We start from the raw sequence: 115,343 nt of genomic DNA, 5'->3' as shown, positions 1-115,343 counted from the left end.
ATGCCAATCCCCGCGTTCAAAGCGTTCTTGAGCACCCGATGTGATTTCAAGAAATCGCCCATATTGCGCATCAAAGCCCTGCAAAATGGTTTGAGCGATGATCTGTTCAGTTTCGAGGGTCATCTTCACTCTCCCAATAAAAAAACAGGCACTTGCGTGCCTGAAAACTCAAAAGATACACTTATGTCAACACACATACACCGAGCAATAGGAACCGTATATTTCTCCCCGATTAGAATTGCTCTTCTTCAGTCGAACCTGTTAATGCCGTGACTGAAGAGCTCCCCCCTTGAATCACCGTTGTCACCTTATCAAAATAGCCAGTTCCCACTTCTTGCTGATGAGAAGAGAAGGTATAGCCTTTATTGATAGCGGCGAATTCACATTCCTGTACTTTATCAACATAGTGTTTCATTCCCTCGCCTTGTGCGTAAGCGTGGGCAAGGTCGAACATGTTGAACCACATGCTGTGAATTCCCGCCAAGGTAATAAATTGGAAGCGATAGCCCATATCTGACAACTCTTGTTGGAAACGAGCAATGGTGCTGTCGTCCAAATTTTTCTTCCAATTAAATGAAGGAGAACAATTATAAGCCAGTAATTTTCCTGGGAATTTAGCGTGAATTGCCTCAGCAAATTGGCGCGCAGCTTCCAGATCTGGCTTGGAGGTTTCACACCAAACTAAATCAGCATAAGGGGCATAAGCTAAGCCTCGGCTAATCGCTTGCTCTATCCCTGCCGTGGTACGGAAGAAGCCTTCGGCCGTACGCTCACCAGTGATAAATGGCTCATCATAAGGGTCACAATCTGATGTTAGTAAATCAGCAGCGTCCGCATCCGTTCTAGCAACCAAGATAGTAGGAACACCTGAAACATCCGCCGCTAAGCGTGCTGCAACTAATTTTTGAATTGCTTCTTGGGTTGGAACTAAGACTTTCCCGCCCATATGGCCACATTTTTTCACTGCCGCCAATTGATCCTCAAAGTGCACCGCCGCTGCGCCCGCTTCAATCATATGCTTCATCAATTCAAACGCATTCAGAACCCCACCAAAGCCAGCCTCTGCATCCGCGACGATAGGTAAAAAGAAATCAATATATTCTTTATTATCGGGACCAATGCCATTCGCCCACTGAATTTGATCCGCACGACGGAATGTGTTGTTGATCCGCTGAACCACGTTAGGCACTGAGTCTACAGGATAGAGTGATTGGTCAGGGTACATGCTGGATGCCGAGTTCGCATCTGCCGCAACCTGCCAGCCAGAGAGATAAACAGCTTCAATCCCCGCTTTTGCTTGTTGCAATGCTTGCCCGCCAGTTAATGCACCTAATGCATTTACGTAGCCTTTCTTCGCGCCGCCATTCAGCTGTGCCCAAAAGCGTTCAGCACCTTTACGAGCTAATGTATGCTCAGGGTTGACCGAGCCACGTAATTTGATCACTTCTTCCGCCGTATATGGGCGCGTGATGCCTTTCCAGCGTGGTTTTTTCCACTCATTTTCCAATTGAGCAATCTGTTCTAAGCGCGATGTTGTCATGATTTACATCCTTTCTTGTTATCTGTCTTTGTAGGGTAATTGAGTGCTATCTCTATTCTTCAACTTGGCTAATCAAGCAATTGGTAGCCTGGTATAGTTAAGAACTCGATCAATTCATCTTGGGTTGTGATTCGGCGCATCAACTCACTAGCTTCTTTGAATCGCCCACTTTGAAAACGATGGTCGCCAAGCTCTTTCTGGATGACTTGCAACTCTTCATCCAGCATCTCTTCAAATAACTCTTTAGTGACTTTCATGCCGTTCGATAGTGATTTGCTATGACGGATCCACTGCCAAATTGATGTCCGCGAAATTTCAGCCGTCGCCGCATCCTCCATCAAACCGTAGATAGGTACACAGCCATTTCCTGAAATCCATGCTTCAATATATTGCACCGCCACTCGAATATTGGCGCGCATACCCGCTTCGGTTCTTTCGCCTTCACAAGGTTTTAGTAGCTGCTGCGCTGTAATTTCATCATCATTTTCACGTCGGATATTCAGCTGGTTTTTTCGCTCACCTAATGCTTCGTTGAAAACCGCCATGACGGTGTCTGCCAAACCTGGGTGTGCAATCCATGAACCATCATGACCATTGCGCGCCTCCAGCTCTTTGTCCGCTTTAACTTTGGCGAGAATGGCTTGATTTTCCTGCGTATCTTTGCTTGGAATAAAGGCGGACATTCCCCCCATTGCAAATGCACCGCGGCGATGACAGGTTTTGATCAGCAAACGTGAATAGGCACTTAGAAATTCCTGTGTCATTGTCACCGACTGTCTATCCGGTAAAACGCGGTCAGCGTGCTCTTTCAATGTTTTGATATAGCTGAAAATGTAGTCCCAGCGTCCACAGTTAAGCCCAACAATGTGATGACGCATGTGGTACAAAATTTCATCCATTTGAAAAACCGCTGGGAGTGTTTCAATTAACACGGTGGCTTTGATAGTCCCGCGTGGTAAGCCCACATAATCTTCTGCAGCACTAAACACATCGCTCCACCACTGCGCTTCCTGCCAAGATTCCAGCTTCGGAATATAGAAGTAAGGACCGCTCCCCTTCGCCAGTAATGCCTGATAGTTATTGAAAAAGTAGAGCGCGAAATCAAACAGCCCACCGGGGATCGGTTGATTATCGACAAGCACATGTTTTTCATCTAAATGCAGTCCACGCACTCGAGCTATCAATACGGCTGGGTTAGATTTCAGCTGATAAACTTTGCCATTTTCATTGGTATAGGAGATTTCGCCAGTGATCGCATCTCGTAGGTTAATTTGCCCGTCGATCAATCTTTCCCATGATGGCGATAGAGAGTCTTCAAAGTCAGCCATAAATACTTTTACGTTAGCATTCAATGCATTGATCACCATTTTCCGATCAACTGGCCCAGTAATTTCTATGCGACGATCTTGTAAATCATCAGGAATATTTTGAATTTTCCAGTCCGAATTTTTAATGGAATTAGATTCCATAATGAAATCAGGTAAATCACCTGCATCAATCTCTTTTTGACGATGCACTCTGTCTTTGAGTAGCTGCTCTCTTCTTGGCAAGAAACCTTCGACAAGATAAGAAAGAAAGCCAATAGAATCAGCACTTAATATTTGTTTTGCTTGCTGAGAAAATGCTTTCTTGAAGGTTAAATCTGAAATAGATAACTGCTGATCCATTGTTTTTTCCTCATTCATGGCTGGCTATGAATTAAGAGTAAACTTAAAAAACAAATAAATCAAAAACGGTTTCCATTTTAATTTACAATAAACATATCGTATTGATTATAAAGGAGTTAGATGAATTTATTATTTTGCTTTTAATTTCTATCTCCTAAAAATAAAATGTTAAATATAAGTTAAATCATGAAGTTATGTATAAGTTGAAATTTTCTTTCAAACAAAGAAAATGAGTGAGCAGACAAAAATTGATTTTTTATTCATCTAAAAAATGGGAGGAATCTTGATTTAAAGGCTAAATAATTTTGATTACTCAGCCTTATATTCTGAGATATGACCAGTTAGCTGGCATTAAGTGAGTTTTTTAATCTAATGTTGGTTCCATATGAGTAAGATCGAATGGTGTGATCTGATACACATAATAATTCAGCCAATTGGAGAATAACAAGTGACCATGACTACGCCAACGAACTTCCGGCGAATTATTCGGATCATCATTTTTGAAATAATTACACGGTAATTCAGGTGTGATCCCGGCATCCACATCACGCCAATATTCTTGAGATAATGTTTCCGCATCATACTCAGGATGCCCCGTGACAAAGGCCAAACGCTTATCTTTTGATGCAAATAAGTACGCTCCCGCTTCCGGTGAGCTGGCTAAAATATCAAGGTCTGTGTTCTGACGAATATAGTCTTCAGGGAAATCGGCATAACGGGAATGCGGCGCATAAAAAGAAGCATCAAACCCGCGAGTTAATAACGCATAAGGCTCTAATGTTTCGTGTGAATATACGCCAGAGAGTTTCTCTTTGCGGGTTAATTTAGGTAAATCATACAATACGTTAAGTGCAGCTTGAACCGCCCAGCAAACAAATAATGTTGAAGTCACATGCTCTTTTGCCCATGCAATGACCCGCTCTATTTGTTCCCAATAACACACGTCAGCAAATTCAACTAAGCCGAGCGGAGCACCTGTTACAATTAATCCATCAAAATTTTGGTGTTTAATATCTTCAAAATCACAGTAAAAATTGTTCAAGTGTTCAGTTGGCGTATTCTTAGATTCTCGCTGATCAATGCGTAGAAGCTGGATATCGACTTGCAATGGCGTGTTTGATAGTAACCGTAAAAATTGGTTTTCAGTTTCAATTTTTTTCGGCATTAGGTTCAGTATCAGTACTTTCAAGGGACGGATCTCCTGAAGGCTGGCTCTTGTCGTGGTCATGACAAAAACATTTTCTTCACGCAAGAAATTAACTGCTGGTAGCTCATCAGGCAGGCGAATTGGCATGGTTCATCCCCTTAAATATACTTTGTACGTTTAGACTTCTAGAATGCTAAACAATCTAACCAATGTGACTCTACTTGTCGAGCGTTTCGAAGCAAGTTGAAATAATTTCAAGCGATGGTTGGTGTATTAGGAATATTAAAAGTCTAGCAAACTAGTAACTTAATGATATTCAGACTTTTTATTACAGCTTAATAGCTAAAATGGCTTAGACTTTTTTGATCTGAAGTAGAGAGGATTTTAAGACTCATGATTTCTTGAATAATGATTTTCGGGTGGTAGTTTTTGCATAGTGGCCTTTAAATACAGGCATCCAGAGAGTAAGAACAACGAAATTAGTGAGATCTGAAGGGGGCTGTTGCGATAATCACGCTTCAAAGGATGACTATCTTGCCTTTTATCACCTATTTTTTAAGTCCCCAAACGCAAAAAAGCCACCCAATGGGTGGCTTCTCGGCTAATTTAATGTCTGGCAGTTCCCTACTCTCACATGGGGAGACCCCACACTACCATCGGCGCTACGGCGTTTCACTGCTGAGTTCGGCATGGGGTCAGGTGGGACCACCGCGCTATTGCCGCCAGACAAATTCTGTTTATTCCCGTTTAAGTCTTCTCTTAAACCAGAATATCAATCTTGAACAAGCTGTGTGTCTACCTTCCGGTTTCCACTCTCATTGAATCAACTCAATCTCTCTTCTCGAAAACACCTTCGGTGTTGTCAGGTTAAGCCTCACGGTTCATTAGTATTGGTTAGCTCAACGTATCGCTACGCTTACACACCCAACCTATCAACGTCTTAGTCTTAAACGTTCCTTTAGGACCCTTAAAGGGTCAGGGAAGACTCATCTCAAGGCAAGTTTCCCGCTTAGATGCTTTCAGCGGTTATCTCTTCCGCACTTAGCTACCGGGCAATGCCATTGGCATGACAACCCGAACACCAGTGGTGCGTCCACTCCGGTCCTCTCGTACTAGGAGCAGCCCCTTTCAATCTTCCAACGCCCACGGCAGATAGGGACCGAACTGTCTCACGACGTTCTAAACCCAGCTCGCGTACCACTTTAAACGGCGAACAGCCGTACCCTTGGGACCTACTTCAGCCCCAGGATGTGATGAGCCGACATCGAGGTGCCAAACACCGCCGTCGATATGAACTCTTGGGCGGTATCAGCCTGTTATCCCCGGAGTACCTTTTATCCGTTGAGCGATGGCCCTTCCATACAGAACCACCGGATCACTAAGACCTACTTTCGTACCTGCTCGAGCCGTCACTCTCGCAGTCAAGCTGGCTTATGCCTTTGCACTAACCGCATGATGTCCGACCATGCTTAGCCAACCTTCGTGCTCCTCCGTTACTCTTTGGGAGGAGACCGCCCCAGTCAAACTACCCACCAGACACTGTCCGCACCCCGGATTACGGGGCTACGTTAGAACATCAAACATTAAAGGGTGGTATTTCAAGGTTGGCTCCACGCAGACTGGCGTCCACGCTTCAAAGCCTCCCACCTATCCTACACATCAAGGCTCAATGTTCAGTGTCAAGCTATAGTAAAGGTTCACGGGGTCTTTCCGTCTTGCCGCGGGTACACTGCATCTTCACAGCGAGTTCAATTTCACTGAGTCTCGGGTGGAGACAGCCTGGCCATCATTACGCCATTCGTGCAGGTCGGAACTTACCCGACAAGGAATTTCGCTACCTTAGGACCGTTATAGTTACGGCCGCCGTTTACTGGGGCTTCGATCAAGAGCTTCTCCTTACGGATAACCCCATCAATTAACCTTCCAGCACCGGGCAGGCGTCACACCGTATACGTCCACTTTCGTGTTTGCACAGTGCTGTGTTTTTAATAAACAGTTGCAGCCAGCTGGTATCTGCGACTGGCTTCAGCTCCATGAGTAAATCACTTCACCTAATGCCAGCGTGCCTTCTCCCGAAGTTACGGCACCATTTTGCCTAGTTCCTTCACCCGAGTTCTCTCAAGCGCCTGAGTATTCTCTACCTGACCACCTGTGTCGGTTTGGGGTACGATTAATGATAATCTAGAGCTTAGAGGCTTTTCCTGGAAGCGGGGTATGAGCTACTTCGCCACCGTAGTGACTCGTCATCAGACCTCAGCATATAGTGAACCGGATTTGCCTAATTCACCTGCCTACATCCTTAAACCGGGACAACCGTCGCCCGGCCAGCCTAACCTTCTCCGTCCCCCCATCGCAATTATCACCAGTACGGGAATATTAACCCGTTTCCCATCGACTACGCATTTCTGCCTCGCCTTAGGGGTCGACTCACCCTGCCCCGATTAACGTTGGACAGGAACCCTTGGTCTTCCGGCGTGCGGGTTTTTCACCCGCATTATCGTTACTTATGTCAGCATTCGCACTTCTGATACCTCCAGCATGCCTCACAGCACACCTTCACAGGCTTACAGAACGCTCCCCTACCCAACAATATTTACATATCGCTGCCGCAGCTTCGGTGCATAGTTTAGCCCCGTTACATCTTCCGCGCAGGCCGACTCGACCAGTGAGCTATTACGCTTTCTTTAAATGATGGCTGCTTCTAAGCCAACATCCTGGCTGTCTGAGCCTTCCCACTTCGTTTCCCACTTAACTATGACTTTGGGACCTTAGCTGGCGGTCTGGGTTGTTTCCCTCTTCACGACGAACGTTAGCACCCGCCGTGTGTCTCCCGTGATAACATTCTTCGGTATTCGTAGTTTGCATCGAGTTGGTAAGTCGGGATGACCCCCTAGTCGAAACAGTGCTCTACCCCCGAAGATGAGTTCACGAGGCGCTACCTAAATAGCTTTCGGGGAGAACCAGCTATCTCCCGGTTTGATTGGCCTTTCACCCCCAGCCACAAGTCATCCGCTAATTTTTCAACATTAGTCGGTTCGGTCCTCCAGTTAGTGTTACCCAACCTTCAACCTGCCCATGGCTAGATCACCGGGTTTCGGGTCTATACCCTGCAACTCATTCGCCCAGTTAAGACTCGGTTTCCCTACGGCTCCCCTATACGGTTAACCTTGCTACAGAATATAAGTCGCTGACCCATTATACAAAAGGTACGCAGTCACACCACAAGGGTGCTCCCACTGCTTGTACGTACACGGTTTCAGGTTCTATTTCACTCCCCTCGCCGGGGTTCTTTTCGCCTTTCCCTCACGGTACTGGTTCACTATCGGTCAATCAGGAGTATTTAGCCTTGGAGGATGGTCCCCCCATATTCAGACAGGATAACACGTGTCCCGCCCTACTCGTCGAGTTCACAACACTAACACCTTCGGATACGGGGCTATCACCCTTTACTGCCGGCCTTTCCAGACCGTTCTCCTGATGCTAATGCTGATTAAGACTCTGGGCTGCTCCCCGTTCGCTCGCCGCTACTAGGGGAATCTCGGTTGATTTCTTTTCCTCGAGGTACTGAGATGTTTCAGTTCCCTCGGTTCGCCTCGTTTGACTATGTATTCATCAAACGATAGTGCAACGAATTGCACTGGGTTTCCCCATTCGGAAATCGTCGGTTATAACGGTTCATATCACCTTACCAACGCTTATCGCAGATTAGCACGTCCTTCATCGCCTCTGATTGCCTAGGCATCCACCGTGTACGCTTAGTCGCTTAACCTCACAACCCGAAGGTGTCTTTACCAACTGACCCGACGGTCAATTGAACACATTCACGTTGAGATTTTTGAGAGACTCTCACATTGTTTAAGCGATAAACAATGTGCGTTGTTTTCAATTTTCAGCTTGTTCCAGATTGTTAAAGAGCATAATTGTTAAACCAACTACAACGTAATTGGCTTAATCATTATTTGTGGGGAACGTCTTTCACTCATTCTCCGCGCAATTGGCGTCCCCTAGGGGATTCGAACCCCTGTTACCGCCGTGAAAGGGCGGTGTCCTAGGCCTCTAGACGAAGGGGACACTACAGTCAGCTTCGCAGACGCGCTTTTTGCTCTACTTTCTATCAGACAATCTGTGTGAGCACTTCACAAAAACACTTCAATGGTAAGGAGGTGATCCAACCGCAGGTTCCCCTACGGTTACCTTGTTACGACTTCACCCCAGTCATGAATCACAAAGTGGTAAGCGCCCTCCCGAAGGTTAAGCTACCTACTTCTTTTGCAACCCACTCCCATGGTGTGACGGGCGGTGTGTACAAGGCCCGGGAACGTATTCACCGTAGCATTCTGATCTACGATTACTAGCGATTCCGACTTCATGGAGTCGAGTTGCAGACTCCAATCCGGACTACGACGTACTTTATGAGTTCCGCTTGCTCTCGCGAGGTCGCTTCTCTTTGTATACGCCATTGTAGCACGTGTGTAGCCCTACTCGTAAGGGCCATGATGACTTGACGTCATCCCCACCTTCCTCCGGTTTATCACCGGCAGTCTCCTTTGAGTTCCCGACCGAATCGCTGGCAACAAAGGATAAGGGTTGCGCTCGTTGCGGGACTTAACCCAACATTTCACAACACGAGCTGACGACAGCCATGCAGCACCTGTCTCAGAGTTCCCGAAGGCACCAAAGCATCTCTGCTAAGTTCTCTGGATGTCAAGAGTAGGTAAGGTTCTTCGCGTTGCATCGAATTAAACCACATGCTCCACCGCTTGTGCGGGCCCCCGTCAATTCATTTGAGTTTTAACCTTGCGGCCGTACTCCCCAGGCGGTCGATTTAACGCGTTAGCTCCGGAAGCCACTCCTCAAGGGAACAACCTCCAAATCGACATCGTTTACAGCGTGGACTACCAGGGTATCTAATCCTGTTTGCTCCCCACGCTTTCGCACCTGAGCGTCAGTCTTTGTCCAGGGGGCCGCCTTCGCCACCGGTATTCCTCCACATCTCTACGCATTTCACCGCTACACATGGAATTCTACCCCCTCTACAAGACTCTAGCTGACCAGTCTTAGATGCCATTCCCAGGTTAAGCCCGGGGATTTCACATCTAACTTAATCAACCGCCTGCGTGCGCTTTACGCCCAGTAATTCCGATTAACGCTTGCACCCTCCGTATTACCGCGGCTGCTGGCACGGAGTTAGCCGGTGCTTCTTCTGTTGGTAACGTCAATCGCTGATGATATTAGCATCAACGCCTTCCTCCCAACTGAAAGTACTTTACAACCCTAAGGCCTTCTTCATACACGCGGCATGGCTGCATCAGGCTTGCGCCCATTGTGCAATATTCCCCACTGCTGCCTCCCGTAGGAGTCTGGGCCGTGTCTCAGTCCCAGTGTGGCTGATCATCCTCTCAGACCAGCTAGGGATCGTCGCCTTGGTGAGCCATTACCTCACCAACTAGCTAATCCCATATGGGTTCATCCGATAGCGCAAGGACCGAAGTTCCCCTGCTTTGCTCCTAAGAGATTATGCGGTATTAGCTACCGTTTCCAGTAGTTATCCCCCTCTATCGGGCAGATCCCCATACATTACTCACCCGTCCGCCGCTCGTCAGCGAGAAGCAAGCTTCTCCTGTTACCGCTCGACTTGCATGTGTTAGGCCTGCCGCCAGCGTTCAATCTGAGCCATGATCAAACTCTTCAATTAAAAAGCTTGATGCTCAAAGAATGTTACTGTCGTTTGATTTCCGAAGAAACCAAATTACCTATTAGTTCATATATATGAATTAACGTGTTAGTCACTCTTCAAGACTTAAAATCAAATATTTTTTTGATAGTGTCCTGTGAGTGCCCACACAGATTGTCTGATAAATTGTTAAAGAGCGGTGCGACATTTCTTGAGAAATTCGACTCAGTTTTTATCAACTTAGGTCGTTGTCGCGAGGTGGCGTATATTACGCTTTCCTCATTGAGAGTCAAGTATTTTTTTACTTAATCTTTTCAGATTCTCTCGCTGCCGTTTCAGTGTCCATCGCGCTTTGCGTTGGCTTGTTCCCGGTCAGTGGATGCGCATTATAGGGAGTCGCAGAAATCCTGCAACCCTTTTTTTAAGATTTTTTACGGTTTTTAGTTCAACTGCTGCATTCCACAGCAAAACCCCTATTTATACCCACTTACACACAGATTTATCCACAAACTGAAAAAATAGTGAAAATAGTTCGCGCATTACGCAAACGTTTGCGCTACAATTAGCGCGAAAATTCGGCATTGATTTTATTTTGATGCTCTGAAATTGTTAGTGACTTATATATAGATATTGCTTCTTTATCCAAATCCAAGGGATCTATCTCATGCAACAGCTTCGTCCTATTCGCCGTGCCCTGCTTAGTGTGTCTGATAAAACAGGGGTTGTTGAATTCGCTAAGGCGCTTTCTCACCGTGGTGTTGAACTGCTTTCTACCGGTGGAACCGCTAAATTACTAGCAGAGCAAGGCCTTAAGGTCACTGAAGTTTCAGATTACACAGGTTTTCCTGAAATGATGGATGGTCGCGTTAAGACTCTGCACCCGAAAGTTCACGGTGGGATCTTAGGTCGTCGCGGTAAAGATGATGCCATCATGCAGCAGCATGACATTACACCTATTGATATGGTGGTTGTGAACCTTTATCCATTTGCTCAAACCGTCGCAAAACCAAATTGCACATTAGAAGACGCCGTTGAGAATATCGATATTGGCGGTCCAACCATGGTTCGCTCCGCAGCGAAGAACCATAAAGACGTGGCTATCGTGGTTAACAGTAATGACTATGACAAAATCATCGAAGAGATGGATAACCACGAAAATTCGCTGAATTGGTCAACACGCTTTGACTTAGCTATTAAAGCATTTGAGCACACTGCCGCTTATGACAGTATGATTGCTAACTACTTTGGTGAGCTGGTTGCGCCATATCATGGTGATACCACTCAACCATCAGGTCGTTTCCCTCGTACCCTGAATTTAAACTTCATTAAGAAGCAAGATATGCGCTATGGCGAAAACAGCCATCAAGACGCGGCTTTCTATATAGAAGAAAATCCAAAAGAAGCGTCGATTGCCACTGCGAACCAAATTCAAGGTAAAGCGCTTTCTTATAATAATATCGCAGACACCGATGCAGCTCTGGAATGTGTAAAATCCTTTGATGAGCCAGCTTGTGTTATTGTTAAGCATGCTAACCCTTGTGGTGTTGCCATTGGTGACAATATCCATGCCGCTTATGATAAAGCATTCAAGACTGACCCAACCTCAGCATTCGGTGGCATCATTGCTTTTAACCGCCAATTAGATAAAGCCACCGCAGAAGCCATCATTGAACGTCAATTTGTTGAAGTGATTATTGCCCCTTCTATTGCTGAAGATGCCTTACCTTCTTTATCTACCAAGCAAAACGTGCGTGTTCTGGTATGTGGTGAGTGGAGCAAACCTGTTGCAGGTTTAGATTTTAAACGCGTGAATGGCGGTTTACTGGTTCAAGATCGTGACTTAGGTATGGTCGAAGCGGAAGATTTACGCGTCGTAACCACACGCCAACCTACGGAACGTGAGTTAAAAGATGCGCTGTTCTGCTGGAAAGTGGCGAAATTCGTGAAATCAAATGCGATTGTTTATTCGAAGAACGACATGACCATCGGTATTGGTGCAGGACAAATGAGCCGCGTGTACTCTGCTAAGATTGCAGGGATCAAAGCTGCTGATGAAGGTTTAGAAGTTGCTGGTTGTGCAATGGCATCCGATGCATTCTTCCCGTTCCGCGATGGTATCGATGCCGCTGCCTCTGTAGGCGTTACTTGCGTTATTCAACCAGGTGGATCTATTCGTGATGATGAAGTGATTGCCGCTGCCAATGAACATGGCATCGCAATGATCTTTACTAACATGCGTCACTTCCGTCACTAATTGCTAGGGGTTTCTATGAATATACTGATTATTGGTGGTGGCGGTCGCGAGCACGCTTTAGCATGGAAAGCCGCACAATCTCCATTAGCAGATAAAGTGTATGTTGCGCCAGGTAACGCGGGTACTGCACTGGAACCTGCACTGGAAAATGTCGATATCTCAGCAACTGACATTGATGGCTTACTGCAATTTGCCAAAGACAAACAAATCGGTCTAACCATCGTAGGTCCAGAAGCACCATTAGTTATCGGTGTGGTTGATGCATTTAAACAAGCTGGTTTAACCATTTTTGGACCAACTCAAGGTGCTGCACAGTTAGAAGGCTCGAAAGCATTCACCAAAGATTTCTTAGCGCGTCACAACATTCCGACCGCAGCTTATGAAAACTTTACTGAAATTGAGCCTGCTTTGGCTTATTTAGATAAAGTTGGCGCACCTATCGTTATCAAGGCTGATGGTTTGGCTGCTGGTAAAGGCGTGATTGTGGCAATGACGCTGCAAGAAGCCAAAGATGCCGTCCATGATATGCTGGCTGGCAATGCATTCGGTGATGCCGGTCATCGTATCGTTATCGAAGAGTTCCTTGATGGCGAAGAAGCGAGTTTCATCGTCATGGTGGATGGTGAGAATGTCATTCCGATGGCAACTAGCCAAGATCATAAACGTGTTGGCGATGGTGATACTGGGTTAAACACTGGCGGTATGGGTGCATATTCACCTGCGCCAGTGGTGACAGATACGGTTCATCAACGTGTCATGGAGCAAGTCATTTATCCAACCGTTAAAGGAATGGATCAAGAAGGGAACCGCTATCAAGGTTTCTTATATGCAGGTTTGATGATTGATAAAGCGGGTAACCCAAAAGTCATCGAATTTAACTGTCGCTTTGGCGATCCAGAAACTCAGCCAATTATGATGCGCTTACAATCTGATTTGGTCGCTCTGTGTTTAGCGGGCGCTAAAGGCGAACTCGCAGGTAAAGATTCCCTGTGGGATGAACGTCCAGCGCTCGGTATCGTAATTGCGGCGGGTGGATATCCAGGTGATTATCGCAATGGTGATGTGATTTCGGGTCTACCAACGTCAGAAGCAGCTGATAGCAAAGTGTTCCACGCAGGTACCAAGCTCAACCAAGCTGGTGAAGTCGTTACCGCCGGCGGACGTGTTCTGTGCGTAACCGCATTAGGTAACGACATCGCAAAAGCTCAAGCTAAAGCGTACGAAGTTGCCAAAACCATCAATTGGTCTGACAGTTTCTATCGCACCGATATCGGCTACCGCGCTATCGCCCGCATTAAGTAATAGAAACAAATAATCCCAAAGCTGATAAGAGGAAACTTTTATCAGCTTTTTGCTTTTCTGTTTCTTGTTTTTGCCTTTGACCTTCACCCAGCCAATGGCTCTAAGTATTTCGAATCACAGCAAAGCTGCAAGAGAGAGAATCTCTAGGAGCATACATAAGTATGTGACTAGGGTGAACGAACGTAGCAATACAGCTGTGGTTCGAAAGACGACGAGCGGTGACCTACAAAGAATCTTTACTAGGTTGCCAATTGCAAAAGTTGGTATCCGCCACCATCAAAAGCTGAGTGCCCTCTGGTGACTCCAACCACGCCAAATTCAGCTCTTTCGTCCAGACTTTGGCTCTATCATCTAGCCATTTCTGTGCATACGGTTCGAAAGTAACATCGCGCTTTTCACCATCACAAGTGGTGATTTTACCTTGCTTCCAATACCCTTGATGTAGCTCTACGCCACCCACTATCAACGCGGTATTGATATTCAGAATACGGTCAGCTTCAAAACGCCAGCGGTTAATTTCATCAGAGGAAAGCGGGGTTTTGATATTATTTTGCGCGCGCTGCATAAACACAATTTCATTATCTTTACTAAAGCGCAGTTGTTCAGTGATGTTGTTATTACCTTGATTGAGGACTTGGCTGCGGATCTGCCACAATTTACCATCACGATATTCGAAGAAATTGACGGAGGTGTCGGTTCTTTTATAGGGGCTATACACCACCATTAAGACCAACGGCTGACTCTTCGCATCATTCAGTCTCCACATTCGGATTACGCCTTCATCGGCAATAAATCCGCTGGCACTAAACTCAGGGAGTCGAGGCGAATTAGAAGAACAGGCGCTTAGTATTGAGACTGCTCCCAACACCAGCAACCTTTGGCGAATAAACAAAAGGGGTAACTTCATACCCCCTCTGATAATTCTCGTAGACAATGTACTTATTTTACAGCGTCTTTCAGTGCTTTACCGGCAGAGAATGCTGGTACAGTTGTTGCAGGAATTTGGATTTCTGCTTTAGTTTGTGGGTTACGACCGGTACGAGCTGCACGGTGGCTAACTTTAAAAGTACCGAAACCGACCAGTTGTACTGCTTCGCCGCTTTTCAGAGAATCTGAAATTGCGCTCAGAGTTGCTTCTAAAGCTGCTTTAGCTTGAGTTTTAGTCAGATCTGCTGATTCTGCGATAGCATCAACTAATTCAGTCTTGTTCATAAATTATCCTTACACAGTGTGTTTATCGTTTGCAAAGCATCGAGTGCGTCGGATATGCCAGATAGACAGCCCCTGATACACGCCCCCGATAGCCACTTCTTCTCGCCCCTAAATGTAGAACAGAGTAGGGGTAAATGTGAAGTCTTAGTACACAGCATTACTGCTTTAAGTCACGTTTTCGCACTTAAAAGTGCAAAATTTACGCGACAGTAATGCCGATATTGCTGACACCCGCTTCGCGGAGGTCAGATTTTAATCCTTTAATTAACTCTAAGTCTCGTTCTTCGCAAGCGGCTAATAAGCGGAAAATGTCCCATTGAATGTCCCACTCTTCTTCCACAGCAGGCACCACTTTTAGCTCTTCATCGGTCATTTCACGCCCTGCTTGGGTCATTTCAAGCATAGCAACAGTACGAATCGATGCTTCACTGACTAAGATTGCGTGCTCAAGGGTTTCACCACTCAGTTTTGCATGAATGAGTTCACCTAAAGCAATACAAGCGTCGATAGCGGGATAAACACCGTACATATCGAAGTCATCGGCGACTGGAATAATTTCTTCTAGCTTCTCTAACTGATTGTCGAAATTGACTTTGCTATCTTTGATAACCAAGGTTTCCCAAACTAAATCAAGGATGGCACGATAAACCTTCGCATCAGCAAATTCAGTTTGCTGGCAAAACATTTGATAATTAGGATACATTCTCTCGCACAGGGATGCCATGAAGGTCATATGCTGCCAGCTTTCTAGTTTCTCTAACCTCAAATGAATAGGATTTCTTAACATAATTTCTGACTCATCAATCTCAATACTTCGCAGTTTACCTGAAAATCTGCCAATGCCACATATTTTGCTGATAATTAGCCAATTTTCTCATTCATTCGCTTAAAAAATGTGCGATTCGAAGCGATTCCATCAGCAAAACGGGTCGGTTCTGGCAATCTATACCCCTGAATACACCGTTTTACCCACTCTAGCGAGGAAATAAAACTGACTTTGTGACCCGGAGAAAGATATAAAGGATTGCAGCGTTTCTTACTACGATAAACCCATCCTAATTGCTCTTGAGCCACTTTCAACATTTCGACACTTTCAGGTTCAGCATTGAGTTCGACAACATCACCACATAAACGACTTTTTGCTACCCCTATCGTTGCGACATCGGCCAACAATCCGAAATGGCAAGCCACCCCAAAACGCCGCGGATGAGCAATACCTTGACCATCCACCAGCACTAAGTCAGGCTTTTGTTGGATTTTTTCCCACGCAGCCATTAACCCTGGGACTTCACGAAACGAGAGCAACCCGGGAATATAGGGTAACTGAGTTGGGATCCGTGCTATTTGATACTCCACCAATTGCAGCTCAGGCCATGAAAGCACCACAATCACCGCACGGGTCACGGTGCCATCTTGCTCAAAACCGACATCCGCACCACCAATAAAACGTGGCGAGATAAACTCATCATTCAGAATGACTTGTTGAGCTAGCTCTACCTGCTGTTGTCGCAACTGCTGAGTATCAATTGCCATCACGGAACCATTATTAATAAGGATTAATCATAGATGATAATGATGTACTTACAAGATCCTGTAAATACACCACACATTGAGAGGTTCAAATCGAGATAAAACACCAAGTTCTACCTCGATTATGCCTTGGCGGCTACTGATGATATTGACGAGAGAAACGGTGAACCGCGTCCACAAACGCACCAGCATGTTCAGGCGCCACATCTTGATGAATACCATGACCTAAATTGAAGACATGCCCTTCACCTTGACCAAAGCCCGCTAAAATATGCTGCACTTCTTGTTCAATACGCGCAGGCGGCGCATATAACATTGAAGGATCCATATTGCCTTGCAGCGCAACTTTATCACCAACACGACGACGAGCATCTGCAATTTCGGTCGTCCAATCCAAACCTAGCGCATCACAGCCTGTTGCCGCCATCTCTTCTAACCACTGACCGCCACCTTTGGTAAACAGGGTCACAGGCACACGACGACCGTCATTTTCGCGGATTAAACCATCGACAATTTTGTGCATGTAGCGCAAGGAGAATTCCAGATAATCGCGCTTAGTCAGCACGCCGCCCCACGTATCGAAAATCATCAGGGATTGAGCGCCAGCACGCACTTGAGCATTCAGATACAAAATCACGCTATCTGCCAGCTTATCCAGCAGTAAATGCAGCGTATTTGGATCTTCATACATCATTTTTTTGATTTTAGTGAACGCTTTGCTGCTACCACCTTCAACCATATAGGTCGCTAATGTCCACGGGCTACCCGAGAAACCAATCAGTGGTACATCACCATTTAAGGCTTTACGGATGGCACGAACTGCGTCCATCACGTAGCCCAGTTCCATCTCTGGATCGGGAATTGGGATATTTTTAACATCGGCTGCGTTCTTGATTGGCTTTTCAAAACGTGGGCCTTCGCCAGTTTCAAAATAAAGCCCAAGTCCCATTGCATCGGGGATGGTCAGAATATCAGAGAATAAAATTGCGGCGTCTAATGGAAAACGACGAAGTGGCTGTAACGTGACTTCGCACGCTAACTCAGTATTTTTGCACAAAGCAATAAAATCACCAGCTTCTGCACGAGTTGCCTTATATTCTGGTAGGTAACGCCCTGCTTGACGCATCATCCATACTGGGGTCACATCTACAGGCTGGCGTAGCAACGCACGTAGATAGCGGTCATTTTTCAACTCAGTCATTATTTACTCCATTATTATTGTGGCCGCCGCAAATGGCTAAGGCGCCATATTATACCAGCAAAGGGAAACAATATCAGCGCCAGCGCAATTAGTGGTTATCTTCATCAAATTGACGACATAACACCACGCTATCTTCAATTAATCGCCGAGCAATCGTATCTCCCGGCGGGATCAGCGGCAGATCATTATAGTGATACCAGTTAGCGCTCACTAACTCTTTAGGATCCACTTGAATGTCCCCACTATCATAATCAGCTAAAAAGCCCATCATCAGCGAGTGTGGGAATGGCCAAGGCTGTGAAGAGACATAACGAATATTGCGCACTTTTATATGGCTCTCTTCCATCACTTCGCGAGCCACCGCCTCTTCTAAGGTTTCCCCCACTTCCACAAACCCTGCTAACACCGTGAACAGCGGATTTTGTGAATGGCGACGATGTTGTGCCAGCAAAATATGATCATCGCGGCGAATACCGACAATAATACAAGGGGCAATTTGTGGATAATAACGTTCATGGCAGTGGTCGCACAGACATGCCCATTCCGTTGAACTGTGGCGCATCGCCGTTCCGCAATATCCACAGTAACGGTGAGAGCGATAAAACTCCGCGAGTTGAACACCCCGTCCGGCTAGGCGAAATAGCCCTTCATCTTGAGAAGCCACTACACGAGGGGAAGCCATATCTGACGGCATTTTTTCAGCGATCAGCCAAACAATTTCCCCCTGCCACTCACCAATCGGCGTCGCAAGTTTTCCTGTTAATCCGAACTGCTGTGCAGCGCCTCTAGGCACATCTCCTTGGGGCAACCACAGTCGCCCCGCAAAGCAGACAAACCACCAGCCACTTTCCGTTCCTGCTAATGTGTGTTTATTCATTCTATTTCTCTATGTCAGCACGCTGAGTTGCGATTAAAGATACGCTTGTTTTATAGATTGTCATACAACCGTTTGATTCGTCACTACCCTTTCATTATTTTGACACTTTTTAGACATTTAAAAGTCACAGCATCTAAAAAGTGTCACACAACTGTCAATTCATTGTCATCTCGAATAATTAGCATGCCAACTAACCAATACGGCGACTCTTATAGAGAGAAACAAGATGAAAGCTATCGTACCTGCAATTTTACTGTCACTCAGCGCTTCTCAAATGGCATTTGCGGCTGACAGCGATTTAACCCAACTTATCGAAGCTGCAAAAAAAGAAGGCCAAGTTTATAGCGTCGGAATGCCTGATACATGGGCAAACTGGAAAGGCACATGGCAGGATTTATCGACAGAATACGGTTTAAAACATCAAGATACGGACATGAGCTCTGCACAGGAAATTGCAAAATTTGCTGCTGAGAAAAATAACGCCACCGCAGATATCGGTGATGTCGGCGCGTCATTTGGTCCGGTTGCAGTACAAAAAGGGGTCACTCAGCCGTACAAACCGACCACTTGGTCACAAGTGCCTGATTGGGCAAAAGATAAAGATGGCCACTGGGCATTAGCTTACACCGGTACTATCGCGTTTATGATCAATAAAGACTTAGTCAAAGACGCACCAAAAAGCTGGGATGATTTACTGAAAGGAAAATACAAAGTCACCGTTGGGGATGTAGGTATTGCCGCACAAGCCAACAACGCCGTACTGGCTGCCGCTTTTGCCCGTGGTGGTGATGAAAATAACCTGAAGCCTGCCATTGAATTCTTTGGCGAATTAGCGAAACAGAAGCGTTTATCCGTCAATGACCCAACCGTTGCCAACATCGAAAAAGGCGAAGTGGAAGTGGGTATTTTATGGGACTTCAACGCACTGAACTACCGTGACCAAATCAACCGCGACCGCTTTATCGTGGTGATCCCATCCGATGGCAGCGTTATCTCCGGTTATACCACCATCATCAATAAATTTGCTAAAAACCCAAATGCCGCGAAATTAGCCCGCGAGTTTATCTTCAGTGATAAAGGACAAATCAATCTTGCAGAAGGTTATGCGCGCCCAATTCGTGCTCAATACCTGACACTGCCTGCGGATATCCAAGCCAAATTACTGCCAGATGAACAATACAAAAATGTTCACCCGATTAAAGATGCTGAAGGCTGGGAAAAGTCATCACGCAACTTACCGAAAATGTGGCAGCAGCAAGTATTAATTCACCAGCAATAATCGCAATTAGGAATCAACAGTCTGATGTCTAAAAAAGTCATACTTGTTGTTCTCGACGGTTTAAGTTATTCAGTAGCCCATCAATGTATGGGCTATCTCAATGGTCTTATCAAAGCCGATAGAGCAACACTTTATAAAATGGAGTGTGAGCTCCCATCCATGTCTCGCCCGCTGTACGAATGCATTTTGACGGGCATTCCTCCGGTTCAAAGTGGCATCGTCAACAACGATGTTGTGCGACTTTCTCACTTCGATAGCATCTTTTCATTGGCTCACCAAGCCGGAAAAACGACAGCGGCAGCAGCCTATTATTGGGTCAGTGAGCTGTATAATCGCGCGCCATTTGAGGCGAATCGTGACCGATTTACCCATGATAAGCAGTTGCCGATTCAGCATGGTTGCTTCTACCAAGCAGACCACTACCCTGATGACCACCTGTTTATGGATGCGGAATATCTACGCGCTCAGCACGACCCCGATTTTTTGCTGATTCATCCAATGAATATCGATGATGCAGGGCATAAGTTTGGATTTGATTCGTCCCAATATCGCAATGCGGCGCGCAAAGCAGACATTTATTTATCCCATTACTTACCGATGTGGATAGAGCAAGGCTACCAAATTATCATCACCAGCGACCACGGGATGAATAACGACCGCAGCCACGGTGGTATTTTGCCGGAAGAGTGTACGGTTCCGCTGTTGACTATTGGCAGCGCATTCTCTCATCGCCCAGACGTTCCGATGGAACAAACAGCGATTTGTGGCACCGTTTGCCAACTACTGGGTGTGCCATTCTCAAACAAAACTGTCTGTGATGATTTACTGGCAGGAGGTCGCTAATGGCGGATATCCCTGCCAACGACCAGTCCCGTCAACAAGAGGGAGGCTTAACCATGTTTAACAAGCCCAATGTGCGTTTTCACTGGCGCGCCGCACTGTTAATCGTGCCATTTATTGTGCTGTTTTGCCTATTTCAAATCGCCCCGATGATTTGGGTACTTTTCAACAGTTTTGTCTACGAAGAAGCCTGGTCTTTTGAAAATTACGTTGAAATTTTCTCCAATGATTTCTACCTACAAGCATTCCAAAATACCCTATGGCTATCGCTGATTTGTAGCGTTGTTGGTTTGCTTATCGCCTGCGTAACGGCATTTTCTATCTATAAGATGCAAGGCAAAGTGCGCAATTTCATGATTTCGTTTACCACCATGGCGAGCAACTTCAGCGGCGTACCGTTAGCCTTCGCGTTTATTATTATCTTAGGTTTTAACGGAGCCATTACCCTGCAACTTAAAGCGTGGGGATGGATTGATGATTTTAATATCTACAGCGCCAGCGGCTTGATGCTGCTGTATATCTACTTCCAAATCCCACTCGGTATTTTACTGCTTTACCCTGCATTCGATGCACTCAAACCTGAGTGGGAAGATGCCGCAAAAACTATGGGAGCCAGCAAGTTAACCTATTGGCTGAAAGTGGGTATTCCGGTCATTTCTCCTGCACTATTAGGCACATTTATTATCTTGGTTACCAATGCCGTTGGCGCTTATGCCAGTACTTACGCACTCACCAGTGGTAACTACAACCTAGTGACTATCCGCATTGCCAGCCTTGTCTCTGGCGACCTGTTCTTAGAGCCAAATATGGCAGCCGCGCTATCCGTTGTTCTGATTGCGATCCTTGGGTTTATCACCGCCATTCACCACTGGTTATTAAAGCGGAGCTACCATGCTAAATCCTAATATTCGTAGCCCAAAAGCACCGAGTTTACTGTTTCATAAAATGGTTCTTGGTACCGTTGCCGCCATTCTTGCGCTGCCTATTATTGCCACCTTTATTTACTCCATTTCCAGTTCATGGGGGGCGACGATTATGCCTGATGCCCTATCCATTAAATGGTATCTGCAATTGTGGCAAGATCCGCGCTTTTTGATGGCATTTGGACGATCTCTTTTGATCTGCTTTGATACATTGCTGATCAGCGTACTGGTCATTTTGCCAATGACATTTGCCGTTTTTTACCGCTTTCCAAAGCTCAAAGGGTTGATGGATTTACTGATTATTCTCCCTTTTGCGATCCCACCCGTGGTCTCTTCAGTCGGTTTACTGCAAATCTTTGCAGATGAGCCATTTATGTTGGTCGGTACCCCGTGGATCTTAATTGGCACCTACTTCACCATTACATTGCCATTTATGTACCGCGCACTGGCGAATAGCTTTCAAGGAATCAATCTGCATGACTTAATGGACGCCGCTCACTTACTCGGTGCCAGCACCTTTAAAGCCTTTTTAATGATAGTGCTGCCAAATATCCGTAAAGGGTTATTGGTTTCTTTACTGATTTCCTTCTCATTCTTAATGGGGGAGTTCGTATTCGCCAATATCTTAGTGGGAACCCGTTTCGAAACCTTGCAGATCTATCTGTTTAATATGCGCCAAACTAGCGGACACTTTACCTCTGCGCTAGTGATGTCTTACTTCCTATTTACGTTGCTGCTGACTTGGCTAGCAACGCGCTTGAATCGTGTGGGAGATGAACGATGAGCTACGTTATTGCGGAAAACCTAACTAAATCCTTTGGTCAGAACCAAGTATTCTCTGATATCCAGTTTACGATTGAACAAGGGGAATTTATTACGCTATTGGGGCCAAGTGGCTGCGGAAAATCCACGTTACTACGTTGTATCGCGGGGCTTGAACAGCCCGACAGCGGGGAGCTGTATATCAACCGCCAGAATATCACTCAGCAGCCAGCTCAACAGCGCGGCGTGGGCATGGTGTTTCAAAGCTACGCTCTATTCCCAAATATGACCGTGGCTGAAAACATCGCGTTTGGGTTGAAAATGCGCAAGATGCCCGCCACTGAGCGCGATAAAGCCGTGGCAGAAGTCATTGATATGGTGGAATTACAAGGAAAAGAGAACCAATATCCGCACCAGCTTTCGGGTGGTCAGCGCCAACGTGTCGCCCTCGCCCGTGCATTGGTGATGAAGCCGCAAATTTTACTCCTCGATGAACCGTTATCCGCCCTTGATGCACGTATTCGTAAGCACTTACGCCAGCAAATTCGTGAAATCCAGCGAGAGCTGAAGCTCACCACCATTTTCGTCACCCACGACCAAGACGAAGCGATGATTATGTCTGACCGCATCTTCTTAATGAACAAAGGCTCGATTATCCAAAGCGATACCGCGGAAAATATCTATACTCAGCCTGCCACTGAATTTGTGGCTCGATTTATGGGGCATTACAATTTGGTGGACGCTGAAAAAGCCAATGGGATGCTGGGCGTCAATTTACAAGGTACCCTCGCCATTCGCCCTGAGTCCATTTATGTTCGCGAAGTGGGACGCCAATATGGCAACCATATTTCCGCCCCAGTGGATGCCGTGATCCTTGACCACCAGCTTTTAGGGAATATTATTCGCTATAGCGTGAACACGCCTGCGGGGGATATGACCGTAGACTTGCTCAATCGCTCATCTGAGCGTTTATTTGAGCCGGGCACACGCCTTGAGTTAATGTTTAATAAAAATGAAATTCGAGCTTTAAGTTAATCAACGACGAGCTAGTCAACGAAAGGAACCCCATGCAAAACCCGTCTACACAAACCAAATTAGCGATTTTTGATCTCGATGACACCCTGATCCGTGGCGATAGCAGCGTACTTTGGACGCAATATTTGTGGGATAAGAAAATCATTACCGACCCACGTTTTGTCGAAGCCGATAAAGAGATGATGGCGCAATACAACGCGGGCAATTTGGATATGGTGACTTACTTAAAGTTTAGTTTGCAGACCCTTGCTGGCATCAAGACAGAGCAAGTCGATGAGTGGTTAGATGATTTTGTCGATACCATTATCATTCCGCGCATTTATCCTAACGCATTAAGCACCGTTGCCTCATATCGATCGCAAGGGCTCCCGATCATTGTGATCTCCGCAACGGTTACTTTTATCGTGAAGAAGATTGCGGATCGCCTTGGTGCCGATGTCACGATGGGCATTAATATTAAGCGTTCAAATGGCTGCTACACCACCGAAGTTGACGGTATCCCAACCTTTAAAGAGGGTAAAGTTAAGCGTTTAACTCAATGGATCGCCCACCAGCCAATCACCGATGCGTATATTTATTTCTACACCGATTCCGCCAATGACCTACCTATGTGCCATTTTGCCGATGAGACATTTATCGTCAACGGCGACTCGCGCCTTCTCCAAGCCGCCACTGAAAACCACTGGCCGCAATATTCGTGGAGTTTGTAAAACCCTATTTAACCAACCTAGTTTTAACTTTTAACGCTTAATTTCTAGGTTTTTGTTTTTTAGGTTTTTAACTAACTGCCTTTCAAAGGTTCCTCTACATTATTCGTGCTAGAGAAAGGCGGCAAACTAATCCTCAACCTAGTTTTAACTTTTAATTTCTAGGTTTTGGATTTTTACCCAATACACTGATTTCCCCTAAATTATTCGAGTGAGAAGAAGGCGGCAAGCGAGGATATCCCTAGGAGCATACACAAGTATGTGACTAGGGTAGCCGAGAGAAGCCAACGCACTTATCGCTTGAAGAATGACGGGGAAACTTTATACTGAACAATCTTGTCGGAGTGCCTAGCATGTGCAAACATCAGGCTGAGACCGTTAATTCGGGATCCGCGGAACCTGATCGGGTTAATACCCGCGAAGGGAACAAGAGTAATCTTCTCGCACGATCTTCCCCACCCTTGGTGGATCTTTCGTTGCAACGCCTTACCATTACTCCTCCGAACTCCAGACAAGCAACTTTCTTTCGATAAACCCGCTATTGGCGCTTTACGCCGTATAGCCTGTGACGATGTCAGGAAATTGCTATGTCCAATAATGCTAATAATTCAGTTATACCGAGTACCGATATTTCCCCTAAAGCTGCACCAGCACGCACTCGAAAAGAGCAACGTGACGCCGCAGAAGACTTTATCAATACCATTTCCGGTGTTTCATTCCCTAACTCTGAACGTATCTACCTGCAAGGCTCGCGAGACGACATCCAAGTTCCCATGCGCGAAATCCAGCTCTCCCCAACGCTTATCGGCGGAGACAAAGATAATCCCAAATTTGAAGATAACGAGGCCGTCCCTGTTTATGACACCTCAGGTCCTTACGGCGACCCGGCCTCTGAACTCAATGTTCACAAAGGATTGAAAAAAATCCGTGCGCCGTGGATCAGTGAACGCGCGGATACTGTTGCTGTCGAAAATCTCAGCTCCGACTTTACCCAGCAGCGCTTAGCCGATGCGGGCTTAGACCACCTGCGTTTTAATCACCGCCCTGCACCACTGAAAGCGCAAACAGGCAAATGCGTCACTCAGTTGCACTATGCTCGCCAAGGCATTGTGACTCCTGAAATGGAATTTATCGCCATCCGTGAAAATATGGGTCGTGAACGCATTCGCAGTGAAGTGTTAAGGCAGCAACATCCGGGGCAAAGCTTTGGTGCTATTTTGCCAGAAAATATTACGCCGGAATTTGTACGCCAAGAAGTGGCGGCAGGTCGCGCTATCATCCCTGCCAATATTAACCATCCAGAATCTGAGCCGATGATTATCGGGCGCAATTTCTTAGTGAAAGTGAATGCCAATATCGGTAACTCCTCCGTGACTTCATCCATCGAAGAAGAGGTGGAAAAACTGATTTGGTCTACTCGCTGGGGTGCAGATACGGTGATGGATTTATCCACAGGTCGCTATATTCACGAAACCCGCGAATGGATTTTACGTAATAGCCCAGTGCCAATTGGTACCGTGCCTATCTACCAAGCGCTCGAAAAAGTGAACGGCGTTGCTGAAAACCTCACGTGGGAAATGTTCCGCGATACCCTGCTAGAGCAAGCCGAGCAAGGGGTAGATTACTTCACTATCCATGCTGGCGTTTTACTGCGCTATGTACCAATGACGGCGAAACGCCTGACGGGGATTGTCTCCCGTGGTGGCTCTATCATGGCGAAATGGTGTTTATCCCACCACCAAGAAAACTTCCTGTATGAGCATTTCCGTGAAATTTGCGAAATTTGTGCTGCTTATGATGTTTCCCTGTCTCTTGGTGATGGGTTACGTCCGGGTTCCGTGCAAGATGCCAACGATGAAGCCCAATTCTCAGAGCTGCATACCTTAGGCGAGCTGACCAAAATTGCGTGGGAATACGATGTGCAGGTGATGATTGAAGGACCGGGACATGTGCCGATGCAGATGATCCGCCGCAATATGACCGAAGAGCTAGAGCACTGCCACGAAGCCCCATTCTATACGTTAGGTCCCCTAACCACCGATATCGCACCAGGCTATGACCACTTCACTTCCGGTATTGGCGCAGCAATGATCGGCTGGTTTGGTTGTGCAATGCTGTGCTACGTGACGCCAAAAGAGCACCTTGGTTTACCGAACAAAGAAGACGTCAAACAGGGGCTGATTACCTACAAGATTGCTGCCCACGCCGCTGATCTCGCGAAAGGTCATCCGGGTGCGCAAATTCGTGATAATGCCATGTCCAAAGCGCGTTTTGAGTTCCGTTGGGAAGACCAGTTTAACCTCGCCCTAGACCCTGAAACCGCGCGTAAATATCACGATGAAACCTTGCCGCAAGCGTCAGGGAAAATCGCCCACTTCTGCTCTATGTGTGGACCAAAATTCTGCTCCATGAAGATTTCCCAAGAAGTTCGTGACTATGCTGCACAGAAAGAGGCTGCACAAAAAGAAGCGGGTATGGAGCAGATGTCGGAAGTGTTCCGCGCTCACGGTAGCGAACTCTATCATGGGGCTGAGATTGCTGAGGTCGTGAGTGATGAACAAAACGCTTAATCTCCCAAATAGCCCATTTCCACCGACCGAACACTGCCTCGGTCTGTACCCGGTTGTGGATTCTGTTGAATGGATTGAACGCCTGCTAAATGCAGGTGTTTCCACCTTGCAATTGCGCATCAAAGACAAGCAAGACCACCAAGTCCGTGAACAGATCCAGCAAGCAATCACGCTTGGCAAGCAGCATCACGCCCGATTATTTATTAATGACTATTGGCGTTTAGCCATAGAGCTGGGCGCCTATGGCGTCCACTTAGGGCAAGAAGATCTGGAAACCACCGATCTGGTGGCGATTCACCAAGCGGGGCTACGGTTGGGGATCTCCACCCACGATCCTGATGAAGTCGCGATTGCCAAAACGGTGCGTCCGTCTTATATCGCACTGGGGCATATATTCCCAACCCAGACTAAGCTGATGCCCTCCTCGCCTCAAGGTTTAGAAGCCTTAAAACAGATGGTTGAGGAGACGCCAGACTATCCGACAGTGGCAATAGGCGGGATATCCATTGAGCGCGTGCCTGCCGTGCTCGCTACTGGCGTTGGCAGTGTAGCGGTTGTCAGTGCCATCACCCAAGCCGATGACTGGCAAAGTGCAACGCGAACATTGCTGGATCTGGTTGAACCAACCTCTCGCTTAAAGGAAAACGACCATGCTCAATGATCTCGAGTTTATGCGTTATAGCCGCCAATTGCTGCTTGAGGATGTCAGCCCTGAAGGGCAACAAAAACTCAAACAAAGCAAGGTACTGATTGTCGGTTTAGGTGGACTAGGCTCCCCTGCAAGTTTGTATCTCGCGGGGGCGGGTGTCGGTGAATTATGGATAGCGGATCATGATGACCTGCATGTGTCTAACTTGCAGCGCCAAGTGCTGTATGACACGCAGGATATTAACCAGTCGAAAGCGCAGCTGGCCGCAGCGCGTTTAAAGCAGCTTAATCCCCATACTAAGACGCGCATTTTCCAACAAAAGCTTGATGCGGACAGCTTACTTCCCTTAGTGGAACAGGTGGATTTGGTGCTGGATTGCTGTGACAACATGGCCACTCGCCATGCGGTCAATGCCGCGTGCGTCATTAGCAATACCCCGCTCGTCAGCGGTAGCGCTGTGGGCTTTGGCGGGCAATTGATGGTTTTGGAGCCACCGTTTCAATCGGGCTGCTACGCCTGTTTGTATCCCGACCAAGAAGAGCCGCAGCGTAACTGCCGTACGGCGGGAGTACTCGGCCCAGTCGTGGGTGTGATTGGGACGTTACAAGCATTGGAAGCCATCAAATTGCTGGTGGGATTACCGTCCCCGTTAAGTGGAAAACTACGCCTGTTTGATGGAAAGCAGCAACAGTGGAATACCTTGCAGCTGACCCGATCAAAACAGTGCCCCGTCTGCCGAGAAGCCACATGCATATCATAATCAATGACCAGCCGATGGAGGTTGAACCGCCCATTACCGTCCACCAGCTATTAACGCAACTCGGGCAAAGTACATCCGGCTCAGCACTGGCTATCAATCAGGTAATCATTCCCAAAAGCCAGTGGGAAAGTCATTTTTTGAATGAACAAGACAACATTCTGCTGTTTCAAGCTATCGCAGGGGGTTAATGATGTTAAAAATTGCTGATGTCACTTTTCAGTCACGTTTATTTACCGGAACAGGCAAATTTGCCAATCCAACATTAATGCAGCAAGCCATCCAAGCATCGGGCAGCCAGCTGGTGACCATGGCGATGAAACGCGTTAATTTACGTGGGCAAGATGATGGTATTTTACAGCCACTTCAAGAGTTGGGAGTTAAATTGCTTCCCAATACTTCCGGCGCCAAGAATGCCCAAGAAGCGATTTTTGCTGCGCGTCTCGCTCGTGAAGCCCTCGGTACTCATTGGGTAAAACTCGAAATCCATCCCGATGTCCGTTACTTATTGCCAGACCCTATCGAAACGTTACTCGCAGCAGAGCAACTGGTTAAAGAAGGATTTGTGGTGTTGCCTTATTGCAGCGCGGATCCCGTGCTATGTAAGCGACTGGAAGAAGTGGGCTGCGCTGCCGTGATGCCTCTGGGCGCCCCGATTGGTACCAATAAAGGCTTAGTGACTAAGGAGATGCTGCAAATCATCATCGAACAGGCTAATGTACCAGTAGTGGTGGATGCAGGAATTGGCGCACCTAGCCATGCCGCCGAAGCTATTGAGATGGGCGCCGATGCGGTGCTAGTCAATACCGCCATTGCCGTGGCTAAACAGCCCATATTAATGGCACAAGCCTTTAAAATGGCGGTCGAAGCTGCACAACTCGCTCGTCAAAGTGGACTTGCGGCACCCAAACAGAGAGCGGAGGCATCTAGTCCTCTGACTCAATTTTTGGAGGCGCTGCAATGATTGGAAGCTTTCGGGAGCGTTGGGAACAGTTAGATTGGGACAACCTCACATTACAGATCAATAGCAAAACCGCCTCGGATGTAGAGCAAGCGTTGCAGAGTGATACATTGACTCTCGATGATTTTATGGCGCTACTTTCCCCTGCTGCGCGACATTACATCGAACCAATGGCGCAAAAAGCGCAGCGCCTAACGCGTCAACGCTTTGGCCATACTGTCGGGTTTTATGTTCCTCTGTACCTTTCCAATTTATGCGCCAATGATTGTACCTATTGCGGATTTTCGATGAGCAACCGCATTAAGCGCAAAACCCTCGATGACGCTGAGATTGTCCGTGAATGTGAAACCATCCGCCAGATTGGTTTTGACAGTTTGTTATTAGTCACGGGCGAACATCAAACCAAAGTTGGAATGGACTATTTTCGCCGTCATATCCCTGTAATTCGTTCCTACTTCAGTTCTCTTATGATGGAGGTTCAGCCCTTATCAACCGAAGAGTATCGCGAGCTAAAAACTTTAGGGCTAGATGGCGTGATGGTATACCAAGAAACCTACCATGAGCCGACCTACCAACTGCATCATTTGAAAGGCAAAAAACAGGATTTTCATTGGCGATTAGCAACGCCAGAGCGCCTTGGCCAAGCGGGAGTCGATAAAATTGGGTTGGGAGCCTTAATCGGGCTTTCCAGTAGCTGGCGAACGGATTGTTATATGGTGGCGGAGCATCTGCTGTATATGCAGCAACACTATTGGCAGAGCCGCTATTCTATTTCATTTCCACGCTTGCGCCCTTGCGCGGGGGGAATAGAACCCGCCTCGCTGATGGGGGATGCGGAGCTGGTTCAGTTAATCTGTGCATTTCGCTTGCTTGCCCCGACTGTGGAATTGTCGCTGTCCACCCGAGAATCCCCTTATTTTCGGGATCATGTGGTACCACTGGCGATTAACAGCGTCAGTGCTGGCTCTAAAACCCAACCAGGAGGCTATGCGGATTCGAAAACCGAGTTAGAGCAGTTCTCGCCCCACGATAACCGCAGTGCTGCACAAGTCGCCCATGCCTTAGTACAAGCCGGGCTACAACCTGTTTGGAAAGATTGGGACGGTTACCTAGGGCGTTAATAGTGACTTAGGACGTTAATGGCTCATTTTTCAATGGGAAATATTGAAGAGAATATTTCCCATTAAATGGAACTAAGAATATACGACGTTTAATTTTTAAATAATAATATTAATCTGATCACAAAAACTAAAAGAATACGTCATCAATCAGGCTGAATTAAAATATTAATAATATTTAAAAAATATTTTAATAGTTTTTTAAACTACGATGACATTATGATAATAGTATAACTGAATTTTAAATTGTTATTATCTTCGTTAAATAACAATTTAAGTTAGGAAAGATGAATATCTAGCATTAAATATAACCAGCGGTAGCTAACCAAAAATATCTCATTTATATCAATTAGATAAATTAATCCCCCACCAGGTATTTTGTGATGCACATTCTAATTTAATAATTAAATATTGCCACTTCTATTCTTCTTTTTTAATCACTCTGTGTCTTTAGTCAAAAAAATAACTGGTCAGATATTTATTTTGGCATTATTCATGATAAAAGAATATTGCAACGAAGTATGTTTATCTTCATTGCAATAATGAAAGTATAAAAATAATGCATCACGATGATGCTGGAGAATGAGAATAATGAATATTGTTGACCGTTTTATTTCTTATACAAAAATTAACACCACCACGAATAGGGAAAAAGGCGCCGCAGGCATCATGCCATCCTCTGAAGGCCAGCGCGTTCTTGCCAAACAGCTAGTTCAAGAGTTAGAAGGCTTAGGCTTACAGGATATCAAACTGCGTGATACAGCTATCGTTACCGCAACACTGCCTTCCAACCTGGATTATAAAGTGCCAACGGTGGCATTCTTTGGTCACTTAGATACGAGCGCAGAGCAGACTAACGACACCAAAGCACAAATTTTGCCTTATAACGGCGAAGATATTTGCATGAATAAAGAACTCAATATTTACCTGCGTAAAAGTGAGTTCCCAGAATTAGAAAATTACCTTGGTGATGACATCATTGTCACCGACGGTACCAGCCTATTAGGTGCCGATGATAAAGCCGCTATCGCCTCGATTATGGATATGTTGCAGTACTTTAAACAAAACCCAGACATCAAACACGGGGATATCAAAGTGGGCTTCATTCCTGATGAAGAACAAGGTCTACGCGGCGCGAAAGTGTTTGATGTGAAAGAGTTTGGTGCAGATTTTGCCTACACCCTAGACTGCTGTGGTATTGGCGAGCTGGTGTATGAAAACTGGAATGCGGGGGATGTTGAAATCGTCTTTACAGGTAAGTCAGCTCACCCAATGTCCGCTAAAGGCAAACTGGTGAATTCCCTGCTAATGGCGCAGAAATTTATCGCAATGCTGCCCGGTGGCGAAGCGCCTGAATATACTGAAAACCGTGAAGGTTATTACTGGGTTAAGCAGATGTCCGGTAACAGCGCTCGCACTGTTCTGAAAATGGATGTGCGTGACTTTACCGAAGAGGGCTACCGCGCTCGTATGGCATTCCTGAAAAAATTGGCGGGTCATTGTGAAGACCTGTGGGGACCAGAAAGCGTAACCTGTACCTTAGCTGACCGTTACTCAAACGTGTACAACAGCTTACAAGGTGAAAACCGTTATCCAATCGATATTGCTCACGCAGCTTATGAAGCTTGCGGGATCACGCCAAAAGTTATCCCTATGCGTGGAGGCTATGATGGTGCAGCACTTTCACAGAATGGTCTTCCTTGCCCGAACATTTTCACTGGCGCTCATAACTTCCACTCGATTTATGAGTATCTACCAGTGAAATCTCTGTATGCCGCCAGTGATGTTTTAAAACAAGTGGTACAAATTACAGCAGAACGTTTCAAGCCAGGAGCTAAAGCATGATCCCAATTCTAACGGTTCTAATTATCGTTGTTTTGGTTGCACGCTTTATTCTGAAGGGGTACAAAGCTGAACCGGTGCTGTTAATTGCCGGTTTAGTGTTGATGATTTTCACCCTAGCCTTAGGCTGGGGTCCTATCCTACCGAAAAGCGTCGCAACCACGGGCATTACTTGGCTCGATCCGTTTGAAGTAATGCGTGACCTATTTAGTAGCCGTGCTGCTGATCTTGGTTTGATGATCATGGCACTAATGGGTTTTGCTCACTATATGGATCACATCGGTGCCAACGAAGCGGTAGTACGCGTAGCAACTAAACCACTGAAAAATATGCGTTCGCCTTATGTGCTACTATTTTTCTCATTCTTGTTAGCGAGTATCTTGCAGTTAGCGATTCCGTCAGCGACAGGCTTAGCTGTACTGTTAATGGGGACCATGTTCCCAATTATGATTGGTTTGGGACTCTCCCCTGCATCTGCCGCTGGGGTTATCGCAACATCCCTTGGGGTTGCTTATACACCAACCGCGATTGATGCTATCCGTGGTGCGAAAGCCGTTGATATGTCAGTCGTTGAATATGTACTTTACTACCAAGGGCCTGCGGCATTAGCCACGGTGCTGGTGGTCGGTATTACCCATATTTTCTGGCAACGTCATTGTGACCGTAAACAGGGTTTCGTCCCTGAAATCGGTAAAGCAGTCCAGTCTCACGACAAAGAAGCGACAACCAAATTGGTACCGGGCTACTATGCCATTTTACCGATGCTGCCAATCATTATGGCGGTCGGCTCTTCCAATCTGTTCTTTGAGGGAATTCACCTCGATGTTGTGACCATCGTACTGATTGCTATGGCGATTTGTATGGTATTGGAAACCGTGCGAGTGCGTAACTTCAAGCAAGTGTGTAATGGTTTCCAAACCTTCTTAAATGGGATGGGACATGCGTTCAGTAACGTAGTCGGGCTGTTAGTCGCTGCGGGTGTGTTTGCTCACGGGATCAAAGTCAGTGGTGCCATCGACCAATTAATCCTTGGCGCAGAATCCGTCGGTTTACCACCATTTGCGATGGCGATTGTATTTGCATTAGTCACGTTAGCCGCCGCAATTATTATGGGTTCAGGTAACGCACCATTCTTAGCATTCGTGGAGTTAATCCCACAAATTGCACACAGTATGGGGGTTAACCCGATTGCGATGATCCTGCCAATGCAACAGGCTTCTCATATGGGGCGTGGTATGTCTCCGGTTTCGGGAGTGATAATCGCCGTATCCAGTGGTGCCAAACTCCAGCCATTCGATGTGGTGAAACGAACCGCCATACCGCTGATGGTCGGGTTTGTCGCGCACTGTGCAATTATTGGGATTTTCTACTAAATCGCACTCTGAGATATATCCATAGAGTTTAATCTGCACACCACAAATAAGACCCCAATGGAATTCATTGAGGGTCTTATTCTATTGAAGAACAATAATCTGTTTCCACTCATTTCTTATCTTGTCGGACAGCAATATTGTGTGATTACCGTGATTGGTGGTCAATCCTGAAATAGATAGTCTTAATTGCAATCTATTCGATGTCTGGATAAGGTGAAGGGTGCTAATCGGGAGCTGTGCATGCAGAATAATGCTATCTCCGCTGTAATAACAGTGACAAGGTAATCCCTCTTCTTCCCCATCATCTATTTTGAGAAAAGTATCTGAGTGGACATCACCACAGCCATACTCTGCATCATAATCTAGCCATAAAATATCTTCTGAGCTGGAGCGGCTAGCATGGCTATATATTTCAATTTCATATTCAGGTTTACCTGTTCCGATTCGATAAAACATAATAGATGTTCCATCATTTAGCTGTGAGCTACTGACGAGTAGGATTTGTCCATCATGCTTTTCTTCGGTGATAGGCGCCAAAATATTATCCTTTGCTACGCTGTGGTTAACGTTGTAAGTGGCATATTAGCAAGGTACTTTATTCATTTTTTATCGTAGATACCAGTCAGTAATCCCGATTTATAAAGGCTTTTTCACAAATATTCGTTTGACTCTCATAGTATTAGGCCTGCAATTGCAGGCCTTTTTGTTATTATTTTTGGCACTGGCAAGCTGGATGATGATGCGAGTGGTGACCGTGATGACTTTCGTTACCACAGCAAGCATCTATCGCCTTATTGATAATTTCAGCTAGCGTATTCACTGTTCCTAAGATAGTCGGCAGTTGGTCACAGACATTCGCACAGTCCGAACGCTCTGGATTTGGTATAGTCGGCGGAACCAGGCTGTCACAAAGAATTTCTTGCAAGACTAAAGCAAAATTGGCGATACCCGTGGTGTAGATATAAGAACGTCCACCTGTTTGCTCAGCTAAACGGGCATATTCTTGTGTTACTCTGTCTCTATCAGCTAGGCTTGGGAAACGGTCAAGATTGGTTGGCGCATCATCCGGTGTCCCTTGATAGGTGTACACTTTGACATGAGCATGTTGAGCAATTTCAATCGCTTCATTGTTTTTGGCTATTGCCGCACTGGTAAGTCGACCACCACCGCCCTCCATGCCTTCATCACCTAAAACAAAAATGGCTCGTCTAGCACCATCACGCCAGTCAAAGTATCGACTCACATCAATGACGGCTCGGCAGAGATCTTCTTTGTTCCCCGCATGGTCAATACCATCCGCTTCTTTAAATGGAGGACGTGCTTGTAGGCTACTTTCGTTAACTCCTTTTAAGATTAAATAATCACTCACCGATTGATCGAATTTAGTCCCCGTCCAAACACCTTGTATCCCCAAGAATGTGGCGCGTAAATGTGATGGACAATTTGCTGCGGCTTTTTCAATAGCAGCGTCAATTTGTTGGCTAAGATCCGCAGATTCATCAGACATGGAACCGCTGGTATCAATCACCACGACCAAATCTAAGGCAATATCCCCCGTTCCTGTAACCAGCTGCGAAGTTTGGTTAACCATAATACTTGGTGCCCCAAACGAAGCCATATTTTGCATCATACTGTTAGACGTCATTTTATTATCATTTTCAATGTCATTACTTTCTGTATTTTTACCCATATTTATATTCCTGTTAAATTCATAGCATTTAATTTATTGGATTTTCATATTTGAATAATATATTTAGATAATACTTTTATGATGTATTTACTCACCCCTTAATTAATTCAATCGAGGGCGGTATTATTAATTTATTCGCATTTACATTGACATAATAATTAATATCAATGCACTGATAAATATTGATTATTTCAGTTAAAAATCAATATATTAACAAATAAGATTAGTTGAATATTTTTACCCGACATCGTATTTTCAGAAAAAAAAAGACTAATTAATTGAATTATAAAGCACATATTCATGAATCAATCACTACCTTTCAATTATTAATAGTTCCTAATAAATGAGGTAGTATTCATCGCGTTACTGTTCACCTATATTACTTCAAAATTTTAATTGCCAAATTTATTCACCATAAAAATAGTCAATTAAAAACACAAGTTTATAGAGAAATAATTATAATTATTTCCTAACTAAATTATTAATCCTAACTATAACCCTATATGAAATGAAAACATTAATAATGCCAAACCTTACTATTTTTAATTATCGCTCTCCCCAAAACATACCTTAATTACCATCTCACTCAATACATGATGACCAATCACGAAAGTCCCTACAGTGGGCTTTCTTCTTATATACATACAATGGAGACCCCATGAGTTTAAAGCAGCGCAGTTTAGTTCTCTTGCACACCACCCGTTTTGTCACTTTTGCGACACTCAGCTCCGAAAATGTTCCATGGGCAACCACCGTCGAACCCAAAATTCTGTTCAATCCTTTGCGGTTTCTTTGGTATTCCGCACATCAAAGCCAGCATTCCCAAAATATTCGCCATCACTCTCAAGTGAGCGGAACACTGTTTAATTATCATTTGCCTGAGTTTGGTTTGCCCGGTTTTGATGGGGCTCAGTTCACGGGGATTGCACGGGAACTATCGGTTGATGAATCTGAGGATGCTTATCATGAATTTCATCAAAATTCGCTTTTCGATGAGACTCAAAATGCGTTGCCTTCTATTGCCCTTGAGCAACTTCAAGAAAATGGTCATTCACGTTTTTATGCGCTTATTGTTGAACAGTGGTGGTTATTTGATATGGCTCACTGGTTGACGAATCAAGAAAGCCGTCGCATTCCTGTACCGCTGAGTTATCTTAATAATGAATAGCAGGCAGTTGGCAGGCAAAAAAAAACCGGTATCTTTCGATACCGGTTTCTACTAAGCGATTTGCAAATCAGAAATTAGTTCTGATTGTCGCTGGTGAAGCCTGCATTTAACAGTTCAGCTAAGTTCGCTGTTGCTTCATCTGCGCTAACTTGTGGAGCTTCCACAGCTTCGCTTAGATGGCGACGACGGATACGATCTTGGTGGTACGCGAAACCAGTACCAGCTGGGATCAGACGTCCAACAATAACGTTCTCTTTCAGGCCGCGTAATTCATCACGCTTACCTGCTACCGCTGCTTCTGTCAGTACGCGAGTTGTTTCTTGGAACGATGCCGCTGAGATGAAGGATTCTGTTGCCAGAGATGCCTTAGTAATACCCAACAGATCACGTTCAAAGTTAGCTGGAATCTTGCCTTCAGTTTCCAGTTTACGGTTAGAAACTTTAACTCGTGAGTACTCAACTTGCTCACCTTCGAGGAATTCAGAGCTTCCTGCATCCGCGATGGTGACTTTACGCAGCATCTGACGAACGATAACTTCGATGTGTTTATCGTTAATCTTAACGCCTTGTAAGCGGTAAACTTCCTGAACTTCGTTCGTGATGTAACGAGTCACAGCATGAACACCACGCAGACGCAGGATATCATGTGGAGACTCTGGACCATCAGAAACTACGTCACCGCGTTCAACGATTTCACCTTCGAATACGTTAAGTTGACGCCATTTAGGGATCATCTCTTCGTATGGCTCACTTCCATCTAATGGAGTGATAACCAGACGGCGTTTCCCTTTGGTTTCTTTACCAAACGAGATAATACCGCTGATTTCAGCCAGGATCGCAGGCTCTTTCGGACGACGAGCTTCGAACAGGTCAGCAACGCGTGGCAGACCACCCGTGATATCTTTAGTACCTACGGATTCTTGTGGAATACGCGCTAAAGTATCACCGACGTTGATAGCGATGCCGTCATCTAACTGAACAATTGCGTTACCCGGTAAGAAATACTGAGCAGGCATGTCTGTGTTAGGGATCAGAACATCTTTACCGTTCGCATCGACTACACGCAGTGCAGGACGTAAGTCTTTACCAGCACTGGTACGCTCAGCGGTATCCATAACAACGATTGAAGATAAACCTGTTAACTCATCAGTTTGACGAGTCATTGACAGACCTTCAAGCATGTCGGAGAAGCTGATGATACCCGATACTTCACTGACAACTGGCATGGTGTGTGGATCCCAGTTTGCAACGGTTTCACCGCCGATCACTGCTGCACCATCACCCTTCGTTAAGTGCGCACCGTAAGGAACTTTATAGCTCTCTTTAGTACGACCGAATTCGTCGATCAGACGCAATTCTGTATTACGAGAGGTAATTACCAGCTTGCCTTCTGAGTTAGTAACATATTTCGCGTTGAACAGTTTCAACGTACCTGTGTTACGAACTTGGATGCTAGATTCTGCTGCCGCACGAGATGCCGCACCACCGATGTGGAACGTACGCATCGTCAGCTGTGTACCCGGCTCACCGATTGACTGTGCCGCGATAACACCGATAGCTTCACCTTTGTTGATGATATGACCACGAGCAAGGTCACGACCATAACAGTGAGCACACACACCGAAGTCAGTTTCACAACTTACTACGGAACGTACTTTCACGCTGTCAACAGAGTTAGCTTCTAACAGGTCACACAGTTTTTCGTGTAACAGTGTATTACGTGGAACCAGAATATCTGCAGTACCTGGGATCAGGATATCTTCTGCAGTTACACGTCCAAGTACACGTTCACGCAGTGGTTCTTTAACGTCGCCACCCTCGATAACCGGAGTCATCAGGATACCTTCGTGAGTACCACAGTCATCTTCAGTGACAACCAAGTCCTGAGCAACGTCAACTAAACGACGAGTCAGATAACCGGAGTTCGCAGTTTTCAATGCGGTATCCGCAAGACCTTTACGAGCACCGTGGGTAGAAATAAAGTACTGGAGAACGTTCAGACCTTCACGGAAGTTCGCCGTGATTGGCGTTTCGATGATTGAGCCATCTGGCTTAGCCATCAGACCACGCATACCGGCCAGCTGACGAATCTGCGCTGCAGAACCACGAGCACCGGAGTCGGCCATCATAAAGATACTGTTGAAAGAAACTTGTTGCTCTTCTTCGCCGTCACGGTTAATGACTGCTTCAGTAGACAAGTTTTCCATCATCGCTTTAGCAACACGTTCGTTTGCCGCTGCCCAGATATCGATAACTTTGTTGTAACGTTCGCCTGCTGTAACCAGACCAGACTGGAACTGTTCCTGAATTTCTGCAACTTCTGCTTCTGCTTCGGCGATGATCCCAGCTTTTTTCTCTGGAATAACCATATCGTCGATACCAACCGATGCACCAGAACGTGCCGCATAGGCAAAACCGGTATACATGATTTGGTCAGCAAAAATAACCGTTGGTTTCAGACCCAGTACGCGGTAACAGGTGTTCAGCATTTTGGAGATTGCTTTCTTACCTAACGCTTGGTTAACCAGCGAGTAAGGCAGACCTTTCGGTACGATCATCCATAAAATTGCACGGCCAACAGTGGTATCAACTAAACCAGTGTTAATCGTAATGTTACCTTCGCTGTCTTTCACTTCTTCAGTGATACGAACTTTAACGCGGGCATGCAGTGAAGCATGGCCAGAACGGTAAACACGCTCAGCTTCTTTAGGACCGGCTAAAACCATGCCCTCGCCTTTCGCGTTTACGCAGTCGCGCGTCATGTAGTAGATACCCAATACAACGTCCTGAGAAGGAACGATGATAGGCTCACCACTTGCCGGAGACAGGATGTTGTTGGTTGACATCATCAACGCACGCGCTTCTAACTGAGCTTCCAGAGTCAGAGGAACGTGTACCGCCATTTGGTCACCATCGAAGTCGGCGTTATATGCCGCACAAACGAGTGGGTGCAATTGGATAGCTTTACCTTCGATCAGAATTGGTTCGAACGCTTGGATACCCAGACGGTGAAGTGTTGGTGCACGGTTCAGCATCACTGGGTGTTCGCGGATAACTTCATCCAAGATATCCCAAACAACCGCTTCTTCGCGCTCAACCATTTTCTTCGCAGCTTTAATGGTTGTTGCCAGACCACGTAATTCTAATTTGCCGTAGATAAATGGTTTGAATAACTCAAGTGCCATTTTCTTAGGCAGACCGCACTGATGCAGACGCAGGTATGGACCTACGGTGATTACAGAACGACCTGAGTAGTCAACACGCTTACCAAGTAAGTTCTGACGGAAACGACCTTGTTTACCTTTGATCATATCTGCCAAAGATTTCAGAGGACGTTTGTTAGAACCAGTGATTGCGCGACCACGACGACCGTTATCTAACAGTGCATCAACCGCTTCTTGCAGCATACGTTTTTCGTTACGTACGATGATGTCTGGCGCAGCCAGATCCAGAAGACGTTTCAGACGGTTGTTACGGTTGATTACGCGACGATACAGATCGTTCAGATCCGATGTAGCGAAACGACCACCATCCAGTGGTACTAATGGACGCAGATCAGGTGGCAGAACTGGCAGAACGTTCAGGATCATCCACTCTGGTTTGTTACCAGATTGAATAAACGCTTCTAACAGTTTGATACGCTTAGTCAGCTTTTTACGCTTGGTTTCTGAGTTAGTTTCGTTTAACTCTTCACGCAGCGTTTCACACTCGTTCTCAAGATCGAGGTTTTTCAGCAGACCTTGGATTGCTTCCGCACCCATTTTCGCGTCAAATTCGTCACCGAACTCTTCCAACGCATCTAAGTATTGCTCTTCTGTCAGAATCTGTGCGCGCTCAAGGCTGGTCATTCCGCCTTCAACAACAACATAAGATTCAAAATACAGAACGCGTTCGATATCGCGCAGTGGCATATCGAGCAGCAAACCAATACGGGATGGCAGTGATTTTAAGAACCAAATATGCGCAGTTGGAGACGCGAGTTCAATATGACCCATACGCTCACGACGCACTTTAGTTTGTGTAACTTCAACGCCACACTTCTCACAAATCACACCACGGTGTTTTAAACGCTTGTACTTACCGCACAGGCATTCGTAGTCTTTTACTGGCCCGAAAATACGCGCACAGAAAAGACCGTCACGCTCAGGTTTGAACGTACGGTAGTTAATGGTTTCTGGCTTTTTAACTTCACCGAATGACCATGAACGGATCATGTCAGGTGATGCCAGAGCAATCTTGATCGCATCAAACTCTTCGGTCTTGGTTTGCGCTTTCAGAAACTTAATTAAGTCTTTCACAAAATGGCTCCTGTCGGAGTTAGACCTGTCAGGTGAGTGCTCGAAGCCACTCTCCCCAAATCCCAGTGCTTACACGGGCCGGAAGGCGAACCTTCCGGCACAGAACGAATTACTCGTCTTCCAGCTCGATGTTGATACCCAGTGAGCGAATTTCTTTCAGCAATACGTTGAAAGATTCCGGCATACCAGGTTCCATCTGATGGCTGCCATCGACGATGTTTTTATACATCTTCGTACGGCCGTTAACGTCATCCGATTTAACTGTAAGCATTTCTTGAAGAGTATAGGCTGCACCGTATGCTTCCAGTGCCCACACTTCCATCTCCCCGAAACGCTGACCACCGAACTGCGCTTTACCACCCAGCGGCTGCTGAGTAACCAAGCTGTAAGAACCAGTTGAACGGGCGTGCATCTTATCGTCAACCAAGTGGTTCAGTTTCAGCATGTACATGTAACCTACGGTTACTTGACGCTCAAATTTCTCGCCAGTACGACCGTCGAACAATGTAATCTGACCTGAAGTTGGCAGACCGCCCAGTTTCAGCAGTTCTTTAATTTCTTTCTCTTTTGCACCATCAAACACTGGTGTTGCAATTGGCATACCTTTTCTCAGGTTCTCTGCCAAACGCATAACTTCTTCATCAGAGAAAGTATTTAAGTCAACTTTCTGACGCGGATCATCACCTAAATCGTAAGCTTTCTGGATGAATTCACGCAGTTTGGCAACTTCTTGCTGCTGTTTAAGCATAGCATTGATTTTTTCACCAATACCTTTAGCAGCCATACCTAAGTGAGTTTCCAGAATCTGACCGATGTTCATACGTGATGGTACGCCCAGCGGGTTCAGAACGATGTCAACTGGGTTACCGTTTTCATCGTAAGGCATGTCTTCAACTGGGTTGATTTTTGAGATAACACCTTTGTTACCATGGCGACCCGCCATTTTATCACCCGGTTGGATCTGACGTTTAACTGCCAGATAAACCTTAACAATTTTCAGTACGCCCGGTGCAAGGTCATCACCTTGAGTGATCTTGCGACGTTTTGCTTCCAGTTTCTTAGCGAACTCAGATTTCAGTTCGTCGTACTGTTCAGCTAATTGCTCTAACTGGTTCTGTTTCTCTTCATCAGCTAATGCTAATTCTAACCAACGGTCACGAGGCAGTTTGTCCAGTTTATCAGCTTCAATACCACCGCTGATCAGTACAGAACGGATACGAGAGAACAGTGCGGATTCAAAAATACGCAGCTCTTCTGTTAAGTCTTTCTTCGCATCACGTAACTGAGTTTCTTCGATTTCCAGAGCACGTTTGTCTTTCTCTACTCCATCACGGGTAAATACTTGTACGTCGATAACCGTACCTGATACACCGTTAGGAATACGTAAAGAAGAGTCTTTAACGTCTGAAGCTTTTTCACCGAAGATAGCACGCAGCAGTTTTTCTTCTGGCGTTAATTGGGTTTCACCTTTAGGAGTGACTTTACCAACCAGAATGTCTCCGCCTTTCACTTCTGCACCGATATAAACGATACCGGATTCATCAAGTTTAGACAGTGCTGCTTCACCAACGTTTGGAATATCCGCAGTGATCTCTTCAGGCCCTAATTTGGTGTCACGAGACACACAAGAGAGTTCCTGAATGTGAATAGTTGTGAAACGGTCTTCTTGAACAACACGCTCAGAAACTAAGATGGAGTCTTCGAAGTTATAACCATTCCATGGCATGAATGCCACGCGCATGTTTTGACCCAGTGCTAATTCGCCGAGGTCTGTTGAAGGACCATCCGCTAACACATCACCACGTTCAACTGGTTCACCTAAAGATACGCAAGGCATCTGGTTAATACAGGTGTTCTGGTTAGAACGAGTATATTTAGTCAGGTTATAGATATCGATTCCAGCTTCGCCCGGATACATCTCATCTTCGTTAACTTTGATAACGATACGAGAAGCATCAACGTATTGAACTGAACCACCACGTCTTGCAACAGCAGTAACACCGGAGTCAACCGCTACTGCACGTTCCATACCTGTACCAACTAATGGTTTGTCAGCACGTAAAGTAGGAACCGCTTGACGTTGCATGTTCGCACCCATCAATGCACGGTTGGCGTCATCGTGTTCAAGGAATGGGATCAGTGACGCACCAACAGAAACAACCTGTTGAGTCGAAACGTCCATATATTCAACTTGTTCACGGCTGAATAAGCTTGACTCGCCTTTGTTACGGCAAGTAACTAATTCTTCGATGAAACGGCCATCGTCGCTTAATACGGTGTTAGCCTGAGCAATGATGAAGTTACCTTCTTCGATTGCAGACAGGTAATGGATTTCATCAGTTACGATGCCATCACGGACTAAACGGTATGGAGTTTCTAAGAAACCGTACTCATTGGTCTGTGCATAAACAGATAATGAGTTGATCAGACCGATGTTCGGACCTTCAGGGGTTTCGATTGGACAAACACGACCATAGTGAGTTGGGTGTACGTCACGTACTTCGAAGCCTGCGCGTTCACGAGTCAGACCACCTGGGCCTAATGCAGAGATACGACGTTTATGCGTAATTTCAGACAGTGGGTTGTTCTGGTCCATAAATTGAGACAGCTGGCTGGAACCAAAGAACTCTTTAACTGCTGCTGAAATTGGCTTAGCGTTGATCATATCCTGTGGCATTAATGCATCGAGGTCACCCAGAGAAAGACGCTCTTTCACTGCACGCTCAACACGAACCAGACCTACACGGAATTGGTTCTCAGCCATTTCGCCAACGGAACGAATACGACGGTTACCTAAGTGGTCAATATCATCGACTTCGCCTTTACCGTTACGGATATCGATGAGTTTACGCATAACATCAATGATGTCTTCTTCACTCAGGATACCAGAACCTTCGATTTCATCGCGGTTCAGTGAACGGTTGAACTTCATACGACCTACAGCAGACAAGTCGTAACGGTCTTCAGAGAAGAACAGGTTATCGAACAGGTTTTCTGCAGCTTCGCGTGTTGGTGGCTCACCAGGGCGCATCATACGGTAGATTTCTACCAGTGCACTTAAGCGATCGTTAGTTGGGTCGACGCGAACGGTTTCAGAGATATAAGCACCGTGGTCTAAGTCGTTGGTGAACAATGTTTCGATTGTTTTGTGACCAGACTGGCTCAGACGTGCCAACATATCTAATGACAGTTCCATGTTCGCTGCACAAATCAGCTCACCGGTGCTCTCATCGATGTAATCTCTTGCAACAACTTTACCTGCGATGTATTCAACAGGAACTTCGATGTTGCTAACTTCTTCTTTTTCTAACTGACGAATATGACGAGCAGTGATACGACGGCCTTTTTCAACATACACTTTGCCGTTTGCTTCGATATCGAAAGAAGCAGTTTCACCACGCAGACGCTCAGGAACCAGCGTCATCATCAGTTTGTTATCACGGATTTGGAATACAGTTTTATCGAAGAACAGATTTAAGATTTCTTCGGTGTTGTAATCCATTGCACGCAGAATAATGGTCGCAGGTAGTTTACGGCGACGGTCAATACGTACAAACAGGTTATCTTTCGGATCGAATTCGAAATCAAGCCATGAACCACGGTAAGGAATAATACGTGCGTTATACAGCACTTTACCTGATGAGTGAGTTTTACCTTTATCGCTATCGAAGAATACACCAGGACTACGGTGTAACTGGGAAACGATAACACGCTCAGTACCGTTGATAACAAAAGTTCCGTTTTCAGTCATGAGTGGAATTTCACCCATGTAGACTTCTTGTTCTTTGATGTCTTTAACGGTGCCTTCTGGAGCTTCTCGCTCATACACGATCAGGCGCAGTTTTACACGCAGTGGTGCAGAATAGGTCACGCCGCGAATTTGACATTCTTTAACGTCAAAAACAGGCTCACCTAAACGATAGCTGACATATTGCAGCTCAGCATTACCGCTGTAGCTCTGAATTGGGAATACGGAACGGAAAGCAGCTTCCAGACCATTCTGGCCATCAGGATCTTGCTCGATAAACTTCTGGAACGAGTCAAGTTGGATGGAAAGGAGATAAGGTATATCCAAAACTTGTGGACGTTTACCAAAATCCTTACGAATACGTTTTTTCTCGGTATAGGAGTAAACCATAGGTTTCCTCAGCTCGTTGATCAGTGACCCAAATCGTTCGCCTTTGGATTAAGGGCAGAACAGGAACGCGTTTTTGAAGAAATGGAAAATGAATACTTTCCTGAATACCCATTTCTATTACTCTTAAATCATTTCATTGCGTTGCAGTTGCTACCGAGCTACCCGAGCGGGTCGTAGCGCAGAACACAGTATATTAAGTCGTCAAATAGAAAGAAGTATTGGAGGGTTGTTTGTTAACATTAAAACTGCGTGAAAAGCTGTTAACACCCATCACGCTTTACAGCGCAAAAAGGCTGGTGATTAAAAAATCACCAGCCATCAGCCTAATTACTTAAGCTGCGTTCTTGAAATTGAACTTATTTAAGTTCAACAGAAGCGCCTGCTTCTTCAAGAGATTTTTTCAGAGTTTCAGCTTCGTCTTTGCTTGCAGCTTCTTTGATAACTGCTGGAGCTGATTCTACCATATCTTTAGCTTCTTTCAGGCCAAGACCGGTTGCGCCACGAACTGCTTTGATAACTGCAACTTTGTTCGCACCAACAGATGCCAGAACAACGTCGAATTCAGTTTTTTCTTCAGCAGCTTCAGCTGGACCCGCAGCAACAGCAACAGCTGCAGCAGCAGAAACGCCGAATTTTTCTTCCATCATAGTAATCAGTTCAACAACGTCCATTACAGACATTTCTGCAACTGCATCAAGGATTTGGTCTTTAGTGATAGACATAACAAGTGTTCCTAAAATTCAGAAATAGTTTATACGTTAAAAAGCAACGAAGGAAAGGGCTTATGCAGCTTCTTTCTGATCGCGCAGAGCAGCCAGAGTACGAACCAATTTGCCGGCAGCGGCTTCTTTCATGGTTGCCATCAGGCGTGCGATTGCTTCATCGTAAGTTGGGAGAGTTGCCAGACGATCGATATCTTTCGCTTGGATTAACTCACCTTCAAAGGCCGCAGCTTTAATCTCAAATGCTGGATTCGCTTTCGCGAACTCTTTGAACAGACGAGCGCCAGCGCCCGGATGTTCGTTAGAGAAAGCAATTAAGGTTGGACCAACAAACGCGTCTTTCAGTACATCATAAGCTGTACCTTCAACAGCACGGCGAATCAGTGTGTTACGAACAACACGGATATAAACGCCAGCTTCGCGACCTGCTTTACGCAGTTCAGTCATTTTTGCTACAGTTACGCCGCGTGAATCAGCAACAACTGCAGAAAGCGCGCCTTTGGCTACTTCGCTGACTTCAGCAACAATCGCTTGTTTGTCTTGAAGATTTAGTGCCATTAGCTTCTTGCTCCTGGATTAACCGGGAAAACCCGGGACTCACATCACTCAAACACAACATTATGTAAGAGCGCTAAAACACGGTGAGCAGAATAGAAATCCAGAATTAAATTCTAGGTATCTCTGTCACCGTCTACGCAGGTAAATTAAGTAGCTACTAGTAACTAATAAACTACACCTGCGGTCTTGGACGGGGTCTGGAAAGGCCAGACTCCATACCGAAATTTGTGGTTTGCTGAGCATATTTCTATACCCAACAAACTCGAGGCGTCAAATTTTATACAAATTTGACGCAAAGGTAAAGCCTAATTGCCGATTAGCAAATGCTAACGGAATTAAACTGCTGCTGACAGACCAGATTGGTCGATAGCAACACCTGCGCCCATGGTAGTGGACAGGCTGATTTTCTTGATGAAAACACCTTTAGCAGAAGCTGGTTTTGCTTTTTTCAGCGCGATCAGCAGTGCTTCTAAGTTTTCTTTCAGTTTGTCAGCGTCGAAATCAGCTTTACCGATAGTGGTATGGATGATTCCGTTTTTGTCGTTACGGTAACGAACCTGACCCGCTTTAGCGTTATTAACTGCTTCAGCAACGTTAGGAGTTACAGTACCAACTTTCGGGTTTGGCATCAGACCACGTGGGCCCAGAACTTGACCTAATTGGCCAACAACGCGCATTGCATCTGGAGAAGCAATAACAACGTCAAAGTTCATTTCACCAGCTTTGATTTTATCAGCCAGATCTTCCATACCAACCAGTTCAGCGCCAGCAGCTTTAGCAGCTTCAGCGTTTGCGCCTTGTGCGAACACAGCAACGCGAACTGAACGGCCAGTACCGTGTGGCAGTACAGTTGCACCGCGAACGTTCTGGTCAGATTTACGAGCATCGATACCAAGATTGATAGCTACGTCAACGCTTTCAACGAATTTAGCAGTCGCTAATTCTTTCAGCAGAGCAACGGCTTCATTGATGTCATACTGTTTAGTTACATCAACTTTCTCACGGATATTGCGCATGCGCTTAGTCAGTTTAGCCATTCTATTAGTCCTCCACTACCAGGCCCATGGAACGAGCAGTACCAGCGATTGAACGCATCATCGCGTCAACGTCAGCACCAGTCATATCCGCAGCTTTAGTTTCTGCGATTTCGCGAACCTGTGCAGAAGTCACTTTACCAACTTTGTCTTTGTTCGGCTTACCAGAACCAGACTTAACGCCAGCCGCTTTTTTCAGCAGAACTGCTGCCGGTGGAGTTTTAGTTACGAAAGTGAATGAACGGTCTGCATAAACAGTAATAACAACAGGAATTGGTAAACCTTTTTCCAGGCTGTCTGTTTTTGCGTTGAACGCTTTACAGAATTCCATGATGTTCACACCTTGCTGACCCAGTGCTGGACCAACCGGTGGACTTGGGTTTGCCATACCAGCTGCTACTTGCAGCTTAACGTAGGCTTGTACTTTCTTAGCCATGAATATTTCCTCAAATTGGGTAATAACGCCTTAATGGATTAAGGCTCCCCGTTACATTAACGCCCCGCAAAACACCGTTTGCACAGTATGATGCCAAGCATAAAAAACAAAAGGCGCGAAATTGTATGAAAATTTCGCGCCTTTTGCAAGCCTGCTATTCGGAATTGTTAGGCTTTTTCTACCTGTCCGAAGTCTAACTCAACTGGAGTTGCACGACCAAAAATAGAAACAGAGACTTTTAAGCGGCTCTTTTCATAGTCGATTTCTTCAACAACACCGTTGAAGTCAGCGAATGGACCTTCACTAACACGAACCATTTCACCTGGTTCAAATAGCGTTTTAGGACGTGGCTTATCACCAACTTGTTGTAAGCGATTCATAATCGCATCAACTTCTTTATCACTAATTGGTGCTGGACGATCTGAAGTCCCACCGATAAAGCCCATTACACGCGGAACACTGCGTACTAAGTGCCAAGAGTCATCATTCATGACCATTTGAACTAATACGTAACCAGGGAAGAATTTGCGCTCACTTTTACGGCGCTGACCGCTACGGATCTCAACAACTTCTTCAGTTGGAACCATAACATCGCCAAACAACTCTTCCATATTATGGAATTTGATATGTTCACGCAGAGACTGTGCTACGCGACCTTCAAAACCAGAGAATGCCTGAATGACATACCAGCGTTTTTTAGGTAAATCTGACATTTAGAATAACCTCAGGCTTGTAATAAATGAAACTAAACGCACTAGGATACCATCTAATCCCCACAGGATTAGTGACATTACAGCCGTTACAGCAGCAACAATCAAAGTCGTTTGTAATGCTTCCTGGCGAGTAGGCCAAATGACTTTCTTCACCTCGATGCGAGCTTCGCGCGCAAACGCCAGAGTTGCTTTACCTTTTGTGGTCCACAAAGCAACAGCACCAGCAATAGCTACTACAGCCACAACTGCAAAAGCACGCAGTGCGAGATTATATTGACGGAAGTAATAGTTGCCTACGATAGCAACTAATAATAAGGCACAGACAACTACCCATTTGAAGATGTCTGCACTGCGTCCACTTCCTTGAGCTTCGCTATTCGCACTCATAATTCAACCTGTTACCATGAAGTATGTATAAAGCTCGCTTGCCTTACCTTTGCAGTATGGCAATCAGAGCACACCAATAGAATATGCCAGCATACCCAGTAAATTTAATCACCACCCTATTTCGAAAATAAATTTCTTTTCGTGGCAGCGGTAAAATATACCATAACTTCTGAGCAAAACCTTAATAAATCTCATATAACTGCATCGGGCTCTCAATACAGTTAGTAAATCGTTGTTTCAGAGCCTATCTCACCAATAATTATGAAAACGATTGATGAGATAGGTTCTTAGGTTTAAACGCTAACATTTTAAAAACTTGAGTATAAAAAGGGCATCAGTCGATGCCCTTTTTACTAAAGTGGTTCTTTCTTATTCAGAAAGAGCGGTATTATGCAATGATTTTTGCAACAACACCCGCACCTACAGTACGACCACCTTCACGGATTGCGAAACGTAAACCATCATCCATCGCGATTGGGTGAATCAGAGTCACGATCATGTTGATGTTGTCGCCTGGCATTACCATCTCTACACCTTCTGGCAGTTCGATAGTACCGGTTACGTCAGTTGTACGGAAGTAGAACTGTGGACGGTAGCCTTTGAAGAATGGAGTATGACGACCACCTTCATCTTTGCTCAGAATATAAACTTCTGATTCGAATTGGGTGTGTGGCTTGATTGAACCTGGTTTAGCCAGTACTTGACCACGTTGAATTTCTTCACGCTTAGTACCACGCAGCAGAACACCAACGTTCTCACCCGCACGACCTTCGTCCAGCAGTTTACGGAACATTTCAACGCCAGTACAAGTCGTCTTAGCCGTTGCTTGGATACCAACGATTTCAACTTCTTCACCAACTTTGATGATACCACGCTCAACACGGCCTGTTACTACTGTACCACGACCAGAGATTGAGAATACGTCTTCGATTGGCAGCAGGAATGGCTTGTCAATTGCACGCTCTGGTTCTGGGATGTAAGAATCCAGGTAGCCTGCTAATTCAACAATTTTCGCTTCCCACTCTGGGTTGCCTTCCAGCGCTTTCAGTGCTGAACCGCGAACAACTGGAGTGTCGTCGCCTGGGAAATCGTATTGAGACAGAAGTTCACGAACTTCCATTTCAACTAATTCTAACAGTTCTTCGTCGTCTACCATGTCACATTTGTTCAGGAAAACGATGATGTAAGGAACACCTACTTGGCGACCTAACAGGATGTGCTCACGAGTTTGTGGCATTGGGCCATCAGTCGCAGCAACAACCAGAATTGCACCGTCCATCTGCGCAGCACCAGTGATCATGTTTTTAACATAGTCGGCGTGACCTGGGCAGTCTACGTGTGCGTAGTGGCGAGTTGGAGTATCGTATTCTACGTGAGAAGTAGAAATGGTGATACCACGCGCTTTTTCTTCTGGTGCGTTATCGATTTGGTCGAATGCACGAGCGTTACCGCCGTAAGTTTTAGCCAGAACAGTAGTGATTGCTGCTGTCAGGGTAGTTTTACCATGGTCAACGTGGCCGATTGTACCAACGTTAACGTGCGGTTTTGAACGTTCAAATTTTTCTTTAGACACGACTCTATTCCTTATGGAGTTCCCTCTTCACGATAAAGAAGGAACTTAAATTAAAGTAGTTAAATCGATAAAAATCGATTATCTAGCGTTACGAGCTTCGATTACAGCTTGTGCAACGTTGTTTGGCGCTTCATTGTACTTCAGGAACTCCATAGAGTATGAAGCACGACCTTGTGTCTGAGAACGCAGGTCAGTAGCATAACCGAACATTTCGGACAATGGTACTTGTGCACGAACAACTTTACCAGTAGGTAAGTCATCCATACCTTCAATCATACCACGACGACGGTTCAGGTCACCAATTACATCGCCCATGTAGTCTTCTGGAGTTTCCACTTCAACTTTCATGATTGGCTCAAGCAGAACTGGTTTCGCTTTTTTGAAGCCGTCTTTAAATGCCAGCGATGCTGCCAATTTAAACGCCAATTCAGAGGAGTCAACATCATGGTAAGAACCGAAATGCAGACGAACACCCATGTTAACTACTGGATAACCAGCTAATGGACCAGACTTCAGCTGCTCTTGCAGACCTTTGTCAACCGCAGGAATGTATTCCGTAGGGATTACACCACCTTTGATTTCGTTGACAAATTCGTAGTCCATTGGCAGACCATCTTTGTCTTTCTTGTCCAGTGGGTACATATCGATAACGACATGACCGTACTGACCACGACCACCAGACTGTTTCGCGTGTTTACCTTCGATATCAGTCACTTTAGCAGTGATTGCTTCGCGGTAAGCTACTTGTGGTTTACCAACGTTCGCTTCAACTTTGAATTCACGACGCATACGGTCAACCAGAACGTCCAAGTGCAATTCACCCATACCAGCGATGATAGTCTGATTAGTTTCTTCATCACTTGATACGCGGAATGATGGGTCTTCTTGAGCCAGACGGCCTAATGCGATACCCATTTTTTCTTGGTCAGCTTTAGTTTTTGGTTCGATTGCAACAGAGATTACTGGCTCTGGGAATTCCATACGCTCCAGGATGATTGGTGCATCAACTGCACATAAAGTATCACCTGTAGTTACGTCTTTCAGACCGATAGCAGCCGCGATGTCACCAGCGCGAACTTCTTTAATCTCTTCACGCTTGTTAGCGTGCATCTGAACGATACGACCAAAACGCTCTTTCTTCGCTTTAACAGCGTTCAGAACGGTATCACCTGAGTTAACAACACCGGAGTAAACACGGAAGAATGTCAGGTTACCAACGAATGGGTCAGTTGCAATTTTAAATGCTAAAGATGAGAACGGCTCTTCGTCACTTGCATGACGTTCAGCTGGAGTATCTTTACCATCGTCCAGAACACCGTTAATTGCCGGTACATCTGTAGGAGCTGGTAAGTAATCCACGACCGCATCCAGCATCGCCTGAACACCTTTGTTCTTAAATGCAGAACCACAGGTAACCAGGATAATTTCGCTAGCAAGAACACGTTGACGTAAAGCACCTTTGATTTCTGCTTCAGTCAGTTCTTCACCGCCCAGATATTTTTCCATCAGTTCTTCTGATGCTTCTGCAGCGGATTCGATCAGGTTGTTGTGCCACTCTTCAGCCAGCTCTTGCATGTCCGCAGGGATATCTTCGTATTCGAAGGTAACGCCTTGGTCTTCATCGTTCCATTTGATTGCTTTCATTTTCAGCAAGTCAACAACACCAGTGAACGACTCTTCTGCGCCAACTGGTAATTGCAGTGGAACTGCAGTAGCTGCTAAACGAGTTTTTAACTGCTCAACAACACGTAAGAAGTTCGCACCCATACGGTCCATTTTGTTAACGAACGCGATACGTGGAACTTTATATTTGTTAGCCTGACGCCATACAGTTTCAGACTGTGGCTGAACACCACCAACCGCACAGTAAACCATTACCGCGCCATCAAGAACACGCATAGAACGTTCTACTTCGATTGTGAAGTCAACGTGTCCCGGGGTGTCGATGATGTTGATACGGTGTGGTTCATACTGCTTAGCCATACCAGACCAGAATGCAGTAGTCGCAGCTGAAGTGATAGTAATACCACGCTCTTGCTCCTGCTCCATCCAGTCCATTGTTGCAGAACCTTCGTGGGTTTCACCGATCTTATGGTTTACACCAGTATAGAACAGAATACGTTCAGAAGTTGTGGTTTTACCGGCGTCGATGTGTGCACTGATACCGATGTTACGATAACGTGCTATGGGCGTTTGACGAGCCATTTTTTCCTCTCTCGTGGGCGTTCAATTCTTCATATAAAGGGCAGCTGAAAGCTACCCTGAGATACATCACTAAGATTGGTAAGAGATTACCAACGGTAGTGTGCGAACGCCTTGTTAGCTTCTGCCATACGGTGAACGTCTTCACGTTTCTTAACAGATGAACCTTTGTTCTCAGCAGCGTCTGATAATTCGTTTGCCAGGCGAAGTGCCATAGATTTATCACCGCGTTTACGAGCAGCATCAACGATCCAACGCATTGCCAGGGCATTACGACGAACCGGGCGAACTTCAACTGGAACTTGGTAAGTTGAACCACCAACACGGCGGGATTTAACTTCCACAGTCGGACGCACGTTATCAAGTGCTAATTCGAATGCATCAAGTTCAGTTTTACCAGAACGCTGAGCAAGGAGCTCAAGTGCGTTATATACGATTGCTTCAGCAGTAGATTTTTTCCCGTCTACCATCAGGATATTTACAAATTTGGCCAGTAATTCTGATCCGAACTTAGGATCTGGAAGAATTTTACGTTGACCAATTACGCGACGACGTGGCATGGATATGACTCCGTTGTTAATTCAGGTTTGTCCAAAACTCTACGAGAGTATTTTGACATTAAGATTAAAAATGTTTGGCCTTACTTAACGGAAATCCATTAAGCCTTAGGTTTCTTCGCGCCGTATTTAGAACGAGCTTGCTTACGGTCTTTAACACCAGAACAGTCCAGTGCGCCGCGAACGGTGTGATAACGCACACCTGGCAAGTCTTTAACACGACCGCCACGGATCAGGATTACGGAGTGTTCCTGCAAGTTGTGGCCTTCACCACCGATGTAGGAAGATACTTCGAAACCGTTAGTTAAACGAACACGGCATACTTTACGTAATGCTGAGTTTGGTTTTTTAGGAGTGGTAGTATATACACGAGTACATACGCCACGTTTTTGCGGGCAAGCTTCCAGTGCTGGAACGTTGCTTTTCACAACTTTCGAGCTACGAGATTTGCGTACCAGCTGATTAATAGTTGCCATTATTAAAAAAGCTCCTGGTTTTTTTGCTTCGTAAACACGGATTTTGACCTCGTTCGCCAACATGACGATACACGAGGACGCGAAATTTTATTGCCGACTGGCTCAGGTGTCAAGAAATATACAACTTTTAGTGACTTTATAAGGCAAAATGTTGCTTATGAGCTTCAGTTAGCTTTACAAAACCTTGATATGAGATGATAGAAACGCCATCAGCTACCTGATCTTGTAGCCCTCGGGCATGAATATCTGCATCCAAGGCATAGATTTGGACACCGCTATTTTGTAGTTCCTCAAGATATTTGGATTGTGAAACAGCGGCAATCACACCATCTTGGAAAAGCAATATAGCGTCTTCATTGGTGATTAAACGCAATAGCGCGGAGAAATCACATTTAAATGGAGAAGTGGCTAGAGAGTATAGCATAGGCAGGATCCTACTATAGATCAAAATCCGAACACAAGCTCAAAATTTCAGCACAACATCACAGGCAGATAACCGCTCTTGGATCTGCTGGGGTGTTAGGAATTCAGGCGTCACAACCCACTCATTTTGCTGACTAAGGCCTCTTTCCTTTAATGACTCTGAACATAGGTAAATATTTTCAATGTCATAGAGAGGTAAGATTTTGAACGTCGAAATATAGTCTCGGGCTAAAATTTCTTTAGGCTGCTGATGAGCGAGTAATTGGCATACGCCATCTGAAAGGAAGAATACGCTGATTTCTTCTGTCAGCGCCGAGGTCGCTAATAACGCATCCAGTCCTTCGCGCCCACTGGCACTACCATGTGGCATAGTCGTAAAAACAAAGGCGATTTTCTTCACAAGAGACCTTATCTTATAGAGTGACGTCGTTCATGATGTTCAGGTTTAAAACTGGATGGTGCGGTCAGTGGTTAACATGGATTCTGCCAGACTGCCTAAACCGCTCATAGTGAAACTTTCAGATAAATTATAAGCAGATAGCGATAGCGCTTTAGCTTGTTCTTCATCTGTAATACCACGACGTAACCCTGCTGCAACACAGATATTCATTTCACAACCAGACTCTTGTGCTAGCTGGCGCCATGCTTTGACCAGGTCAAATTCATCATTTGCAGGGGAAGTTAAAGCATTGCCATTAAGAACGCCATCTTGATAGAAAAATACCGTCTTCAATAAATGCCCTTCTTTAAGAAGGGCCTTGGCAAATTGATAGGCACTTGCTGATTGTGAAGTGCCGTATGCAGGGCCTGTCACTAACAAACAATAGGTTAGCGGGGTTGTGTTACTCATTCACCACTCTTAAATTGGCGGATATATAAATAGACGGTGTGCTTGGAAATATTCAGGCGGTCAGCCACTTGGTTGATAGCATCTTTGATATCAAAGATTCCTTTTTCGTACAAGTTCAGAACCACTTGTTTATTTTTCGCATTATTAGAAACATTACGGTCATTGCTAACTTCTTCAATGGTGTATTCTAATGTTTGCGCAACTAAATCATCGACTGAAGATGCAAAGTTGACATCTGAAGTCACTTCTTGCTTTTCTTCCGGCACAAAAGACTTAATGATTTCAGAGAATGGCACATCTAAGTTCATGTTGATACACAGTAAGCCGATAACACGTTGCTTACGGTTACGAATCGCAATCGTCACCGACTTCATTAAGTCGCCGCTTTTTGCTTTCGTAAAATAGGCTTTAGAGACATTGGATTCCGCATCCGCCATATCATGAAGCATTCTTAATGCTAAGTCAGTGATAGGGGAGCCAATCTTACGCCCTGTATGCTGACCATTCGCTATTCTCACTGCTGAACATTTGAGGTCTTCTAAAGAGTGAAGAACAATTTCACAATGCTCACCAATTAGCATAGCGAGCCCGTCAACCGCAGCTTCATATGATTTTAAAATTTCGTGGTCAGTCTCAGTAAACGGCTGGTTATCAAGAATATTAATATCACTGAGGTCTTGGGATTGTAATGCATCAGACATTTCAACGTCATCCTTCTAAAGTGTATAAAATTCATCACGTCAACCAATGAGGCATTCATTATTCGACTCATTTGCCTTCATTTTATCGTACATAGTCAACGGATGTGATGATTAAAAATAAAAACGAATCTATTGAAGTTAAAACTCCGAGGCGTTGCCGTCAAGCGAATGAATGCAAGAGAGTATGTTTTATCACAAGTTTTGAAGAATATAAGATTTTTAAATGCAAATTTTTAATCGAGAATGACACAACTCTGCTTTTTTAGCATTGGATTGCGTAACTCAATGAAAAAAGCCCAGAACGAATCTGAGCTTTTTTATTTTTAACGATGTGAAATCTTATTTTGCAGCAGGTTTGATGTCTAATAACTCAACATCGAAGACAAGCGTTGAGTTTGCAGGGATACCTGGAACGCCATTTTCACCGTAAGCTAATTCTGGTGGGATAACTAATGTCATCTTGCCACCTTTCTTCAGGTTAGATAAACCTTCAGTCCAGCCTTTGATCACTGAGTTTAATGGAATAGTCAGTGGCTCGTTACGAGAATAAGAGCTATCGAATTCTGTGCCATCGACTAAAGAGCCTTTATAGTGAACAACAACGGTTTCGTCTTCTTTAGGTTTTGCGCCAGTGCCATCTTTCTCAATTTTGTACAGTAGGCCAGACTTAGTTTTCACTACGCCCTTTTCTTTTGCAAATTTCTCGCGATATTCGTCACCTTTCTTCACGTTAGCTACTGATTCAGCTTTGATTTTATCTTCAGCTGCTTTTTTCACTTGTCCTTCGAATTGACGTAATGTTTCTTCAACTTGAGCATCAGTCATTTTGCTTTTGCCGTTGAATGCATCTTGAACACCAGCCAGTAATTGAGCTTTGTCCAGATTAATACCGATCGATTTTTGCTCTTCTAAAGAATTCTGCATATAGCGGCCTAAAGAGGCACCTAATGCGTATGCGTTACGCTCTTCAGCATTTTTGAAAGCGCTCGCTTGTGTTTTTGCTTCTTCTGCCATAACTTGTGGGGCAGTAAAAGCGAATGCTAATGTTGTTGCTAATAGACTTGCCTTAAACAGTGATTTCATCCTAATCTCCGATAGCTATTATTCGAGCCATACGGCTCATTTTTATTGATAGCTGTTCCTTATCTTAAAAAACAAGCTGTCAGTTAACACAAAAAATATAAGAATATCTTAGACCACATTAACAAAAAGAGGTTTCAACGCCTACACCTTTAAATAAAACTTATCTGTTGATTTGTAATGTTCGGTTATTATGATGTTTTTTTCATGGTGAGAACCCATAAGGAGAGTCTAAAATGGATTCATCAGACAATTTTGAACAGCGTTTAGAACTTTTAGAAAGCAAAGTTGCTTTCCAAGAATTGACCATTGAGCAGCTTAACCAAGTGATTACAGAACAACAAATGCAGCTGTCAAAAATGCAAGAACATTTGCGCATCGTTGCGGAGAGGTTGAAAGCTTCGCAATCATCTCACCTTGCCCGCCCTGAAGAAGAGACTCCCCCTCCACATTATTAATCTCTCAGCTATTCGCCTTGATATGAAATTGGGAGATATCAATATCAGGCAATGCCACTTCTTCGGGCTTATTCAATTGAGGAACCCATTCATAGGGAACTCGATAAGCCCGATAAATCATGTTATTCCATGCGTATTGCTCGTCGGTATAAGGGGAAATATATTCCCAAACAATTTTATTTTCCTTGGTAACTTCAATAATTCGTCCATCCGCGCCCTCTGTAATCAGAGTATTACCATTAAGTAATCGTTGCGCACTGCTAACATGCGGACTATAAAATCGAAAACGATTCGTCGGCATTTTAAATCCCTGCTCATTTGCAGAATGCTGCCAAACAATATCTAAACTGATCGGGTCTATCTCCAAGACTCGAGAATAGTCACGACCCGCATTTTTTAATCCATAAAGCGAGGTTGGCGTTGCTTGCCCATAGCCTGCTTGCCAGCCATTATCAAACAGTAAAATATTCCCCGCCCCCGGTAACCCTTGAGGAATAAGATGGGCATGATGTTGACCAATAACCCCCCCTAAATGTTTAACATTATCATGGGTATAATCAGGCCCAATTTGCCATACAATCTTTCTTGTTTCACGGCTGGTAATTCCAATAATATTCGCTTCCCGAGAGCTCCATATTATATTCTCAGGATGAAAATCAGCATTGCCATTATCATAGTGTTTGTTGGGACCAAGCCAAGATAGGCTATTGATATGTAAATAATCCCCTACATCACCAACGATGAGATTAGGATTACGATAAAAGACATTTTTAGCAGTTTCAGAAAAACCGAGTTCCGAAAAGTAATCACTGAACGCCCATGTCCATACAATATTTCCCTGCCAATCAATCTCAACAAAGACGTCATCCAGTAATGGCTTATCTGATATTTGAGGATTTTGAATATTTCGATGGCAAAGTAATAATGTTTTTCCATTATGAACAGGGGATATCAAGTCAGGCGTATAATACCCGACGGGATTTCCTTCTCGTTGAAAATCATGATGCGCCCTTGCAGACCAATATTGTTTTCCGACATCATCTGTCAATGACTCTACACGATCGAAAGACCAAACTTCGTTATTATCCCAATCCCGCTGAACCAGCCGGGTATATTCGCGATATTTATTACCCTCTTTTGGCTTTTCATAACTCAGCAGATTGCCTTGAGGTAACATTTTGCAAGGCACGCCATCACTGTCCTGCCAAACATGAACTTCATTGCCATTCATATCAATAAGCACAGCGCCCTTATTCGCCGCTGAGAATAATGTATAACCATTCCATGCTTTATCTGGTCTATAAATTGTTGTTTTTGTAGGGTAAATAGAGGGAGTTCCCATAATAATTTTCCTAGATGATTGAGACTATGGCGCGAGATAAACAAAGAAATTAATCTCGATAAACATCATGGGAATTATAAGATAGAAAAATAACCAATTGATTTATAATAAATTTCAGTAATTACTAAATTTAATGACGGGGAATGCTTGAGACTGAATTTTGAGCAAAAAAAAGCCCAACATAAAAAATGTTGAGCCTACTTTCGAAATAAAAAACGAGTTCGTTTTTTATTGAATCTCTCTTTTAGAGATTAGTGGCAACCACAACCGCCATGCTTGTGACCGTGACCTTCGCCACCACCACAGCAACCGCCTTCTGAACCGTGGCTATGACCGCCACCGCCACAGCAACCACCTTCGTGGTCATGGTCGTGGTCGTGACCATCAGCACCATGGACGTGGCCATGAGCGATTTCTTCTTCAGTTGCTTCACGGATAGCCATGACTTCAACATTAAATTTCAGGTTTTGACCTGCTAACATATGGTTACCGTCAACGATAACTTCATCGCCTTCGATGCCAGTGATTTCAACTGGAACTGGACCCATGTCAGTATCCGCTAAGAAACGCATACCCACTTCCAGCTCATCAACGCCCATGAATACATCTTTCGGTACGCGTTGAACTAAGTTGTCATCATATTGACCATATGCATCGTCTGAAGCGACTTCAACATCGAAATGTTCGCCAACTTCACGACCTTCTAATGCTTTTTCCAGACCAGAAATTAAAGAGCCACGGCCATGCAGATAGTCCATTGGCGCATTTGCCGGGGACTCATCAACTAAAACACCGTCTTCTGTTCTTACTTGGTAAGCTAAGCTTACAACCAAGTCTTTTGCTACTTTCATGACATCTCCTACGACCCGTAAGGGAAAAATTTTTGCCAATTGTACCGGAAAACAATTGTGCTGTATTGAGAATTGACAAAATTCTCTTATTCTGGGGTAAAAATTCCAATAACTTGTTCTTGCTTTCTCACATGCTCAGTCGCATCGCCTTCAGCTTGACGTTGTTGATCCCCGCAATTGACACATTCAACCACATCAATTTTATCTTCTCGCCACATCATTAAGGTGTCTTGAGACTTGCATTTAGGGCAGGTTGCCCCAGCAATAAAACGCTTACGTGTTGCTGCCATTTTTCTACCTTACTGTTCATTATTCCAGCTGTGCGGTTGGCGATTTTCTCTTTGCATCTCTTTTTCGAAAAGTTCGTTGAGTTCACGCCGCGCCTCTTTAATACGCGAAATTTGCCCGCTATCGCTATTCTCATTTTCAGGAATGATATCCCTTAACATACGCATATCAAGCCGGCGAAAATGCTGTTTTGCACGATAAGCTTTATGAGGATGCATACCTGTACTAATCAGTGCCTTACTTCCCATTTCTAACGCGCTTGAGAAGGTTTCACGGCTAAAGTCCGTCACGCCGCTGTGCAGTAATTCGTGAGCCTCTAAACGCCCTTTTGCACGGGCAATAATATGCAAGTTCGGGAAGTTTTCTTGGCAAATACGCACAATTTCCATCACCTCTTCAGGAACGTTGCTGGTAATCACAATGGCTTTGGCTTTATCCGCTCCCGCTGAGCGTAGAAGTTGTAGTTCTCGCGCATCCCCATAATAAACGGTGTAACCGTAGCGGCGCATGGTACTAATCGCGGTAACATCTTGTTCAAGCACCGTAATATTCACTTTGTTCGCCATCAATAGACGACCAACCACCTGCCCCATTCGTCCAAATCCCACTAAAATCACATGAGGATTGGTATCTTCCACAAACGGTTTTTCGGTAGAAGTTGGTTGTTGATTATAACGGCGGTTGAGATACGCATCTATCAGCTGCATCACAAGTGGCGTTGTCATCATCGATAGCGTCACCACCACCAACAATAAATCCATTTGCCTTTCATCAATCACGCTAGCTCCGAATGCCGTGGCATAAATCACAAAGGCGAACTCACCACCTTGGCTAAGCACCCCTGAGAATTGCGCTCGGGCGCCTGTACGTAAACGTGCCACAAATCCCAGCACATATAAGACAAGCGCTTTCACAGCGACCAGCACCAAAACTGCCAATAAAACTTGAGGGAGATAAGCCCACAATACTTGTAAATTTAATGACATACCGACGGAAATGAAAAACAGCCCCAGCAGCAAACCTTTAAACGGCTCGATATTGATTTCAAGTTCATGACGAAATTCCGTCTCAGCGAGCATCACCCCCGCCATAAACGTCCCCAAGGCCATTGAAAAGCCAAGGCTTTCCATTATCAATGCGGAACCCAGTACGACTAACAACGCCGCTGCGGTAAAAATTTCATGCACGCCCGATTTCGCTGCAAGCCTAAATAATGGACGTAGTAAATAACGTCCGACAATCCATAACCCTGCAAACGCCACCACTTTCAATCCAATTTTGTACCAATCACTGCTTCCCGTATCACCTGCCAACAGCGGAATCAGCGCCATAATCGGGATCACAGCCATATCTTGGAACAGTAGAACAGAAAAGCCAAGCTGCCCACTTTCTTGGTTGGACATCCCTTTTTCATTCATTAATTGCAGAGCCATTGCCGTGGAGGACATCGCCATTCCCAGCCCACCAACCACTGCTGCCTGCCAAGAAAACTGAGCAAGGATCAGGATACCTGCCATCAAAGCTGCGGTCACAACCACTTGAATGGTGCCGACACCAAAAATCGACCGACGCAACTCCCACAATTTCGAGGGCTTCAGTTCCAACCCAATCAAAAACATTAAGAAGACAACACCCAGCTCCGAGAAATGCAGAATGTCATCCACATTGCGAATAAAGCCCAATACAAATGGACCAATCGCAATCCCTGCCAGTAAATAACCTAACACTGCACCCAAACGGATTTTTTGGGCAATCGGCACCATCACCACACCGGCGCATAAAAATATGATCACCGATTCAAATAGATTTAATTCATCCATTTGAAATGTCTCCCGTATTGAGGGGTTGTCTCATCCATTGCTTATACTCTTCAACCATTTGCTGTAACTGTTGTGGGCTCTGCCGACGGGCAGAATAGATAATGTTCGGCTCCATCCAGTGCATATCACACATCAATGAGGTCAACTCAAATGGACGAAGGATTTCAGATAATGGATAACGATTATAGCCACCATATTGGTAAGCTTCTTCTGGCTCTCCAGTGGTAATAATCGAACGCCAATATTTGCCTTTCAGTTTTTGGTATCCTTGGTCTGTGGCAAATCGGCGAGTCAGAACTTGGTCAAACCACTCTTTTAATAGCGCGGGACAACTATAAGTATACAGCGGGTGCTGAAACACGATGACATCATGCTGGCAAAGCAGCTTTTGTTCTGCGGTGACATCAATAAAATAATCGGGATATGTTGCGTATAAATCGTGGATAGTGACATTGTCAAAATCGCGTACTGCATTTAACAACAGGCGATTAGCAACAGATTCATGGGGGTCTGGGTGAGCATAGACCACGAGCACTTTTGGCGTATTTGACATCTTTCCCTCCTCAAAGGCGTGTCAGGCGGATAATTTTCCGTTACCATGCAGCCTGCTAAATGTACTTTAAGCTTAATATATTTCAGTAATAACTTTATTATTCGAATATATCTAACTCAATAATTTAACATATTTTCAATAGACGGTTTCTATGATTGTTTTCTCTTCATTACAAATTCGCCGAGGTGTACGTGTTCTGCTGGACAATGCAACTGCGACTATCAATCCGGGGCAAAAAGTCGGATTAGTGGGTAAAAACGGCTGCGGAAAATCCACACTGCTGGCACTGTTAAAGGGTGAATTGCAAGCGGAAGCAGGATCAGCAACCTTTCCAAGCAATTGGTCTATGGCATGGGTGAACCAAGAAACCCCAGCCCTTGATGTACCTTGTATTGAGTATGTGATTGACGGCGATCGCGAGTTTCGCGCCTTAGAACATAAGCTCCAACAAGCGAACGAGAAAAATGATGGCCACGCTATTGCCGTCATTCATGGGCAATTAGATGCTATTGATGCGTGGACAATTCAGTCCCGAGCAGCGAGTTTGCTACATGGTCTTGGCTTTAGCCAAGCACAGCTACAGTCTCCGGTAAAATCATTCTCCGGTGGGTGGCGTATGCGCCTGAACCTTGCGCAAGCCCTACTATGCCGCTCCGATTTATTACTTCTCGATGAACCGACGAACCACTTAGATTTAGATGCGGTGATTTGGCTGGAAAAATGGCTTAAGAGCTATTCTGGCACCTTAATTTTGATTTCCCATGATAGGGACTTCCTCGACCCAATCATCGACAAAGTGCTGCATATCGAGCAAGAAACTATGTTCGAATACACAGGCAACTACTCTTCATTCGAACGCCAACGAGCCACTAAACTGGCGCAGCAACAAGCCTTGTATGAAAGCCAACAAGCTAAAGCCGCCCACTTACAAAGCTATATTGACCGCTTTAGAGTGCAAGCCACCAAAGCTAAACAGGCACAAAGCCGAATTAAAATGCTCGAACGCATGGAGATGGTCGCCCCTGCCCATGTGGATAACCCATTCCATTTCTCATTCCGTCAACCGGAAAGCCTGCCGAATCCATTATTAAAAATGGAAAAAGTCAGCGCAGGTTACGGCGAAAAAGTGGTGTTAGAATCCATCAAATTAAATTTAGTTCCGGGTTCTCGCATTGGGTTACTCGGCCGTAACGGTGCCGGTAAATCCACACTAATCAAAATGCTAGCAGGTGATTTAGCTCCATTACACGGTGAAATCTCACTCGCTAAAGGGATCAAACTGGGGTATTTCGCCCAGCATCAATTAGAATATTTGCATGCGGATGAGTCCCCATTACAGCATCTTGCTCGCCTTGCGCCAGAGCAAACCGAGCAGCAATTACGTGATTACCTTGGCGGCTTTGGTTTTAAAGGTGACCAAGTGACGGATCCTAGCGGACGTTTCTCCGGTGGAGAAAAAGCCCGCTTAGTATTAGCTCTAATTGTCTGGCAGCGCCCTAACTTACTGTTACTCGATGAGCCAACCAACCACTTAGATTTGGATATGCGCCAAGCACTGACCGAAGCGTTAATGGCTTTCGAAGGCGCATTGGTTGTGGTTTCCCATGATAGGCACTTACTGCGCACGACCACCGATGAGCTGTATCTGGTTCATGGCGGAAAAGTCGAGCAATTTGATGGCGATCTTGAGGATTACCAACAATGGTTAGCCGAGCAGAACAAAATGGAGCTACAGCAAGCTCGTGATCTGCTTGATAAAGAAAAACCAGCCAGCACATCAACCGTGACGGCGCAAGATAGAAAAGACCAAAAACGCCGTGAAGCCGAATTCCGTCAGCTGACCCAGCCTATCCGTAAAAAAATCACGGAGCTGGAAAAGAAAATGGAAAAACACTCTGCATCATTAGCTGATTTAGAGGCGAAGTTATCCGATGCTGCCATTTATGAGCAAGATAAAAAAGCGGAGCTAACTGACTGTTTGAAAAAGCAGACTGAGCATAAATCAGCCCTTGAAGACGTTGAAATGGAATGGATGGATCTGCAAGAGCAGTTAGAAACTATGACCAATGAGTTTGAAGCGGGTTAATTCGTAATAGTCTTTCAATAATAACCCTTTATTAAAATTAAATTAATAAGGGGTTATTTCAATAAACAACCAAAAAAGATAATCATAATTGGATTTCTTGCATTTGAAAATTTAATTACACATAAAAATCTTATTTAAGGTTTCTTTAAAACATAATCCGAAGCGTTGGCGTATTATTAATAGAATTAAATATTAACATATCGTTAACTTAAAGCAGTTACAGCCATACAATCAAAGTGTAACACTAGAAATAATACTTATTCTTCAATGGATTAAAATCACCACAAAACGCACGAATTGCCATCTATTTTGTCGCTTAAATATCCCCATTATAATGAAGCCAATCCTACAAATTAAAAATAAAAACCTATAAAGATAAGGCATTAGCACTTATCAAGATTCTATGGTTGGTGCAGCATGATTTATATCATTACGATGCTCTATGGCAGAGACACAGCGAAAAAATATTTCTGGTTTATTCTGGCACTCACATTATTTGGTGTGCTAATTGGCGCCTGCTTTTTTCTATTACCTTTTTTTGCTGATCCCCATGAGTTTATGATTTTCCTCTGTATTCCAATTTTATTGGAAGCCATTCGCTCGTTTGTCTGCGCGATGTATTGCCAAGGTGCCACCCGAGGACTGCGGATCAGCCGCGGATTAGTGCTACTGTTTATGGTTTACATTGTCTTGTTTTCTAAAATACATGCGTGGGAAACCGTTCTCTCTGGGTTTATTACTGGCTTATATCTCATGGTCAGTGCTATCTGGAAAATGTCCAATAGCGTGGTTTTAAAATTTGAACGCTGGAAGTTGATGTTCACTGTCTCCATTATTGAATTTTCATTAGGTTTATGGAATTTCATTCCTTGGTCTTTTGACTATTCCTCTCGCCAAGTTTATTGGGATGTCGGCACACTGATTATGATCTTTTCCCTCGACTCATTCTTTGTTTACTACTTTGTTGTGAGCAGCCAAATTTCCAATGCTAATCAGATGGTATTTACGCGCAATAATGACGATTCAAACAGAGAGCGCGGCACATTACATGTATGGACAACGACTGGGCAACTGCCACTATTTTTTAAAATTATCCAACGCTATATTGTTTCCCGTAATTCATTGGGCGTGATTAGTACAGGGCATGTTGCTTTTGAACTGGATGAAATTTATATCAGCCACTATCCAGAAAAAGATATCGACCGCGATACCGCGCAATTCTTGCAGATATTAAAATCCACCGAAGAAAACAATGACACAGGCGTTTTTCAAATCAGTTATCTTGATGAAATGAAAATTGCACCGCCATCCAACTTCAAATTAACCATTGAAGGGATCAGCAAAGAAAAGCTAGACGCATTCTGGCAAGAATACAGTAAAGACACGACCTACAATTTAACTAGTCGTAATTGTTCAACCGTCGTTTCTTTGGCGCTGATAAAAAGTACCGAGGGATATTTTACTGAGAAAAAAGGCGGTTTCATGCTACTGCTTAAATTGCTCTTTAGCCCTGAGCTTTGGGTTATGTCCCAACTCAGAAAACATGCAAGTATTATGACGTGGACACCGGGCATTGTTTTAGATTATTCCCGCGCCATGTCCGTTTTATTAAAAATGTAGCGTGCAGATGAGCAATCTATTACCTCAAAATGAGTGGAGAACGGAGTATCGCTATAAATCCCATATGGATTTTAATGACGAAACTTCAGACATCTCCATCCATAATTTCCGCTCTTTTCAATTTGCCGACAAGAATGAATACATTTGGGATACTAAGCATTACAATCTGTCTAACTTGCAAAGTGTAGATTTAGTACAATCCCACTGGTCTGGCAAAATGATCGCCCATGTTTTTCTGAGCTTCGGTTTTTCCAATGGGGATTATGTCTCTTTTTCTATCGAGACAAGGCGAAAAGCACATCAACAATTTTCAGTTTGGAAGGGATTTTGCTATAACTACGATATTATCTATGTAGTTGCTGATGAGCAGGATTTAATTGGTACTCGCGTTAATTTACGCAATGAGCAAGTCTATATTTATCCCTTAAATTTAGATAAGCCACTTATTACAGAACTGTTTCTCAATTATATGAGCAAACTTAATCAGCTCAAAGAGACCAACGAAAAATACCATTCCATGTGGAATAACTGCACAACCAGCATTTATAAAATCGCCAAAAAAACCTACCCTGATTTTAAATTTAACTGGAAACTGTTAGTCAGTGGCTACGCTTCACAATATTGCCATCAATTAGGCTTTATTGAAGATAAAGATTATTTTAACAAACAACAAATCCCATTAATCCAATTGGTCGATAACCAATTTTCTCAAATAATACGCCGATAATAATGAAAAAAACCTGCCAAACGCTATAAAAAATAGCGAAGGCAGCTTTTAAATGTATGGCAAAAACAGGCTAAATCCATTTGGCTAGGCAGTACAAGAATAAAAAATATTAGACGCATTTCATGCAATTGTTATAGGGTGTCGTTTCACACCTTCACGCACATCACATGGTATTCGCCATCAATTTTTTCAGTACCTTCCGTTTCATGTTCAAAACCAGGGAACTCACTATCCCACGCTTGTAAACTACGCAAATAGCCAATATGTGGGCTGTTGGTTTCTCCAAAGCTTTCGCCGGATAACAACATTGGGATCCCCGGTGGGTAAGGAATAATCGAGTTCGCTGCAATACGCCCAGCCAGCTTATCTAACGGCACAGCTTCAACGCGATTCGCAACAATCTGTTGATAGGCATCACGCGGGCTCATCATGACATTGGGTAACTCTGAATAGGCTTGATTCAGCTGGCTTCCCGGATTATTACGCTGCAAGTAAGCAAACATCTTATCCCCCAAGTCCCGCAGCCCCATCTCACCATAAATTTCAGGTGCTACCTCCACCACTTCAGGTAACACTTTTTTCAGTTGCGTGTTGGCATCATAGTGGCGTTTAAAGGAGAGCAATGCATTGACCAAAGTACCCCATTTTCCTTTAGTGATCCCCATAGAAAACAGGAACATAATTTGGAAATCGGTAGTACGGGTCGGCACAATACCATAATGATTTAGCCATGCGGTCACGAGCGCCGCAGGAACTCCAGAATCAAGCAGCTTGCCATCGTCCCCCATCCCTGGGGCCAAAATACTCACTTTGATAGGGTCTAACATCGCCCAATCTGCGGGTATATTTTTGAAACCATGCCACGTATCTTCAGGGTTCATTACCCAGCAGCTTTGCTCTTTCATCAGCAATTCAACAGGAGCAAACTCAAAATCGTAGCGCTCGCCAGTTGCAGGATCCTTCACCGTTTCCTGATTCCACGGTTTGAAAAACCATTCGCCATCATTTTGGAACTCTTTGTACAGATAGCCGAGTGATTGACGAAAGTCGATGGCTTCGCGGATCACTTCATCGGTTAATGAGCGCCCACTATTGCCATCCATCATATCTGCTGCAATATCGTTCGATGCGCAAATGGCATACAGCGGCGATGTGGTTGCATGCATGTGATAGGCTTGATTAAAGCGATTAAAATCAATGGCATTACGTCCATTACGAACATGAATGAACGAAGCTTGCGACAGCGCATTCAATAATTTATGCGTTGAGTGAGTAGCGAAAATGGTAGGGTCATCCTCTTTGCGCTCTTCATCACGCATCGCAAAATGGTCACGATAAATCGGATTGAATCGCGCGTAGCCATACCATGCCTCATCGAAATGAATTCTATCGAGAGATTTATCCAATAAATTTTGCACTTTGCGCGCGTTGTAGCAAACACCGTCATAAGTGCAGTTTGTTACCACGCTATACGCCGGCTTTTTACCGATTTTATCGGCAGTAAATGGATTATCAGCAATCTTTTTCTGAATAGCTTCAGGAGACATTTCTGCGGGGTAGATCGGCCCAATAATTCCATAACGGTTACGACTCGGGACCATATAAACGGGTTTTGCACCCGTTAAAATTAAACCTTGTTCGATGGATTTATGGCAGTTTCGGTCAATGACCACCACATCGTCGTCCGTCATACAAGCTTGCATAATGGTGCGGTTCGAGCCTGAAGTCCCCACTACAACGGAATAGGATTGATCAGCACCAAAAATCCGTGCTGCGTTTTTCTCGCACTCGCCAAATGCCCCAGTGTGGTCGAGCAACGAACCAACGGCAACTCGCTCAATGCCGATATCTGTACGGAATAAATTTTCGCCAAAAAAATCGTGATAAATACGCCCCGCTGGCGTTTTAGTAAAACCCACTCCGCCTTGGTGCCCTGGCGCTGCCCATGAGTGTTCGTGTACATCACTGTATTTGATCAAACTTTTCATTAATGGTGGAAGCAATTGAGCACGGTAACGGATAATAGCAGCAAGAACACGTCCGGCAATAAAGTCCGCGGAGTCCTCTAAAATCCACGCAAACTCATCCACTTGCTCCATCATTTTTCTATCAAATGCCACTAAGGCTTCTTCACGATCACTTAATAGAAAGACAGGTACATCTTCTTGGCGACGATGTAGTTGGGTGATCAGCCGGTGGGCTTGAGCCTGTTCTTCCTTATCGGACATATCTCGACCGTAAAGTAAGCAGTCAATGCTGGTATTGGAGCGAATATAAGCGAGACCGTCTTCAAAATCACGAATAATCACGGTCTCCACATGTTCATCGTTCAATTCACTCGCAAGTCGAGCAACTGCGTGGCTGATCACTGAATCTTCATCAGTTAACTCAGTATAAACAATGAGAGCTCTCATTTATAATACCCTTTCAAATAGCAAATAATTAAATCATTACTCTATTCTTAACTCAGATTAGGTATTATTGCAAAACTGAGAGCCAATAAATGTATTATTTATTCAGATAATTAGGCGTCCGTGGTTTGCCCACGATAAAGATGGCGAATAATCTTAGCATCCTCAAATGCCTCTCGCTCATGAAGCACTCGCCGGTTATCGATGATCAACAAATCCCCTTTTTCCCAGTAATGTTTATAAGCATAACGAGGCTGCTTGATAAACGCAGATAACTCATTAAAGAATTTCTTCGTTTCTGCCTTGGAAAAGCCCACAATACGAGATTCCCAGTTGGCTTGTTGATCCTCATCAAAAGGAAAGTAGATCAACATCTGTTCAACCCAACCTAAGTCCGTGAAAACAGGATAATTACACCACCCTTCCTGTTCGACATCGAACCAGCCATCAATTGAAATATCAATATTGCAGCCTCTATCCAACGCTCTAACTTGGAAAGTCTCATTTTTAAGTACTTTGACTAAATGGGCAGGAGCTTCTCTCAATGCCAACACTTGATCACAAATGAGTGTTGCTCCGCTAAATTTCATATTTTCGATTTCGTTCGCATACAAAAAGATTTGGTCAACAGGTGATAATAATACCCCGCCATCTGCATGAAGTGGCAACTGAGTACGACCCGTTAATAACCGGTCGTTTTTACCATCCAGCTGCATTACATCTTGGCATTCAGGTTCCGTATCTGTATGTTTTTCCACCCGCTCAACGACTGTACCGAATTTCGTATACATATCTCGAAACGCAAGCGCGTTAAAACTCATCCGCTTAATCACTAAAAAACCTTGTCGCATTAAAAGATTTTTAATGTCATTGGTGTTTGATTGCATAAAATCATTGGCCAACATTTTTGCGCCAAACCCCGTTGACATTAAGGGCTGCCATTGACTCGTCACGTTCATGATGATTCCTCACAGTTGGTATTAAAATAATTCAATAGAGGAATATCCTTACCTAACACACATGTTAAGACAATAATAATATTCAATTGAATATTAACAAATAATGTATATTTTAATTATTAATTTGCACATTATTCAGTTTTGATCATTTTACCAAAATATCCATTTTACGAATTTAATAGAGCTATTCTGTTATTACGCTTATTTTTTAATTAATACATTAGCATTCATGCCAGCTATTACTTGTGAACAGTATTAGTCGTCCAACTTATTAATCATCACTTTGGCATTCATCACCAATGCTTTCGCTTTATCTTCCCGTTTTTGTAACAACGCCATAAACAGCAAATCGGTCAGGGTATTTTGTGCCGTTCTTGACGAAATTGATGAGCTGCGCCATTCGTTCTCTTCCGCCACACTTTCCAACATATAGTCTGACATTTGAGCGAGGGGTGAATCTTTGGAGCGCGTGATAGCGATAACACAAGCACCATTTTGATGCCCAATATTCGCGGCAGTGAGCATATCTTTACGCTTTCCAGAGAAGGAAATAACAATTTGCACATCTTTCGGCGTCAAGGTTAAGGCGGCAGCAATTTGAACGTGATGATCCGGCTCCACGAGAGTGGTAATACCGATTTTCTGAAGTTTATAGCTTAAATCTTTCGCAGTGAGCCCAGAGCCACCAATCCCAACAATCTGCACACGTTGCGCACTGTCTATACGTTCAATAATTTTTTCAAACTGTTTAAAATCAAGGCGTTTCGTTGTTTCTGTGATGGAATAATTTTTCTCTAATGCCAGCTTCTGCGCGACCACCATCAAGCTATCCGTTTGAGTAATACGGTTATGCAACGCACTGTGAGGCTCCCCCAACTCTTGCTGTTGGCGGCCAATGATTTCACTCAACGCCAATTTCAGCGCGGGATACCCCTTTACACCTAATTTTTGACTAAACTTCACAATAGCGGATTGACTGATCCCCAACTGCTCCGCTAACTGCGAAGACGACAGTTTCAGCACATTTTCCGGACTTTCTAAGATAAATTGTGCAATTTTGCGTTGATTTTCCGCTAATCGCGGCAAGAGGTACGTGATGGTATCGAGTAGTGTCATAGTAGCCCTCAAAAAGGTAAAACCTCATCAACAGAATAAATTTACAAATAAATTATTCCTTCAATAAAAACTCAATGCTTGTCATTTAATCATTTAAATTCAAATAAATATTATTTTATCGAGCAATAAGCGACCAAATTTATTCGCTTATATTGGCAAGAGAGAATAGATAGCACCGTGATAACCATCACATCAAAGGAATAAATAATTCCATAGCATACCCCCATGATACGTTTAAGGAGTTATTACTATGTCGATTGATTTAAGCAAGATGGTCACGGAAAGCCGTAACGAAGCCAGTACCCACATTGACCAATTATCTACCATTGAAATGCTTCAAGTAATCAACAATGAAGATAAAAAAGTCCCTTTGGCTGTCGAAAAAACCTTACCGCAAATTGCAGAATTGGTCGATAAAGTTGCGGCAGCTTTCCAGCAAGGTGGTCGTCTGATTTATTCCGGTGCAGGTACTTCGGGACGTTTAGGGATCCTCGATGCCAGTGAGTGTCCACCGACCTATGGAACCCCTCATGAACAAGTTATTGGGCTGATTGCTGGTGGTCACCAAGCCATCTTCCGTGCAGTTGAAAATGCGGAAGATAAACCCGAGTTAGGAGAGCAAGACTTAAAGAATATCGATTTTAATCAAAAAGATATTCTAGTTGGCATCGCCGCTAGTGGTCGCACGCCTTATGTTCTGGGTGCCATGAAATATGCACGCTCCTTAGGTGCAACCGTTGCCTCGATTAGCTGTAACCCTGATAGCCCTGTCTCCCAAGCCGCTGACATTGCCATCACCCCGATTGTGGGTGCTGAAGTTATCACCGGCTCTTCGCGCATGAAAGCGGGAACCGCACAAAAACTGATTTTAAATATGATCACCACAGGGGCGATGATCCGCATCGGTAAAGTCTTTGGCAATTTAATGGTAGATGTGGAGGCGACTAACGCCAAGCTCATTGAGCGTCAGACTAAAATTGTGATGGAAGCAACCGAATGTGACCGCCAAAGCGCAGAATCTGCATTACAACAATGTGATAGACACTGTAAGACCGCGATTTTGATGATTTTATCTGGCTTAAATGCCGATGAAGCTCGTCAATTACTCGCTAAAAATCATGGCTTTATTCGCACTGCCCTCAACATCGCAAAATCCGTCTAATCAGCGGATCTCTATGAGAGAAACAGTATGGCTAAAATAACAAATGAAATGATACAGCAGATCCTGCAACACGTGGGGGGCGGTCGTAATATCAAGCAGTGCGGTAACTGCATGACGCGTTTACGGCTCACCTTACATGATGATCAGTTTATCGATAAAACCGAAATCAAAAAAATCCCCGGCGTACTGGGCGTGATTGAAAGTGACGACCAGCTGCAAATTGTTTTGGGTCCAGGAAAAGCCCAAACAGCCGCGGATTTAATGAAGCAAATGTTAGAAAATGGCGAAGCGGATGAAGCTCATGACGCTAACGCGACCCAAGATCTGAAAGAGATTGCTTCTGCCAATAAACAGCAGATGAAAAAGAAACAAACCAGCGCCGTTCACCGCTTTCTATCTAAATTTGCGACTATTTTTACGCCATTAATTCCGGGCTTTATTGGCGCAGGTCTATTAATGGGCTTGGCGTCATTGCTCACATTATTATCAGCGAACCAAAACTTATTCCCTGCGGATTCAACCCAACTTGCCCATCTCAAAAGCTTAATTGCGTATATGAGTGTATTCGGTAAAGGGTTATTCACCTTTATGGGATTGTTGATTGGTTATAATGCCCAAAAAGCGTTTGGGGGAAGCGGTGTTAACGGTGCCATTATCGCTGCGCTGTTTATTTTAGGTTACGACCCGGCGGCCACTAAAGGCTTCTATTCCGGCATGACAGACTTCTTTGGTTGGTATATCGACCCGAGAGGCAACATTATCGGGATCCTAATTGCCTGTATTTTTGGTGCTTGGGTTGAAAAACAAGTACGCAAAATTATTCCAGCCAGCTTGGATATTATTCTAACCTCAACGATTACGCTGTTAATCGTCGGTGCTGCGACCTTTGTTTTCATTATGCCTATCGGTGTGTGGTTATTCGAAGGAATGTCTTGGCTATTCATGCATTTAAACGGAAACCCTATCGGCACAGCCGTCTTAGCGGGTCTGTTCTTAATTGCGGTAATGTTCGGTGTCCACCAAGGCTTTATTCCGGTGTATGTCGCGTTAGTTGAAGCTCAAGGATTTAACTCGTTATTCCCAATCTTAGCGATGGCGGGTGCGGGTCAAGTAGGCGCCGCATTAGCGCTGTATGTGAAAGCCAAAAAAGGCTCTGTTACCCGTAGTCAAATTGGTGGTGCCCTATTCCCCGGCTTCTTAGGCATTGGTGAACCATTAATTTACGGGGTGACGTTACCGCGCGTGAAACCGTTTGTAACCGCTTGTTTAGGGGGCGCTGCTGGTGGTTTCTTTATCGGAGCGGTCGCGTGGATGGGTTTACCTGTTGGGTTAAATACTGTATTCGGTCCTTCAGGGCTAATCGCTATTCCATTGATGACGTCAGATCAAGGCGTGCTTCCTGCAATGGCAGTGTATGCTGGCGGTGTCTTAGTCTCTTATCTATGCGGGTTCATTTTCACTTATCTATTTGGTAGTAAAAATGTCGATTTGGACTAGAAAATAGTGTGGATTGAAAAGCAAAAAGGCACCTAAGGTGCCTTTTTTCTCGTAGAAAAACTTACTCCAACCAAATTAACGGTACACACGCGGCGGTCAGTATCCCCATCACTAGGTTAAAAATAAACCATGCGCGGCGGCTACGTAAGAAAACTCCGATCAAGGAACCAAAGCCCATCCAAATCAAGCCCGCGATAAAATTCACAATCACAAACGCGATGCTCATCACAATGATGGACTGAGTAAATAACTCGCCTGGAAGACTAAAACTCCCTACTGCGCCTAGCCCCATCATCCATGCTTTCGGGTTTAAGAACTGCAACAGTCCGCCTTGAAACCAAGTAACGCTTTTAGAGGCTTTACTGTCTGTTTTGAGTGGCTCGTAACTGGCAGTGGCTGTTTTCCACGCTAGCCATAATAAATAAACGCTACCAATGATTTTCAGCACAATATGAATTGCAGGATATAATAGTAATAGCGCGGCAACACCGAAGGCAGACAAATATAAAATTGACTGCATGCCCAACATTATTCCTAATAATAATCCGATACTACGACGAAAACCGTAGTTAGCTGCACAAGAGGTCAACAACATGTTGTTAGGGCCGGGTGTGACTGCTGCAATGAATAAAAACGTAAAAAGCGAAAAAATTAGCCCCAGAGTCATTTATACTATGTTCCTCAACCTAAATTTGTTTCTAGATTTGTTTACTTGCATCACAGAAAAATAACAGTATGTTATGTCACTCACAAGCGTTCCACTAAATAAAAAATAAGGCCATGTCAGAAAATTTCCGCCCTATGAGTTGGGCAAAGAACCCACACCTCCAAACCTTATTGCCAAGGATCTTTCGCCGTACCCCGAAAATTATCCCAACATGGCAGCGATTAGAATTGCCTGACGGTGATTTTATCGATCTTGCTTGGAGTGAAAACCCAGAACAAGCGAGCGAAAAGCCTCGTTTAGTGATTTTTCATGGGTTGGAAGGAAATTTTAAAAGCCCCTATGCCCACGGGATGTTAGAAAGCGCCCAAAAACAAGGCTGGCTCGGCGTGATCATGCATTTTAGAGGATGCAGTGGTGAACCTAATCGCCAAAAACGTATTTACCATTCCGGTGAAACCAGTGATGCACGCTATTTTTTACATTGGCTAAAACAGACATGGGGTGATGCCCCCACCGCCGCGGTAGGCTATTCCCTTGGCGGTAATATGCTCGCCTGTTATTTAGCTGAAAACGGTGAGAATGCTGAATTAGATGCCGGCGTCGTTGTCTCGGCACCATTAATGCTCGAAGCCTGCTCCATGAAAATGGAGAAAGGAATTTCTCAGCTCTATCAACGTTACCTATTAAATGGATTGAAACGTAACGCCACCCGCAAACTGGTGCGCTACCCCGGTTCACTTCCTCTTAATTTGTTGCAGCTTAAACAGTTAAAACGCATTCGTGAATTCGATGATGTGATCACCGCGCGTATTCATGGTTTTGATGACGCTGCTGATTATTACCAAAAATGCAGTGCGCTACCTAAGTTATCTCAAATTACTAAGCCAACCCTGATTATTCACGCGAAAGACGACCCGTTTATGGCGCCCGAAGTCGTGCCTGATTTAAGCCATTTACCCGAAAATATTGAATACCAAATGACGGAGCATGGCGGACACGTAGGCTTTGTCGGTGGTAGTTTTAGAAAACCACAAATGTGGTTAGAAACTCGCATCCCTCTGTGGCTAACTGCGTATTTGAATGAGCAAAAATCATGATTATTCCGTGGAAAGATCTCGCACCTGAAACCCTCGAAAATCTTATCGAGAGTTATGTTTTGCGCGAAGGAACCGATTATGGCGTTCACGAAAAAAGCTTGCAAGACAAAGTCAATGATGTGAAACGGCAGTTAGTTTCCGGCGAAATTGTGCTAGTCTGGTCTGAGTTACATGAGTCGGTAAATTTCATGCCTAATAACCAGTTTCGCCCGTAGCGCTGTTTCTCAAAAATAGTGGTCATGGCGTAAAACAGGGAGTCCACTATGTCGAAGAAGCATCCGATTATTGCAGTAACGGGTTCGAGTGGCGCAGGAACGACCTCAACGAGCCAAGCTTTTCGTAAAATTTTCCATCAATTAAATATCCGCCCTGCCACCCTTGAGGGGGATAGTTTTCATCGTTATACCCGCCCTGAAATGGATATGGCTATTCGTAAAGCCCGCGAGCAAGGACGTCATATCAGTTATTTCGGTCCAGAAGCCAATGATTTTTCTCTACTTGAACAAACCCTTATTGATTATGCCCAAACGGGTGGCGGTCAGTCTCGGAAATATTTACATACTTACGATGAAGCGGTGCCTTATGGCCTGCAACCCGGCACGTTTACCCCGTGGGAATCGCTACCAGCCAATACCGATGTGCTGTTTTATGAAGGATTACATGGTGGCGTGGTCACCCCAGAGCATGATGTTGCTCAGCATGTTGATTTACTTGTCGGTGTAGTGCCGATTGTTAACCTTGAATGGATTCAAAAACTTATCCGCGATACCACCGAGCGAGGGCATTCTCGTGAAGCCGTAATGGATTCAGTTGTCCGTTCGATGGGGGATTATATTAACTATATTACGCCACAGTTTTCTCGTACTCATATTAACTTCCAACGAGTTCCTACCGTTGACACCTCTAACCCTTTTTCTGCTAAAGCAATACCTTCACAGGACGAAAGTTTTATCGTTATTCGCTTTAGAGGATTAGAGCAGATCGATTTTCCTTATTTATTATCCATGTTAAATGGCTCGTTTATTTCAGCGATGAATACCATTGTAGTACCCGGTGGGAAATTAGGACTCGCAATGGAGCTTATTATGATGCCATTAGTGGAAAAGCTAATGAAACAGCGAAATGGGTAGTTTGACACTCTCATTAAAGAGATAAATAACAAGATGCTTATCTTAATTATCGATAAGCATCTTAATATCAAGAAAATTATTACGGCGTTTTAATTTCGAAACTATGAGTCACGTTAACCGTTTTTTCTAACATGATAGCAACTGAACAATATTTTTCAGCAGAAAGTTGAACCGCACGCTCTACCACTTTGTCCGTTAATTCACGTCCCGTCACAATAAAGTGCAGGTTGATATCCGTAAAATAACGAGGGGCTTCTTCACGGCGTTGTGAAGTTAATTTCACTTCACAATCAACAATATCCTGACGACCTTTTTGCAGAATAGAAACCACATCAATCGCGCTGCATCCGCCTGCTGCCATTAAAACCATTTCCATCGGACTCGGTGCTTTGTCGCCCGCATTACCATCCATCATGATTTGATGACCTGATGCTGACTCACCTAGAAAAGAGAGCCCTTCAACCCACTTTACGCGTGCTTCCATTTTTATTCCTCTCGAAAATAGTGATATTTATCGTCACATTGTTCCATATATCTAGACAATGTTATATCAGCATTATTAGGCTGAAGCGATACAGGGAAGACTTTCGGCATTGGATATGATACAAACAATGGTCAGTTGATAGGATTAAGATCAAAACTCAACGATTTAATTGATTATATTATACAATTGATATTAATTTACGTTAGCCTAGAGCAGCATTAATAATAGGCATCAATGTGACTTAATATGCTAAGCTAGACACTTTAAAGTCAGCCTTTCCCTACTTTTCGAAAGGTTGCAATAACATACAGAGGATAACGCTAATGGTTCTCGGCAAGCCACAAACAGACCCTACTCTTGAATGGTTTTTGTCACACTGCCATATTCATAAGTATCCATCCAAGAGCACTCTGATCCATCAGGGTGAAAAAGCAGAAACCCTTTACTACATTGTTAAAGGTTCAGTGGCTGTTTTAATCAAAGATGAAGAAGGCAAGGAAATGATTCTCTCTTACCTCAATCAGGGAGATTTCATTGGCGAACTTGGGTTATTTGAAGAAGGGCAAGAACGTACTGCGTGGGTTCGCGCGAAAGTTGCTTGCGAAGTCGCGGAAATTTCTTACAAGAAATTCCGTCAGCTGATTCAAGTCAATCCGGATATCCTGATGCGCCTTTCTGCGCAAATGGCAAGTCGTTTGCAAACCACATCCGAAAAAGTGGGTAACCTTGCATTCTTAGATGTTACTGGTCGTATTGCTCAAACATTGTTGAATTTAGCTAAACAGCCTGATGCGATGACTCACCCAGACGGTATGCAAATCAAAATCACTCGTCAGGAAATTGGTCAAATCGTAGGTTGTTCTCGCGAGACTGTCGGTCGTATTTTAAAGATGCTGGAAGATCAAAACTTAATCTCCGCACACGGCAAAACGATTGTTGTTTACGGCACTCGCTAATTTACCTGTCAGCCTCACCTTTCTTGGTGAGGCTTCGATATTGAAATAGCTTTATACTTCACGTACAAAGCTATTTTTTTACTTATAGTTCAGTTTATATCGTCTCAGTAACGAGTGTCGTTTCTTTATATTATTTCTATTTATTGTCACTATAAAATAATAACTAACACAGTTAATAGTGATTAAATAATGAATAGGAGTAATAAACATGACGATATCCAGTAATTCTTTATCCCCTAGTCGCACAACCGTATTAGATCCAAACCAAGATGTAAAAAAGAATACTCACAGGTCACGTTTAATTGACTCAATTAGCAGTATTATAAGTACTATCGCCTCTTACTTTAAAAATAACTCATCGGTAGAGAGTGAACAATCGAAATTTTATATTTCATTAAATGATCATGGAAAAGATGATTTATTAGATGTTAACTACCGACTACGAATGAATATATCTAACCTTCTAGAAGAAATATCTTTATATGATAGAGAAATATTTTCAGAAGGAAACAAGAAAAATCTATTCCCTATCCTTCAGACTCATGCGCATTTAAAATCAAGAATCGAAGACAGCCTTAAAATAGACGATATCCACAAGCAAAATGTAGTATTTGAAGATATTATGAAGAGTCAATGCCAAGTTATAATTGACTCAATAAAAAAATTAAATGATATAAAATCAACTGAAGCAAAAATTTTCGGAAAAAACCCCATCAATGCCAAATATTTTATTGAAAATATCACAAATGGAATTAATAAATCACAACAGAGACTGGATAAAACCAGTTTAACAGACGAACTTAACAGTAAAATTAAAAGCATTCCTGACAATCATCAGAACGATAGGTTTGAGTTCGACGAAAAGCTTGAGTGGAATTATGAATTAAATGAATTACCATTCGTAGTACAGAGAAATTTAACAAGCACACTGAATAATTTCCCTATGACTACACCTTTTTTAATTGAAGGTAATTTAGATATTCAATCAATAATCAATCATATTGAATTCACTGAAACACTGAGTCAATGGGATAACGATTTCCATCCTAATAATGGTGATTTAAAGATTAATAGCAATGAAAGCGAAAATAAGAAAATCATTACTGAACTAAAAAATAGACTTAAATTACAGCAAGAGCTCACTGAAAGATTACAAAATGATAAAGATGATCTACAGGACAAAATTAATGAAAATAAAGAGGAATTAAAGTTATTAAAGAAAATAATCATTGCTGACACTAAAATAATCAAATTCGCACCGGCACAAGAAAAAAATGGCTCAAAAAGTAATGTATCCATCGATAATTTAACTGAAGTGAAAGAAAATAGCTCAGAGACAATGCCTTCCGAAAAATCCGAGTCATCGAAAATAGACTCAAAGGTCAAACTGAAGAATAAACATAGAAAAAAAAATCTGCGAACTCATTTTAACTACAGCGAGAATGTTGAACGACTTCATAGAGGTGTTCCGACGACCAATACTCATCGCATACCGCACTCGTTTAATCGACCTGAAATCAAAGAAACAAGAACATCAGAACTAAGAAAAGCAATTATACAAGCTGAAAAATAGTCGATTGTGCGTTGTTTACCGCTAAGTTGCAGAAGAGACCATTCTGCAACTTAGCACACAACTTATTTCAATAATTTATTTATTGCCGTTTCTAACTTCGCCATCCCGCTATTAATTTCATCTTCAGAAATAATCAGCGATGGTGTAAAGCGTAATACATTCGTGCCTGCATTCAGCATCATCAGCCCTTCTACCGCGCAAGCTTGCAGAATATCTTTTGAGCGATTCAGTAACTTGCCATTTAGTTCTGCGCCAATTAATAAGCCCATTCCACGAATTTCAGCAAAAATGCCATATTGATCATTAAGCTTATTTAAATGCGCGACAAATAACTCACGACGCTTAGCAACACCATCAAGGACTTCATCGGTATTGATAATATCAAAAGCAGCATTACCCACCGCACACGCCAGCGGATTACCGCCATAAGTGGTTCCGTGTGAACCCACTTCCATCGTATTCGCAATGTCCGCGGTTGTGATCATCGCACTAATAGGGAAACCGCCTCCGAGGGCTTTTGCGGTAGTTAAAATATCGGGAACGACATCATAGTGCATATAAGAGAATAATTTCCCCGTACGCCCCATTCCACTTTGCACTTCATCAAAAATAAGCAGTGCATTATTTTCATCACAAAGCTTACGTACTCCTTGCAAAAATTCTGATGTCGCAGGGGTGACGCCACCTTCCCCTTGAACCGGCTCCAATACCACCGCACAAGTATTTTCATCAATCACAGCTTTAACGGCTTCAAGGTCATTAAAAGGCACATGAATAATATCCGCAGGCTTTGGACCAAAACCATCTGCATATTTCGCTTGTCCACCGACTGAGACAGTAAATAATGTTCTGCCGTGAAACGCTTGCTTGAATGCAATGATCTTCGTTTTATATGGGCTATATTTGGTGATGGCATAACGACGCGCTAACTTGAATGCGGCTTCATTCGCTTCAGAACCAGAGTTCACAAAAAATGCACGATCTGCAAACGTTGCTTTGGTTAATTTTTGAGCCAGTTTTAACGCCTGTTCATTGGTAAAAACATTGCTCACATGCCACAGTTTTTCGCTTTGTTCACGAACAGCAGCGACTAAACTTGGATGGCAATGACCCAGCGCTAAAACCGCGATCCCACCTGCGAAATCAATATATTCTTTACCTTGCTGATCCCAAACGCGACTACCTTCGCCTTTAACTGGAATAAATTCAGCTGGCGAAAAAATAGGTAACATAACCTGATCAAAAGTTTGCCGATTGACTGCGTGTTGTTCTGACATACCCCTCACCTGCTCTTTATCGAATGCTTGAGTGAAAATATAAGCATCAAATATGAATAAAAAATCAATAAAGAGCAATAGGGAAGGGTAAAATATGCATAATTAATTTTGCTATTCGTGAAAATCAACCACTAATATTTGAGAAAGTTACTCAACAACTCATGACCTTGTTCGCTGAGAATACTTTCAGGATGGAATTGAACCCCTTCAATTGGCAGGGTTTTATGGCGGATTCCCATAATTTCATCGATATCCCCGTTATTCAGTGACCATGCGGAGACATCAAAAGAGGCTGGTAGTGTTTCTGCCGCAATCACTAAAGAGTGATAGCGAGTGACCGTTAAAGGCCGATTCAGTCCTTTAAATACCCCTTGATGATTATGGTGGATAGATGATGTTTTGCCGTGCATCACTTCTCTCGCTTTCACGACAGAGGCACCAAACGCTTGCCCAATGGCTTGATGACCTAAGCAGATCCCCAAAATGGGCACTTTTCCGGCAAAATGTTTTATCGCTTCCAGAGAAATCCCTGCCTCATCAGGCGTGCAAGGACCCGGTGAAATGACCAAATGGGTTGGAGCCAATTGTTCAATTTCTTCAATGGTAATTTCGTCATTACGTTTCACCAGCACTTCCGCCCCTAGTTCGCAGAAATATTGGTATAAGTTGTATGTAAATGAATCGTAATTATCAATAAGTAAAAGCATAGTAGCCTATCCGACTGATTTTTATCATTATAAGTTTTTTTGTTTATGCATAATTCGTGGCGGTTAGCAATTAGAACGCGTCCCAAAAACCATAAATTATCACAAAGGGCGGCTATCATAGCACAGCCAAGACAGGAAAATAGCCTATTTACGTCAAGTAACCCACTTTCAGTACAAAATTTCCATATAAAAATCATGGGATTATATTCACAAGAATATAACAACATTCAAAATTTGATAATAATTGCTTTAAATACAATGGAATAAAATAGCAGCAGCCAGACTAAATTAGATTGCCCTTCATGTTGTGTATTTCATGGACAATATGTTTTTTTACTCTAAAATAAGCTCCATATTTAGTGCTAATTTTAGAGGTTGCTATGTATACCAAAACGCTTCTTGCTAAAAAAACATCATCAATTAGCGAATTTAAAAAAAATCCCTCCGCCGCAATGAATGAATCAAATGGAGAGCCTGTTGCCATTTTGAGCCACAACAAAGCGATCTTCTACTGCGTACCTACCGATTTATTCGAGCTAATGGTAGAAAAACTTGGCGATCAACTCCTATTAGAAAAAGCAATCGCACGCATGGATGATGATGAAATAGAAGTAAGTTGGGATGACTTATAATGGAAAAAAATTTTAGCGTAAAACTAACGTTTAAACCCTTAGCTAAAAAAGAATGGGACTCCCTTAATTCATCAATAAAAGATAAATTTAAAAAAATCCTACGTAAAAGAGCAGAGTCTTATGAACTACTTACAGCTCCCAGTAATCGGCTGTCCCTTCAATACAATTGCTATAAAATCAAATTGAAAAAGGACGGATACCGTTTAGCCTACACAGTAAAAAGTGATGATGTTGGTAATGTGCAGGTGACAGTTTCTGTCATCGCTGTAGATAGACGCGATGAGATATACAATGAACTCAATAAGCGCCTAAAAGATTAAGCAATAGCTGAATTTATTTACTAATTAAGAAAAAATGCAAAGAAAGACTTTATGATAAGAGGATGACTAACAAGAATCACCCTCTCTATTCGACGATATTACAGCAAACAGTATTAAGGCTTTTTAATCACTTCCGCAGAAATAATCGTAATAGGTTCAACAGGAACATTTTGATATGGACCTACGTTCTCTGTTTTCACTTTAGAAATTTTGTCTGCAACATCCATTCCTTTAACAACTTTACCAAATACCGCATAGCCGAAATCACGTTGGCCGTGATCTAAAAACGCATTATCAGCAACATTAATAAAGAATTGGCTGGTTGCACTGTCTTTATTTGCGCTACGAGCCATTGAAATAGTGCCACGTAAATTACGTAATCCATTATCAGCTTCATTAGCGATTGGTGCACGGGTTTGTTTTTGCTGCAATTCTTTATTAAAACCGCCGCCTTGGATCATAAATCCAGGAATAACACGGTGGAAGGTTGTACCGTTGTAATAACCTTCATTAACATATTGCAGGAAGTTTTCAGTACTAACAGGGGCTTTTTTACTATTGAGTTCTAACTCAATATTACCTGCGGAGGTGACTAATTTGACGTAAGTTTCACCCGCGGCTAATGCAAGAGAAGTTGTGCTCATTGCACAGATTGCCAATAATGGCACAAAAATTCGTTTCAACATTCAAGATCCCTTTTGTTAATACCCAAAAACATATTAATGCCCAATTCTAGAGCGAAGCGGGAGTAATTGCTAAAGATTTACCTATATTTACGCCAAATAGTTAAATTTCGCTGAATTAAATTAATTGTAGAGTAATTTAATGAAAAAGCCTTCGCTTAATGTCATTCTCAAATAGATATCGCACCAAATATCCCCCTTTTGTTGTTTGTATGCTATTCAGTCGCTATAATCCCCCAGCCTTTTGAGGCTACTCAGGGAGAACCACCAATGGCAATTAAAAACCACAACTACCACATGACAAAATTTGTCATCAGTGCCCCCGATATCCGTCATCTACCAAAAGATACGGGCATTGAGGTGGCGTTTGCTGGCCGATCTAACGCGGGCAAATCCAGTGCATTAAATGCATTAACACAGCAAAAAAGCTTAGCGCGAACCAGTAAAACACCGGGAAGAACTCAGCTTATCAACCTGTTTGAAGTTGAAGAGGGCATTCGCCTAGTTGACCTTCCGGGCTACGGTTATGCCGAAGTACCTGAAGAGATGAAGCGCAAATGGCAGCAAGCTCTCGGTGAATATTTACAGAAAAGAGAATGTATCAAAGGGTTAGTGATTTTGATGGATATCCGTCATCCATTAAAAGATCTCGATATGCAGATGATCGAATGGTCAGTCGCCATGAGCATTCCTGTTCTTGTTCTACTCACCAAAGCGGATAAGCTCGCTTCAGGCGCAAGAAAGAAACAGTTAATGGAAGTTCGCCAAGCATTAGCACCGTTATCTGCGGAAGGCGATATTGAAGTGGAATATTTCTCTGCACTGAAAAAAATGGGTATCGATAAATTACGTATCAAACTCGACAGTTGGTACAGTAACGCCGCAGAATAACCTTTTCATTCCTTGTACGCCCATGCGGCGTACAACGGTCTATGCCGTTAGCGCATCAAAAATTTACGCAAAAAAAATGCTCCCGTCAAAAACTTGACTGGAGCAGCTAATATTCAGCTAAATCCGATTACGTGAAGTAAAAGGTCTGAAAGATAGAACATCTTACCTCTGTACCCTACGCCTGATAATGTACTTTATTTTCCGCTCGAAAAAAAGGCTTTTTGTAGTTTTTTTTCAAAGCTTACTACGATTCAGCCCTGTATATTGCCTAGTAATTCGTTAAAAACGTATTTTTACTACATATTTATGAGATCTAAGTCGCATAATAACAACCTTCGCCATCCCAACGATATATTTAAAATTCAGTGTTTTACCCATGAATTATGTGAAATTTAAAGGGAATAAAACGCCTCCAAATTTCTGCGTAAATACCACTATAAAAAATATCCTAAACATAAAAAAACACCCCAAACATTGTCGCCAACATTCGGGGTGCCTTACATTATCTTTTGCTATTCGCTTTTAGGTTTTATTAAGAGTTTTTTCTCTTTATCTCTTACCCAACCAATACTCTAAATAGTTCATGTTGTGGCAAGGCGGTGAGCGAAGACAGCTTGGGGAGCATACACAAGTATGTGACCCAAGTGGCTGAGTGAAACCAACACAGCCACAACACGAAATATAACGAGTATTTAGTTCGCGGCTGTAGGTAGGCGGCAAACGAGGATATCCCTCGGAGCATACACAAGTATGTGACTAGGGTTGCCGAGTACAGCCAACACCCCTACAGCCCGAAATATGACGAGTATTGCTGATTAATGGGCTTCGTCCCAGTTCGAGCCAACACCCACCTCCACTTTGAGAGGAACATCCAGCGTCATACTCTGCTCCATCAGCGCCTGAACCTTCGCTTGCACCTTCTCTAGCTCGGACTCTTTGACTTCAAACACCAGTTCATCGTGCACCTGCATAAGCATATCCGCATCTGGTTTTTCGGTTTCGAGCCAATTATCTACTGCTATCATCGCTTTTTTGATGATATCGGCTGCGGTGCCTTGCATTGGGGCGTTGATCGCTTCGCGTTCTGCCGCTTTACGGCGCATACCGTTACTCGATTTAATATCTGCAAGATACAATCTACGCCCTTCTAATGTCTCAACATAACCTTGTTCAGACGCTTGCAGGCGGGTATTTTCCATATAACGCAGCACACCTGGATAACGCTCAAAGTAGAGATCCATATAACGCTGCGCTTCTCCACGTGGGATGCCTAACTGGCGAGCCAAACCAAATGCACTCATGCCATAAATCAAACCGAAGTTAATCGCTTTTGCACTACGGCGTTGGTCGCTGGTGACTTCCTCTAACGGAACACCAAATACCTCGGCTGCGGTGGCTCTATGGATATCTTTCCCTTCCGCAAACGCCTTCAATAAGCCTTTATCTTGGGAAAGGTGCGCCATAATACGCAATTCAATTTGTGAATAGTCCGCTGCCATCACTTTGTAGCCATCACGCGCCACAAACGCTTGGCGGATACGTCGACCTTCTTCGGTACGCACTGGAATATTTTGCAAGTTCGGGTCACGGGAAGATAAACGTCCCGTCGCTGTTACTGCTTGGTGATAAGAGGTATGCACGCGATGAGTTTTTGGATTAATCATCAGCGGCAGCTTATCCGTATAAGTAGATTTTAGCTTCGCTAAGCTACGATGCTCTAACAGTAATTTTGGTAGTGCATGGTTTAATGCCAGCTCTTCCAACACTTCTTCGTTGGTTGAAGCAGCGCCACTTGGTGTTTTCTTGATAACTGGCAATTGCAGCTTTTCGAATAAAATCGTCTGCAACTGTTTCGGAGATGCCAGATTGAACTCTTCACCCGCTAACTCAAACGCCTGTTTTTCCAACTCCGCTAAACGCGCGGTGATCACCTGAGACTGCGCCCCTAATGCCGCCGCATCAATCAGCACACCTTTGCGCTCCATACGTACCAACACTGGCACCAACGGCATTTCGATATTTTGGAAAACGTGGGCTAATTTTGGCTCTGCTTCCAGTTGCGGATACAGCGCTTGATGCAGTAACAATGTCACATCCGCATCTTCCGCCGCATAGTTTGCCGCTTGCTCCAATGGGATTTGGTTAAAGGTTAACTGCTTTTTGCCTTTACCCGCTATCTCTTCAAAACTCACGGTTTTATGGTTGAGATGGCGATCTGCAAGGCTGTCCATATCATGGCGCCCCATGCCTGCTACACTGTTCAACACATAAGATTCCAGCATAGTGTCAAACTTGATGCCTTTTAGCGAAATATCGCAATTTAACAACACTTCCGCATCGTATTTTAGGTTCTGACCGATTTTGCCGATTTTCTCATTTTCTAAGATAGGCTTCATCGCTGCCAAAACGTCTTTTAAAGGCAACTGATCTGGCGCATCAAGATAGTCATGCCCGACAGGTAAATAGGCGGCATGACCGGCTTCGATAGCAAAAGACATACCCACTAAACGAGCTTCTTGGGTATCCAGGCTGTCAGTTTCTGTATCAAAGGCAAACAGCGTCGCTTCGCTGAGTTTTTTCACCCAACTATCTAACTGTTCTTTATCGAGAATTGTTTGGTAATTTTCAGCACATAGTGTTGGGACGGCAGGCTTAGATTTTGCCGCAGGCTGGCTTGCTGGTGCACGGTAACTTTCTGCGGCTTTAGTTGGTTTCGCCCCTTTGCCGTCCATCCAGCTACCATTTTCAACATCGGCCAACCAGCGTTTAAATTCATAACGGCTAAACAGTGAATGAAGTTTATCCGCATCCAGTTCCGTCACCTTGAGTTCTTCACACGGTTTTTCTAGCTCAACATCCGTTTTAATCGTCGCCAGTTGGTAAGATAACAGTGCGAGTTCGCGGTTCTCTTCCATTTTTGGTGCGAGGGTTTTAGAGCCACGGAAACCGAGTGGAGCAATCGCATCTAAGTTTTTATAGATATCGTCTAAGCTACCAATACCTTGCAATAATGCTAATGCGGTTTTTTCACCGACACCCGGCACACCCGGAATATTATCGGATGAGTCACCCATTAAGGCTAAAAAGTCGATAATTAGGCTTGGTGGAACCCCATACTTCGCTTCCACTTCTTCAGGACCTAAGATGGTGTTGGTCATGGTGTTGATCAGGGTGATATTCGGTTCAACCAACTGTGCCATATCTTTATCGCCCGTACTGATCAGCACTGGCATCCCTTTGCTGCTCGCTTCACGCGCCAACGTACCGATGACGTCATCCGCTTCCACACCAGGTACCACTAGCAGCGGCAGCCCCATAGCTTCCACCATTTCATGCAATGGTGCAATTTGAGCGCGCAGATCGTCCGGCATTGGCGGACGATGGGATTTGTAGCTTTCAAACAGTTCATCACGGAACGTTTTTCCCTTAGCATCAAAGACAACCGCCACATGACTCGGGGTATATTGCATGATTAGGCTACGCAGCATATTCAACACGCCATACATCGCTCCGGTAGGTTCACCAGCGCTGTTGGTCAATGGAGGGAATGCATGATAAGCACGGTACAGGTAGGAAGAGCCATCTACCAAAATAAGGGGATTTTCAGCAATCTGAGCCATAATCTGTCATCATCTTTTTTATCGGGAATGAATGGGGGATAGGATGCCACATTGTGGCTTCAGATACACCTTGAGATTCAATTTCCCGCTGAGTTATCCCATTTCTTATGCGATAACTTCCTGTGGATAACTTTGTGAGTAAAATTTAGTTATCTAACGGATTCAATGAGTAAGAGAATTGCAAGAAGAAAACAATAAAATAAAATCAATAAGTTAGCTAATGAGGCTTTGATTTATCGCAAATCAGAGGGGATGGTCGAATTGTGGATATTGATAACGGACAATCAGCAAATAAAAAGATAGCGGCACATTGCCGCTATCTTCACAGATTATTTTTTGCTAACTAAGAAGTTCACAACTTTTGAGTATTCTTTAGCATAATCCTCTGCGTTATCGACAGAAATTCCGTTATTACGGATTTGATATTTACCATCGACGAATAATGCTGGCACGCCACGCAGTTTTAAATCTTGTGCGGCATTTTGTTGCTTAGCAACTAACGATTTCACGACAAAGCTATTTAGCGCTGCATCGTATTCTTCACCCGTTACGCCCGCTTTGATAAATGCATTACGGATATCCGCAGGGGTATTGATCGTTTGGGTTTTCTGAATGCCTTCAAACAGAATTGGCGTCACTTTATCTTCAACTTTCAGCACCATCGCCACAGCCCACGCTTGAGTCATTTGAGCACCTAGAGGGCCTAAAAAATCAACGTGATAACGCGCTTTAGTGACACCTTCTGGCAGGTTTTTCTCTACCGTTTGTGGCACTTTGTAGATGCTTTCAAACTGATAGCAGTGTGGGCAATAGAATGAGAAAAACTCCAGAACTTGCGGTAAGTCTTGTACCGGAGGCTTAACATCCGTGTACTCTTTACCTTCTGAATAATTTGCTGCCGCAGCACCAAAAGACATGGCAATACCAATCAAAGCCAACATGATTTTTTTCATAGAAAACTTTCTCCAAAAACACAGTCTTAAATATTAAAATTGCGGGTTCAATTGCAAAGGAGCATCTAACAACCGCTCAGTTTGCTGTGCAAACTCGATAGATTGCTTTTGCCAAAAATCAGCAGATTGGATCCAAGAAAATGCTTTCGGGAAAGCGGGATCTTGCCAGCGACGAAGGATCCATCCTAAATAATGCACCATTCGCATCGCACGTAGCGGTTCAATCAGCTTTAACTCACGTACATCAAAATCACAAAACTCGTTATACGCTTCTAATAACGTATCCAGTTGGATAATCTGCTCTTGGCGTGAACCATTAAGCAACATCCATAAATCTTGCACCGCAGGACCATTGCGTGCATCGTCAAAATCCACCAGCCACGCTTCATCACGCCACAAAATATTGCCAGGATGGCAATCCCCTTGCAGGCGAATAAAAGATTGTTGAGCAGGCCACAGGGCTTTAACTTGGGCAATCAACTTATCCAATGAATCTATCAATGGTGCTTTATCACGCTCAGTAATTAATGAACTGGAGGCGATAATATTTCTCGGTTGGTCGAGATACTCTTCCACACCAAGAGTCGGACGAAATGCAAAGTTTCGCTGTTTACCGATTTGATGCACTCGCCCTAATAAATGACCAACACCCTCAAGCTGGAATAAGTTGTCCGTTTCATATTGGCGTCCTCCGATACTCGGAAAGAGTGCAAACATAAACCCACCAAACTCTAATACCGTTTGTCCGGCAAATTCTAAAGGCGCAGCCACCGATAAGCCTTCATCTTGCAGCTCAAGGGTAAAATCATGCTCTTCTTGAATTTGAGAACGGTTCCAGCGCTCAGGACGATAAAATTTCACCACATAGCGTTGGCGATTTTCATCCTGAAATTGGTAAACGCGATTTTCGTAGCTGTTAAGCTCTGTCAGCCCTGATTCTGGGTAAATCCCCGCTTCCATCAGCGCATCAAGGATCAAATCAGGGGAGATCCCACTAAAGTGGAAGCTCGATTGTTCTGTTAAATCCATGTTCATTTAATCTTTTATGATGCCACGAGCACGTAGAATGGCCGTTTTAAAATCATCTTCGTAATCTTTTTGAATACCGGGGATCACCGCATTGCTGTCGGTGCCACGCATTTTTAGATGATAAATTAATACGTCGTCTGTCAGTTCAGATAAACTGCCTTTAAAACCCGCTTCATCTGCCAGTTTTTGCAGTAATTGCACTAAATTTAAATCTGAATTGTCCTTCCATACTGGATGCAGAAGTTCGATGACTTCATTTAAACGATGGCATTTCATGTTTATTCCTTATCACGAATATTCGATACAAGTTACCAATAATCCTACAAGAGAAAAAGGGAACAGTTGTCAATCTAAGTAAAGTTTAACCGTTTCTTGTATTAATATTCATTGATTTTATAGGAAAATAGAATAGATTTTAGCTGTTACTATACTCAAAAAACTACTTAAGTTCGTTAAAACATTTTCGCTAAGATTTTCAGAGATATTGAACATGTCATTTCGTCAGTCGATTACAGGCGTGATCCTCGCCGGGGGCAAAGGCACCCGCATGGGTGGCCAAGATAAGGGTTTAATTCCTTTATTGGGTAAGCCGCTATACCGCTATATTATGGAGCGTTTGCAACCGCAAGTCGGTCAATTGATGATCAATGCTAATCGCCACCACGCAGAATATGCACAAAGCCAGCTGCCCGTTTTCACGGATTTAACCGCAGATTTTTCGGGTCCTTTAGCCGGTATGCAAGCAGCACTTCATCAAGTCACCACCGATTGGCTGCTATTTGTCCCTTGTGATGTTCCCGAATTCCCAACTGATTTAGCCGAAAAAATGTTTCGCGAAAAAGGCGAGCACCTTGCCTGCTACGCCTGCGATAACGAACGGGAGCACCCGACATTTACCCTACTCCATCGGTCTCTCCAGAAACCCTTGGATGATTACCTCGCAAGAGGAGATCGCAAACTGATGCTATTTATGCGTGAAATCGATGCAAAAGGCGTCATGTTTACCTCTGAAACCGGCACATTTGCTAATTTAAATACGCCGGAAGATAGCCGTAACTGGGAGTTACAACAAAAAAAATCATGAACCAGAACACGTTACCTCTACTCGGGATCACCGCCTACAGTGGCACCGGGAAAACTACTTTGCTCAAGAAAGTTATCCCTTTACTGAGACAGCGCCATGTTCGTGTGGGCTTAATCAAGCACACGCATCACGATATGGAAATTGATACGCCGGGCAAAGACAGTTATGAATTACGCAAAGCAGGGGCAGACCAAACGTTAGTCGCCAGCAATCAGCGCTGGGCATTAATGACCGAAACCCCTGAATGCAACGAAATGGATCTGAACTATCTCGCTAGCCGCTTTGATCCTGCTTCGTTAGATCTGATTTTAGTGGAAGGATTCAAAAGTGAGCCCATCGATAAAATCGCGCTATTTCGATCCGATGTGGGTAAACCGCTAAACGGCTTAATTGACGAGTATGTCGTGGCGGTTGCCAGCGACGAAATTATTGATACCGACGTTCCCCAATTGGATATCAATAACCCCGAACAGGTGGCGGATTATATTGTCTCTTGGTGGCAGAAAAGCCAGTAAGTTACCACTCTAAATGCCTCATTCGAGGCATTTTTCATGCGCTTTTGCGTACAATCAGCTCAGGTTCAAGCTTGATAAGATTCGGTTGATTCTCTGACTGCGCCCAAATGCCTTCAAGTAAGGTAATCACTTGCTGGGCAATGCGATTTACGGGCTGCGCCAATGTGGTGAGTTGATACCCTTCCCACCCCGCCATCGGAATATCATCACACCCCACGATCCTGAGTTGTTCAGGAACTACGATATTCAGCACTTGGCGACAACAATCCATCACACCCAACGCCAAAGAATCTGCGGCACAAAATAAACCATCCAACGATTGTAGTTGCTGCTGATGCTGCAACGCCGCTTCAAAACCCGCTTGATAACGATAGCTCCCCGCAGATAAGCACATTGACTCAGGATAACCCGCTGCCATTAAATAGTTTTTAAAGCCTTGATGGCGCTCATTTGATGCTTGCCCATCTCCACGCCCTGCCAGAAAGCCCAACCGAGTTAAGCCTAAATTTAATAGATATTTTGCCGCCATTTCTCCGGCTAATTGGTTATCTGTTTGTACTGATGGGATCAACCCCGCAGCATCACTGCGCCCCAGTGTAATTAGCGGTAAAGAGAGCTTTAAGCATTGATGAAAATGCTCCGCTGGCAGTGACCCCACCACAGCGACCACCCCATCAATTTGGTATCCCGATAATTGCAAAATCGCCGCATCAAGGTCGCCCGCCTGTTTCACATTCAATAGCATTGGCTGTTTCCCATGCCCTTGTAATGCGCTGGATAAGGCTTCAAACAAATAGGATTCATACGGGTTCGATAAGTCACTGACAAGGATCGCCACGATATTGGAACGTTTTTTCTGATTAGGCGTACTCAGTGTGCGAGCAAAAAAATTAGGTTGATAGCCCAACTGCTTCGCAGCGTCTAAAATCTTTTGCTGTTTCTTCGGGTGAATACTCGCACCTTCGGTAAATGCCCGTGATACCGACGAACGGGAAACGCCTGCCACTTCAGCCACATCCGATGCCGTCACTTTTCGATTTTGCATCATAATAAGCATTCCCCCTGCTGAGCCAACTGAAGAAACGGATATTCGGCAATATGTTCACGCAGGCTATCTAGGTAACGCGGCTCAATATGATAAAGCCGCCATTGGCTATTAGATTTGGGAGATAACTTTTGCAACCGCTGGTGCAGTGATGCCCAAGAGCCATGACTCGGATGAATATCGAGGGTTTCACACTCCAAGAATACCCAATCACTTTGTAACGCCAGTTGTTCCCCTTGGGGTGAAATCTCACCATCCCCTGAATAAAACAGACTACGCCCCGAACTCGCCGTCAGGTGCAAACTGCGGTTACTGACCGAGTGTTGGGTTAACGCTGTTGTCACTTTCCAATCACCAATAAATTGAATCTCTTCACTATTTTGTTGGATGATCTCAAAACCTAATTGTGTTTTCGGCCAATGGGCAAAAGCAAGAAGAGGCGCCAATAGCGCCCATTGTTCCCGCTGAGCAATAATCGTCAGTGGGCGCTGGCGTCGGTACGAATCCATCCAATTGAGTAACGTGGTGAGCCCAAGGCAGTGATCCGGATGAGTATGAGTCAAATAGATAGCATCCAATTCTTCCACATGCATTTGTCCAAACAGCGCTTGAGGCACCGTCGGACCACAATCCACCAGCAATTGGTAGCCTGATTCTTCCACCAGAATGCTGGCATTGATGCGTTCGCTATCATAAGCATCCCCCGTTCCCACTACCGTAATTTGAAAACTAGGCTGCATGGTTTTTCCTTGTTTTAGCCATTTCAATCCGTTGTTCTTGCTCATCAAAAAGGTGCAACGTCGAACGCGCTAAGCTTATGGGTAACCTGTCCCCCAATCCATAAATCTGGTCACTCTCCACCACAAAATGCTGCCCCTTTAATAAACCATTGCCCTTTAATAAACCATAGTAAAGTCGTGAATGCCCAAGAGGCTCCACCACCGTGATTGGCATAAAGGCATCCGGGTTTTGGCTATCCACCACCACTTGATTAGGACGAACGCCTATACACTCCGTTCCAGCAGGTCGCGAAATATCGATTGAATCGAACATTTGGGGTGGGAGAAAATTCATCACCGGTGACCCAATAAATGACGCTACAAATTTATTGGCTGGCTTCTGGTATAACGTTTCAGGCGTACCGACTTGCTCAATACGTCCTTGATTTAAGACCACAATGCGGTCAGCCAAAGTCATCGCTTCAACTTGGTCGTGAGTCACGTAAATCATGGTGGCTTTCAAGTTTTGATGAAGTTGCTTCAAGTAAATACGCATTTCGCCGCGTAATTTGGCATCAAGGTTTGACAGCGGTTCATCAAACAGAAATAACTCCGGGTCACGCACAATCGCACGCCCAATCGCCACCCGTTGACGCTGCCCACCAGACAGCGCCGATGGTAGTCTGTCAAGCAAATGAGTTAATTGTAAATTCTCGGCGGTTTCCCGTACTTTTTGGGTAATTTCTCGCGCACTCATTCCCGCCATCTTCAGCGGAAATCCCATATTCTTTTCCACGCTCATGTGGGGATATAGCGCATAGGATTGGAACACCATCGCCACTTGTCGCAGTGAGGGATGCACATCATTCAACGGTTGACCATTGAGTTTCAATTCCCCCTCGGTGATGGATTCTAGCCCTGCAATCATGCGTAGCAACGTGGATTTCCCACAGCCAGAAGGACCGACAAACACCACAAATTCGCCATTGTCGATAGTTAAATCCACTTGTGGGATCACGCAATGCCCTGCGTAGCTTTTACCAATATTAATCAGTTCGAGTTTTTTCATGATAAGTGCCTACTATTTCAATCCCATCGAGAAACCACGTAATAAATAGCGCTGCATATAGCCCGCCAGTGCCAGCATTGGCAATGAAGAAACAATCCCTATCGCCATCATTTCTCCCCATGCAGTACCGTCTTCAGTCATAAAATTAGAGATAAATAATGGGATAGTGAATTTGTCTGGCGTATGAATAAATAACAGTGAGAATAAAAACTCATTCCAACCGAGGATCATGGAGAAAATCGCCGTCGCGACTAACCCCGGCGCACAAAGCGGAAAAACGATATAGGCCAAACGATGCAATAAATTCGCTCCATCCATCGCCCCTGCCTCTTCAATTTCTAATGGAATATCGCGAATAAAACCGAGCAGCATCCAGATACAAAACGGCAAGGTATACACCTGATAAGACAAAATCAGCCCAATGCGCGTATTCAGTAACCCGACTTGGTTCATTAAGGAATAGAGCGGAATGGCAATCACAATCGGCGGCATCATTTTGATAATCAATACACCGAGCAAAAACACGTTATCGAGCTTAGCAGGGAAGCGATAACGCACTAAGGCGTAAGCACAAAAGAACGCCAGTACCACTGAGACCGCCGTTGCCCCCACCGAGACTAAAACCGTATTGCCCACTAAGCGCAGCAAATCCCCTTCAAATAGCTTTTCAAACGACGATAAGCTCGGTTGGCTTGGCAGTAATTGCGCCCCCGATTGCATAATTTCAGACGGGGATTTAAACGCCGTGCCGAACATCCAAATAATCGGCAGCGTCATGATCAACACCGCCAACCAAACCAACAATGTGTGTATTTTGGCTTTCATGATCAGCGTCCTTTCATTACGTTGCGGGCATAAATCAATGTCATCAGCAAGGAAATCGCCAACATCACTAACGCCGCCGCACTCGCCATGCCTAAGTCGAAGAAGCGGAAACCGTATTTATAGACAAACATAGATAATGTTTCGGTTGAATTTCCTGGCCCGCCCCCCGTCATCACATACACTTTGTCGAATAACTTAAAGGTGTCGATAGAGCGCAATAAAAATGCCAGCATCAGTTGCTTTTTGATCAGCGGAAGCGTGATGTAGACAAAGGATTTCCAGCCTTTTGCTCCATCCACCATCGCCGCTTCACCAATATCTTTAGGAATGGATTGCAAGCCCGCCAAAATGATCAAAAATGCCATTGGCGTCCATTGCCATGTATCTACTAACGCAATGGAATATAAGGCTAAATCTGGATTGAATAACCACTCTTGGGCGGGTAGCCCCACCGCCACCAGCAGGCTATTTAAGAATCCAAAATCATAGTTGTACCAAGAGCGCCAAATCGAGGAACACACCAGCGTGGAGAGCATCATTGGGTAGATAATGATGGGCAACGCAAATTTGCGCCCAGCAAATTGACGGTTAAACAGCAGCGCTAGCCACAGCCCTAAAAGAACTTGAGCGATGGACGCCACAAGGGTAAAAATGAACGTATTCTTGATTGCAGCCAAAAAGAAAAAATCATCGAACAATTCAGAGAAATTCGACCAGCCAATAAAGTGGTAGCTGTCATCGATATAATCCACTTGCCCAAATGCGTGATACAGCACGGATACGATGGGATACAACGTCAATAATCCCAGCATAATCAACGCTGGGAGGAGTAACCAAAACAACTGTTTACGGTTTTCAAATAACATACTCAGCATTCCATAAAGGCGCTAGAAACTAGCGCCATGAAAAACATCACTATTTTTTTGTGCTGCGCTCAATGCGTTTTTGCGCTTGTTCCAAAGCTTGATCCGCGGTCATTTGCCCCATCATCGCCATTTGCAAAAAGTCCCCAAGAATACTTTCCACTTCAGCCCAATTTTGAATACGTGGGCGCGCTTTACCGGCTTCTAATGCGGCTGCTTGTTGTGGATACCAACGGTATTGACTAACAACTTGCGGGTCTGCATAGACGCTATGGCGCGTTGGCGGTGTCCCGAAGTTTAGTGCTAATGCTTTTTGCATTTCAGCGCTGCTAGCAAATGCAAGGAATTGCTCCGCTTCCACTTTGTTTTTCGCATCTACCGGAATCGCCAACTGCCAAATACCCAGCATAGGTGCTGGCTGTCCGGTTTCTGCTGGTGGCGCCATCATTTCCATTTTGCCGACCACATTCGAGACTTTGGCGTTATCAAGATCCGGCACCCAAGCTGGCCATACTTCGATGGCCATCGCGGCGGTGCCTTTTTGTAATGCATCGCGAACTTCATCGGCGTTAAACACATCCACCCCTTTCGGCGCATATTGCTTCATGGCTAAGAAGGTTTCTAACGCGTGTTTGGCCTGTGGGGTATTCAAGGTCGGTTTTCCGTTACTATCGACAACATCGCCACCATATCCCCACAGAATGGGTAAAAATCCCGTCACGATCGGGTTGCCTTTTACTCCGCGATACACCACGCCATTGGCTTTGCCATCTTGGCTAATGGTTTTCGCTGAGTTCAACACATCCGTCCATGTTTTCGGCTGTTGAAGTTTGTACTGATCGAACAGGTCTTTATTCCACGCGAACATTGCCACGTTACCCACCATTGGCAATGCATAGCTCGCACCTTTGCCGTCTTGGCGACCGATATCCACGGTGGATTGAATAAAGTCTTTATCTTGGAGTGAGTCAGGAAGTGGGGATAACCACTTGTTGGCAAGGAATTCAGGTGCCCATGTGTCATCCATTAAAATCACGTCATAGTTACCGGTTTTCTCGCGCATGGAGAGCACGACGCTTTCATACAGCCCTTTACTCGGACGCTTAACTAACGTGATTTCTGCCTTGGGATTATTTTTTTTATATTCGTCGACAACAAACTGCATCGCATCACCATAGCTGCTGTCTCGTCCGGCAATAATTAATTCAGAGGCGCTAGCGCCAAGTGTTGAGGCTATCAGAGCGGATGCCAATAATGTGCGCTTAATCATTTGCTTCTCCTAGTGGATGTCTCTTGTTCTTTATATGAATTTTCGGTTGAGTTTTTTGCACGCGCGTTCAAATTGCCATGGCAGGCTACGGCTGGAAGATGACAGTTAGATGAAGGTGAAGTGAAGGTTTTATTCTGAATGGCAAAGACGATTGGAATTCAATAGCGGCTTTCTTTAGTATGATGGCAATTCTTTGCATAACATCCTAACTGAGAGCCTAATGACTCGCACCCAACGCTTACTCACACTGATTCAGATCCTGAAAGAGAATCGCTATCCGATCACCGCAGATGCCCTCGCCTGTCAGTTAGAGGTGAGTGTTCGTTCCATTTATCGGGATATTGAATCACTACGCGACCAAGGAGCTGAAATTACTGGTGAAGCGGGCATTGGTTATCAGTTAAAAAGCGGATTATTACTGCCGCCATTGATGTTCGATGAGAATGAACTGGAAGCGCTGATTTTAGGTTTACGCTGGGTACAAAGTAATGCTGATACAGAACTCAAAAACTCTGCCCTGCGCACTCTTAATAAAATTAATGCCGTGGTGGGTAAAGAGGCGCAGATCATCCTAAACAGCAATACGCTATTTGCCCCAACAACCCAACTTAATGAAATTGACGAGCATGTGGCTAAAAATTTGCGTTTGAGTTTACGGGAAGAGCGCAAAGCCAAAATATCGTATGTGGATATTAAAGGGCAATCCAGTGAACGGATTATTTGGCCAATCGCGGTGGGCTATATGAAAGATACCCAAGTGTTAGCGGCATGGTGCGAGCTGCGCCAAAGCTATCGCCATTTCCGCCTAGATAGAATCGAATCTTACACTCTCTTGGGGGAGTCGCTGCCCTACCCGAAAGGCTATTTACTCACCCGCTGGCAGCAAGAAGTCTTGTGTGTCACTCCTGACAATTTCTGACACCGCCTTAGCTTATAGTCAGTGCTCTACTTCATTTAAGGAAAAATCACTATGAGCGAGCTAGTTCTATTTACCAATGCAATGTCCCGCGGCAATACCGTTGATTTACTATTAAAAATGATGGACGTTCCCTATAAGCGCATTGAATTAGCTTATGGTGCAGAGATGCACACCAAGGAATATCTTGCCATTAATCCGATGGCAAAAGTGCCCGCTTTAGTTGATGGTGATGTGATTGTGACTGAGTGTGCGGCGATTTGTCTTTATTTAGCCGATAAATTTATTGAAAAGGGCTTTGCTCCTGCATTAAATAGCCCTGACCGTGGTGCTTACTATCGCTGGTTTTTATTCACCGCAGGCCCGATTGAATCTGCGTTTACCGTCCTTAATTTAGGTGTGGAATTAACAGAAGAACAGCAAAAATCGTCAGGCTTTGGTAGCGTTGAACGCACTTTAGCGACGCTAGATGTCTGCCTCGCCAGTGCCAAACCGTATATTTGCGGTGAAACATTAACCGCGGTGGATGTGTATGTGGGCTGCTTTGTGATGTTTTTAATCAAGTATTGCGGATATACCGCAACACCGCCGATGCAAACCTATATGGATAGCCTAGCAACACACCCAGAAATTGCTGCGCTGCTAGCGATGTAGTACCTATTATCATCACCGTGAAATGCAAAAAGGCGCAGAATTAACCTGCGCCTTTTTAATTTCTCACTAAAGAGAGTTAAACGATGCTTAACGCATTGTCACAAACTCTTCGGCAGCAGTTGGATGGATTGCGACAGTGTTGTCGAAATCTTTCTTGGTTGCGCCCATTTTGAGAGCGACCGCGAAGCCTTGCAGCATTTCATCCATACCAAAACCGATACCGTGGATGCCGACAATTTTCTCTTCTTTACCCACACATACCAGCTTCATGCGGCATGGTTGGCGATGAGAAGTGACTGCGGTATACATCGCGGTAAATGAAGATTTATAGCATTTCACTGCATCTGCACCATATTTTTCAATGGCTTCTGGCTCAGTTAAACCCACTGTACCAATTGGCGGATGGCTGAATACAACCGTTGGCACGTTGGTGTAATCTAAATGTTCGTCAGGTTTGTTGTTAAATAAGCGCTCAGACAGACGGCGACCCGCAGCAACAGCGACTGGCGTTAACTCTACCGCGCCAGTGTTATCGCCCACTGCGTAAACGCCAGCCACATTGGTATTCTGATATTTATCGACTTTAATATAGCCTTTCGCATTTAGCTCAACGCCTGCCGCTTCAATATTCAGGTTATCCGTCATTGGCTCACGACCGATTGCCCAAATCAGCGCATCAACAGTTTGCTCGTGACCATTTTCTAATTTTAATGTCAGTGAACCGTCTGCATTTTTGACCACTTCTTTCGGAATGGATTCTGTGTGCAACGTTGGACCTTCTGCATTCATCACTTCCACTAACGTTTCAACAATAAGCGGGTCAAACGCACGCAGTGGAGCATGTTTACGCACAAACAGGTGCGCTTCACTACCTAAACCATTTAGTACGCCAGCCAGTTCAACGGCAATGTAGCCCGCACCGACAACAGCAACACGCTTAGGCAACGCTTCCAGCTCAAAGAAACCGTCAGAAGTCATGCCATATTCTGCACCTGGGATCTCAGGGATCACCGGACGACCACCCGTTGCGATCAAAATATGATCCGCGGTGTAAATCTCGCCATTCACTTCAACGGTATGTGCATCAACAAAACGAGCAAAACCTTTGATCACATCGACTTTGTTATTGCCAAGTACGCGATCGTAAGATTGGTGGATACGGTCGATATAAGCAGTACGACTCTCAATTAATTTCTTCCAGTTGAAATCATTGATAGTGGTATCGAAACCATAGTCTGGACCATAGGCGCGAATAGCTTCAGAAATTTGCGCTGCATGCCACATCACTTTTTTCGGTACACAACCGACGTTAACACAAGTGCCGCCTAACTCTTTAGCTTCAATCAGGGCACACTTTTGTCCGTACATCGCCGCACGGTTCATAGACGCAATACCGCCGCTACCGCCGCCAATTGCAATATAGTCGTAATGTTTGCTCATAACTTGGTTGTTCCCATTTGTTGAATTACGAATACGTTAATATTCTCTTATTATGCTATGTAAACATAAACATTTAAGATAGCTATTGCCTGTTACTGCAATAGCCAAAGTCTATTGTTACTCAGGTACAATCCACTCAACTAATGTATGCCCAGTGCCTTCTGGCACCAGTGTTTTATGTAACCATGGCAGGACATTTTTCATCTGCTGCTCAAGTTTCCAAGGCGGGTTAATGACAATCATACCGGATGCAGTCATACCGCGTTGGTCGCTGTCAGGGCGTACCGCTAATTCAATTTGCAGAATTTTACGGATACCAGTTGCTTCTAGTTGGTTCACCATACGTTTGATTTGCTGGCGCAGAACCACTGGATACCAAATCGCATACGTGCCTGTTGCGAAGCGCTTATAGCCTTCAACAACGCCTTTTACGACCGCTTCGTAGTCTGATTTCATCTCATAAGGTGGATCCATCAGCATAAAACCACGGCGGCTTTGCGGAGGCAATTTCGATTTTAACTGTTGATAACCATCTTCACGGGCAACTGTTGCACGCTCATCGCGAGAAAATTCAGTACGTAATAACGGATAATCACTTGGGTGTAACTCGGTTAAAATCAGTTTATCGTGCTCACGCAGTAAATGTTTCGCTAATAGTGGCGAGCCTGGGTAATAGCGTAAGCGACCGTTTTCATTTAAACGGCGCACAACTTGCATATAGGGCAGTAGTTCCTCAGGTAAATCCGGTTGCTCCCAAACTCGTGCAATCCCTTCGAGATACTCTCCTGTTTTTTCTGAATGTTCGCTAGTTAATTGATAACGACCCGCGCCGGAATGGGTATCCAGATACAGAAATGGTTTCTCTTTTTCTTTAAGAGATTCAATGATCAGACTTTGCACCGTATGTTTGAGAACATCCGCATGGTTGCCTGCGTGAAAGCTATGACGATAACTTAACATGTCGCGTTTATTTCCTGAGGAATTCAGCAGCCACATTTGTGAATGCTGTTAATAGAATCTGTACAGAAGGTCTGTTGAATGAAAAATAGACCGAATAATTTCTTTCGCGCCATTATAGCTAAAATTTGATGGGATTGTCATAGTGACAAAACATGACAAAATTGCACATGACCTTTCCTTACCAAAAAGTTATCCTAAGCAAAATTAAAAACCATAATAGGGAAAACCAATGAAACGAGTATTTATAATATCTTCCATATTGGCTGCATTTTTAGTGAATAATCCTGCAATAGCAGGTAATTCATCCCAAGGGTGTGAAATCAAAAAGCAGAAAATTGAAACTCAGCTCAAATATGCCAAAGCACACGGTAATACCTACCGCGTAAATGGCTTAGAGCGCGCACTCGAGAACGTTAACCGCTACTGTACCTCTGATTCGCTGTATCGCGATAGCCAGGAGAAAATTGCCGAAAAGCAGAAAAAAGTTGCTGAGCGCGAAGCTGAATTGCAGGAATCTATTCAAAAAGGTGACCCTGAAAAAATCGCTAAACATAAGCGTAAAGTTGCCGAAGCAAAGGCAGAGCTTCAAGAAGCCCAAGACCTTTCAGACATCTACAAAGATACCCTTTAATAAAAATTCAAGTTTAATCAAATAGTTAATTTTTATTCTTTATCTCACCCTATAGCTAATTTTGGATAAATAAAGGCATAGGGTGAAATTATCAACAAACTTAGGCTATAGTATAAAAGAATATAGAATGGTGAATTATAAGCATATTTTGATTAAGCAGTGAAAAGGGGAACGCATGTCAGGCATGCAAGATGAGCAACAAAAAGAGACCAACAAATTAAAATCCACTCTAAACAAAAGTCTAGATGGCAGTAAAAAAGCCCTAACGTTCTCAATGAGGGTGGTTGATTTTGTTTGTGCAATTCCATTTATTGCGCATTTAATCCGCACGGCTCAACGTTTTACCGATAGAATGGGTAACCAGTTTGGTGCCGCAATTACCTATTTCTCGTTTTTATCTCTAATCCCTGTACTGATGTTTAGCTTCGCTGCGGCAGGTTTCGTGTTAGCCAGCAATCCTGAATTACTTGAGAAGCTCATTCGTGGCATTTCTGCCAATATCACTGATCCCACACTCGCTAATACCCTTGAGCAAACCATTGATACGGCTATCCGCCAGCGCACCACCGTGGGGTTAACGGGTTTAGCGTTAGCGGTCTATTCTGGCGTTAACTGGGTAAATAACTTGCGCTTAGCGATTTTGGCGCAATCTCGCACCATTTGGGAACGGAATGAATCGGAGCAAGAAAATATCATTTTCCGCTACGTTCGTGACTTTTTCGCGCTAATTGGCTTGCTAATTGCGTTAATTGTCACCATTACACTGACCTCCGTAGCAGGCTCTGCGCAAGCAACCATTGTCAGCACCCTTGGCTTAGACAGCATCGAGTGGCTTAAACCCGTTTGGACACTGATTGGTTTAGCAATTTCCATTACTGCCAACTTCTTATTATTTTTGTGGATTTTCTGGATTTTACCGCGCATGCAGCACCGTCGCCGCTCACTGCTAAAAGGCACCTTGCTCGCCGCGATTGGGTTTGAAATCATCAAATCTATCATGACATGGATTTTACCAACCTTAGCCTCTTCGCCATCGGGCGCAGCTTTCGGTTCAGTATTGGGGTTAATGGCATTTTTCTATTTCTTTGCCCGACTCACACTCTTTTGCGCTGCGTGGATTGCCACGGATGAGCCGAAAGGTGGTGCACAAGACGTTCTCACTCCTTAATCTCAATCATAGGGGAATGATAAATTCATCATTCCCTTCACGCATTTATTCCATCTCTTTCACTAATGTCGCCATCAAATCTTTTGCGCTCATTTCACGGACTTTTGCCACATTTTGTCCCGCCCAATGAGCGGCAAATTCATCACTGCCTGAGTGAGTTGCCGCGGCATTCAGTTGCTTACCCACATCATAAGCGATGGGATAATCTGGCAATTTACTTTCATCATACTGCTGCCCCGCTTGCATAAATTGGTTGAAAATACCTCGGGCAGGTCGCCCTGAAATAGCGGCTGTTAAATAAGTATTATCCGTTGTTTGGCTTTTCAGTTTACGACGATATCCTTCATTTGCCGCAGATTCTGGGCATAACAGAAAGGCAGTTCCTAATTGTGCGGCAGAGGCGCCATGAGCAAGGGCTTGCTTGATATCCGCACCATCCATGATCCCCCCAGTTGCAATAATCGGTAATTGAGTGTGTTTAGCAAGTAGCTCAACCAGCTGACTTGTCGTCAGTTCTTCATCTTTTAATTGCACATCAAACATACCGCGGTGACCACCCGCTTCTATTCCTTGCGCCACAATCGCATCAATGCCTGCTTGCTCAATTAATTGGGCTTCATGTAAGTTTGTCGCCGTCGCCATCGTAAAAATACCGTTTTCTTTCAAAGCATTGATAACTTCACGAGACGGTACATTGAAGTGGAAACTCACGACTGCGGGTTTCATTTCTAAGAATAGTTCCAACATGGCTGGGTTATCTAAAAATGAGAGATAAATTTCATCCAATTGCTCAGGGGCTTGATGGTTAAATTGCTGAAATTTAGGCTGTAAATGTGCCAACCAAGCCTGTTCGTTCTGGCTATTGCGTTGTGGTGTCATATGGCAAAACACATTCACATTAAACGGTTTGTCCGTCAGTGCTTGAGTGGCGGCAATCATTGACCTTGCTTGATCTACCGAGCTCGCACCCAATGCTAAGGAGCCTAATCCGCCCGCCTCACAAACGGCGGCTACCAACGCAGGTGTTGAAACCACCGCCATAGGTGCTTGAATAATAGGATATCGTAGGTTGAGGCGATGCAGTAATACATTGGAATGGCTCATACTTTCCTTACCTTTTTATGCTTACGCGATAGATGAATAGCATGTTAATAAATTGCATATAATATGTATCTTTATCATTCTATCCCAATATTCATCCAATGAACCTAACTGTTTTTCGGAATGTGATAACGACCGCATTTCTCATTACTCTCATAACATTAGCAAACTAAACGCATTTTAAGCGTGTATGTTATAGCAACAAACTGCCTAAGATACAGTGAACTCACGCCTAAGGAATCCGACAATGCAAATCTCTCAATTGGAAAATCTATCTTGTGGTGTCGTCGTTTATTACCATAATCAGCCACAAAACTGCGTTGGAACATTCTGTGCACGAGGTAGCGATCTTGCGGGGGAACCATTAACTGTCGATACGCCTTTACGCATTGCGAGTAACACCAAACCCTTTACTGCCGCAGCAATTTTACGCTTGGCTGAAATGGGAAAGCTATTTGTGGATGACAGCATTTCTCATTATATTTCACCCAAATACAATCAATTACTATCACCAAAATACGACACCGATGCGATTACGATCCGTCACCTACTCAACCACAGTAGCGGGCTATTGGATCATGCCAACGAGGAATACCTCAAAGACGTCTTAAAACGTCCTGATTATCAATGGACACGTTCAAAGCAAATTGAGCTATATGTTCAGCAAGATCACCCATTTTTCCGCCCCTCCGAAGCTTTTATCTATTCTGATACGGGCTATATTTTGCTTGGGAATATTATTGAGCGAATGACGGGGCAAGCATTGGGAGAAGCCGTCCGAGAACTCTTGAAATTTAATGAAATTGGCTTACAGACTGCCTACTGGGAAACATTTGAACTCCCTGCAACAACGGAAGCTCGTGCAAAACAGTACCTCGGAAAACTCGATTGCTCCAACATGGATCCTTCAATGGATGTGTATGGCGGTGGTGGCTTAGTGATGTCTTCGAAACAAATGGCGCAGTTCTTCGAAGCGCTATTTAGCGGTAAGATTTTTACCAAATCAGAAACCTTAGACACCATGTTAAGTGCAGGTTCCCATGAAGGGGCGCAAGGCTATCGGCAAGGGATCATGGTCAATGAGGTCAACGGCATGACACTCTATTCCCACTTAGGCTTTTGGGGTTCCGTTGCGTACTACTCACCGGCAACTCAAACCAGTGCTGCTGGTTTTGTGGATAATCGAGATTCACGGAACGTACTGATTAACGCGATTGAAGCGTTGCTGACGTCTAAATAAAGCGCCATCAACACAAAAAATAGCCCTCATTTTGAGGGCTATTTTTATTCAGTTGACCATTAACGAGTTAATGGTGCTGGAATCGGTAACGCTGGTGCAGGCTCGCCCTCTTGAGGCTCTGCGACTGCGGGAGATTCAGGTGCCGGCTCCACAACCACAGGTAATTTAGGCCATAACACTTGCGTGAATTTCTGGCGAATTTGCTCCGCATCCATAGTCTGTTTTTCTTTCGGCTGCGCTAAGACAATCGCCGCTTCTTGAGACAGTAAACGACGCGCTTCCATGTTTACTTGCTCAAGATTTTGAGTTCCTAAGAACGCTTGTCTGAGTAATTGATACTGCTCAGGCGCGATATCCACGACACCATTTTGTTGTGAAATCAAACGCTGGCTAATTAGCACATCAGTACTGGTACGCGCATATGCCGCAAACAGTTGTGATAATTGAACTTGCTTCTCTTTCATCATGTCATTGAACAGCTCTGGGTCAATACCATTTTGTTTGATTGCCGCCAGCTCATTCAACGCCACGTCTGCCACTGCTGCCATTTTTTCTGGTGGTGCAGAAATCGCTAACGTACAGCTCGCTTTTTGATACTGAACACGACAATCTAAGCCCGGCGTCACACCCTCTTCCGCAAACTTTTGTTTAAAGGACTTCTGTAATGAGCGGTAAATGGCTTCTCGAGCGAGGTCACTTCCCCAATAACGCAGCAACACGTTGGAATCTTTGATTGGCAACCAATCAATATCCCAAATTAGCGAGAGGGTATCTTGCGTTGATTTGTCTTGAAGGATATCAATTGCCTGAGGCTTCACTGACGATAAAACAGCAACTGAAACAGGCTCAGAACGCTTACCTTCTAACGATGAAAACGCTTGAGTGATACTGTCAGATAACATGCGAGAATCCACATGCCCCGCGACATATAATGTCATGACATCAGGTGTGTACCATTTTTGATAGAACGAATTCACACTGGCTAAATCGACTTTACCGTTTGGCTTCTGCCCTGGATCATAACCGAGCATCGCCGACCCATTGAGACGAGCACGCCAAACAGGGTCGTTGGCATTGACTGGTAAGGTAGCCACTGGAATATTGGGAACAGTTAACCCACTCTGTAATGAATTCTCAGTATATTGCGCCCCAGCCACAGACGTTGCCAACCAACTTAATGCTTGTTTCACCAAATCAGGGCGGTTGTTAGGCAGACTTAAACTATAAATTGTGTAGTCGTAAGAAACGACGGCTGGAGGTAACGGCATATCAGGGTCGGTTGCCTGACGCCAAAAATTTTGCAATGTAGCAGCAGGAAAAGCTTCAGATTGATGGAATAGCGCCATTCGAGGGATCAGATAACTGTACCCTTTTTCACTGGCTTTTTCAGATAACGAACCTGTTTTAATGGCTAACCGAAGTTGGATTCGATCATTTGGACGCTGTGGTGTTTGTAATAACTGCCAATTAAAGCCATTCTCGAGCTTTCCTTGCTGCCATGCTGGATCGGGTTGTAAAGGTTCAGCACTAGCAAAACCAGTGACTGATAAAAGTACCACGCCGATGATATATCGCACTTTCAAACCCTGCATGTAGACCCCTATGTTCTTTATATCCTTGTATTTAACCGTAAACAGCAACAGAAAAATTAACGAAAAACGCTAATTGACTCGGTTAAGCGATATAGTTTGGCTTCATCAAAAATTTGATTATCACTATACCCGAAAAAAACATCGCTGCATGTTATTGAGATAATTGGGCGGCGCTCAATACGCTAAGTCGCTAAGTTGATCACTAAAATGCATGTTAAACATCACCATTTATTTGCTGATATTTCGCATTTTGGATACGACAGATAGTGAGTAAGTCGCCCGAATCTTGCTGCTAACAATATGATAGGTATGTGTAATGATATTAGACCACAAACCTTATAACATGTTCATGGCTTAATCTGAATTTTGTTGTTTTATTTGACGATTATAACCTTTCGCCAATAACCCTATCTCATCATCTTGATGATATTGAGAAACTTCCAAATGGTCGACGTACTGATTTGCTTGCAACTCCCCCGCCATTTTACGCAGTGGGCGTACAATCATGCGGCTCACACACCACGTCATCGCAATGGAGATAATCAGCGCTAGCAGCAAATACGTTGTCGTTAGCAACGCAAAGGTGTTGAGTGCAAAACGGTAAACCCGGTTAGAATCCACTTGTAACGTCAAATAACCTTGAGGTTTCGCTTGTGGCGCTACCGTACCATAGGCATACAATGGAACAGTCATCTCAACCGGAATACCAATAAGCGGTAAAGACCATTCTGGGATCGGTTTCGGCGTGGCAAAGCTTAAATTCATTACCGTCGCATTATCCACCGTAACAATGGCTTTTCCCATAATCCCCGAGGTTTTCAGGCTCACAAGTAGCCTTTTGGCTTCGTTTAAATCAGAGCTAAGTAGTGAGTCCGTCAATGGTTTCTGGACTTGAACTACAGCATTGCTCAGTTGATTTAAATAATCTTGTTTGCGCTGTTCTAAGAGGTAAGTAAATTGAATGGACAAAAAAAGTGCAAGAAAAAGCAACGTAATCACAAAGAATACGACCATGCTCTTAAACGTGAGTGAACGTTGGACACGAGTGTTCATTTCCCACAACCTTCCTAATCAAGCTGCTTTTTAAAGAAAAAAATCGGACAAACAGTATACTTGATTTTCCGTATAAAGGTGCAGCTTTAAAAAAGAAAGATCACTTATTTAGGATAAGCTCCAAATTAACCGCTAAAGTGAGTAAATACAGCATGAAGAAACGGCAGAAAGTTTGCTTTTCTGCCGTTTAAAGTGACTAATTTGCGACTATTGCCTGTTTTTCATCTTCATCAACGGCAAAACAAGCGACTAACTGTTCACGGTAATTTTTCAATGCAGGCTGAGATTGCGTGCAAGGACCAAAAGCGCGTCGACAACGTGCTGCAAACGCACACCCCGGAGGCGGATTCATTGGGCTCGGTAATTCTCCCGTTAACTTGATGCGCTCACGGCGTTGGTCAGGATTCAAACGTGGCGTCGCAGAAAGTAGCGCTTGAGTGTATGGATGTTGAGGATTGTTAAAAATCTGCTCTTTAGTCCCCTTTTCCACACAACGCCCCAAATACATCACCATCACTTCATCCGCGATATGCTCTACCACCGACAAATCGTGGGAAATGAACACATAGGAAAGCCCCAACTCTTGCTGTAAATCCATCATCAGGTTCAATACCTGAGCACGGACGGACACATCCAACGCCGATACTGGCTCATCCGCCACAACCACATCAGGGTCTAACATCAATCCACGGGCGATAGCGATACGCTGACGCTGCCCACCAGAAAACATGTGCGGATAGCGGCTATAGTGCTCCGTTTTCAAACCCACTTTTGCCATCATGGATAACACTTTTTCTTTACGCTGCTCTTTCGACAGCGAGGTGTTAATCAATAAAGGCTCTTCCAAAATTTGCCCGACTTTTTTACGCGGGTTCAACGAACCATACGGGTTTTGGAAAACGATTTGGATTTTTTGACGACGTAATTTCTCTGCCGCTTTATCTTTAATCAGTAGGTTCTGATCACGATAATACAGTTCACCATCTGATGGCTGCTCAATCATCGTTAACAGGCGCCCAAGAGTGGATTTCCCACAACCTGACTCCCCAACCACTGCCAGTGTTTTCCCTTTTTCTAATTCAAAAGAGACACCATCAAGCGCTTTGAGTGTTTTCTCCTTCGAGAAAACGCCGCCTTTCACAGAATAATATTTTTTTAAGTCCACCGCTTTTAAGAGCGGCATTCCTTTAGCTTGTTGCTCACTCATAGCGTTGGTCTCCCCATATCATCCAGTGGCATGTGACATTTCACCTGACGGTCACCTATGGTTTGTAACGCAGGCTCCTCTTGGCGACAACGATCCGTTGCATACGGGCAGCGCGGGTTAAGTAAGCACCCTTCAGGGCGGTCATATTTACCAGGTACAACACCCGGCAAGGAAGCTAAACGCGATTTGTTGCTAGCAAACTCAGGTAGTGCGCGCAGCAATGCTTGGGTATATGGGTGTCTTGGATGTTTAAAAATATCCTTCGCTTTCGCAGACTCGACCACTTGCCCAGCATACATCACGATAATATGGTGTGCGGCTTCCGACACTAGCGCCAAATCATGGGTGATCAGCACGAGCGCCATATTTTCTTGTTGCTGTAATTCCAACAATAATTCGATGATTTGCGCCTGAATAGTCACATCGAGCGCGGTTGTAGGTTCATCGGCGATCAACAGTTTTGGACGACACGCAATCGCCATCGCAATCATAATTCGCTGACTCATCCCGCCTGATAACTGGTGCGGATAGACGTCAAGGCGCGACTGCGGATCAGGAATTCCCACCATGTTCAGCAGGTCGATTGCCCGCTGTTTACGGGTGCTTCTATTGCCCCCTTGGTGAACTTTTAGCGCTTCCATAATTTGATAACCGACCGTAAAGCACGGGTTCAAACTGGTCATCGGGTCTTGGAAAATCATGGCAACATCTGCGCCGACAATTTGACGACGCTCTTTTTCAGGGATGGACAATAAATCACGCCCATCAAATTGCAACGATTTCGCCATCACTTTGCCGGGGTAATCAATTAACCCCATAATCGCCAGTGAGCTAACTGATTTACCTGAACCTGACTCGCCTACGATCCCCACCACTTGCCCTTTCTCAACTTGGTAGCTGATGCGGTCAACGGCGCGAAACGGGGTCCCTTCGTCACCAAAGTGAACGGAAAGTTCTTCTACATTTAACAATGCCATTAGATTACCTCATCACTGCTTGAGTTTTGGATCAAAGGCGTCACGTAAACCATCACCCATCAGGTTAAACGCTAATACCGTTAATAAAATTGCTAATCCTGGGAACGTTACGACCCACCATGCGCTTTGTGCGAACTGCAACACATCAGATAACATAGTTCCCCATTCTGGAGTTGGTGGCTGTGCCCCCATTCCCAGAAAACCCAATGCAGCCATATCTAAGATGGCATTCGAGAAGCCTAAAGAGGCCTGAACAATCAGCGGCGCCAGACAGTTAGGTAAAATATTGACGAACATTTGACGCAATGCCCCTGCACCTGCCACTCTCGAGGCAGTCACATAATCACGATTCACTTCCACGAGAACCGCGGCTCGCGTCAAACGAATATAGTGCGGTAATGCCACAAAGGTTAACGCTATCGAGGCATTGACAATCGAGGGACCGAAAATGGCCACCAAGACCAATGCGAGTAATAAACTTGGCAGAGCCAACATAATATCGACGACACGCATAATCAGCGCATCCACTACGCCGCCAAAATAACCCGCAATTACCCCAATCGTTACCCCCATAATCAGGGATAACACCACCACGAGGCAGCCCACTAATAACGAGAGCCTTGCTCCGTACATTAGGCGAGATAATAAATCGCGCCCGACATCATCCGTACCAAGAATAAACTCCCATGAACCACCCTCTTCCCAGACAGGTGGCGTCAATAACGCCTGGCGGAATTGCTCATCAGGAGCATGAGGCGCTAATACACCCGCAAGGATAGCAATTAATACCATCAAGATGATGTAGAACATACCAACAACAGCGCCTTTGTTACGCTTAAAGTAATGCCAGAATTCTTGTAAGGGTGTCATCGGCTTCGGGGCGCTGACAGCTTTCGACTCAGTTGTTTGAGACATGTTTGCGCTCCTTATTTCTTATGACGAATACGTGGGTTAACAATGCCATACAGCACATCAACCACTAAGTTAACGAAAATAATCAATGTTGCGACAAGTAAGACGCCACCTTGAACCACTGGATAATCTCGACGTTGTAATCCTTCAATTAACCAACGACCTAACCCCGGCCATGAGAAAATGGTTTCCGTCAAAATTGCACCGGCGAGCATCACGCCGACCTGCAAGCCGATCACCGTAACAACCGGCAATAACGCGTTGCGCAGGGCATGAATTAAAATCACGCGAGCACGGCTAACGCCTTTTGCTCTAGCTGTACGAATATAGTCTTCCCCTAACACTTCCAGCATCGCCGAGCGAGTCATACGCACAATCACGGCCAATGGAATGGTTCCGAGTACAATGGATGGCAAAATTAAGTGTTCCACTGCATCTTTGAAGTCTCCCGCTTCCCCCCAAATGAGGGTATCAATCAGCATAAAGCCCGTGAGCGGATTCGAATCATCAAGGAAAACGGTGTCACTTACCCTTCCTGCAACGGGAGTGAGATCCCACTGGACTGAGACCAGCATGATCAACATGATCCCCCACCAGAAGATCGGCATAGAGTAGCCTGTTAGCGAAACACCGATCGCCGTGTGATCGAAAATTGAACCACGTTTAACTGCCGCTAAAACCCCCACAGGGATCCCAACAGAAACCGCGAAAATCATAGCGCAAGTGGCTAATTCTACGGTGGCTAAAAAGCGAGGTAAAAATTCTTCCCAAACGCCAATGCGGCTTTTTAAGGAGATCCCTAAGTCACCATGCATTATGCCGTTCAGGTAATGAAGATATTGTTTCCAAAGTGGCTGGTCGAGTCCTAATTCAGCCATTAGATAAGCGTGTCTCTCTGGGGATAATCCGCGTTCACCCGCCATAATCATGACTGGGTCGCCTGGGATCATGTGAACGAAAGCAAAAGTAAGTAGCGTGATACCGATAAAGGTGGGGATCACGAGCCCGAATCGTCGGAGGATAAATTGCAGCATATCCTGAGTCTCTTTAATAATGCCGTCGACGGCTCTTAGTCCGCTTGGCTGGTCAGAAAAACAACGTTTTCATCTGCTCACAAATAACTAAATTTATCTGCATCTTCTGAACGTCAGAGGAGAAAACGCCCTCCGCTGCAAAGAGGCAACGAAGGGCATTTACAGATTAAAAACAATTACTTATCAATGTCTACGTTTTCGAAGTGGTGTTTACCTAACGGATCAACCACGTAGCCTTTTACTTCTTTACGCACAGGCTCAAACACGGTGGAGTGAGCGACGATCAGCGCAGGCGCTTGTTCGTTCATGATCACTTGAGCTTGTTTGTACAGTTCTACACGTTTGTTGTGATCCGCAGTCATACGTGCCGGCTGGATCACGTCTTCAAAGCTTTGGTTACACCATTTGGAGTAGTTAGAACCCTGTTTTTTCGCAGCACAGCTGAATAAGGTCGCGAAGAAGTTATCAGGGTCACCATTGTCCCCAGTCCAACCCATCATCACCGTTTGAGGCTCGCCGCTCTTAGCACGTTTCAGGTATTCACCCCACTCGTAGCTAACCACTTTCGATTTAACGCCGATTTTCGCCCAGTCAGCTTGGATCATTTCTGCCATTCGACGAGCATTCGGGTTATATGGACGTTGAACTGGCATTGCCCACAGGTCAATTTCAAAACCTTCTGGGAAGCCCGCTTCCGCCAGCAATTTCTTGGCTTTTTCTGGGTTATATTCGGTATCTTTAATCGCGTCGTTGTAACCCCACATGGTTGGTGGAATTAAGTTTTTCGCTTTTTGACCCGCACCTTGATAAACCGCTTGGATAATGGCGTCTTTGTTCACTGCCATCGACAGCGCTTGACGGACTTTTTGGTTATCCAGTGGTTTCTTCTCAACGTTGTAAGACAGGTAGCCTACGTTCAGACCTGGCTGCTCCAACAAGGTAATGTCTTTATCTTCTTTCATGCGTTCTAAGTCTGCCGGGTTTGGATACGGCATCACTTGGCACTCATTTTTTTGCAGTTTTGCATAACGCACTGACGCGTCAGGGGTGATAGAGAAGACTAAACGGTCAATCTTCGGTACTGCGCCCCAGTAATCTTTGTTCGCTTTGTACAGAATACGAGAATCTTTCTGGTACTGTTGCAGTTCAAAAGGCCCTGTTCCGATTGGATTCAGGTCAACTTTCTCTGGGGTTTTCGCTTTCATCATTTGATCAGCATATTCCGCTGATAAGATTGATGCGAAGTCCATTGCCATATCCGCTAAGAATGGTGCTTCTGGGCGTGTTAATGTGATACGGACGGTGTTGTCATCGACTTTTTCAACTTTGTCGATGATTTTATCCATGTCCATTCCCATAAAGTATTCATAGCTGCCGCCAGAAACTTTGTGATATGGGTGGTTTGGATCTTTTTGGCGCATGAACGTGTAGATCACGTCATCCGCATTTAAGTCGCGGCTTGGTTTGAAATCTTTATTGGAGTGCCACTTCACGCCTTTACGCAGGTGGAATGTGTACACTTTACCATCGTCACTGACTTCCCAGCTTTCTGCTAAGCCCGGCTCAATTTCAGTCGTACCCAGCTTAAATTCAACCAAACGGTTATACAGAGGGATTGAACTCGCATCATAAGTTGTTCCAGAGGTGAATAACTGCGGGTTAAACCCTTCAGGTGAACCTTCAGAACAATAAACCAGTGTTTTAGCCTGTACTGAGGCAGATACCGCTAAAGCAGCTAATGTTAAGCCTACCGTCAATAAACCTGTCTTTTTCATCGAGAGCGTCATTGGTAATGCTCCTGTGGTGTATGTTGTTTTATCGAATACTGAAATCCATCTTGGATAAGACAGATGCCGTATCTGTATTTTTTGTTATTCACTGTGCAATTAATCAACTGGAATACATTTCGTCAATAGCATTATTCACTGTAACAATTTCGCTTAAATAACATTTATTGGATTATTTCGGTGCAAATATAGCCTTATATGTTACGAAAATGTTTATTTCCTAGCGGTTATAACCAAAGAAACATTACTGGATAGATTTTTATAAGGACGTTAATTATTTGTATATTTGTGATTAAGTGCTGAATTACTGAGCGGAAATAGTGGGCAATACAAAAAACTGCAACATAAAACGCTAAATAGAATTCACATGAAACTATTTGTTAGCTGATTGTTTTGCATGTTTTTTATACTAAAAAAAATTGTTGGTGGATTTATATATCCTCTTACCATTTTCAGGGAATCGCGGGGGAAAATACCAATCACATTATGAAGGCTGGTTTTGATAGGTCGTCTGGTTTTGATAGGTAGACTTGTTTTGTTCCGAGCGCTTAGCTTAAAAGCAATGAAAAGCTTATTAATACGTAATGTGCATTAAATGATACGTAATAGTGGTAACTAAAAGGCGTTGGAAAAATGAGGGACACTGAAACGAAAAAACCCACCTCAATGAGGTGGGTTTTAGAATTTGGTCGGCGAGAGAGGATTCGAACCTCCGACCCACTGGTCCCAAACCAGTTGCGCTACCAAGCTGCGCTACTCGCCGAAAACGGTGTGAATAATACTGCCAAGAATGGGGATCGTCAACCCTATTTTTCGCTAAAACCGTTCGTATGCTGATAAAACCATCAAAATAGTATGGCTTCTTATTTTTACGTCTATTTTTGGGTAAAAAATAAGCGCTAAAAATATTTTAGCGCTTATTTATCCCAATCACTGGGAAGGTCATATTTATTCAATTATTTTCTAAATCAAAAATAACTGACTAAAAATCAGCCTATTGAAGCAGTGAAATATCTGCAACTTTTAAGAATAGCTCACGAAGCTGGCTTAACAGTGTTAAACGGTTATTCCGCACAGCAGGATCTTCATCCATCACCATGACGTTCGCAAAGAATTCATCCACCACTTCACGTAAAGAAGCTAACTCTACGAGTGCTTCTTGGTAGTTACGCTCCGCAAACATTGGCGCTAACTTATCTTGCAGTACCACAACGTGAGTCGCTAACTTCACTTCTTCTGGCGTTTTCAGTACAGACGCTAACACGCTATCAGCGAGTTTCTCTTCTGACTTACTCAGAATGTTAGAAACACGTTTGTTAGCAGCTGCCAGCGCTTGTGCTTCTTCTAAAGAACGGAAGTGAGTCACTGCTTTAACGCGCGCGTCGAAGTCAGCTGGCTGAGTTGGGCGACGTGCTAATACCGCTTGGATAGTGTCGATGCTGTAGCCCAGTTCTTGGTACCAAGAACGGAAGCGACCCAGCATGAATTCAACCACATCTTCCACGACATTTTTGTTAGTCAGTTTATCGCCATATAGACGTACAGCCTCTTGGGTCATTTCCACAAGATCAAGCTGATAGCCTTTTTCAACGATAATACGTAACACACCTAATGCCGCACGGCGCAGAGCGAATGGGTCTTTATCCCCTTTCGGATGCTGACCGATACCGAAAATACCTGCGAGAGTATCCATTTTTTCAGCTAACGCTAATGCCGCAGAAACATTAGTAGATGGCAATTCATCACCCGCAAAACGCGGTTGATACTGTTCTTTTAGTGCAAGTGCAACATCTTCTGACTCACCGTCATGGCGAGCATAGTGCATCCCCATAACACCTTGAGTGTCTGTGAATTCAAAGACCATGTTGGTCATCAAGTCACATTTAGCCAGTAAGCCTGCGCGGGTTGCGTGATTTACATCCGCACCAATCTTGCTTGCAATCCAACCCGCTAACGCTTCTAAGCGGTCAGTTTTATCACGCAGAGTACCTAGCTGTTGCTGGAACAGAACGGTTTCTAAACGAGGTAAGTTGTCTTCTAAGCGTTGTTTACGGTCAGTTTTGAAGAAGAATTCTGCATCCGCTAAACGCGGGCGAACAACTTTTTCGTTACCGGAAATAATTTGCTGCGGATCTGAAGATTCAAT

Annotated in this window: 102 protein-coding genes, 2 tRNA genes, 3 rRNA genes and 1 riboswitch (2 of these 108 running past the window's edge); of the genes, 38 read left to right on the top strand and 69 right to left on the bottom strand. The window is 44.4% G+C overall.

Annotation, left to right across the window (positions count from 1 at the left end; genetic code table 11):
• The 8 genes from aceK to ACY3ZI_RS02015 all read right to left on the bottom strand — a co-directional run.
• Positions 1-123, bottom strand: partial view of a bifunctional isocitrate dehydrogenase kinase/phosphatase gene (gene aceK / locus ACY3ZI_RS02050; RefSeq protein ID WP_211887917.1) — the beginning only. Its footprint begins 1,620 nt before the window's first position; 123 of the gene's 1,743 nt are visible here — the first part of the coding sequence; its start codon is at positions 121-123; its stop codon lies off the left edge, out of view.
• Positions 124-232: 109 nt separating this feature from the next.
• Complete coding sequence (gene aceA, locus ACY3ZI_RS02045; protein WP_108479269.1) at positions 233-1,540, bottom strand: isocitrate lyase; 1,308 nt, start codon at positions 1,538-1,540, stop codon at positions 233-235.
• A gap of 68 nt (positions 1,541-1,608) precedes the next feature.
• Entirely contained in the window at positions 1,609-3,207 is a 1,599-nt protein-coding gene (gene aceB / locus ACY3ZI_RS02040; protein ID WP_487375901.1) for a malate synthase A, read from the bottom strand.
• Between the two features lie 364 nt (positions 3,208-3,571).
• Positions 3,572-4,501: a homoserine O-acetyltransferase MetA gene (gene metA / locus ACY3ZI_RS02035; protein ID WP_036955456.1), complete on the bottom strand. Its 930-nt coding sequence runs from the start codon at positions 4,499-4,501 to the stop codon at positions 3,572-3,574.
• A 464-nt stretch (positions 4,502-4,965) separates the two neighbouring features.
• Positions 4,966-5,081 (bottom strand): 5S ribosomal RNA (gene rrf / locus ACY3ZI_RS02030).
• 136 nt (positions 5,082-5,217) lie between these two features.
• Positions 5,218-8,123 (bottom strand): 23S ribosomal RNA (locus tag ACY3ZI_RS02025).
• 226 nt (positions 8,124-8,349) lie between these two features.
• Positions 8,350-8,425, bottom strand: a tRNA-Glu gene (locus tag ACY3ZI_RS02020).
• 85 nt (positions 8,426-8,510) lie between these two features.
• A 16S ribosomal RNA gene (locus ACY3ZI_RS02015) occupies positions 8,511-10,049 on the bottom strand.
• Together the 16S, 23S and 5S rRNA genes with 1 tRNA gene alongside form the textbook arrangement of a ribosomal RNA operon.
• Positions 10,050-10,692: 643 nt before the next feature.
• Here ACY3ZI_RS02015 and purH point away from each other — a divergent pair.
• Complete coding sequence (purH, locus tag ACY3ZI_RS02010; protein WP_211887989.1) at positions 10,693-12,282, top strand: bifunctional phosphoribosylaminoimidazolecarboxamide formyltransferase/IMP cyclohydrolase; 1,590 nt, start codon at positions 10,693-10,695, stop codon at positions 12,280-12,282.
• Positions 12,283-12,297: 15 nt separating this feature from the next.
• Positions 12,298-13,584: a phosphoribosylamine--glycine ligase gene (gene purD / locus ACY3ZI_RS02005; RefSeq protein WP_487375900.1), complete on the top strand. Its 1,287-nt coding sequence runs from the start codon at positions 12,298-12,300 to the stop codon at positions 13,582-13,584.
• Between the two features lie 223 nt (positions 13,585-13,807).
• On the opposite strand, the gene ACY3ZI_RS02000 is transcribed toward purD, so the two are convergent.
• The 6 genes from ACY3ZI_RS02000 to nudC all read right to left on the bottom strand — a co-directional run bounded on the left by ACY3ZI_RS02000 (position 13,808) and on the right by nudC (position 18,404).
• A complete protein-coding gene (locus tag ACY3ZI_RS02000; protein WP_487375899.1) occupies positions 13,808-14,491 on the bottom strand; it encodes a DUF1481 domain-containing protein in 684 nt (227 codons plus the stop codon).
• A gap of 32 nt (positions 14,492-14,523) precedes the next feature.
• Entirely contained in the window at positions 14,524-14,796 is a 273-nt protein-coding gene (locus tag ACY3ZI_RS01995) for an HU family DNA-binding protein (RefSeq protein WP_006657071.1), read from the bottom strand.
• A 199-nt stretch (positions 14,797-14,995) separates the two neighbouring features.
• A complete protein-coding gene (locus tag ACY3ZI_RS01990; protein ID WP_036953566.1) occupies positions 14,996-15,583 on the bottom strand; it encodes a YjaG family protein in 588 nt (195 codons plus the stop codon).
• A gap of 74 nt (positions 15,584-15,657) precedes the next feature.
• Positions 15,658-16,329: a deoxyribonuclease V gene (gene nfi / locus ACY3ZI_RS01985; RefSeq protein WP_211887992.1), complete on the bottom strand. Its 672-nt coding sequence runs from the start codon at positions 16,327-16,329 to the stop codon at positions 15,658-15,660.
• A 133-nt stretch (positions 16,330-16,462) separates the two neighbouring features.
• The gene (gene hemE, locus ACY3ZI_RS01980; protein ID WP_108479697.1) at positions 16,463-17,527 is read right to left on the bottom strand and encodes a uroporphyrinogen decarboxylase; all 1,065 of its coding nucleotides are present in this window, start codon (positions 17,525-17,527) and stop codon (positions 16,463-16,465) included.
• An 88-nt stretch (positions 17,528-17,615) separates the two neighbouring features.
• Positions 17,616-18,404: an NAD(+) diphosphatase gene (gene nudC / locus ACY3ZI_RS01975; protein ID WP_211887993.1), complete on the bottom strand. Its 789-nt coding sequence runs from the start codon at positions 18,402-18,404 to the stop codon at positions 17,616-17,618.
• 226 nt (positions 18,405-18,630) lie between these two features.
• Between nudC and ACY3ZI_RS01970 the strand changes: the two genes are divergently transcribed.
• The 14 genes from ACY3ZI_RS01970 (at position 18,631) to dcuC (ending at position 33,220) form a co-directional block, all read left to right on the top strand.
• The gene (locus ACY3ZI_RS01970) at positions 18,631-19,683 is read left to right on the top strand and encodes an ABC transporter substrate-binding protein (protein ID WP_154626077.1); all 1,053 of its coding nucleotides are present in this window, start codon (positions 18,631-18,633) and stop codon (positions 19,681-19,683) included.
• A gap of 24 nt (positions 19,684-19,707) precedes the next feature.
• Positions 19,708-20,526, top strand: coding sequence for an alkaline phosphatase family protein (locus ACY3ZI_RS01965; protein ID WP_211887994.1), 819 nt, complete (start codon positions 19,708-19,710; stop codon positions 20,524-20,526).
• The gene (locus ACY3ZI_RS01960; protein WP_487375898.1) at positions 20,526-21,428 is read left to right on the top strand and encodes an ABC transporter permease; all 903 of its coding nucleotides are present in this window, start codon (positions 20,526-20,528) and stop codon (positions 21,426-21,428) included. Before ACY3ZI_RS01965 ends, ACY3ZI_RS01960 begins: the two co-directional genes overlap by 1 nt.
• The gene (locus tag ACY3ZI_RS01955; protein WP_211887995.1) at positions 21,415-22,230 is read left to right on the top strand and encodes an ABC transporter permease; all 816 of its coding nucleotides are present in this window, start codon (positions 21,415-21,417) and stop codon (positions 22,228-22,230) included. Before ACY3ZI_RS01960 ends, ACY3ZI_RS01955 begins: the two co-directional genes overlap by 14 nt.
• Entirely contained in the window at positions 22,227-23,243 is a 1,017-nt protein-coding gene (locus ACY3ZI_RS01950) for an ABC transporter ATP-binding protein (RefSeq protein WP_154626071.1), read from the top strand. Before ACY3ZI_RS01955 ends, ACY3ZI_RS01950 begins: the two co-directional genes overlap by 4 nt.
• Before the next feature lie 32 nt (positions 23,244-23,275).
• Positions 23,276-23,953, top strand: coding sequence for an HAD family hydrolase (locus tag ACY3ZI_RS01945; RefSeq protein WP_487375897.1), 678 nt, complete (start codon positions 23,276-23,278; stop codon positions 23,951-23,953).
• Between the two features lie 327 nt (positions 23,954-24,280).
• A riboswitch (TPP riboswitch) is annotated at positions 24,281-24,393 on the top strand.
• Positions 24,394-24,537: 144 nt separating this feature from the next.
• A complete protein-coding gene (gene thiC, locus ACY3ZI_RS01940) occupies positions 24,538-26,520 on the top strand; it encodes a phosphomethylpyrimidine synthase ThiC (RefSeq protein ID WP_487375896.1) in 1,983 nt (660 codons plus the stop codon).
• Entirely contained in the window at positions 26,504-27,181 is a 678-nt protein-coding gene (gene thiE, locus ACY3ZI_RS01935) for a thiamine phosphate synthase (RefSeq protein ID WP_487375895.1), read from the top strand. The genes thiC and thiE overlap by 17 nt, the downstream gene beginning before the upstream one ends.
• On the top strand, positions 27,171-27,929 hold the full coding sequence (locus ACY3ZI_RS01930; RefSeq protein WP_211887999.1) for a HesA/MoeB/ThiF family protein: 759 nt from the start codon (positions 27,171-27,173) through the stop codon (positions 27,927-27,929). The genes thiE and ACY3ZI_RS01930 overlap by 11 nt, the downstream gene beginning before the upstream one ends.
• Positions 27,917-28,117 carry a sulfur carrier protein ThiS gene (thiS, locus tag ACY3ZI_RS01925; protein WP_108479688.1) on the top strand — a complete coding sequence of 67 codons (201 nt, stop codon included), beginning with the start codon at positions 27,917-27,919 and terminating at the stop codon, positions 28,115-28,117. Before ACY3ZI_RS01930 ends, thiS begins: the two co-directional genes overlap by 13 nt.
• Before the next feature lie 2 nt (positions 28,118-28,119).
• Positions 28,120-28,890 (top strand): thiazole synthase, encoded by a 771-nt coding sequence (locus ACY3ZI_RS01920; protein ID WP_036953610.1) that lies wholly within the window; start codon positions 28,120-28,122, stop codon positions 28,888-28,890.
• Positions 28,887-30,008 carry a 2-iminoacetate synthase ThiH gene (gene thiH / locus ACY3ZI_RS01915; RefSeq protein ID WP_487375894.1) on the top strand — a complete coding sequence of 374 codons (1,122 nt, stop codon included), beginning with the start codon at positions 28,887-28,889 and terminating at the stop codon, positions 30,006-30,008. Before ACY3ZI_RS01920 ends, thiH begins: the two co-directional genes overlap by 4 nt.
• A 588-nt stretch (positions 30,009-30,596) precedes the next feature.
• Complete coding sequence (gene pepT, locus ACY3ZI_RS01910) at positions 30,597-31,850, top strand: peptidase T (RefSeq protein ID WP_487375893.1); 1,254 nt, start codon at positions 30,597-30,599, stop codon at positions 31,848-31,850.
• The gene (dcuC, locus tag ACY3ZI_RS01905) at positions 31,847-33,220 is read left to right on the top strand and encodes a C4-dicarboxylate transporter DcuC (protein WP_211888000.1); all 1,374 of its coding nucleotides are present in this window, start codon (positions 31,847-31,849) and stop codon (positions 33,218-33,220) included. The genes pepT and dcuC overlap by 4 nt, the downstream gene beginning before the upstream one ends.
• A gap of 81 nt (positions 33,221-33,301) precedes the next feature.
• Here the strand turns inward: dcuC and ACY3ZI_RS01900 are convergent, their stop codons facing one another.
• Together ACY3ZI_RS01900 and ACY3ZI_RS01895 are read right to left on the bottom strand one after the other, a co-directional pair.
• On the bottom strand, positions 33,302-33,757 hold the full coding sequence (locus ACY3ZI_RS01900; protein ID WP_211888001.1) for a hypothetical protein: 456 nt from the start codon (positions 33,755-33,757) through the stop codon (positions 33,302-33,304).
• A gap of 172 nt (positions 33,758-33,929) precedes the next feature.
• Positions 33,930-34,910: a VWA domain-containing protein gene (locus ACY3ZI_RS01895; RefSeq protein WP_487375892.1), complete on the bottom strand. Its 981-nt coding sequence runs from the start codon at positions 34,908-34,910 to the stop codon at positions 33,930-33,932.
• A gap of 658 nt (positions 34,911-35,568) precedes the next feature.
• Here ACY3ZI_RS01895 and ACY3ZI_RS01890 point away from each other — a divergent pair.
• The gene (locus ACY3ZI_RS01890) at positions 35,569-36,078 is read left to right on the top strand and encodes a pyridoxamine 5'-phosphate oxidase family protein (protein WP_487375891.1); all 510 of its coding nucleotides are present in this window, start codon (positions 35,569-35,571) and stop codon (positions 36,076-36,078) included.
• 74 nt (positions 36,079-36,152) lie between these two features.
• On the opposite strand, the gene rpoC is transcribed toward ACY3ZI_RS01890, so the two are convergent.
• From rpoC to fkpA, 17 genes are all read right to left on the bottom strand, one after another.
• On the bottom strand, positions 36,153-40,376 hold the full coding sequence (gene rpoC, locus ACY3ZI_RS01885) for a DNA-directed RNA polymerase subunit beta' (protein WP_036953634.1): 4,224 nt from the start codon (positions 40,374-40,376) through the stop codon (positions 36,153-36,155).
• Between the two features lie 109 nt (positions 40,377-40,485).
• Entirely contained in the window at positions 40,486-44,514 is a 4,029-nt protein-coding gene (rpoB, locus tag ACY3ZI_RS01880) for a DNA-directed RNA polymerase subunit beta (RefSeq protein ID WP_036953635.1), read from the bottom strand.
• A 356-nt stretch (positions 44,515-44,870) separates the two neighbouring features.
• A complete protein-coding gene (gene rplL, locus ACY3ZI_RS01875; RefSeq protein ID WP_006657047.1) occupies positions 44,871-45,236 on the bottom strand; it encodes a 50S ribosomal protein L7/L12 in 366 nt (121 codons plus the stop codon).
• 60 nt (positions 45,237-45,296) lie between these two features.
• A complete protein-coding gene (rplJ, locus tag ACY3ZI_RS01870) occupies positions 45,297-45,794 on the bottom strand; it encodes a 50S ribosomal protein L10 (RefSeq protein WP_006657046.1) in 498 nt (165 codons plus the stop codon).
• 335 nt (positions 45,795-46,129) lie between these two features.
• Positions 46,130-46,831, bottom strand: coding sequence for a 50S ribosomal protein L1 (gene rplA, locus ACY3ZI_RS01865; protein ID WP_006657045.1), 702 nt, complete (start codon positions 46,829-46,831; stop codon positions 46,130-46,132).
• Positions 46,832-46,835: 4 nt separating this feature from the next.
• The gene (gene rplK, locus ACY3ZI_RS01860; protein WP_006657044.1) at positions 46,836-47,264 is read right to left on the bottom strand and encodes a 50S ribosomal protein L11; all 429 of its coding nucleotides are present in this window, start codon (positions 47,262-47,264) and stop codon (positions 46,836-46,838) included.
• A gap of 167 nt (positions 47,265-47,431) precedes the next feature.
• Complete coding sequence (gene nusG, locus ACY3ZI_RS01855; RefSeq protein ID WP_487375890.1) at positions 47,432-47,977, bottom strand: transcription termination/antitermination protein NusG; 546 nt, start codon at positions 47,975-47,977, stop codon at positions 47,432-47,434.
• A complete protein-coding gene (gene secE / locus ACY3ZI_RS01850; protein ID WP_006657042.1) occupies positions 47,978-48,364 on the bottom strand; it encodes a preprotein translocase subunit SecE in 387 nt (128 codons plus the stop codon).
• Between the two features lie 388 nt (positions 48,365-48,752).
• Positions 48,753-49,937, bottom strand: a complete 1,185-nt coding sequence (gene tuf, locus ACY3ZI_RS01845) for an elongation factor Tu (protein WP_187128653.1) — start codon at positions 49,935-49,937, stop codon at positions 48,753-48,755.
• Positions 49,938-50,015: 78 nt separating this feature from the next.
• A complete protein-coding gene (fusA, locus tag ACY3ZI_RS01840) occupies positions 50,016-52,142 on the bottom strand; it encodes an elongation factor G (protein WP_036948738.1) in 2,127 nt (708 codons plus the stop codon).
• Positions 52,143-52,228: 86 nt separating this feature from the next.
• A complete protein-coding gene (rpsG, locus tag ACY3ZI_RS01835) occupies positions 52,229-52,699 on the bottom strand; it encodes a 30S ribosomal protein S7 (RefSeq protein ID WP_006813694.1) in 471 nt (156 codons plus the stop codon).
• 98 nt (positions 52,700-52,797) lie between these two features.
• Entirely contained in the window at positions 52,798-53,172 is a 375-nt protein-coding gene (gene rpsL / locus ACY3ZI_RS01830) for a 30S ribosomal protein S12 (RefSeq protein ID WP_004265905.1), read from the bottom strand.
• A gap of 136 nt (positions 53,173-53,308) precedes the next feature.
• Entirely contained in the window at positions 53,309-53,596 is a 288-nt protein-coding gene (gene tusB, locus ACY3ZI_RS01825; protein ID WP_211887254.1) for a sulfurtransferase complex subunit TusB, read from the bottom strand.
• A 39-nt stretch (positions 53,597-53,635) separates the two neighbouring features.
• Entirely contained in the window at positions 53,636-53,995 is a 360-nt protein-coding gene (gene tusC / locus ACY3ZI_RS01820; RefSeq protein ID WP_132496959.1) for a sulfurtransferase complex subunit TusC, read from the bottom strand.
• Positions 53,996-54,040: 45 nt separating this feature from the next.
• Positions 54,041-54,445, bottom strand: a complete 405-nt coding sequence (tusD, locus tag ACY3ZI_RS01815; RefSeq protein ID WP_487375889.1) for a sulfurtransferase complex subunit TusD — start codon at positions 54,443-54,445, stop codon at positions 54,041-54,043.
• A complete protein-coding gene (locus ACY3ZI_RS01810) occupies positions 54,442-55,146 on the bottom strand; it encodes a helix-turn-helix transcriptional regulator (protein ID WP_036948726.1) in 705 nt (234 codons plus the stop codon). Before ACY3ZI_RS01810 ends, tusD begins: the two co-directional genes overlap by 4 nt.
• Positions 55,147-55,485: 339 nt before the next feature.
• The gene (fkpA, locus tag ACY3ZI_RS01805) at positions 55,486-56,229 is read right to left on the bottom strand and encodes an FKBP-type peptidyl-prolyl cis-trans isomerase (RefSeq protein ID WP_036948748.1); all 744 of its coding nucleotides are present in this window, start codon (positions 56,227-56,229) and stop codon (positions 55,486-55,488) included.
• A 233-nt stretch (positions 56,230-56,462) separates the two neighbouring features.
• Here fkpA and ACY3ZI_RS01800 point away from each other — a divergent pair, with 233 nt between their 5' ends.
• Positions 56,463-56,684 carry a SlyX family protein gene (locus tag ACY3ZI_RS01800; protein WP_036948724.1) on the top strand — a complete coding sequence of 74 codons (222 nt, stop codon included), beginning with the start codon at positions 56,463-56,465 and terminating at the stop codon, positions 56,682-56,684.
• Between the two features lie 4 nt (positions 56,685-56,688).
• Here ACY3ZI_RS01800 and ACY3ZI_RS01795 read toward each other — a convergent pair whose 3' ends face one another.
• The 5 genes from ACY3ZI_RS01795 to kefG form a co-directional block, all read right to left on the bottom strand.
• Entirely contained in the window at positions 56,689-58,026 is a 1,338-nt protein-coding gene (locus ACY3ZI_RS01795) for an aryl-sulfate sulfotransferase (protein ID WP_487375888.1), read from the bottom strand.
• A gap of 251 nt (positions 58,027-58,277) precedes the next feature.
• Entirely contained in the window at positions 58,278-58,877 is a 600-nt protein-coding gene (gene slyD / locus ACY3ZI_RS01790) for a peptidylprolyl isomerase (RefSeq protein WP_211887250.1), read from the bottom strand.
• 86 nt (positions 58,878-58,963) lie between these two features.
• Positions 58,964-59,167, bottom strand: a complete 204-nt coding sequence (locus ACY3ZI_RS01785) for a YheV family putative zinc ribbon protein (protein ID WP_036948717.1) — start codon at positions 59,165-59,167, stop codon at positions 58,964-58,966.
• A 9-nt stretch (positions 59,168-59,176) separates the two neighbouring features.
• On the bottom strand, positions 59,177-60,985 hold the full coding sequence (kefB, locus tag ACY3ZI_RS01780; protein ID WP_036948714.1) for a glutathione-regulated potassium-efflux system protein KefB: 1,809 nt from the start codon (positions 60,983-60,985) through the stop codon (positions 59,177-59,179).
• Positions 60,978-61,538, bottom strand: a complete 561-nt coding sequence (kefG, locus tag ACY3ZI_RS01775; RefSeq protein ID WP_181477889.1) for a glutathione-regulated potassium-efflux system ancillary protein KefG — start codon at positions 61,536-61,538, stop codon at positions 60,978-60,980. Before kefG ends, kefB begins: the two co-directional genes overlap by 8 nt.
• A 151-nt stretch (positions 61,539-61,689) precedes the next feature.
• On the opposite strand from kefG, the gene ACY3ZI_RS01770 reads away from it, so the two are divergent.
• The 3 genes from ACY3ZI_RS01770 (at position 61,690) to ACY3ZI_RS01760 (ending at position 65,971) form a co-directional block, all read left to right on the top strand.
• Positions 61,690-63,624 (top strand): ABC transporter ATP-binding protein, encoded by a 1,935-nt coding sequence (locus ACY3ZI_RS01770; protein ID WP_211887248.1) that lies wholly within the window; start codon positions 61,690-61,692, stop codon positions 63,622-63,624.
• Positions 63,625-64,041: 417 nt separating this feature from the next.
• The gene (locus ACY3ZI_RS01765; RefSeq protein WP_211887244.1) at positions 64,042-65,244 is read left to right on the top strand and encodes a peptidase; all 1,203 of its coding nucleotides are present in this window, start codon (positions 64,042-64,044) and stop codon (positions 65,242-65,244) included.
• 7 nt (positions 65,245-65,251) lie between these two features.
• The gene (locus tag ACY3ZI_RS01760; RefSeq protein WP_487375887.1) at positions 65,252-65,971 is read left to right on the top strand and encodes an Lnb N-terminal periplasmic domain-containing protein; all 720 of its coding nucleotides are present in this window, start codon (positions 65,252-65,254) and stop codon (positions 65,969-65,971) included.
• A gap of 146 nt (positions 65,972-66,117) precedes the next feature.
• On the opposite strand, the gene adiA is transcribed toward ACY3ZI_RS01760, so the two are convergent.
• The 3 genes from adiA to ACY3ZI_RS01745 form a co-directional block, all read right to left on the bottom strand.
• Positions 66,118-68,385: an arginine decarboxylase gene (adiA, locus tag ACY3ZI_RS01755; protein WP_487375886.1), complete on the bottom strand. Its 2,268-nt coding sequence runs from the start codon at positions 68,383-68,385 to the stop codon at positions 66,118-66,120.
• A gap of 110 nt (positions 68,386-68,495) precedes the next feature.
• On the bottom strand, positions 68,496-69,341 hold the full coding sequence (locus tag ACY3ZI_RS01750; protein ID WP_211887242.1) for a TauD/TfdA family dioxygenase: 846 nt from the start codon (positions 69,339-69,341) through the stop codon (positions 68,496-68,498).
• A 255-nt stretch (positions 69,342-69,596) separates the two neighbouring features.
• Entirely contained in the window at positions 69,597-70,457 is an 861-nt protein-coding gene (locus ACY3ZI_RS01745; protein ID WP_211887241.1) for a MurR/RpiR family transcriptional regulator, read from the bottom strand.
• Positions 70,458-70,707: 250 nt separating this feature from the next.
• On the opposite strand from ACY3ZI_RS01745, the gene murQ reads away from it, so the two are divergent.
• Both murQ and murP read left to right on the top strand, forming a co-directional pair.
• Complete coding sequence (gene murQ / locus ACY3ZI_RS01740; RefSeq protein ID WP_487375885.1) at positions 70,708-71,619, top strand: N-acetylmuramic acid 6-phosphate etherase; 912 nt, start codon at positions 70,708-70,710, stop codon at positions 71,617-71,619.
• 27 nt (positions 71,620-71,646) lie between these two features.
• Positions 71,647-73,116, top strand: a complete 1,470-nt coding sequence (murP, locus tag ACY3ZI_RS01735; protein WP_154609887.1) for a PTS N-acetylmuramic acid transporter subunit IIBC — start codon at positions 71,647-71,649, stop codon at positions 73,114-73,116.
• A 61-nt stretch (positions 73,117-73,177) separates the two neighbouring features.
• Here the strand turns inward: murP and ACY3ZI_RS01730 are convergent, their stop codons facing one another.
• A complete protein-coding gene (locus ACY3ZI_RS01730) occupies positions 73,178-73,783 on the bottom strand; it encodes a LysE family translocator (RefSeq protein WP_211887240.1) in 606 nt (201 codons plus the stop codon).
• Between the two features lie 113 nt (positions 73,784-73,896).
• On the opposite strand from ACY3ZI_RS01730, the gene ACY3ZI_RS01725 reads away from it, so the two are divergent.
• From ACY3ZI_RS01725 to ACY3ZI_RS01715, 3 genes are read left to right on the top strand one after another with little or no spacing between them, the layout of a single operon-like run.
• Positions 73,897-74,880 carry a hydrolase gene (locus ACY3ZI_RS01725; protein ID WP_108478755.1) on the top strand — a complete coding sequence of 328 codons (984 nt, stop codon included), beginning with the start codon at positions 73,897-73,899 and terminating at the stop codon, positions 74,878-74,880.
• Positions 74,877-75,095: a YheU family protein gene (locus ACY3ZI_RS01720; RefSeq protein WP_108478754.1), complete on the top strand. Its 219-nt coding sequence runs from the start codon at positions 74,877-74,879 to the stop codon at positions 75,093-75,095. The genes ACY3ZI_RS01725 and ACY3ZI_RS01720 overlap by 4 nt, the downstream gene beginning before the upstream one ends.
• A 48-nt stretch (positions 75,096-75,143) precedes the next feature.
• Entirely contained in the window at positions 75,144-76,010 is an 867-nt protein-coding gene (locus ACY3ZI_RS01715; protein WP_211887238.1) for a phosphoribulokinase, read from the top strand.
• 79 nt (positions 76,011-76,089) lie between these two features.
• On the opposite strand, the gene ACY3ZI_RS01710 is transcribed toward ACY3ZI_RS01715, so the two are convergent.
• A complete protein-coding gene (locus tag ACY3ZI_RS01710) occupies positions 76,090-76,494 on the bottom strand; it encodes an OsmC family protein (protein WP_154626510.1) in 405 nt (134 codons plus the stop codon).
• Between the two features lie 323 nt (positions 76,495-76,817).
• Between ACY3ZI_RS01710 and crp the strand changes: the two genes are divergently transcribed.
• Positions 76,818-77,450, top strand: a complete 633-nt coding sequence (gene crp / locus ACY3ZI_RS01705; RefSeq protein WP_006813718.1) for a cAMP-activated global transcriptional regulator CRP — start codon at positions 76,818-76,820, stop codon at positions 77,448-77,450.
• A gap of 208 nt (positions 77,451-77,658) precedes the next feature.
• Entirely contained in the window at positions 77,659-79,023 is a 1,365-nt protein-coding gene (locus ACY3ZI_RS01700) for a hypothetical protein (protein ID WP_487375884.1), read from the top strand.
• 62 nt (positions 79,024-79,085) lie between these two features.
• On the opposite strand, the gene ACY3ZI_RS01695 is transcribed toward ACY3ZI_RS01700, so the two are convergent.
• Entirely contained in the window at positions 79,086-80,300 is a 1,215-nt protein-coding gene (locus ACY3ZI_RS01695; RefSeq protein ID WP_487375883.1) for an aspartate aminotransferase family protein, read from the bottom strand.
• A gap of 131 nt (positions 80,301-80,431) precedes the next feature.
• A complete protein-coding gene (locus tag ACY3ZI_RS01690) occupies positions 80,432-81,007 on the bottom strand; it encodes an aminodeoxychorismate synthase component II (protein WP_036948669.1) in 576 nt (191 codons plus the stop codon).
• 380 nt (positions 81,008-81,387) lie between these two features.
• On the opposite strand from ACY3ZI_RS01690, the gene ACY3ZI_RS01685 reads away from it, so the two are divergent.
• The gene (locus ACY3ZI_RS01685) at positions 81,388-81,639 is read left to right on the top strand and encodes a type II toxin-antitoxin system Phd/YefM family antitoxin (RefSeq protein WP_211887233.1); all 252 of its coding nucleotides are present in this window, start codon (positions 81,388-81,390) and stop codon (positions 81,637-81,639) included.
• Positions 81,639-81,959 (top strand): type II toxin-antitoxin system RelE family toxin, encoded by a 321-nt coding sequence (locus ACY3ZI_RS01680; RefSeq protein ID WP_211887231.1) that lies wholly within the window; start codon positions 81,639-81,641, stop codon positions 81,957-81,959. Before ACY3ZI_RS01685 ends, ACY3ZI_RS01680 begins: the two co-directional genes overlap by 1 nt.
• 113 nt (positions 81,960-82,072) lie before the next feature.
• Here ACY3ZI_RS01680 and ppiA read toward each other — a convergent pair whose 3' ends face one another.
• The gene (ppiA, locus tag ACY3ZI_RS01675) at positions 82,073-82,645 is read right to left on the bottom strand and encodes a peptidylprolyl isomerase A (RefSeq protein ID WP_108478750.1); all 573 of its coding nucleotides are present in this window, start codon (positions 82,643-82,645) and stop codon (positions 82,073-82,075) included.
• Positions 82,646-82,912: 267 nt separating this feature from the next.
• Between ppiA and yihA the strand changes: the two genes are divergently transcribed.
• Positions 82,913-83,533: a ribosome biogenesis GTP-binding protein YihA/YsxC gene (yihA, locus tag ACY3ZI_RS01670; RefSeq protein WP_132496945.1), complete on the top strand. Its 621-nt coding sequence runs from the start codon at positions 82,913-82,915 to the stop codon at positions 83,531-83,533.
• Between the two features lie 113 nt (positions 83,534-83,646).
• On the opposite strand, the gene spfP is transcribed toward yihA, so the two are convergent.
• The 5 genes from spfP to ACY3ZI_RS01645 form a co-directional block, all read right to left on the bottom strand.
• A complete protein-coding gene (gene spfP, locus ACY3ZI_RS01665) occupies positions 83,647-83,694 on the bottom strand; it encodes a small protein SpfP (protein WP_438361642.1) in 48 nt (15 codons plus the stop codon).
• Positions 83,695-84,348: 654 nt separating this feature from the next.
• Positions 84,349-87,153 carry a DNA polymerase I gene (gene polA / locus ACY3ZI_RS01660; protein ID WP_211887230.1) on the bottom strand — a complete coding sequence of 935 codons (2,805 nt, stop codon included), beginning with the start codon at positions 87,151-87,153 and terminating at the stop codon, positions 84,349-84,351.
• A gap of 329 nt (positions 87,154-87,482) precedes the next feature.
• On the bottom strand, positions 87,483-88,106 hold the full coding sequence (gene dsbA / locus ACY3ZI_RS01655) for a thiol:disulfide interchange protein DsbA (RefSeq protein ID WP_036948659.1): 624 nt from the start codon (positions 88,104-88,106) through the stop codon (positions 87,483-87,485).
• A 33-nt stretch (positions 88,107-88,139) separates the two neighbouring features.
• Positions 88,140-89,141 (bottom strand): serine/threonine protein kinase, encoded by a 1,002-nt coding sequence (locus tag ACY3ZI_RS01650; protein ID WP_442959117.1) that lies wholly within the window; start codon positions 89,139-89,141, stop codon positions 88,140-88,142.
• Complete coding sequence (locus ACY3ZI_RS01645) at positions 89,142-89,411, bottom strand: YihD family protein (RefSeq protein ID WP_006659561.1); 270 nt, start codon at positions 89,409-89,411, stop codon at positions 89,142-89,144.
• A gap of 214 nt (positions 89,412-89,625) precedes the next feature.
• Between ACY3ZI_RS01645 and mobA the strand changes: the two genes are divergently transcribed.
• Together mobA and mobB are read left to right on the top strand one after the other, a co-directional pair.
• Complete coding sequence (gene mobA, locus ACY3ZI_RS01640) at positions 89,626-90,219, top strand: molybdenum cofactor guanylyltransferase MobA (protein ID WP_211887226.1); 594 nt, start codon at positions 89,626-89,628, stop codon at positions 90,217-90,219.
• Complete coding sequence (mobB, locus tag ACY3ZI_RS01635) at positions 90,216-90,734, top strand: molybdopterin-guanine dinucleotide biosynthesis protein MobB (protein ID WP_187128640.1); 519 nt, start codon at positions 90,216-90,218, stop codon at positions 90,732-90,734. The genes mobA and mobB overlap by 4 nt, the downstream gene beginning before the upstream one ends.
• 34 nt (positions 90,735-90,768) lie before the next feature.
• Here the strand turns inward: mobB and ACY3ZI_RS01630 are convergent, their stop codons facing one another.
• From ACY3ZI_RS01630 to ACY3ZI_RS01605, 6 genes are read right to left on the bottom strand one after another with little or no spacing between them, the layout of a single operon-like run.
• Entirely contained in the window at positions 90,769-91,782 is a 1,014-nt protein-coding gene (locus ACY3ZI_RS01630; protein WP_487375882.1) for a LacI family DNA-binding transcriptional regulator, read from the bottom strand.
• On the bottom strand, positions 91,779-92,519 hold the full coding sequence (locus tag ACY3ZI_RS01625) for a ribonuclease Z (protein WP_487375881.1): 741 nt from the start codon (positions 92,517-92,519) through the stop codon (positions 91,779-91,781). The genes ACY3ZI_RS01630 and ACY3ZI_RS01625 overlap by 4 nt, the downstream gene beginning before the upstream one ends.
• Positions 92,509-93,567 carry an ABC transporter ATP-binding protein gene (locus tag ACY3ZI_RS01620; RefSeq protein WP_487375880.1) on the bottom strand — a complete coding sequence of 353 codons (1,059 nt, stop codon included), beginning with the start codon at positions 93,565-93,567 and terminating at the stop codon, positions 92,509-92,511. The genes ACY3ZI_RS01625 and ACY3ZI_RS01620 overlap by 11 nt, the downstream gene beginning before the upstream one ends.
• A 12-nt stretch (positions 93,568-93,579) precedes the next feature.
• Positions 93,580-94,392: a carbohydrate ABC transporter permease gene (locus ACY3ZI_RS01615; protein WP_211887216.1), complete on the bottom strand. Its 813-nt coding sequence runs from the start codon at positions 94,390-94,392 to the stop codon at positions 93,580-93,582.
• Positions 94,393-94,394: 2 nt separating this feature from the next.
• On the bottom strand, positions 94,395-95,258 hold the full coding sequence (locus tag ACY3ZI_RS01610) for a carbohydrate ABC transporter permease (protein WP_487375879.1): 864 nt from the start codon (positions 95,256-95,258) through the stop codon (positions 94,395-94,397).
• A gap of 49 nt (positions 95,259-95,307) precedes the next feature.
• Positions 95,308-96,525 carry an ABC transporter substrate-binding protein gene (locus ACY3ZI_RS01605; protein ID WP_211887213.1) on the bottom strand — a complete coding sequence of 406 codons (1,218 nt, stop codon included), beginning with the start codon at positions 96,523-96,525 and terminating at the stop codon, positions 95,308-95,310.
• Between the two features lie 220 nt (positions 96,526-96,745).
• Here ACY3ZI_RS01605 and ACY3ZI_RS01600 point away from each other — a divergent pair, with 220 nt between their 5' ends.
• Together ACY3ZI_RS01600 and ACY3ZI_RS01595 are read left to right on the top strand one after the other, a co-directional pair.
• Positions 96,746-97,444, top strand: coding sequence for a helix-turn-helix transcriptional regulator (locus ACY3ZI_RS01600; RefSeq protein WP_487375878.1), 699 nt, complete (start codon positions 96,746-96,748; stop codon positions 97,442-97,444).
• A 51-nt stretch (positions 97,445-97,495) separates the two neighbouring features.
• Positions 97,496-98,095, top strand: a complete 600-nt coding sequence (locus tag ACY3ZI_RS01595; RefSeq protein WP_487375877.1) for a glutathione S-transferase family protein — start codon at positions 97,496-97,498, stop codon at positions 98,093-98,095.
• 87 nt (positions 98,096-98,182) lie between these two features.
• Here ACY3ZI_RS01595 and gorA read toward each other — a convergent pair whose 3' ends face one another.
• Complete coding sequence (gorA, locus tag ACY3ZI_RS01590; RefSeq protein ID WP_154602304.1) at positions 98,183-99,535, bottom strand: glutathione-disulfide reductase; 1,353 nt, start codon at positions 99,533-99,535, stop codon at positions 98,183-98,185.
• A 117-nt stretch (positions 99,536-99,652) separates the two neighbouring features.
• A complete protein-coding gene (locus ACY3ZI_RS01585; RefSeq protein ID WP_154602303.1) occupies positions 99,653-100,495 on the bottom strand; it encodes a 23S rRNA (adenine(2030)-N(6))-methyltransferase RlmJ in 843 nt (280 codons plus the stop codon).
• A 229-nt stretch (positions 100,496-100,724) separates the two neighbouring features.
• On the opposite strand from ACY3ZI_RS01585, the gene ACY3ZI_RS01580 reads away from it, so the two are divergent.
• Both ACY3ZI_RS01580 and yhjD read left to right on the top strand, forming a co-directional pair.
• A complete protein-coding gene (locus ACY3ZI_RS01580) occupies positions 100,725-101,126 on the top strand; it encodes a DUF1090 domain-containing protein (protein ID WP_211887208.1) in 402 nt (133 codons plus the stop codon).
• Between the two features lie 175 nt (positions 101,127-101,301).
• Positions 101,302-102,294 carry an inner membrane protein YhjD gene (yhjD, locus tag ACY3ZI_RS01575; protein WP_487375876.1) on the top strand — a complete coding sequence of 331 codons (993 nt, stop codon included), beginning with the start codon at positions 101,302-101,304 and terminating at the stop codon, positions 102,292-102,294.
• 45 nt (positions 102,295-102,339) lie between these two features.
• On the opposite strand, the gene ACY3ZI_RS01570 is transcribed toward yhjD, so the two are convergent.
• Positions 102,340-103,398 (bottom strand): NAD(P)H-dependent flavin oxidoreductase, encoded by a 1,059-nt coding sequence (locus tag ACY3ZI_RS01570; RefSeq protein ID WP_211887204.1) that lies wholly within the window; start codon positions 103,396-103,398, stop codon positions 102,340-102,342.
• Between the two features lie 244 nt (positions 103,399-103,642).
• Between ACY3ZI_RS01570 and ACY3ZI_RS01565 the strand changes: the two genes are divergently transcribed.
• A complete protein-coding gene (locus ACY3ZI_RS01565; RefSeq protein ID WP_211887203.1) occupies positions 103,643-104,635 on the top strand; it encodes a serine hydrolase domain-containing protein in 993 nt (330 codons plus the stop codon).
• A gap of 59 nt (positions 104,636-104,694) precedes the next feature.
• Here ACY3ZI_RS01565 and ACY3ZI_RS01560 read toward each other — a convergent pair whose 3' ends face one another.
• From ACY3ZI_RS01560 to glyS, 9 genes are all read right to left on the bottom strand, one after another.
• Complete coding sequence (locus ACY3ZI_RS01560; RefSeq protein WP_211887201.1) at positions 104,695-106,227, bottom strand: M16 family metallopeptidase; 1,533 nt, start codon at positions 106,225-106,227, stop codon at positions 104,695-104,697.
• A 354-nt stretch (positions 106,228-106,581) separates the two neighbouring features.
• Positions 106,582-107,280 (bottom strand): HAMP domain-containing protein, encoded by a 699-nt coding sequence (locus ACY3ZI_RS01555; protein WP_036948625.1) that lies wholly within the window; start codon positions 107,278-107,280, stop codon positions 106,582-106,584.
• 196 nt (positions 107,281-107,476) lie between these two features.
• Positions 107,477-108,487, bottom strand: a complete 1,011-nt coding sequence (gene dppF, locus ACY3ZI_RS01550) for a dipeptide ABC transporter ATP-binding subunit DppF (RefSeq protein ID WP_323085039.1) — start codon at positions 108,485-108,487, stop codon at positions 107,477-107,479.
• Complete coding sequence (gene dppD, locus ACY3ZI_RS01545) at positions 108,484-109,464, bottom strand: dipeptide ABC transporter ATP-binding protein (protein WP_036948618.1); 981 nt, start codon at positions 109,462-109,464, stop codon at positions 108,484-108,486. The genes dppF and dppD overlap by 4 nt, the downstream gene beginning before the upstream one ends.
• 12 nt (positions 109,465-109,476) lie before the next feature.
• Positions 109,477-110,379, bottom strand: a complete 903-nt coding sequence (dppC, locus tag ACY3ZI_RS01540) for a dipeptide ABC transporter permease DppC (RefSeq protein WP_036948615.1) — start codon at positions 110,377-110,379, stop codon at positions 109,477-109,479.
• An 11-nt stretch (positions 110,380-110,390) separates the two neighbouring features.
• Positions 110,391-111,410, bottom strand: a complete 1,020-nt coding sequence (dppB, locus tag ACY3ZI_RS01535) for a dipeptide ABC transporter permease DppB (protein WP_036948611.1) — start codon at positions 111,408-111,410, stop codon at positions 110,391-110,393.
• Between the two features lie 176 nt (positions 111,411-111,586).
• Positions 111,587-113,197 carry a dipeptide ABC transporter periplasmic-binding protein DppA gene (dppA, locus tag ACY3ZI_RS01530; protein ID WP_487375875.1) on the bottom strand — a complete coding sequence of 537 codons (1,611 nt, stop codon included), beginning with the start codon at positions 113,195-113,197 and terminating at the stop codon, positions 111,587-111,589.
• A gap of 686 nt (positions 113,198-113,883) precedes the next feature.
• A tRNA-Pro gene (locus ACY3ZI_RS01525) sits at positions 113,884-113,960 on the bottom strand.
• Positions 113,961-114,191: 231 nt separating this feature from the next.
• Positions 114,192-115,343: the 3' portion of a glycine--tRNA ligase subunit beta gene (gene glyS, locus ACY3ZI_RS01520; RefSeq protein ID WP_487375874.1), read on the bottom strand. Its footprint extends 918 nt past the window's final position; 1,152 of the gene's 2,070 nt are visible here — the last part of the coding sequence; its start codon lies beyond the right edge, outside the window; it ends in the stop codon at positions 114,192-114,194.

This window comes from Providencia sp. LY12 (assembly GCF_057621555.1).
The sequence above is the reverse complement of the archived record's forward strand: the minus strand, read 5'-3'. Positions and strand labels throughout refer to the sequence as shown.

Excerpts from the sequence above, each read along its gene's own strand:
- ACY3ZI_RS01950 (WP_154626071.1), top strand. The coding sequence starts at position 22,227 with ATGAGCTACGTTATTGCGGAAAACCTAACTAAATCCTTTGGTCAGAAC.
- rplJ (WP_006657046.1), bottom strand. The coding sequence starts at position 45,794 with ATGGCACTAAATCTTCAAGACAAACAAGCGATTGTTGCTGAAGTCAGC.
- ACY3ZI_RS01720 (WP_108478754.1), top strand. The coding sequence starts at position 74,877 with ATGATTATTCCGTGGAAAGATCTCGCACCTGAAACCCTCGAAAATCTT.
- ACY3ZI_RS01995 (WP_006657071.1), bottom strand. The coding sequence starts at position 14,796 with ATGAACAAGACTGAATTAGTTGATGCTATCGCAGAATCAGCAGATCTG.
- dppB (WP_036948611.1), bottom strand. The coding sequence starts at position 111,410 with ATGCTGCAATTTATCCTCCGACGATTCGGGCTCGTGATCCCCACCTTT.
- thiS (WP_108479688.1), top strand. The coding sequence starts at position 27,917 with ATGCATATCATAATCAATGACCAGCCGATGGAGGTTGAACCGCCCATT.
- rpsG (WP_006813694.1), bottom strand. The coding sequence starts at position 52,699 with ATGCCACGTCGTCGCGTAATTGGTCAACGTAAAATTCTTCCAGATCCT.
- rplL (WP_006657047.1), bottom strand. The coding sequence starts at position 45,236 with ATGTCTATCACTAAAGACCAAATCCTTGATGCAGTTGCAGAAATGTCT.
- fkpA (WP_036948748.1), bottom strand. The coding sequence starts at position 56,229 with ATGAAATCACTGTTTAAGGCAAGTCTATTAGCAACAACATTAGCATTC.
- nusG (WP_487375890.1), bottom strand. The coding sequence starts at position 47,977 with ATGTCAGATTTACCTAAAAAACGCTGGTATGTCATTCAGGCATTCTCT.
- ACY3ZI_RS01945 (WP_487375897.1), top strand. The coding sequence starts at position 23,276 with ATGCAAAACCCGTCTACACAAACCAAATTAGCGATTTTTGATCTCGAT.
- ACY3ZI_RS01615 (WP_211887216.1), bottom strand. The coding sequence starts at position 94,392 with ATGAAAGCCAAAATACACACATTGTTGGTTTGGTTGGCGGTGTTGATC.
- rpsL (WP_004265905.1), bottom strand. The coding sequence starts at position 53,172 with ATGGCAACTATTAATCAGCTGGTACGCAAATCTCGTAGCTCGAAAGTT.
- rpoB (WP_036953635.1), bottom strand. The coding sequence starts at position 44,514 with ATGGTTTACTCCTATACCGAGAAAAAACGTATTCGTAAGGATTTTGGT.
- yihA (WP_132496945.1), top strand. The coding sequence starts at position 82,913 with ATGGCAATTAAAAACCACAACTACCACATGACAAAATTTGTCATCAGT.
- ACY3ZI_RS01730 (WP_211887240.1), bottom strand. The coding sequence starts at position 73,783 with ATGACTCTGGGGCTAATTTTTTCGCTTTTTACGTTTTTATTCATTGCA.
- ACY3ZI_RS01810 (WP_036948726.1), bottom strand. The coding sequence starts at position 55,146 with ATGTCTGATGCATTACAATCCCAAGACCTCAGTGATATTAATATTCTT.
- ACY3ZI_RS01785 (WP_036948717.1), bottom strand. The coding sequence starts at position 59,167 with ATGGCAGCAACACGTAAGCGTTTTATTGCTGGGGCAACCTGCCCTAAA.
- ACY3ZI_RS01800 (WP_036948724.1), top strand. The coding sequence starts at position 56,463 with ATGGATTCATCAGACAATTTTGAACAGCGTTTAGAACTTTTAGAAAGC.
- ACY3ZI_RS01930 (WP_211887999.1), top strand. The coding sequence starts at position 27,171 with ATGCTCAATGATCTCGAGTTTATGCGTTATAGCCGCCAATTGCTGCTT.
- dppC (WP_036948615.1), bottom strand. The coding sequence starts at position 110,379 with ATGTCTCAAACAACTGAGTCGAAAGCTGTCAGCGCCCCGAAGCCGATG.
- gorA (WP_154602304.1), bottom strand. The coding sequence starts at position 99,535 with ATGAGCAAACATTACGACTATATTGCAATTGGCGGCGGTAGCGGCGGT.
- ACY3ZI_RS01565 (WP_211887203.1), top strand. The coding sequence starts at position 103,643 with ATGCAAATCTCTCAATTGGAAAATCTATCTTGTGGTGTCGTCGTTTAT.
- ACY3ZI_RS01955 (WP_211887995.1), top strand. The coding sequence starts at position 21,415 with ATGCTAAATCCTAATATTCGTAGCCCAAAAGCACCGAGTTTACTGTTT.
- purH (WP_211887989.1), top strand. The coding sequence starts at position 10,693 with ATGCAACAGCTTCGTCCTATTCGCCGTGCCCTGCTTAGTGTGTCTGAT.
- ACY3ZI_RS01960 (WP_487375898.1), top strand. The coding sequence starts at position 20,526 with ATGGCGGATATCCCTGCCAACGACCAGTCCCGTCAACAAGAGGGAGGC.
- crp (WP_006813718.1), top strand. The coding sequence starts at position 76,818 with ATGGTTCTCGGCAAGCCACAAACAGACCCTACTCTTGAATGGTTTTTG.
- nfi (WP_211887992.1), bottom strand. The coding sequence starts at position 16,329 with ATGGCAATTGATACTCAGCAGTTGCGACAACAGCAGGTAGAGCTAGCT.
- ACY3ZI_RS01695 (WP_487375883.1), bottom strand. The coding sequence starts at position 80,300 with ATGTCAGAACAACACGCAGTCAATCGGCAAACTTTTGATCAGGTTATG.
- fusA (WP_036948738.1), bottom strand. The coding sequence starts at position 52,142 with ATGGCTCGTCAAACGCCCATAGCACGTTATCGTAACATCGGTATCAGT.
- ACY3ZI_RS01795 (WP_487375888.1), bottom strand. The coding sequence starts at position 58,026 with ATGGGAACTCCCTCTATTTACCCTACAAAAACAACAATTTATAGACCA.
- pepT (WP_487375893.1), top strand. The coding sequence starts at position 30,597 with ATGAATATTGTTGACCGTTTTATTTCTTATACAAAAATTAACACCACC.
- slyD (WP_211887250.1), bottom strand. The coding sequence starts at position 58,877 with ATGAAAGTAGCAAAAGACTTGGTTGTAAGCTTAGCTTACCAAGTAAGA.
- dppA (WP_487375875.1), bottom strand. The coding sequence starts at position 113,197 with ATGACGCTCTCGATGAAAAAGACAGGTTTATTGACGGTAGGCTTAACA.
- ACY3ZI_RS01690 (WP_036948669.1), bottom strand. The coding sequence starts at position 81,007 with ATGCTTTTACTTATTGATAATTACGATTCATTTACATACAACTTATAC.
- ACY3ZI_RS01750 (WP_211887242.1), bottom strand. The coding sequence starts at position 69,341 with ATGAACGTGACGAGTCAATGGCAGCCCTTAATGTCAACGGGGTTTGGC.
- hemE (WP_108479697.1), bottom strand. The coding sequence starts at position 17,527 with ATGACTGAGTTGAAAAATGACCGCTATCTACGTGCGTTGCTACGCCAG.
- tusB (WP_211887254.1), bottom strand. The coding sequence starts at position 53,596 with ATGCTATACTCTCTAGCCACTTCTCCATTTAAATGTGATTTCTCCGCG.
- ACY3ZI_RS01560 (WP_211887201.1), bottom strand. The coding sequence starts at position 106,227 with ATGCAGGGTTTGAAAGTGCGATATATCATCGGCGTGGTACTTTTATCA.
- dppD (WP_036948618.1), bottom strand. The coding sequence starts at position 109,464 with ATGGCATTGTTAAATGTAGAAGAACTTTCCGTTCACTTTGGTGACGAA.
- ACY3ZI_RS01890 (WP_487375891.1), top strand. The coding sequence starts at position 35,569 with ATGAGTTTAAAGCAGCGCAGTTTAGTTCTCTTGCACACCACCCGTTTT.
- ACY3ZI_RS01580 (WP_211887208.1), top strand. The coding sequence starts at position 100,725 with ATGAAACGAGTATTTATAATATCTTCCATATTGGCTGCATTTTTAGTG.
- ACY3ZI_RS01895 (WP_487375892.1), bottom strand. The coding sequence starts at position 34,910 with ATGGGTAAAAATACAGAAAGTAATGACATTGAAAATGATAATAAAATG.
- mobA (WP_211887226.1), top strand. The coding sequence starts at position 89,626 with ATGTCATTTCGTCAGTCGATTACAGGCGTGATCCTCGCCGGGGGCAAA.
- ACY3ZI_RS01765 (WP_211887244.1), top strand. The coding sequence starts at position 64,042 with ATGATTTATATCATTACGATGCTCTATGGCAGAGACACAGCGAAAAAA.
- ACY3ZI_RS01760 (WP_487375887.1), top strand. The coding sequence starts at position 65,252 with ATGAGCAATCTATTACCTCAAAATGAGTGGAGAACGGAGTATCGCTAT.
- ACY3ZI_RS01770 (WP_211887248.1), top strand. The coding sequence starts at position 61,690 with ATGATTGTTTTCTCTTCATTACAAATTCGCCGAGGTGTACGTGTTCTG.
- murP (WP_154609887.1), top strand. The coding sequence starts at position 71,647 with ATGGCTAAAATAACAAATGAAATGATACAGCAGATCCTGCAACACGTG.
- dcuC (WP_211888000.1), top strand. The coding sequence starts at position 31,847 with ATGATCCCAATTCTAACGGTTCTAATTATCGTTGTTTTGGTTGCACGC.
- ACY3ZI_RS01595 (WP_487375877.1), top strand. The coding sequence starts at position 97,496 with ATGAGCGAGCTAGTTCTATTTACCAATGCAATGTCCCGCGGCAATACC.
- purD (WP_487375900.1), top strand. The coding sequence starts at position 12,298 with ATGAATATACTGATTATTGGTGGTGGCGGTCGCGAGCACGCTTTAGCA.
- aceA (WP_108479269.1), bottom strand. The coding sequence starts at position 1,540 with ATGACAACATCGCGCTTAGAACAGATTGCTCAATTGGAAAATGAGTGG.
- ACY3ZI_RS01585 (WP_154602303.1), bottom strand. The coding sequence starts at position 100,495 with ATGTTAAGTTATCGTCATAGCTTTCACGCAGGCAACCATGCGGATGTT.
- ppiA (WP_108478750.1), bottom strand. The coding sequence starts at position 82,645 with ATGTTGAAACGAATTTTTGTGCCATTATTGGCAATCTGTGCAATGAGC.
- kefG (WP_181477889.1), bottom strand. The coding sequence starts at position 61,538 with ATGTCAAATACGCCAAAAGTGCTCGTGGTCTATGCTCACCCAGACCCC.
- tusD (WP_487375889.1), bottom strand. The coding sequence starts at position 54,445 with ATGAGTAACACAACCCCGCTAACCTATTGTTTGTTAGTGACAGGCCCT.
- polA (WP_211887230.1), bottom strand. The coding sequence starts at position 87,153 with ATGGCTCAGATTGCTGAAAATCCCCTTATTTTGGTAGATGGCTCTTCC.
- ACY3ZI_RS01625 (WP_487375881.1), bottom strand. The coding sequence starts at position 92,519 with ATGCAGCCTAGTTTTCAAATTACGGTAGTGGGAACGGGGGATGCTTAT.
- thiE (WP_487375895.1), top strand. The coding sequence starts at position 26,504 with ATGAACAAAACGCTTAATCTCCCAAATAGCCCATTTCCACCGACCGAA.
- ACY3ZI_RS01715 (WP_211887238.1), top strand. The coding sequence starts at position 75,144 with ATGTCGAAGAAGCATCCGATTATTGCAGTAACGGGTTCGAGTGGCGCA.
- ACY3ZI_RS01610 (WP_487375879.1), bottom strand. The coding sequence starts at position 95,258 with ATGTTATTTGAAAACCGTAAACAGTTGTTTTGGTTACTCCTCCCAGCG.
- aceB (WP_487375901.1), bottom strand. The coding sequence starts at position 3,207 with ATGGATCAGCAGTTATCTATTTCAGATTTAACCTTCAAGAAAGCATTT.
- ACY3ZI_RS01685 (WP_211887233.1), top strand. The coding sequence starts at position 81,388 with ATGTATACCAAAACGCTTCTTGCTAAAAAAACATCATCAATTAGCGAA.
- nudC (WP_211887993.1), bottom strand. The coding sequence starts at position 18,404 with ATGAATAAACACACATTAGCAGGAACGGAAAGTGGCTGGTGGTTTGTC.
- ACY3ZI_RS01570 (WP_211887204.1), bottom strand. The coding sequence starts at position 103,398 with ATGAGCCATTCCAATGTATTACTGCATCGCCTCAACCTACGATATCCT.
- ACY3ZI_RS01970 (WP_154626077.1), top strand. The coding sequence starts at position 18,631 with ATGAAAGCTATCGTACCTGCAATTTTACTGTCACTCAGCGCTTCTCAA.
- ACY3ZI_RS01710 (WP_154626510.1), bottom strand. The coding sequence starts at position 76,494 with ATGGAAGCACGCGTAAAGTGGGTTGAAGGGCTCTCTTTTCTAGGTGAG.
- ACY3ZI_RS02000 (WP_487375899.1), bottom strand. The coding sequence starts at position 14,491 with ATGAAGTTACCCCTTTTGTTTATTCGCCAAAGGTTGCTGGTGTTGGGA.
- thiC (WP_487375896.1), top strand. The coding sequence starts at position 24,538 with ATGTCCAATAATGCTAATAATTCAGTTATACCGAGTACCGATATTTCC.
- mobB (WP_187128640.1), top strand. The coding sequence starts at position 90,216 with ATGAACCAGAACACGTTACCTCTACTCGGGATCACCGCCTACAGTGGC.
- thiH (WP_487375894.1), top strand. The coding sequence starts at position 28,887 with ATGATTGGAAGCTTTCGGGAGCGTTGGGAACAGTTAGATTGGGACAAC.
- secE (WP_006657042.1), bottom strand. The coding sequence starts at position 48,364 with ATGAGTGCGAATAGCGAAGCTCAAGGAAGTGGACGCAGTGCAGACATC.
- ACY3ZI_RS01725 (WP_108478755.1), top strand. The coding sequence starts at position 73,897 with ATGTCAGAAAATTTCCGCCCTATGAGTTGGGCAAAGAACCCACACCTC.
- ACY3ZI_RS01605 (WP_211887213.1), bottom strand. The coding sequence starts at position 96,525 with ATGATTAAGCGCACATTATTGGCATCCGCTCTGATAGCCTCAACACTT.
- ACY3ZI_RS01700 (WP_487375884.1), top strand. The coding sequence starts at position 77,659 with ATGACGATATCCAGTAATTCTTTATCCCCTAGTCGCACAACCGTATTA.
- kefB (WP_036948714.1), bottom strand. The coding sequence starts at position 60,985 with ATGGATGAATTAAATCTATTTGAATCGGTGATCATATTTTTATGCGCC.
- rplK (WP_006657044.1), bottom strand. The coding sequence starts at position 47,264 with ATGGCTAAGAAAGTACAAGCCTACGTTAAGCTGCAAGTAGCAGCTGGT.
- ACY3ZI_RS01680 (WP_211887231.1), top strand. The coding sequence starts at position 81,639 with ATGGAAAAAAATTTTAGCGTAAAACTAACGTTTAAACCCTTAGCTAAA.
- ACY3ZI_RS01600 (WP_487375878.1), top strand. The coding sequence starts at position 96,746 with ATGACTCGCACCCAACGCTTACTCACACTGATTCAGATCCTGAAAGAG.
- murQ (WP_487375885.1), top strand. The coding sequence starts at position 70,708 with ATGTCGATTGATTTAAGCAAGATGGTCACGGAAAGCCGTAACGAAGCC.
- ACY3ZI_RS01745 (WP_211887241.1), bottom strand. The coding sequence starts at position 70,457 with ATGACACTACTCGATACCATCACGTACCTCTTGCCGCGATTAGCGGAA.
- ACY3ZI_RS01920 (WP_036953610.1), top strand. The coding sequence starts at position 28,120 with ATGTTAAAAATTGCTGATGTCACTTTTCAGTCACGTTTATTTACCGGA.
- ACY3ZI_RS01965 (WP_211887994.1), top strand. The coding sequence starts at position 19,708 with ATGTCTAAAAAAGTCATACTTGTTGTTCTCGACGGTTTAAGTTATTCA.
- rplA (WP_006657045.1), bottom strand. The coding sequence starts at position 46,831 with ATGGCTAAACTGACTAAGCGCATGCGCAATATCCGTGAGAAAGTTGAT.
- ACY3ZI_RS01990 (WP_036953566.1), bottom strand. The coding sequence starts at position 15,583 with ATGTTAAGAAATCCTATTCATTTGAGGTTAGAGAAACTAGAAAGCTGG.
- adiA (WP_487375886.1), bottom strand. The coding sequence starts at position 68,385 with ATGAGAGCTCTCATTGTTTATACTGAGTTAACTGATGAAGATTCAGTG.
- dppF (WP_323085039.1), bottom strand. The coding sequence starts at position 108,487 with ATGAGTGAGCAACAAGCTAAAGGAATGCCGCTCTTAAAAGCGGTGGAC.
- yhjD (WP_487375876.1), top strand. The coding sequence starts at position 101,302 with ATGTCAGGCATGCAAGATGAGCAACAAAAAGAGACCAACAAATTAAAA.
- ACY3ZI_RS01620 (WP_487375880.1), bottom strand. The coding sequence starts at position 93,567 with ATGAAAAAACTCGAACTGATTAATATTGGTAAAAGCTACGCAGGGCAT.
- ACY3ZI_RS01650 (WP_442959117.1), bottom strand. The coding sequence starts at position 89,141 with ATGAACATGGATTTAACAGAACAATCGAGCTTCCACTTTAGTGGGATC.
- metA (WP_036955456.1), bottom strand. The coding sequence starts at position 4,501 with ATGCCAATTCGCCTGCCTGATGAGCTACCAGCAGTTAATTTCTTGCGT.
- ACY3ZI_RS01555 (WP_036948625.1), bottom strand. The coding sequence starts at position 107,280 with ATGAACACTCGTGTCCAACGTTCACTCACGTTTAAGAGCATGGTCGTA.
- dsbA (WP_036948659.1), bottom strand. The coding sequence starts at position 88,106 with ATGAAAAAAATCATGTTGGCTTTGATTGGTATTGCCATGTCTTTTGGT.
- ACY3ZI_RS01645 (WP_006659561.1), bottom strand. The coding sequence starts at position 89,411 with ATGAAATGCCATCGTTTAAATGAAGTCATCGAACTTCTGCATCCAGTA.
- ACY3ZI_RS01630 (WP_487375882.1), bottom strand. The coding sequence starts at position 91,782 with ATGATGCAAAATCGAAAAGTGACGGCATCGGATGTGGCTGAAGTGGCA.